The sequence below is a fragment of the Streptomyces lateritius genome (genome assembly GCF_014649715.1).
Taxonomy (GTDB): Bacteria; Actinomycetota; Actinomycetes; order Streptomycetales; family Streptomycetaceae; genus Streptomyces; species Streptomyces lateritius.
On the sequence record NZ_BMTO01000015.1, the window covers coordinates 139006 to 221280 of the forward strand.

Annotated in this window: 87 protein-coding genes and 1 pseudogene (1 of these 88 only partly in view); 48 read left to right on the top strand and 40 right to left on the bottom strand. The window is 71.1% G+C overall.

The genetic code is table 11. The features are described from left to right. Nucleotides 1-138, top strand: partial view of a DUF461 domain-containing protein gene (locus IE136_RS27580; protein WP_158988865.1) — the end only. 486 nt of this gene lie to the left of the window's left edge; only the last 138 of its 624 coding nucleotides appear in the window; its start codon lies beyond the left edge, outside the window; it ends in the stop codon at nucleotides 136-138. A 101-nt stretch (nucleotides 139-239) separates the two neighbouring features. Here IE136_RS27580 and phoP read toward each other — a convergent pair whose 3' ends face one another. Both phoP and phoR read right to left on the bottom strand, forming a co-directional pair. After that, nucleotides 240-911 carry a two-component system response regulator PhoP gene (gene phoP, locus IE136_RS27585; protein ID WP_465270246.1) on the bottom strand — a complete coding sequence of 224 codons (672 nt, stop codon included), beginning with the start codon at nucleotides 909-911 and terminating at the stop codon, nucleotides 240-242. A 5-nt stretch (nucleotides 912-916) separates the two neighbouring features. Beyond that, nucleotides 917-2197: a two-component system sensor histidine kinase PhoR gene (phoR, locus tag IE136_RS27590; RefSeq protein ID WP_158988863.1), complete on the bottom strand. Its 1281-nt coding sequence runs from the start codon at nucleotides 2195-2197 to the stop codon at nucleotides 917-919. A 263-nt stretch (nucleotides 2198-2460) separates the two neighbouring features. Here phoR and phoU point away from each other — a divergent pair, with 263 nt between their 5' ends. Beyond that, nucleotides 2461-3141 (top strand): phosphate signaling complex protein PhoU, encoded by a 681-nt coding sequence (gene phoU / locus IE136_RS27595; RefSeq protein ID WP_158988861.1) that lies wholly within the window; start codon nucleotides 2461-2463, stop codon nucleotides 3139-3141. A gap of 143 nt (nucleotides 3142-3284) precedes the next feature. Continuing rightward, nucleotides 3285-3434, top strand: a complete 150-nt coding sequence (locus IE136_RS27600; RefSeq protein ID WP_189601710.1) for a hypothetical protein — start codon at nucleotides 3285-3287, stop codon at nucleotides 3432-3434. Nucleotides 3435-3495: 61 nt separating this feature from the next. Here the strand turns inward: IE136_RS27600 and IE136_RS27605 are convergent, their stop codons facing one another. Continuing rightward, on the bottom strand, nucleotides 3496-3963 hold the full coding sequence (locus IE136_RS27605) for a GNAT family N-acetyltransferase (protein ID WP_189601711.1): 468 nt from the start codon (nucleotides 3961-3963) through the stop codon (nucleotides 3496-3498). A 170-nt stretch (nucleotides 3964-4133) separates the two neighbouring features. Continuing rightward, on the bottom strand, nucleotides 4134-4892 hold the full coding sequence (locus IE136_RS27610) for a phosphoglyceromutase (RefSeq protein WP_158988857.1): 759 nt from the start codon (nucleotides 4890-4892) through the stop codon (nucleotides 4134-4136). A 126-nt stretch (nucleotides 4893-5018) separates the two neighbouring features. Between IE136_RS27610 and IE136_RS27615 the strand changes: the two genes are divergently transcribed. Then, the gene (locus IE136_RS27615; protein ID WP_158988855.1) at nucleotides 5019-6431 is read left to right on the top strand and encodes an MFS transporter; all 1413 of its coding nucleotides are present in this window, start codon (nucleotides 5019-5021) and stop codon (nucleotides 6429-6431) included. Here IE136_RS27615 and IE136_RS27620 read toward each other — a convergent pair. The 3 genes from IE136_RS27620 to mshA all read right to left on the bottom strand — a co-directional run bounded on the left by IE136_RS27620 (nucleotide 6421) and on the right by mshA (nucleotide 10006). Continuing rightward, entirely contained in the window at nucleotides 6421-8061 is a 1641-nt protein-coding gene (locus tag IE136_RS27620) for a glycosyl hydrolase family 28-related protein (RefSeq protein WP_189601712.1), read from the bottom strand. The genes IE136_RS27615 and IE136_RS27620 overlap by 11 nt on opposite strands. A 108-nt stretch (nucleotides 8062-8169) precedes the next feature. Further along, complete coding sequence (locus IE136_RS27625) at nucleotides 8170-8670, bottom strand: type III secretion system chaperone family protein (RefSeq protein ID WP_158988851.1); 501 nt, start codon at nucleotides 8668-8670, stop codon at nucleotides 8170-8172. Further along, entirely contained in the window at nucleotides 8663-10006 is a 1344-nt protein-coding gene (mshA, locus tag IE136_RS27630; protein ID WP_158988849.1) for a D-inositol-3-phosphate glycosyltransferase, read from the bottom strand. The genes IE136_RS27625 and mshA overlap by 8 nt, the downstream gene beginning before the upstream one ends. A 207-nt stretch (nucleotides 10007-10213) precedes the next feature. On the opposite strand from mshA, the gene IE136_RS27635 reads away from it, so the two are divergent. The 3 genes from IE136_RS27635 to IE136_RS27645 all read left to right on the top strand — a co-directional run bounded on the left by IE136_RS27635 (nucleotide 10214) and on the right by IE136_RS27645 (nucleotide 13846). Next, entirely contained in the window at nucleotides 10214-11020 is an 807-nt protein-coding gene (locus tag IE136_RS27635; protein ID WP_158988847.1) for a class I SAM-dependent methyltransferase, read from the top strand. 269 nt (nucleotides 11021-11289) lie between these two features. Further along, nucleotides 11290-12348 (top strand): C40 family peptidase, encoded by a 1059-nt coding sequence (locus IE136_RS27640; protein WP_158988845.1) that lies wholly within the window; start codon nucleotides 11290-11292, stop codon nucleotides 12346-12348. Nucleotides 12349-12439: 91 nt separating this feature from the next. After that, entirely contained in the window at nucleotides 12440-13846 is a 1407-nt protein-coding gene (locus tag IE136_RS27645) for a PP2C family protein-serine/threonine phosphatase (RefSeq protein ID WP_373309151.1), read from the top strand. A gap of 49 nt (nucleotides 13847-13895) precedes the next feature. On the opposite strand, the gene IE136_RS27650 is transcribed toward IE136_RS27645, so the two are convergent. The 4 genes from IE136_RS27650 to IE136_RS27665 all read right to left on the bottom strand — a co-directional run bounded on the left by IE136_RS27650 (nucleotide 13896) and on the right by IE136_RS27665 (nucleotide 16225). After that, complete coding sequence (locus tag IE136_RS27650) at nucleotides 13896-14240, bottom strand: DUF2516 family protein (protein ID WP_158988841.1); 345 nt, start codon at nucleotides 14238-14240, stop codon at nucleotides 13896-13898. A gap of 86 nt (nucleotides 14241-14326) precedes the next feature. Beyond that, nucleotides 14327-14884 (bottom strand): hypothetical protein, encoded by a 558-nt coding sequence (locus tag IE136_RS27655; protein ID WP_158988839.1) that lies wholly within the window; start codon nucleotides 14882-14884, stop codon nucleotides 14327-14329. Nucleotides 14885-14912: 28 nt separating this feature from the next. Next, the gene (locus IE136_RS27660; RefSeq protein WP_158988837.1) at nucleotides 14913-15377 is read right to left on the bottom strand and encodes a helix-turn-helix domain-containing protein; all 465 of its coding nucleotides are present in this window, start codon (nucleotides 15375-15377) and stop codon (nucleotides 14913-14915) included. A gap of 245 nt (nucleotides 15378-15622) precedes the next feature. Then, on the bottom strand, nucleotides 15623-16225 hold the full coding sequence (locus tag IE136_RS27665) for a TetR/AcrR family transcriptional regulator (protein WP_158988835.1): 603 nt from the start codon (nucleotides 16223-16225) through the stop codon (nucleotides 15623-15625). A 125-nt stretch (nucleotides 16226-16350) separates the two neighbouring features. On the opposite strand from IE136_RS27665, the gene IE136_RS27670 reads away from it, so the two are divergent. The 7 genes from IE136_RS27670 (at nucleotide 16351) to IE136_RS27700 (ending at nucleotide 22390) form a co-directional block, all read left to right on the top strand. Next, nucleotides 16351-17043: an SDR family oxidoreductase gene (locus IE136_RS27670; protein ID WP_189601713.1), complete on the top strand. Its 693-nt coding sequence runs from the start codon at nucleotides 16351-16353 to the stop codon at nucleotides 17041-17043. Between the two features lie 60 nt (nucleotides 17044-17103). After that, a complete protein-coding gene (locus IE136_RS36850) occupies nucleotides 17104-17442 on the top strand; it encodes a hypothetical protein (protein WP_373309152.1) in 339 nt (112 codons plus the stop codon). Between the two features lie 171 nt (nucleotides 17443-17613). After that, nucleotides 17614-18618 (top strand): NADP-dependent oxidoreductase, encoded by a 1005-nt coding sequence (locus tag IE136_RS27680; protein ID WP_158994526.1) that lies wholly within the window; start codon nucleotides 17614-17616, stop codon nucleotides 18616-18618. Nucleotides 18619-19004: 386 nt separating this feature from the next. Beyond that, complete coding sequence (locus tag IE136_RS27685) at nucleotides 19005-19448, top strand: SMI1/KNR4 family protein (protein WP_189601714.1); 444 nt, start codon at nucleotides 19005-19007, stop codon at nucleotides 19446-19448. Between the two features lie 91 nt (nucleotides 19449-19539). Continuing rightward, nucleotides 19540-20136, top strand: coding sequence for a dihydrofolate reductase family protein (locus IE136_RS27690; RefSeq protein ID WP_158988829.1), 597 nt, complete (start codon nucleotides 19540-19542; stop codon nucleotides 20134-20136). A gap of 80 nt (nucleotides 20137-20216) precedes the next feature. After that, on the top strand, nucleotides 20217-20702 hold the full coding sequence (locus IE136_RS27695) for a MarR family winged helix-turn-helix transcriptional regulator (protein WP_189601715.1): 486 nt from the start codon (nucleotides 20217-20219) through the stop codon (nucleotides 20700-20702). Between the two features lie 158 nt (nucleotides 20703-20860). Continuing rightward, nucleotides 20861-22390: an MFS transporter gene (locus tag IE136_RS27700; protein WP_189601716.1), complete on the top strand. Its 1530-nt coding sequence runs from the start codon at nucleotides 20861-20863 to the stop codon at nucleotides 22388-22390. On the opposite strand, the pseudogene IE136_RS27705 reads toward IE136_RS27700, so the two are convergent. After that, nucleotides 22339-23220: pseudogene (locus tag IE136_RS27705) on the bottom strand (DMT family transporter); the annotation flags it as partial. The gene IE136_RS27700 and the pseudogene IE136_RS27705 sit on opposite strands and share 52 nt — an antisense overlap. A 71-nt stretch (nucleotides 23221-23291) precedes the next feature. Here IE136_RS27705 and IE136_RS27710 point away from each other — a divergent pair. Continuing rightward, nucleotides 23292-24155, top strand: a complete 864-nt coding sequence (locus IE136_RS27710) for a LysR family transcriptional regulator (protein ID WP_158988823.1) — start codon at nucleotides 23292-23294, stop codon at nucleotides 24153-24155. Here the strand turns inward: IE136_RS27710 and IE136_RS27715 are convergent. From IE136_RS27715 to IE136_RS27725, 3 genes are read right to left on the bottom strand one after another with little or no spacing between them, the layout of a single operon-like run. After that, complete coding sequence (locus IE136_RS27715; protein ID WP_189601717.1) at nucleotides 24143-26221, bottom strand: HelD family protein; 2079 nt, start codon at nucleotides 26219-26221, stop codon at nucleotides 24143-24145. The two genes, IE136_RS27710 and IE136_RS27715, sit on opposite strands and share 13 nt — an antisense overlap. Before the next feature lie 48 nt (nucleotides 26222-26269). Beyond that, nucleotides 26270-26905, bottom strand: coding sequence for a TetR/AcrR family transcriptional regulator (locus tag IE136_RS27720; RefSeq protein WP_229819211.1), 636 nt, complete (start codon nucleotides 26903-26905; stop codon nucleotides 26270-26272). 32 nt (nucleotides 26906-26937) lie between these two features. Then, nucleotides 26938-27744, bottom strand: a complete 807-nt coding sequence (locus IE136_RS27725; RefSeq protein WP_158988817.1) for a TetR/AcrR family transcriptional regulator — start codon at nucleotides 27742-27744, stop codon at nucleotides 26938-26940. Between the two features lie 116 nt (nucleotides 27745-27860). Here IE136_RS27725 and IE136_RS27730 point away from each other — a divergent pair, with 116 nt between their 5' ends. Together IE136_RS27730 and IE136_RS27735 are read left to right on the top strand one after the other, a co-directional pair. Next, complete coding sequence (locus IE136_RS27730) at nucleotides 27861-28796, top strand: ATP-binding cassette domain-containing protein (RefSeq protein ID WP_189601719.1); 936 nt, start codon at nucleotides 27861-27863, stop codon at nucleotides 28794-28796. Beyond that, nucleotides 28789-29562 carry an ABC transporter permease gene (locus IE136_RS27735; RefSeq protein WP_158988813.1) on the top strand — a complete coding sequence of 258 codons (774 nt, stop codon included), beginning with the start codon at nucleotides 28789-28791 and terminating at the stop codon, nucleotides 29560-29562. The genes IE136_RS27730 and IE136_RS27735 overlap by 8 nt, the downstream gene beginning before the upstream one ends. Before the next feature lie 40 nt (nucleotides 29563-29602). On the opposite strand, the gene IE136_RS27740 is transcribed toward IE136_RS27735, so the two are convergent. Beyond that, entirely contained in the window at nucleotides 29603-30847 is a 1245-nt protein-coding gene (locus IE136_RS27740; RefSeq protein WP_189601720.1) for a GNAT family N-acetyltransferase, read from the bottom strand. Between the two features lie 154 nt (nucleotides 30848-31001). Next, nucleotides 31002-31595, bottom strand: a complete 594-nt coding sequence (locus IE136_RS27745) for an RsiG family protein (protein WP_158988809.1) — start codon at nucleotides 31593-31595, stop codon at nucleotides 31002-31004. Between the two features lie 126 nt (nucleotides 31596-31721). On the opposite strand from IE136_RS27745, the gene dtd reads away from it, so the two are divergent. Further along, nucleotides 31722-32147, top strand: coding sequence for a D-aminoacyl-tRNA deacylase (gene dtd, locus IE136_RS27750; RefSeq protein ID WP_189601721.1), 426 nt, complete (start codon nucleotides 31722-31724; stop codon nucleotides 32145-32147). A 67-nt stretch (nucleotides 32148-32214) separates the two neighbouring features. On the opposite strand, the gene ygfZ is transcribed toward dtd, so the two are convergent. From ygfZ to IE136_RS27780, 6 genes are all read right to left on the bottom strand, one after another. Continuing rightward, nucleotides 32215-33195, bottom strand: a complete 981-nt coding sequence (gene ygfZ, locus IE136_RS27755; protein ID WP_158988805.1) for a CAF17-like 4Fe-4S cluster assembly/insertion protein YgfZ — start codon at nucleotides 33193-33195, stop codon at nucleotides 32215-32217. Nucleotides 33196-33204: 9 nt separating this feature from the next. Continuing rightward, nucleotides 33205-33642 (bottom strand): Fur family transcriptional regulator, encoded by a 438-nt coding sequence (locus tag IE136_RS27760; protein WP_158988803.1) that lies wholly within the window; start codon nucleotides 33640-33642, stop codon nucleotides 33205-33207. Between the two features lie 66 nt (nucleotides 33643-33708). Then, nucleotides 33709-34281, bottom strand: a complete 573-nt coding sequence (locus tag IE136_RS27765; protein WP_158988801.1) for a heme-binding beta-barrel domain-containing protein — start codon at nucleotides 34279-34281, stop codon at nucleotides 33709-33711. Nucleotides 34282-34510: 229 nt separating this feature from the next. Then, complete coding sequence (locus tag IE136_RS27770; protein ID WP_189601722.1) at nucleotides 34511-35383, bottom strand: hypothetical protein; 873 nt, start codon at nucleotides 35381-35383, stop codon at nucleotides 34511-34513. Further along, entirely contained in the window at nucleotides 35380-36219 is an 840-nt protein-coding gene (locus IE136_RS27775; RefSeq protein WP_229819213.1) for a hypothetical protein, read from the bottom strand. The genes IE136_RS27770 and IE136_RS27775 overlap by 4 nt, the downstream gene beginning before the upstream one ends. Before the next feature lie 17 nt (nucleotides 36220-36236). Then, nucleotides 36237-37007, bottom strand: a complete 771-nt coding sequence (locus IE136_RS27780; RefSeq protein ID WP_229819215.1) for a hypothetical protein — start codon at nucleotides 37005-37007, stop codon at nucleotides 36237-36239. A 104-nt stretch (nucleotides 37008-37111) separates the two neighbouring features. Between IE136_RS27780 and IE136_RS27785 the strand changes: the two genes are divergently transcribed. Continuing rightward, nucleotides 37112-37474 carry a DsrE family protein gene (locus tag IE136_RS27785; protein ID WP_158988797.1) on the top strand — a complete coding sequence of 121 codons (363 nt, stop codon included), beginning with the start codon at nucleotides 37112-37114 and terminating at the stop codon, nucleotides 37472-37474. Between the two features lie 19 nt (nucleotides 37475-37493). Here IE136_RS27785 and IE136_RS27790 read toward each other — a convergent pair whose 3' ends face one another. The 8 genes from IE136_RS27790 to IE136_RS27820 all read right to left on the bottom strand — a co-directional run bounded on the left by IE136_RS27790 (nucleotide 37494) and on the right by IE136_RS27820 (nucleotide 42583). Then, nucleotides 37494-37757: a DUF3099 domain-containing protein gene (locus IE136_RS27790; protein WP_162467833.1), complete on the bottom strand. Its 264-nt coding sequence runs from the start codon at nucleotides 37755-37757 to the stop codon at nucleotides 37494-37496. Nucleotides 37758-37888: 131 nt separating this feature from the next. Further along, nucleotides 37889-38176, bottom strand: a complete 288-nt coding sequence (locus IE136_RS27795) for a DUF1416 domain-containing protein (protein WP_030220952.1) — start codon at nucleotides 38174-38176, stop codon at nucleotides 37889-37891. Nucleotides 38177-38232: 56 nt separating this feature from the next. Beyond that, a complete protein-coding gene (locus tag IE136_RS27800; protein ID WP_158988795.1) occupies nucleotides 38233-39078 on the bottom strand; it encodes a sulfurtransferase in 846 nt (281 codons plus the stop codon). A gap of 150 nt (nucleotides 39079-39228) precedes the next feature. Further along, the gene (locus tag IE136_RS36855; protein ID WP_350497993.1) at nucleotides 39229-39309 is read right to left on the bottom strand and encodes a putative leader peptide; all 81 of its coding nucleotides are present in this window, start codon (nucleotides 39307-39309) and stop codon (nucleotides 39229-39231) included. A 196-nt stretch (nucleotides 39310-39505) separates the two neighbouring features. Continuing rightward, nucleotides 39506-40195, bottom strand: coding sequence for an LmeA family phospholipid-binding protein (locus tag IE136_RS27805; protein ID WP_158994522.1), 690 nt, complete (start codon nucleotides 40193-40195; stop codon nucleotides 39506-39508). Between the two features lie 92 nt (nucleotides 40196-40287). Beyond that, complete coding sequence (locus IE136_RS27810; RefSeq protein ID WP_189601724.1) at nucleotides 40288-41421, bottom strand: hypothetical protein; 1134 nt, start codon at nucleotides 41419-41421, stop codon at nucleotides 40288-40290. 10 nt (nucleotides 41422-41431) lie between these two features. Beyond that, nucleotides 41432-41686 (bottom strand): MoaD/ThiS family protein, encoded by a 255-nt coding sequence (locus IE136_RS27815; RefSeq protein WP_158988791.1) that lies wholly within the window; start codon nucleotides 41684-41686, stop codon nucleotides 41432-41434. A gap of 45 nt (nucleotides 41687-41731) precedes the next feature. Further along, a complete protein-coding gene (locus IE136_RS27820; protein ID WP_189601725.1) occupies nucleotides 41732-42583 on the bottom strand; it encodes an alpha/beta hydrolase in 852 nt (283 codons plus the stop codon). A gap of 236 nt (nucleotides 42584-42819) precedes the next feature. Here IE136_RS27820 and IE136_RS27825 point away from each other — a divergent pair, with 236 nt between their 5' ends. The 5 genes from IE136_RS27825 to IE136_RS27845 all read left to right on the top strand — a co-directional run bounded on the left by IE136_RS27825 (nucleotide 42820) and on the right by IE136_RS27845 (nucleotide 47949). Next, nucleotides 42820-43620 carry a response regulator transcription factor gene (locus IE136_RS27825; RefSeq protein ID WP_158988787.1) on the top strand — a complete coding sequence of 267 codons (801 nt, stop codon included), beginning with the start codon at nucleotides 42820-42822 and terminating at the stop codon, nucleotides 43618-43620. A 24-nt stretch (nucleotides 43621-43644) separates the two neighbouring features. After that, nucleotides 43645-44667 carry a LacI family DNA-binding transcriptional regulator gene (locus IE136_RS27830; protein ID WP_158988785.1) on the top strand — a complete coding sequence of 341 codons (1023 nt, stop codon included), beginning with the start codon at nucleotides 43645-43647 and terminating at the stop codon, nucleotides 44665-44667. A 129-nt stretch (nucleotides 44668-44796) separates the two neighbouring features. Further along, complete coding sequence (locus tag IE136_RS27835) at nucleotides 44797-45759, top strand: S1C family serine protease (protein WP_158988783.1); 963 nt, start codon at nucleotides 44797-44799, stop codon at nucleotides 45757-45759. A gap of 34 nt (nucleotides 45760-45793) precedes the next feature. Further along, a complete protein-coding gene (locus IE136_RS27840; protein ID WP_158988781.1) occupies nucleotides 45794-46528 on the top strand; it encodes a response regulator transcription factor in 735 nt (244 codons plus the stop codon). Further along, on the top strand, nucleotides 46525-47949 hold the full coding sequence (locus IE136_RS27845; protein WP_189601726.1) for a sensor histidine kinase: 1425 nt from the start codon (nucleotides 46525-46527) through the stop codon (nucleotides 47947-47949). Before IE136_RS27840 ends, IE136_RS27845 begins: the two co-directional genes overlap by 4 nt. On the opposite strand, the gene IE136_RS27850 is transcribed toward IE136_RS27845, so the two are convergent. Further along, a complete protein-coding gene (locus IE136_RS27850) occupies nucleotides 47914-48783 on the bottom strand; it encodes a phosphatidylinositol-specific phospholipase C (protein ID WP_189601727.1) in 870 nt (289 codons plus the stop codon). The two genes, IE136_RS27845 and IE136_RS27850, sit on opposite strands and share 36 nt — an antisense overlap. A 107-nt stretch (nucleotides 48784-48890) precedes the next feature. Continuing rightward, on the bottom strand, nucleotides 48891-50705 hold the full coding sequence (locus tag IE136_RS27855) for a bifunctional metallophosphatase/5'-nucleotidase (protein WP_158988775.1): 1815 nt from the start codon (nucleotides 50703-50705) through the stop codon (nucleotides 48891-48893). A gap of 150 nt (nucleotides 50706-50855) precedes the next feature. On the opposite strand from IE136_RS27855, the gene mshD reads away from it, so the two are divergent. The 16 genes from mshD (at nucleotide 50856) to pstB (ending at nucleotide 69389) form a co-directional block, all read left to right on the top strand. Next, nucleotides 50856-51782 carry a mycothiol synthase gene (gene mshD / locus IE136_RS27860; protein WP_158988773.1) on the top strand — a complete coding sequence of 309 codons (927 nt, stop codon included), beginning with the start codon at nucleotides 50856-50858 and terminating at the stop codon, nucleotides 51780-51782. Nucleotides 51783-51885: 103 nt separating this feature from the next. Beyond that, entirely contained in the window at nucleotides 51886-52272 is a 387-nt protein-coding gene (locus tag IE136_RS27865) for a GntR family transcriptional regulator (RefSeq protein WP_158988771.1), read from the top strand. Beyond that, nucleotides 52269-53123 carry an ABC transporter ATP-binding protein gene (locus tag IE136_RS27870; protein ID WP_189601728.1) on the top strand — a complete coding sequence of 285 codons (855 nt, stop codon included), beginning with the start codon at nucleotides 52269-52271 and terminating at the stop codon, nucleotides 53121-53123. The genes IE136_RS27865 and IE136_RS27870 overlap by 4 nt, the downstream gene beginning before the upstream one ends. Then, nucleotides 53120-54034: an ABC transporter permease gene (locus IE136_RS27875; RefSeq protein ID WP_158988769.1), complete on the top strand. Its 915-nt coding sequence runs from the start codon at nucleotides 53120-53122 to the stop codon at nucleotides 54032-54034. The genes IE136_RS27870 and IE136_RS27875 overlap by 4 nt, the downstream gene beginning before the upstream one ends. A 533-nt stretch (nucleotides 54035-54567) precedes the next feature. Next, entirely contained in the window at nucleotides 54568-56631 is a 2064-nt protein-coding gene (locus IE136_RS27880) for an AfsR/SARP family transcriptional regulator (RefSeq protein ID WP_189601729.1), read from the top strand. Between the two features lie 179 nt (nucleotides 56632-56810). Beyond that, nucleotides 56811-58163: an iron-containing redox enzyme family protein gene (locus IE136_RS27885; protein ID WP_158988767.1), complete on the top strand. Its 1353-nt coding sequence runs from the start codon at nucleotides 56811-56813 to the stop codon at nucleotides 58161-58163. After that, nucleotides 58160-58522, top strand: a complete 363-nt coding sequence (locus IE136_RS27890) for a Rieske (2Fe-2S) protein (RefSeq protein WP_158988766.1) — start codon at nucleotides 58160-58162, stop codon at nucleotides 58520-58522. The genes IE136_RS27885 and IE136_RS27890 overlap by 4 nt, the downstream gene beginning before the upstream one ends. Further along, nucleotides 58519-59622, top strand: coding sequence for a class I SAM-dependent methyltransferase (locus tag IE136_RS27895; RefSeq protein ID WP_189601730.1), 1104 nt, complete (start codon nucleotides 58519-58521; stop codon nucleotides 59620-59622). The genes IE136_RS27890 and IE136_RS27895 overlap by 4 nt, the downstream gene beginning before the upstream one ends. Next, entirely contained in the window at nucleotides 59622-60935 is a 1314-nt protein-coding gene (locus IE136_RS27900) for an APC family permease (RefSeq protein ID WP_158988764.1), read from the top strand. The genes IE136_RS27895 and IE136_RS27900 overlap by 1 nt, the downstream gene beginning before the upstream one ends. Before the next feature lie 267 nt (nucleotides 60936-61202). After that, a complete protein-coding gene (locus tag IE136_RS27905) occupies nucleotides 61203-63473 on the top strand; it encodes an RNA degradosome polyphosphate kinase (protein ID WP_158988763.1) in 2271 nt (756 codons plus the stop codon). Nucleotides 63474-63486: 13 nt separating this feature from the next. Next, a complete protein-coding gene (locus tag IE136_RS27910; RefSeq protein ID WP_158988762.1) occupies nucleotides 63487-64557 on the top strand; it encodes a CHAD domain-containing protein in 1071 nt (356 codons plus the stop codon). Then, complete coding sequence (locus IE136_RS27915; RefSeq protein WP_158988761.1) at nucleotides 64554-64979, top strand: NUDIX hydrolase; 426 nt, start codon at nucleotides 64554-64556, stop codon at nucleotides 64977-64979. The genes IE136_RS27910 and IE136_RS27915 overlap by 4 nt, the downstream gene beginning before the upstream one ends. A gap of 303 nt (nucleotides 64980-65282) precedes the next feature. Continuing rightward, nucleotides 65283-66416 (top strand): phosphate ABC transporter substrate-binding protein PstS, encoded by a 1134-nt coding sequence (gene pstS / locus IE136_RS27920; protein ID WP_158988760.1) that lies wholly within the window; start codon nucleotides 65283-65285, stop codon nucleotides 66414-66416. 112 nt (nucleotides 66417-66528) lie between these two features. Continuing rightward, complete coding sequence (gene pstC / locus IE136_RS27925) at nucleotides 66529-67503, top strand: phosphate ABC transporter permease subunit PstC (protein WP_158988759.1); 975 nt, start codon at nucleotides 66529-66531, stop codon at nucleotides 67501-67503. Beyond that, nucleotides 67500-68585: a phosphate ABC transporter permease PstA gene (gene pstA / locus IE136_RS27930; protein ID WP_158988758.1), complete on the top strand. Its 1086-nt coding sequence runs from the start codon at nucleotides 67500-67502 to the stop codon at nucleotides 68583-68585. Before pstC ends, pstA begins: the two co-directional genes overlap by 4 nt. A gap of 27 nt (nucleotides 68586-68612) precedes the next feature. Then, nucleotides 68613-69389: a phosphate ABC transporter ATP-binding protein PstB gene (pstB, locus tag IE136_RS27935; RefSeq protein ID WP_158988757.1), complete on the top strand. Its 777-nt coding sequence runs from the start codon at nucleotides 68613-68615 to the stop codon at nucleotides 69387-69389. 108 nt (nucleotides 69390-69497) lie between these two features. Here the strand turns inward: pstB and IE136_RS27940 are convergent, their stop codons facing one another. Both IE136_RS27940 and IE136_RS27945 read right to left on the bottom strand, forming a co-directional pair. After that, nucleotides 69498-70496: an inorganic phosphate transporter gene (locus tag IE136_RS27940; protein WP_158988756.1), complete on the bottom strand. Its 999-nt coding sequence runs from the start codon at nucleotides 70494-70496 to the stop codon at nucleotides 69498-69500. A gap of 5 nt (nucleotides 70497-70501) precedes the next feature. Continuing rightward, nucleotides 70502-71122, bottom strand: coding sequence for a DUF47 domain-containing protein (locus IE136_RS27945; RefSeq protein ID WP_158988755.1), 621 nt, complete (start codon nucleotides 71120-71122; stop codon nucleotides 70502-70504). 195 nt (nucleotides 71123-71317) lie between these two features. Here IE136_RS27945 and IE136_RS27950 point away from each other — a divergent pair, with 195 nt between their 5' ends. Next, entirely contained in the window at nucleotides 71318-71665 is a 348-nt protein-coding gene (locus IE136_RS27950) for a metal-sensitive transcriptional regulator (RefSeq protein ID WP_158988754.1), read from the top strand. A gap of 63 nt (nucleotides 71666-71728) precedes the next feature. Here IE136_RS27950 and IE136_RS27955 read toward each other — a convergent pair whose 3' ends face one another. Then, the gene (locus IE136_RS27955) at nucleotides 71729-71923 is read right to left on the bottom strand and encodes a hypothetical protein (protein ID WP_158988753.1); all 195 of its coding nucleotides are present in this window, start codon (nucleotides 71921-71923) and stop codon (nucleotides 71729-71731) included. Between the two features lie 101 nt (nucleotides 71924-72024). Continuing rightward, a complete protein-coding gene (locus IE136_RS27960) occupies nucleotides 72025-72840 on the bottom strand; it encodes an SCO4651 family lipoprotein (protein ID WP_189601731.1) in 816 nt (271 codons plus the stop codon). A 130-nt stretch (nucleotides 72841-72970) separates the two neighbouring features. Here IE136_RS27960 and IE136_RS27965 point away from each other — a divergent pair, with 130 nt between their 5' ends. Beyond that, nucleotides 72971-73135: a hypothetical protein gene (locus IE136_RS27965; protein WP_189601732.1), complete on the top strand. Its 165-nt coding sequence runs from the start codon at nucleotides 72971-72973 to the stop codon at nucleotides 73133-73135. Between the two features lie 73 nt (nucleotides 73136-73208). Here the strand turns inward: IE136_RS27965 and IE136_RS27970 are convergent, their stop codons facing one another. The 3 genes from IE136_RS27970 to IE136_RS27980 form a co-directional block, all read right to left on the bottom strand. Continuing rightward, nucleotides 73209-73925: a phosphatase PAP2 family protein gene (locus IE136_RS27970; RefSeq protein WP_158988751.1), complete on the bottom strand. Its 717-nt coding sequence runs from the start codon at nucleotides 73923-73925 to the stop codon at nucleotides 73209-73211. A 172-nt stretch (nucleotides 73926-74097) separates the two neighbouring features. Beyond that, entirely contained in the window at nucleotides 74098-75135 is a 1038-nt protein-coding gene (locus tag IE136_RS27975; protein ID WP_189601733.1) for a C40 family peptidase, read from the bottom strand. Between the two features lie 130 nt (nucleotides 75136-75265). Continuing rightward, nucleotides 75266-76129, bottom strand: coding sequence for an NAD(P)-dependent oxidoreductase (locus tag IE136_RS27980; protein WP_268247965.1), 864 nt, complete (start codon nucleotides 76127-76129; stop codon nucleotides 75266-75268). A 105-nt stretch (nucleotides 76130-76234) separates the two neighbouring features. Between IE136_RS27980 and IE136_RS27985 the strand changes: the two genes are divergently transcribed. From IE136_RS27985 to IE136_RS28010, 6 genes are all read left to right on the top strand, one after another. After that, complete coding sequence (locus tag IE136_RS27985) at nucleotides 76235-76816, top strand: TetR/AcrR family transcriptional regulator (protein WP_158988749.1); 582 nt, start codon at nucleotides 76235-76237, stop codon at nucleotides 76814-76816. A gap of 260 nt (nucleotides 76817-77076) precedes the next feature. Continuing rightward, entirely contained in the window at nucleotides 77077-77385 is a 309-nt protein-coding gene (locus IE136_RS27990) for a DUF8827 family protein (protein WP_024757447.1), read from the top strand. A 104-nt stretch (nucleotides 77386-77489) separates the two neighbouring features. Next, on the top strand, nucleotides 77490-78317 hold the full coding sequence (locus tag IE136_RS27995) for a hypothetical protein (RefSeq protein ID WP_189601734.1): 828 nt from the start codon (nucleotides 77490-77492) through the stop codon (nucleotides 78315-78317). Next, nucleotides 78307-79638 (top strand): hypothetical protein, encoded by a 1332-nt coding sequence (locus IE136_RS28000; RefSeq protein WP_158988747.1) that lies wholly within the window; start codon nucleotides 78307-78309, stop codon nucleotides 79636-79638. The genes IE136_RS27995 and IE136_RS28000 overlap by 11 nt, the downstream gene beginning before the upstream one ends. Continuing rightward, entirely contained in the window at nucleotides 79635-81188 is a 1554-nt protein-coding gene (locus tag IE136_RS28005) for an SCO6880 family protein (protein ID WP_158988746.1), read from the top strand. Before IE136_RS28000 ends, IE136_RS28005 begins: the two co-directional genes overlap by 4 nt. 20 nt (nucleotides 81189-81208) lie before the next feature. Next, the coding region (locus tag IE136_RS28010) for an ATP-binding protein (protein ID WP_229819218.1) at nucleotides 81209-82275 on the top strand (1067 nt) is incomplete at its 3' end.

The following is an 82275-nucleotide window of genomic DNA, read 5'->3' on the forward strand; positions in this document are numbered from 1 at the left end:
TACTTCAAGGACTTCGGCCCGACCGAGATCCCCAAGCCCCCGGCCGCGAGCCCGACGGGCTCCCCGGCCACGCCCACGGGTGAGGCCGGCCACGGCTCCACCCCGTCGGGCGAGGCGAGCCACGCGGCCGGCCACTGACGTACGCAGGGGGCGCCCCACCGGATCACTCCGGCGGGGCGCCCCTTTCGTTCCGTACGAACGGCCTGCGCGCCTGTCCGCACGGCTTACGACTCGAAGGCTTACGGCTCGAACTTGTAGCCCAGGCCGCGCACCGTCACCAGGTAGCGCGGCGCGCCCGGGTCCGGCTCGATCTTGGCGCGCAGGCGCTTGACGTGCACGTCGAGGGTCTTGGTGTCACCGACGTAGTCCGCGCCCCAGACCCGGTCGATCAGCTGCATACGGGTCAGCACACGGCCCGCGTTCCTCAGCAGCATCTCCAGGAGGTCGAACTCCTTCAGCGGAAGGTCGACCTTGCCGCCCGAGACCGTGACGACGTGACGGTCCACGTCCATGCGGACCGGGCCGGCCTCCAGGGCAGCGGGGGTGACCTCCTCCGGCTCGCCACGGCGGCGCAGGACCGCCCGGATGCGAGCCACCAGCTCCCGCGAGGAGAAGGGCTTGGTCACATAGTCGTCGGCCCCTATTTCCAGGCCGACGACCTTGTCGATCTCGCTGTCCTTGGCGGTCACCATGATGACCGGGACGTTCGAGCGGCCGCGGAGCTGGCGGCAGACCTCGGTGCCGGGCAGGCCGGGCAGCATCAGGTCGAGGAGGACGAGATCCGCTCCGTTGCGCTCGAACTCGTCGAGACCGTCGGGCCCGGTCGCGGCGACCGCGACCTCGAAGCCTTCCTTGCGGAGCATGTACGACAGGGCGTCGCTGAAGGATTCCTCATCCTCGACGACGAGCACTCGGGTCACGGAAGGACCTCCGGGGCAGGGAGCGGTTCGGTCATGAGATCGGGGGTGGGGGAGGCGGGCCGGCGGCGGTCCCGTACGGCGCCCGCCTCGGGCAGCCGCAGGGTGAAGGTGGAGCCCTGACCCTCGGTGCTCCAGACGGTGACCTCCCCGCCGTGCGAGGCGGCCACGTGCTTGACGATGGCCAGGCCCAGACCCGTACCGCCGGTGGCGCGGGAGCGGGCGGGGTCGACGCGGTAGAAGCGCTCGAAGATGCGCTCCTTGTCCTTGTCGGGGATGCCGATGCCCTGGTCGGTGACGGCTATCTCGATGAGATCGCCGCCGGGCGCGGTGATCTTCCGGGCGGCGATGCCGACGCGGGTGCGGGCCGGTGAGTAGTTGACGGCGTTCTCGACGAGGTTGCCGAGAGCGGCGGCGAGCTGACCGCGGCTGCCCCAGACGAACAGGTCGCCGGTTCCGCCCTCCCGTCGCCCACCACCACTCTGATCGGACCCTTCGGGCGACCATACGTTCGATGCCATGGTGATCTGCTTGGTGGAGGCGGTGTGCCGGGACCGGTCGATGGCCTCGGCGACGAGTTCGTCCACCCGTACGGGCTCGGAGTCCTCCAGCGGGTCGTCGTTCTGGACCCGGGAGAGGTCGATGAGCTCCTGCACGAGGTTGGTGAGCCGGGTCGCCTCGATCTGCATACGGCCGGCGAAGCGGGTGACCGCCTCGGGGTCGTCCGAGGCGTCCATGACAGCTTCGGAGAGCAGGGAGAGCGCCCCCGTAGGAGTCTTGAGCTCGTGACTCACGTTGGCGACGAAGTCGCGCCGTACCGCTTCGATACGGCGGGCCTCGGTCAGGTCCTCGACCAGGAGCAGCACCAGGCGGGAGCCGAGCGGAGCGACCCGGGCGGAGACCGCGAGGGCCTCGCCGCGTCCCGTGCCTCGCCGTGGCAGGTCGAGCTCGACCTGCCGTATCTCTCCGTCGCGGCGGGTGTCGCGGGCCATGTTGAGCATGGGCTCCACGGCCAGTTTCCCGCCGCGGACCAGACCGAGGGCGTACGCCGCCGAGCTGGCCTTGACCACCGAGTCGCTCTCGTCGAGGACGACCGCGGAGGAGCGCAGTACGGAGAGCACGGTGTCGACGCCGGGTGGGAGCACGGGGTCGGTGTGCAGAGAGGTACGGGTGGGTCGCGCCTGGTCGCGTTCGCTCCAGCGGAACGCCAGCATGGCGATCACGCCGGTGCACACCCCGGCGATCGCGGCCAATGCGGCGACCGCCGCGTTCACGTCCATGCCATCCAGGTTATGCGGGGTGATGGACACTCTCCCAGCCGTCCGAGTGGCTGCTCGAACAGTCGTCGCCCAGAGTTCACCGTGGGGACGGTGGTGGTTCATTTGACCCGTCGGGGGGCCCGGGGCGCGTCGCCCAGAGTTCACCAAGGGGAAAGAGCTGATTCATATGGGGTGGAGGCGCCTGACTTCTGAACGGCCGACCGTGGGAGCGTGGGGGTCCGAGCCCCACCCGGACCCCGGACGTTTGTGAGAGAGGGACATCGATGCGGGACGCGTACCACGAGGAACTTGACTCGATCGGCGAGGGCCTGGTCGAGATGGCCCGTCTTGTCGGGTCGGCGATCGGGCGCGCCACGACGGCGATGCTCGACGCGGATCTGAAGCTCGCGGAGAGTGTGATCGCGGCGGACCAGAAGGTCGACGATCTGCAGCACGACCTGGAGGCACGTGCGATAGCCCTGCTCGCGCGGCAGCAGCCGGTGGCGACGGATCTGCGGATCGTCGTGACCTCGCTCCGCATGAGCGCGGACCTGGAGCGCTCGGGCGACCTGGCGCAGCACGTGGCGAAGCTGGCGCGGCTGCGGTTCCCGGACACGGCGGTGCCGCGGGACCTGCACGCGACGATCCTGGAGATGGGTCAGCTGGCGCAGCGCCTGATGGCGAAGGCGGCGGAGGTCATCATCACGAAGGACGTCGACCTGGCGCTCCAGCTGGAGCAGGACGACGACGAGATGGACCTGCTGCACCGGACGCTCTTCCAGCACCTGATGGACGACCGCTGGAAGCACGGCATCGAGACGGCGGTCGACGTGACGCTGCTGGGCCGGTATTACGAGCGGTTCGCGGACCACGCGGTGTCGGTGGCCAAGCGCGTGGTGTACCTGGTGACGGGTGAGCACGCGGACGAGCTGCAGCACTCGGACGCGCCGGTGGAAGGGGCGTAGGTCCGAGCGGTCGGGGGCGGTCGGGGCGGTCAGGGGCGTCATCCGCTGGGGGCGGGGGTCGCACTTCTGTGCGCCGTTGATGCGCCCGGCGGGGTGGGCATGGAATGGGGAAAGGCGACGTACGCCTTCGAGGGAGGGACTCCATGGCCGAATCCGCCACCACCGACCCCCAGCGGGAGGCTCCGCGCGACGCGGTCTTCCTGCCCGTTCTCGGCGCCTGCGGGTGCGGCTCGGGCTGCGGCTGCGGCTGCCAGTCCGGCGGGCCGTGCCAGTGCGGGGGCTGTTCGGGCTAGGCAGGAATGCAGGGCGGGGCCCCCGCTCGGGGCCCCGCCCGTCTTCCTCTGCCTGGCTACGTCATACGTCGAGGACGCCGACGGTCTGGCCGCCGCTGGTCTCGCCGGTCTCGCGGAAGCCGAGCTTGCGGTAGAAATCGCCGGGGCCGTCCTCGCCCGGCTCCCAGCTCACGTACATCCGGCTGCCGCCCCTCCCGCGCACCTCGTCACGAACGGCCTCGACGGCGAAACGCCCGTACCCGCTGCCCTGCTTGTCGGCCACGATGTTGAGGCGCCACAGCCCGCTGCGCCGGTCGTCCGGGTCCTTCTTCGGCGCCCACCGGATGTCGATGAAGGCCATCAGGAACCCGACCAGCTGCTCCCCGTCGAAGATCAGCCGTGGCCAGGCGGTGTCCCCGAACGCGTACGCCTCGGCGAGCGAGGTGGAGACGGGTGCGACGTTCTTCTCCTGACGCGGGTGCACGCGCAGCGCGAGCGCGGCGTCCACGTTGTCGGGGGTGATCTTCTCCAGACGGAGCGCAGAGGTCATGCGGCGGACCCTACCGACGGGTTCCGTACCGGTCACACCGTTATTCGCCGGCGACGGCCCCGTCCCGCCGCACTGCCGTGGCGCCCGGCAGTGCGCGGCCCCGCGTCCGGGGACACGGACGAGGCCCCTGCCGGCGAGTCCGCCGGCAGAGGCCTCGATCACGTGTCGGGCTACTTCTTGCCCTGGTTCTTCACGGCCTCGATCGCCGCCGCCGCCGCTTCCGGGTCCAGGTAGGTGCCGCCCGGGGTGAGGGGCTTGAAGTTCTCGTCGAGCTCGTAGGCGAGGGGGATGCCCGTCGGGATGTTCAGGCCCGCGATGGCCTCGTCCGAGATGCCGTCCAGGTGCTTGACCAGGGCGCGCAGGCTGTTGCCGTGGGCTGCGACCAGGACCGTGCGGCCGGCCAGGAGGTCCGGGACGATGCCGTCGTACCAGTACGGCAGCATCCGCTCGACGACGTCCTTCAGGCACTCCGTCCGCGGGCGCAGCTCCGGCGGGATCGTCGCGTAGCGGGCGTCGTTGGCCTGGGAGAACTCGCTGTCGTCGGCGAGGACCGGCGGCGGGGTGTCGTACGAGCGGCGCCAGAGCATGAACTGCTCCTCGCCGAACTCCGCGAGCGTCTGGGCCTTGTCCTTGCCCTGGAGCGCGCCGTAGTGGCGCTCGTTCAGGCGCCAGGAGCGGTGGACCGGGATCCAGTGGCGCTCGGCGGACTCGAGCGCGAGCTGCGCCGTGCGGATGGCGCGCTTCTGCAACGAGGTGTGCAGTACGTCGGGGAGCAGGCCGGCGTCCTTCAGCAGCTCACCGCCGCGTACCGCCTCCTTCTCGCCCTTCTCGGTGAGGTTGACGTCCACCCAGCCGGTGAACAGATTCTTCGCGTTCCACTCGCTCTCGCCGTGGCGGAGGAGGATCAGCTTGTACGGTGCGTCGGCCATGCGTCCGAGCCTAATCGACGCCCGACGCTTGACGCTCCCCGTCAATTCACTGGCGTCCGGCATAAGAGATGCGTAAGTTACGAGCACCGCCAGAGGGACTTACACACGCCAGGGGGACGGCCACACATGTCCATCGACTCGCTCAGACGATCAGCGCGCGCGACCGTCTCCGGTCTTCCCGGCGGCTTCTGGTGGCTGTGGCTCTCCACCCTCGTGAATCGCACCGGCGCCTTCGTCCTCACCTTCCTCTCCCTCTATCTGACCCAGGAGCTCGGACACTCGGCGTGGTACGCCGGACTCGTCGTCGCCCTCCACGGCCTCGGCGGCGTCGCCGGATCCCCGCTCGGCGGGACGCTCGCCGACAAGTGGGGCCGCCGGCCCACCATGGTCACGACGCACCTGATGACGGCCGCCTGCGCCGCCGCGCTCTCCGTGGTCACCACCGCCTGGGGCATCGCCGCCGTCGTCCTGCTGATGGGCGTCTCCATGCAGGCCGTGCGCCCCTCCATCCAGGCCACCATCGCCGACATGGTCCCCGAGCACGACCGACGCCGGGCCTACGCGCTGAACTACTGGGCCCTCAACCTCGGCTTCGCCGTCGCCGCCTTCGGCGGCGGCGCCGCGATCTTCCTCGGCTACCGCACCCTCTTCCTCATCGAGGCGGTGGCCACCGCCCTCTGTGCCCTGATCGTCTTCCTGCGTCTGCCCGAGACCCGCCCCGAGGCCCGCCGGAACCCGGCCGGAGAGGTCGTCGAGAAGGACCGCGTCAGCATCCTCGACGTCCTGCGCGACGCACCCTTCCGCACCCTCGTCCTCCTCAACCTCCTCGTCTGCCTCGTCTTCACCGCCCCCTGGGTCGGTCTGCCGCTCTCCATGGCGGAGGCGGGCCTCGAACCCGGCGCGTACGGAGCGGTCATCGCCGTCAACGGTGTCGTCATCGTCGGCTTCCAGCTGCTGGTCAACAAGATGACCGACAAGCGCTCGCCGGCCATGCTGCTCACCGTCTCCTCCCTGCTCTTCGCCCTGGGCACCGGCGCCACCGCGCTGGCCGGCACACCGCTGGTGTTCGCCGCCACCGTGGTCGTGTGGACGATCGGCGAGATGATCCACGTCCCCACCAACGCCGCCGCCACCGCCAAGCTCGCCCCCGAGCACGCACGCGGCCGCTACCAGGGCGTGATGGGCATGTCGTGGGCGCTGTCCGGCTTCCTCGCCCCGATCCTCGCGGGCTGGGTCGTCGACGGTCCGGGACCGGACGTGCTGTGGATCTCCTGCGGGGTCATCGGCTGTGTCGCCGCCCTCGGATACACGACGCGGCTGCGCAAGGCCCTCGCCGACGGCGAGCCGGCGGAGAGCAGGACTGTTGCCGGCCGGCCCGACGTCGACAAGCCCGTCGTCGACAAGCCCGTCGTCGACAAGCCCGTCGTCGACAAGCCGGTCAAGGCCGTCGCCATCGAGGCGGTCGCCGTCGAGCCCGTCGCCGTCGAGGCCGTCGAGCCCGCCGAGGACAGGACCGAGCGTGGCTCCGTCAGCGCCTGAGCGTCCGCTGCGCCTCGTACAGGTTCCGGGGGCGCACCGCCCCCGGACTCCCGTACGCCTCCACGCGCGCGTGGAGCTCGCCGGCGAAGTCCGGTACGTCGATCTGGTCGAACTCCCGGACCTCGCTGATGCCGACCGTCGCGCTGTACGGGGCGATCGTGTCGATCCTGACCAGGCCCGCCCGTCCGTTGGTGACCGTCACGTTCCAGTGGGTGAAGCGGGCGCCGTACAGCGGGCCCGCCGAGGCGTCGCCGCCGTGCCGGCCGTTGTTCTCGACCGTGATCTCCGTCCGTACGTTGGCGAACGGCATCCCGCGGTGGGTGTCGAAGGTGCCCATCTCCATCACCCCGCGGCTCCAGACGTTGTGGCTGGACAGGCCCTCCACGTTGATGCCGTGCAGTTGCGTCCCGGCCTGCGCCGGGACCGTGCGGGCCGCGACACGGAAGTCCTCCACGAGGTTGTCGTGCGACCCCTCGCGGCAGAAGTACGGGTGGTGCGCGCCGCGTCCCTCGACCCGGGTGCGGCGCAGGGTGCAGGCGGAGGCGGCGACGAGGCCGAAGCCGTTGTCGACGTGGCGGACGACGACGTCCTCCGCCCAGCAGTCGTAGGCGCACTGGAAGGTGACGCCGTTGTAGCCCTTGTCGAGGAGGTGCGGGGACTGCGGGGTCTCCACCGCTTCGAGCGTGAGGCCGACGACGCCCGAGTCCGTCAGCGGCTCGGCAAGGGTGACGATCCTCGGGTCCCACTCCGGGCGGGTGTCGAGCGGCAGCGGGCGTTCGAACGTGACCCGGCGGCCCCGCACCGAGGCGATACGGACCGGCCATTCGTAGGGGACGTAGCTCGTCAGCTTCGTCTTGTCGTCCCAGACGTACGCCTTCGCGCCCTGGCCGCCGCCCGCCATGCGCTCCAGGAGCGTGTGCCCGGCGTCGTCGGCCAGCCGGAGGAGAACGACGTCTCCGCGCCGCAGGGCTGACGGGTCGTCGACCGTCACCGACCAGTCGCCGCGGCGCGCGGGGCGGACGGTGGTCAGCGTGCGCCACTCGTCACGGCGATTGCCGGTCCAGCCCTCGAAGGGCCACGCGCGGGCGCGGACCGCGGCCACCAGGGAGGCGTGCCGGACGTGCGGAGCCAGCCAGATCAGGCCGCCCGCCCACGACCACGAGGACTTGTCGCCGCCGTAGCGCGAGCCGTACGGGCCGATCAGCTCGGTGAGGTGCCGGGTCGCCACCAGTTTCGTACGTCCCGAGCCCGCGCCGCGCAGGACGACGCCGCTGTGGCCGATGTGGAGGTAGCCGTCGATCCGGTACGTCCCCGGCGGCACGATCACCGTGCCGCCGCCCCGCTCCCCCACCTCCGCCAGCGCCCGGTTGATGGCGGGGGCGGAGTCGGCGGAGCCGTCCGGCACGGCCCCGTACGTGAAGACGCTCGCGACGGCGGGCGGGTGGGGCAGCCGGATCGCGCCGCGGCGGGCGCCGGCGCGGCCGACGTAGGGGATCTGGGGGTGGGTGTACGGGGAGTCGGCGAACTCCTCCCAGAGGCGGGCGGCGGGTGCCGGGGCGAACCCGGATGTCGTGGCGGCCACTCCGACCGCCACCGCGCCGCCCACGAACTGCCTTCTGCTGATCCCCATGAGCCCGCCTTTCATGGATGTGAACACCATTCAGATGCACGACGGCGGCGAGCATGGCACGGCCAGGGCGGGGTACGGAAGAGGTCGTGCGGGCCTACGGAGCGAGGCTCAGCTCGTGGACTTCTGGGTCAGGTGCGTGAACGCGTCGAGATTCCGCGTCGACTCGCCCCGCGAGACCCGCCACTCGTACTCCCGCTTGATGGCGCTCGCGAATCCCAGCTCCAGCAGCGTGTTGAAGGAGCCGTCGGCCGCTTCGAGGACCGAGCCGAGCAGCCGGTCCAGCTCCTCAGGGGTGACGGCCGCCAGCGGCAGTTTGCCGGTCAGATAGATGTCCCCGAGGCCGTCGACCGCGTAACTGACGCCGTACAGCTTGAGGTTGCGCTCCAGGAGCCAGCGGTGGACGCCGGTCTCGTTCTCGTCGGGGTGGCGGATGACGAACGCGTTGAGCGAGAGGGAGTGACGGCCCACCCGGAGCGAGAGCGTCGTGAAGAGCTTGCGCGTACCGGGGAGTTTGACGACGTACGAGCCGGGCTCGGGGGACTCCCACTCCAGTTCGGCGTCCTTGAAGGTGTCCTCGATGACCTGCTGGGCACGGGTGACGTCAGCCATGGTGTGAGCGTACGCGACGGCGGTGATCGTGCATCGCGGCCGTGTACACGTCCGCCGTGCCGGAGGCCGCCGTGTCCCAGCCGAAGGAACCGGCGTGCCGGGCCGCCGCCGCGCCCATCCGGGCGGACAGGGCAGGGTCGTCCACGAAGCGGGCGAGTGCCCGGGCGTAGTCCGCCGGGTCGTGACCCTGGACGAGGAGACCGGTGACGTCGTCCCGTACCGCGACCGGAAGGCCGCCTACCGCCGCCGCGACGACCGGGGTGCCGGCCGCCTGCGCCTCGATGGCGACCAGACCGAAGGACTCGCTGTACGAGGGCATGACCAGCACCGACGCGGCGCGGAACCAGTCCGCGAGCCGTTCCTGGCCGACCGGCGGGTGGAAGCGGACGACATCCGCGATGCCGAGCCGGGCGGCGAGCTTCTGCAGCCCCTCGGGCTTGGCCAGGCCGCTGCCGCTCGGCCCGCCGACGACGGGGACGACCATGCGGGAACGGAGGGAGGGGTCCCGCTCCAGCAGCAGGGCCGCCGCCCGCAGCAGGATGTCGGGTGCCTTCAGCGGCTGGATACGGCCCGCGAAGACCGGGATGAAGGCGTCGGCGGGCAGGCCGAGGCGGGCCCGGGCGGCGGCGCGGCCGTCCGCGGGGCGGAAGTGGTCCAGGTTCACCCCGGGGTGGACGACCGCGACCTTCGACGGCTCGGCCTGGTAGAAGCGGACGAGCTCGTCGGCCTCCTCCGCGGTGTTGGCGATCAGCCGGTCGGCGGCGCGGACGATCTGGGTCTCGCCGATGACCCGGGCCGCGGGCTCGGGGGTGTCGCCGTCGGCGAGGGCGGCGTTCTTGACCTTCGCCATGGTGTGCATGGCGTGCACGAGCGGGACGCCCCAGCGTTCGGCGGCGAGCCAGCCGACGTGGCCGGAGAGCCAGTAGTGCGAGTGGACCAGGTCGTAGTGGCCGGGGCGGTGGCCCGCCCACGCCTGCATCACCCCGTGCGTGAAGGCACACAGCTGGGCCGGCAGCTCCTCCTTGGCCAGGCCCTCGTACGGGCCGGCGTCCACATGCCGTACGAGAACGCCCGGGGCGAGCTCGACGACCGGGGCCAGACCGCCGGTGGTGGCCCGGGTGAAGATCTCGACCTCGATGTTGATGGCGGCGAGCCGCTTGGCCAGCTCCACGATGTAGACGTTCATGCCGCCCGCGTCGCCGGTGCCCGGCTGGTGGAGGGGCGAGGTGTGGACGCTGAGCATGGCCACCCGGCGCGGGGTCCGATGACGTCCGGGGAGCCGGAGCCTGGGCGGCGTCGCCAGGGAGCCGGCGAGCCGGGACACGTACTGGCTCACGTCGACGGTCCTTCCGCTCGGAGCTAGGGCATAGCGGGTTCGGCGGTGGTGCGGGTCGTACGGGTACGGCGGTGGTGCGGGCACGACTCGTAGGACGGCGGGGCCGCCCTTCCACGCGGGACAACACCGGAATGACGGCATCCATTTCCGTTTTGCCAATTCATTGCCCACTACATACGGCGCGCCGCGCCCCCGTACCCTCGTCCCATGGCCCCGCGCACCACCCGCCCCGCCGGGACCCGCCCCGTCGGTACGACGACCCGCGGGACCACCAACCCCAATCGACTGCGCCGCATGGACCGCTGGATCGCCGCCGTCCACGGCGGCGCCCTGCGCCGGTTCGCCGCGCCCCCGCTCGCCGTCGACCTGGGTTACGGTGCCGCCCCCTGGACCGCCGTCGAGCTGCTCACCCGGCTGCGCACAGCCGACCCGCGCGCCGAGGTCGTCGGCATCGAGATCGAGCCGGCCCGGGTCGCCGCCGCCCGCCCGTACGAGCGGGCGGGCCTCACCTTCCTGCACGGCGGCTTCGAGGTTCCGGTGGCGGGCGAGGTAGCGCTGATCCGGGCCGCGAACGTGCTGCGCCAGTACGACGAGGGCGAGGTCGCCGCGGTGTGGACGCGGCTGTGCGCCCGCCTCGCCCCGGGCGGCCTGCTGGTGGAGGGGACGTGTGACGAGATCGGACGTCGGCACGTGTGGGTGGCGCTCGACCGCTCCGGGCCCCGGACGGTGACCTTCGCCACCCGGCTCGGCTCGCTGGAGCGCCCGTCCGACCTCGCCGAGCGGCTGCCGAAGGCGCTGATCCACCGCAATGTGCCGGGCGAGCCGGTGCACGCCTTCCTGCGGGACTTCGACCGGGCGTGGGCGGCGGCGGCTCCGTACGCCTCGCTCGGCGCGCGCCAGCGCTGGATCCGGGCGGTACGCGACCTGGCGACGGACTGGCCACTGACGGACGGGCGTTCGCGGTGGCGGCAGGGCGAGGTGACGGTCCGCTGGGAGGCACTCGCCCCCCGCTGAGGGCCCGGCCACGCCGCGCTCGCCTCCGCCCGACGGCCCCCGCCCCCGCCCTCTCCCCCGGCCTTTCCCCCAACCGCCGGTGAATTCGCGGCGCGTCGGGAACGCACCTCGCGTATCGCTCGTCCCCTGTGAGGGGTACCGGCCCGACAGGCCCCGGTCTCCCCTGTTGCTTTCACGTTTCGCATGGCACTATCGCCAAGGTCACCAGTAAGTTACTGACGGTAAATCAGATCCATGACATGCCGGTGCGGACTGTCCGAGGGGGAGCTTTGAACCGACGCCGCTGTGCCACCGCCGCGATCACCGTGGTCTGCGCCCTGACGGTGCTCGCCGCACCCGTACTCGCCGGGACGGCCACGGCAGCGCCCCTTCCGCCCGCTCCCCCCGCCCTGCCCGAGAAGAGCCTCGAAGAGGTCCGCAGGGAGATAGACGGCCTGTACCGGCAGGCCGCCGTCGCCACCGACGCGTACAACCTGGCCGAGGAGCAGACCAAGGAGCAGTCCGCCGAGATCGTGCAGCTGGCCCGGATGATCGTGGCCGGCCGCGAGAAGATCGACAGGCTCAAGGCGCAGGCGGGTGCGGCGGCCCGTGCCCAGTACCGCAACGGCGGTCTGCCCGACGACGCCCAGTTCGTCCTCACCAACGACCCGCAGCTCTTCCTGGACAACGCCGGACGGCTGCAGCGGGGCCAGAAGGCCACCAAGGACCTCCTCGCCGAGATGACCCGTACGCAGGCGGAGTTGACGGTCTACGCCAAGGACGCGGGCACCAACTGGACCAAGCTGGAGGCCAACCGCGTCAAGCAGGCCAAGGCGAAGAAGGACATCAACGACAAGATCGCCGCGGCCAAGAAGCTCGAGTCCGAGCTGGCGGCCGAGGAGCGCGCGCGGCTGCTGAGGCTGGAGGAGCAGGAGCAGTACAAGGCGCAGACCGCCTGGCTGAGCACCGGCGTCCTCAAGGGCCTCGACGGCACGGCGACCGCGCAGGGCAAGCGCGCGGTGGAGTTCGCCACGGCGCAGATCGGCAAGCCGTACGTCTGGGGCGCGGAGGGACCGGGCTCGTTCGACTGTTCCGGTCTGACGCAGAGCGCCTGGGCCGCGGCGGGCCGCCCCATCCCACGCACTTCGCAGGAGCAGTGGCGCCTGCTGCCGCGCGTGGAGATCAAGGACATGCGGCCGGGCGACCTGATCGTCTACTACAAGGACGCGAGCCACATCGGGATGTACATCGGCAACGGCGCGATGGTGCACGCACCTCGCCCGGGCCGGAACGTGACGATCGCGGGTGCGGGCTCGATGGAGATCCTCGGAGTCGTGCGCCCGGAGTGAGCCCGCGTGACCCCGCTCACGGTCGCGATGAGCCGCGAGGCAGGGCGCCGGGCGTGATGTTCGTCATGGCCCGGCGGGCAACAACCTCCCCATGCGCGGCATATGCCAACGACTCAGTACCGCCTGTGTCGTGATCGCCATTCCGTTGCCCGGCGGGGTGACGCTATGGTCCCCGTCTGGCGGGACGTCGTTCGTCGCCCTGCCGCGCCCTCGGGGGGAGGGAAGGAAACCAGGACCGATGCCCGTACCCGTACCGCGCCAGAGAATCGTCTCTGCGGCGGCGCCCGGCGCTGCCACCGCCGTGAGCGCCGCGACTGCGACTGGCACCGATCTCACCCTGCTCGTCATCGAGGACGACCCGGCGGGGGCCCTCGCCGTACCCGAAATGCTCGACGCCGACGGCACGCGCGTCCGGATCCGTACCGCCCGCAACCTCACCGAGGCGGAGCGGCTGCTCACCGACGACGTGCACTGCGTCCTGGTCGACCTGGCGCTGCCGGGGCCCCGGGCGGCCGGTGACGACCCGCTGGCGCCCCTGCGGCACGTGCTGCGGCTCGCCCCGCACCACGCCGTCCTGGCGCTCGCGGCCTCGGCCGACGCCGAACTGGCGGCGGAGGCGGTACGGGTCGGGGCACAGGACCACCTCTTCCGCGAGGAGCTCGACGGCCGGCTGCTGAGCCGGGCGATCCGGTACGCGGTCGAGCGCAAGCGGGCCGACGCGGTGCAGGTGAAGCTGACCGAGTCACGGCTGCGGGCGCAGGAGAACGCCCGCCTGGAACGCGGACTGCTCCCCACCCCGCTCCTGGAGGGCTCCGACCTGCGGTTCGCGGCGCGCTACCGGCCCGGCCGCTCGCGCGCGCTGCTCGGCGGCGACTTCTACGACACGGTCCGCACCGCCGACGGCACGGTCCACGCGATGATCGGCGACGTCTGCGGCCACGGCCCGGACGAGGCGGCGCTGGGCGTCGAGCTGCGGATCGCGTGGCGGGCGCTGACCTTCGCCGGCCTGTGCGGGGACGAGCTGCTCTCGACGATGCAGCAGGTCCTGGAGCACGAGCGGGAGAGCGAGGAGATCTTCGCGACGCTCTGCACGGTCGACATCGCCCCGGACGGGCGCCGGGCTGGCCTCTGCCTGGCCGGACACCCTTCGCCGCTGATCGCCCGGCACGGCCGGGCGGCGCGGCTGCTGCCGTACGAGGACGGCGGCCCGGCACTCGGCCTGCTGCCGCGCGCCCGCTGGCCGCGGCGCCAGGTGGAGCTCGGCGGCTCGTGGAGCCTGCTGATGTACACGGACGGGCTCATCGAGGGCCGCTCGGCGGGGCCGGGCTCGCCACGCCTCGGTCAGGACGGGATGGTCGAGATGATCAACCGGCAGCTGGCCGAGGGCCTACGGGGCGAGGAACTCCTGGAGGCGGCGGTGACGGAGGTCCGGTCTCTGAACGGCGGGGAGCTGACGGACGACGTGGCGGTCCTGGCACTGGAAAGGGCCCGGGGGTAGCCCCCGGGCCCTCACAGCTCGCTTCTCACTCGCTCCCGTACCGTCCGCCTCACCGGCCGCCGTTGTAGGGACCGTACGGTCCGTCGCTGCTGGAGCCGCCGCCGCGACGGCCGCCGCCCCCGCCGGAGACCTGGCGGATGGCGGGCCGGACGTCGACCATGAAGACGATGGCCGCGATGAGCCCCGCGATCTGCAGGAAGAGCATCGGCAGCAGCAGATTCAGGGCGAGGTTGATGCCCAGCAGGATCAGCCAGAATTTCTTGGTCTGCTTCTCCGCCGCGCGATAGGCGTCCTCGCGCGCCATGGCCGCGAAGACCAGCGCGGTGACGGCGAAGCCGATGAAGACCAGGCCGATGACCAGCCAGATGATGGAGTCGAATCCCGCGCGCAGCATGTCTGAACCGCCTCGTGAGTGGATGGAGCGCCTCGCGGCCAAGGTACCCGGTACAACGCACCGGGCACCCTGATTGGTGCCTCCGGTTACTTCTCGGTGGCGGAGGCGGTCTTCTTGTCGGCGGGCTTGCGGGTCGACGCCTTGCGGGCGGCCGGCGTCTTGTCGTCGCCGGCCTCGGACCTGTTCGCGTCCGCGGCCTTGGGTGCCGGATCGGGCTCGACGGCGACGGCGATCTCGGTGAGCTCCTCGGCGGCCTCACCGCGCCACGCCCTGACGGCCTCCTCGCCGTGCGCGGCGACCTCCTCGTACTTCTCGCGCGCCTTGACCGCGTACTCGGCGGCCACGCCGACGCTCCGCAGGGCCAGGTCCTGGGCGTTCTCGCCGAGCTTCTTCAGGTCCGTGTCGAGGCTGCCGACGACCTCGGCGAGCTTCGACTGCACGGTGGCCTGGGCCACCTTGGCCCGGTCGCTCACCTTCTCCTGCACGACCTTGGGGTCCGTCTTGCGCACGGCGTCGATCCGCGCGGGCGCCTCGGCGGCGATCTGCTCGATCAGGCCGGGGACCTTCTTCGCCTGCTGGACGGCGAGGTCGGCGGTACCGGCGGCGAAGTAGAGGGGGGTACGCAGTTCGTCGATGATGGCCATGGGTGTGGTCCTCCCGGATGTGTACGTACTAGCTCGAGGGTCGTTCGGCATCGGAGGCGTTGTCGTTCGAAGCGTCGCTCGAAGCGTCGCTCGAAGCATTGGCGTCGTCAGCGCCGGCGTCGGCGGCGGCCGCGTCCGGAGCGGACTCGGCGGCGTTCTCCTTGCGGAAGGAGTCGTAGATCTGGAGCAGCACCTGCTTCTGCCGCTCGTTGATCGAGGGATCGGCCAGGATGACGGCTCGCGTCTCCAGCTCCTCCCGCTCCTTCTCGTCGAGAATCCCGGCCCGCACGTACAGCGTCTCGGCGGAGATCCGCAGGGCCTTGGCGACCTGCTGCAGCACCTCCGCGCTGGGCTTGCGCAGACCGCGCTCGATCTGGCTCAGGTACGGGTTGGACACCCCGGCGGCCTCGGCGAGCTGCCGCAGCGACAGCTGCGCGGTGCGCCGCTGGTCGCGGAGGTACTCACCAAGGTTGCCGACGTTGAGCGATGCCATGTCTCGACGATGTCATGGCCTGCTAACTATTGCAAGCACCCGCTTGCAATAGTGTCGCAGCGCGGGAAAGACTGCCGGGTGAGCCTGAGCGCGACAGGTGTTGCATTTGCACGACAACTGCCGTAGGGAGCACGGAACTACGCCAGACCGATCAGGCCGCGAGCACGGAAGCCGCGGACCCCGCGTCACCTCGCGGGTGCGACCGGTGCACACCCGCCGCGCGGCGCCCGATGCCGGGCCCCCGGTCAGCCGGCTTCCGTCAGGGCCGCGTGCGCGGCGGCGAGGATCTCCTCGGAGAGCGGGGAGCCCTGGGTGGCCCGGGACAGGACCAGAGCACCGACCAGGGTGCACAGCCGGGCGAGGCCGCCCTCGCCGCCCTCGCCGCTCCCGACGCTCTCGCCGCCCGCGACGGCCTCGGCGGGGGCGAGGAACGCGGCGAAGTCGGCCACGCCCTCCGCGTAGGTACGGCGCGCCTCGCGGCCTTCGGGTCCGCGCGCGATATCGATGGCGAGAGCCGCGACCGGGCAGCCGTCCGCCGCGTTGTCACGGTGTTCGACGGAGAGGTAGGCGTCGATCAGGGCCCGCTGAGCGGCATCCCGCTGCCCGTCGTGCCGCTCGAGCCCGGCCGCATTGCCTCGTGCGATCTCATCGAAGACGTGGGCGGTGACCTCATCGACGAGCGCTTCCTTGGAGGCGAACTGCTTGTAGAAGGCGCCGTGGGTGAGGCCGGCCGCCTTCATGAGATCGGCGACGCTGACGTGGGTGCCCTGCTCCCGGAACAGCCGCGACGCGGTGTCCACCACCCGCCTGCGATTTTCCTCCGCCTGCGCCTGCGATACGCGGCCCATGGCCACCTCCTGCACGAACCAGTTTGGATGTCGATTGGCATCTATCCTAGTCACGTGTTTAGATTGTGGTTGCAATCTAATTGACGCGGGTGCTCCGACGGCGCCTGCGAAGGACAGGAGCGAGCATGGAACTCAAGAACGCGGTCGCGGTGGTCACCGGCGCCAACCGGGGCCTCGGGCGGCACCTGGCCGCCCAGCTCGTGGAGCATGGCGCCAAGGTCTACGCGGCGGCCCGCCGTCCCGAGACGGTCGACCTGCCGGGCGCCCGCCCACTGCGCCTCGACGTGACGGACCAGGAGTCGATACGGGAGGCCGCCCGCATCGCGTCGGACGCGACGCTTCTGATCAACAACGCGGGCGTCTCCACCGGCGCGACGCTGGTCGGCGGCGACCTGGACGAGGTACGTCGCGAGATGGAGACCAACTTCTTCGGCCCGCTCGTCGCCACACGGGCCTTCGCTCCCGTCATCGAGGCCAACGGCGGCGGCGCCGTACTCAACGTCCTGTCCGCCCTGTCCTGGTTCCACCCGGCAGGCCTCGGCTCCTACGCGGCTTCCAAGGCCGCCGCCTGGGCGCTGAGCGACGCGAGCCGCGAGGAACTGGCGCCCCGCGGGATCACCGTCTCGGCGCTGCACGTCGGCTACATGGACACCGACATGGCCGCCGGCGTGCCCGCCGACCAGAAGGTCGCCGCCGCCGACGTCGCGGCCCAGGCCCTTTACGGCATCGAGACCGGCCTGCCCGAGATCCTCGCCGACGAGACCAGCAGGTACGTCAAGCAGAGCCTGTCCGCGGCGCCCCAGCCGAACGCGGGCTGACGCTCACCCCCTCCACCACGGCACGACGGCCTTCCAGGCCCCCTTACGCAAGGACTTCTCATGCGTTACACGGCCTTCGGCCGCAAGACCGGATTACGCGTCTCCGAGTACGCGCTCGGCACCGCGAACTTCGGCACCGGCTGGGGTGCCGGCGCCGAGCCCGACGTGGCCCGCCGGATCTTCGACCGGTTCGCCGAGGCCAGCGGCACCTTCCTCGACAGCGCCGACAGCTACCTCGCAGCCCTCGACGTCCAGTTCACCGACGAGCAGTACGCGCGCCTCGACAAGGTCAGCGCCATGCCGCTCGGCGTACCGCATGAGGGCGTCGCGGGCTCGCTGGGCCGCCTCCAGGGCGGCGACGCGGGCAGCGTCATCGCCCCGGTCGTGCCGGTGGCCTGAGTCCAAAAACACGGCCGCCGCAGGGCTCTCCGCGCAGGCACTGGCCACTGCCGTGCCGACGCGGAGCGCGCGGACCAGAAGACACCACAAACCGTCTCGTAACGAGACAAACCCCTTACGGACAGAACACCCCTCCTGCTTGGACGGGAGACCACACGAACGGAGATGACGATGAAGGCCTTCATGGTCGAGAAGTACGGTGACGCGTTCAACATGCGTGCTGCCGAGATACTCGCCCCCCAGGTGGGCGCCGACGACGTCCTGGTCAGGATCGACGCGGCGAGTGTCAACCCGCTGGACATGAAGATCCGCGACGGTGACCTCAAGCAGATCCTGCCCTACCGTCTCCCGCTCGTCCTGGGCAACGACCTCGCCGGGACCGTCGTCCGCGTCGGATCGTCCGTCACCCGCTTCGCGGTGGGCGACGAGGTCTGGGCGCGGCCCGACAAGGACCGCATCGGCACCTTCGCCGAACTCCTCGCCGTCCACCAGGACGACCTGGCGGCCAAGCCCGCCACGCTCACCATGACCGAGGCCGCCTCCCTCCCCCTGGTCGCGCTGACCGCCTGGCAGGCCCTGGTCGAGCGGGCGAACGTCCAGCCGGGCCAGAAGGTCCTCATCCACGCGGGCGCCGGCGGCCTGGGATCCATCACCATCCAACTGGCCAAGGCACTGGGCGCGCACGTGGCCGCCACCGCGAGCACCGCCAAGATCGACCTCGTCAAGGACCTCGGCGCGGACGAGGTCATCGACTACCGCACCCAGGACTTCTCAGAACTCCTCACCGGCTACGACCTCGTCCTGGACTCCCTCGGCGGCGAGAACCTCGCCAAGTCCCTGCGCATCCTCAAGCCCGGCGGCCTGGCCATCTCCGTCGCGGGCCCGCCCGACCCGGCCACCGCCCGCGAACTCGGCTCGAACCTGGTGCTCCGCCTGGGCATCGCCGCGCTCAGCGCCAAGATCCGGCGCCAGGCCAAGCGTCTCGGTGTCACGTACTCCTTCCTGTTCATGAAGGCCAGTGGCGACCAGCTGCGCGAACTCACCCCCCTCATCGACGCGGGGAAGATCCGCCCCGTCGTCGACCGGGTCTTCCCCTTCGACGAGACCCCTCAGGCCATGGAGTACGTCGAGAAAGGCCGCGCGAAGGCCGGCAAGGTCGTCGTCTCCATGACGTGAACCCGGGGCAACGGCCCTGCCGGACGCCGAGAACGCCGCCAGCCACAACGAGAAGAACCCGCCCCACGCTCCTTTCTCCCATACCAGGCCCCGATCACGAACGCACCGTCCAGCTCCCCCACGCCCACCCCGTCGTCGTACAAGAACGCGCCGACCCGCGCCGTGTCCGTGCACGGCGTGGGCGTCGCCTACCGGCAGCACGGTCCGGACGACAACTTGCCTGCGAAGAGTGCGGATCACGTCAGGAACGATGCGAATTCGGCGACAGATGTCACGCTCAGAGCTTCACGAAAGTCTCACCGGGCATGACCTCGATCGATCACGGAGTACGAAAGTCGTGGGACCGCGTCGCCGCCCGGCACGGAGATCGCCTCCGAGGGACTCCGGTGAGGGCCGCCGCCGACAAGGACCGGATCCGCGCGGCCGAGGCGGACCTCGGGCTGGCGTTCCCGGCCGAGGTGCGCGACTGGTGGACCCTGGACGGCGTCAGCGCCGACTACTGGATCCCCGGACCGTTCGCCCCGGTGGACCTGGAAGAGGCCCTGGAGACGCGAGAGATCTGGCTGCGGGTGGCGGAAGAGGAAGGGGACGTGTTCGACGCGAACGGCGAACCGGAGTCGCGGTTCCTTCCGTCGTTCCTGCCGATCGCGATGAGCCCCGGCGGCGACGGACTCGTCATCGACCTGCGCCCCGGTGATTTTTACGGGGCGGTCCTCCTGTGGGACCACGAGACGTGGGTGCTCGCCGCTCCGCTGTGGGACTCGGTGGCCGCCATGCTCGGGGACATCGCCATGCTCGGGGACAACGCCTCGGCCCCTTCGGATCGGTGAGGATCCGGGGCGGCGGGAGCGATGAGTTTCGGGCGGGGTGGCGGTCTCAACTACCGTAGCCATCCTGGAGCAAGGAACTGGAGCGGGTCCCATGCGTATCGTCATCAGCGAGTTCATCAGCCTCGACGGCGTCGTACAGGCGCCGGGCGGCGCCGAGGAGGACACCGAGGGCGGCTTCGCCCACGGCGGCTGGACGCACCCCTTCTTCGACCCGGAGGTGGTGGGCGGCGCGTTCGACGAGGCGCTCGCCAAGGCGGACGGGCTGCTGTTCGGGCGCCGCACCTGGCAGGCGATGGCGGGCGCGTGGCCGGAGCGGGCCGGCGACCCGTTCGCCGACCGGATGAACGCCCTCCCGAAGTACGTCGTCTCCCAGACGCTCGGAGACGACGAGCTCACATGGAACAACACCACCCGCATCCCCGGCGAGGAGGCCGTCGCCCGCATCCGGCGGCTGCGCGGGGCCGAGGGTGGCGACCTGGTCGTCATGGGCAGCCCCACGCTGGTCCGCACCCTGCTGGGCGAGGGTCTGGTCGACGAGCTCCGGCTCATGATCATGCCGGTACTCCTCGGAGGCGGTAAGTCGATCTTCCCGACGGACGGCGGGCTCCACGCGCTCGAACTGGTCTCGACGGTGACCAGCGGCGCCGGCGTCCAGGTGTGCACCTACCGGCCGGCCACCGAGGGGTAGTTCACCTCGCCCCGGGAGCGGGGCAGAGTCGTCCACTTCCTGACAGTCCGCGACGGATCTACTTTCGTTACCCTGGCGCCATGACAGCCATGGCGCCCAAGCGGACCGAACCGGACCTGTCCTTCCTCCTGGACCACACCAGTCACGTGTTGCGCACCCGAATGAGTGCGCAGCTCGCGGAGATCGACCTCACCCCGCGCATGCACTGCGTCCTCGTCCACGCCCTGGAGGAGGAGCGGACCCAGGCGCAGCTCGCTGAGATCGGAGACATGGACAAGACGACGATGGTCGTGACGGTCGACGCGCTGGAGAAGGCCGGGCTCGCCGAGCGGCGGCCGTCGAGCACGGACCGGCGGGCCCGGATCATCGCCGTGACGGACGAGGGGGCGAAGGTCGCCGAGGAAAGTCAGAAGATCGTCGACCGCGTCCACGAGAACGCCCTGGCGTCCCTGCCCGACGACGAGCGCGAGGTGCTGCTTCAGGCGCTGAACCGCCTGGTCACGGGTCATCTGGAGACACCGGTGGAGGGTGCGAGGCCGGCCCGGAGGGCGCGCCAGAAGGGGTGACGACCACGCGCGACCGCAAGCCCGAGCGCGAGTCGGTCGCGCGCCCGGCCCCAGACCCCCCGCCCACGACCCTGAACATCAATCCGTAAAAGATAGTCTGCAACAAAACTATCCGCTATGGTCTCTCCTGTTGCCTCCCAACGACAGGAGAGACCGCGATGCCTGCCACCCCCGCTCCCCAAGCCCCCTCCCGTTCCCGTTGGCTCGCCCTCGGCGTCCTGGCCACCGGGATGCTGATGACGATCCTCGACGGCAGCATCGTCACCGTCGCCATGCCGGCCATTCAGAGCGACCTCGGCTTCACCCCGGTCGGACTGAGCTGGGTCGTCAACGCCTACCTCATCGCCTTCGGCTCCCTGCTCCTCCTCGCCGGCCGCCTCGGCGACCTGATCGGCCGCAAACGGATGTTCCTGGCGGGTACGGGAGTGTTCACCGCCGCCTCGCTCCTCGCCGGCGTCGCCACCTCCCCCGCCGTCCTGATCGCCGCCCGCTTCCTCCAGGGTGTCGGCAGCGCGACGGCCTCGGCCGTCAGCCTCGGCATCCTGGTCACTCTCTTCACCGAGCCCCGCGAACGGGCCAAGGCCATCGCCGTGTTCAGCTTCACCGGTGCGGCCGGAGCCTCCATCGGGCAGGTCCTCGGCGGAGTCCTCACCGACGCCCTCACCTGGAACTGGATCTTCTTCATCAACCTGCCGATCGGCGTCGCGACACTGCTCGTCGCACTCTCCGCCCTCCCCGGTGACCGCGGCCTCGGCCTGAAGGCCGGAGCGGACGCCGTCGGCGCGCTGCTCGTCACCTCCGGCCTGATGCTCGGCATCTACGCCGTCGTCAAGATCGAGGAGTACGGCGCCGGTTCGGCCCGCACCCTGGGCCTCGGCGGCCTCGCGCTCGCCCTCCTCGCGGGGTTCGTCGTCCGCCAGGCGACGGCCAGGAACCCGCTCATGCCGCTGCGGATCTTCCGCTCGCGCAGCGTGTCCGGCGCGAACCTGGTCCAGATGCTGATGGTCGCCGCGCTCTTCTCCTTCCAGATCCTCGTCGCTCTCTACCTCCAGAAGGTGCTCGGATACGGCGCCGCCGAGACCGGCCTCGCGATGCTGCCGGCCGCCGCCGTCATCGGAGCCGTCTCCCTGGGCCTCTCGGCCCGGCTCAACGCCCGCTTCGGGGAACGCAACGTCCTCCTGACAGGCCTCGTGCTCCTCGTCGGCGTCCTCGGCCTGCTGACCCGGGTGCCCGTGAACGCCTCGTACGTCACCGACCTGCTGCCCGTCATGCTCCTCGCCGCCGGCTTCGGCCTCGCCCTCCCGGCCCTGACCTCGCTGGGCATGTCCGGCGCGAAGGAGGAGGACGCGGGCCTCGCCTCCGGACTCTTCAACACCACCCAGCAGATCGGCATGGCCCTCGGCATCGCGGTCCTCTCCACGCTGGCCGCCTCCCGCACCGAGTCCCTCACGGCGGCGGGCCGCCCGGCGCCCGAGGCCTTGACCGGCGGTTATCACCTGGCCTTCGCCGTCGGCGCCGGCCTCCTCCTCGCCGCCCTGGCCGTCGCCTTCACGATGCTGCGCCGCCCCGAGCCGCGCGAGAGCCAGACCCCCACGAGTACCACCGCCATCCCCGCCACCACCCGCGCCGTCAGCGGCTCGTCCAGGACCAACGCGCCCAGCGTCACCGAGACCACCGGCAGCAGGTAGCCGACCGTCGCCGCGCTGGTCGGCCCCTCCTCCGCGATCATCCGGTAGTTGAGGTGGAAGGTCAGACCGGTCGCGAAGATCCCGAGGACGACGACAGCGAGCACCCCCGTCCCCGTCCAGGCCGGAAACAGCCGCTCCGACCCGCCGGGGGCGAGGTGGGGGCCGCTCAGGGCGGGCACGGCCAGCGCCGGCACGCTCAGGACCGTCGCCGTCAGCAGCTGCGCGGCGGAAAGGGCGAGCGGCGCGGTGCCGCCCCCGGTGAGGCGGCGGGCCATGTACGCGAAGGCCAGCGCATAGCTCGCGCCCGCCGCGAGCAGGGCGAGGGCGCCCCCGCTCAGCAGGCCGGAGCCATCGCTCCACGGCGCGAAGATCAGCAGGACGCCGGTGAAGCCGAGGAGCAGACCGCCGAGCCGGGCGGCGCCCAGCGGCCGTTCCGCCCCCAGGCCGAGGCCCAGGAGCAGGGACCAGAGCGGCGTGGTGGCGTTCAGGACACCCGCCACCCCGCTGTCCACCGTCCGCTCGCCGACGCCGAACAACAGGAACGGCAGTGCGTTGCAGAAGAAGGCGGCGACGGCCAGCCTCCCCCAGGTGCGCCGGTCACGGAGCCCCGGCAGCCGCTGCCCCGCCCCGTACGCCAGCGCCAGCAGCACCCCCGCCCCCAGCAGGCAGCGCAGGAAGGCGATCCAGCCCGGGGTGAGGCCGTGGTCGAGCGCGATTTTGATCCACAGGAAGCCCGAGCCCCAGAGCAGGGCCAGGACACCCATCCGTGTCGCCGAAGCCGTCGCTGAAGCCGGGGCTGAGGATTTCTTCGAAGCCGTCGCCGATGCCATGCCCTCACCGTCCCCGACGCCACTCGACAGGACAAGCGAAGAATCATGTATCCCTCGTTAAGCTGTGCTACATGCTCGATGTGAGACGCATGCAGGTGCTCCGGGCCGTCGTCACCAGCGGTTCGGTCACCGCGGCCGCCGCGAACCTCGGCTACACCCCCTCCGCGGTGAGCCAGCAGATCGCCGCCCTGGAGAAGGAGGCCGGCATCGAGCTGCTCGAACGCTTCGGCCGGGGCGTGCGGCCGACCGCCGCCGGCCGGCTGCTCACCGAGCACGCCGCCGTGATCGGCCGCCAGGTCGCCGAGGCGGAGACCGCGCTGGCCGATCTGCGGGCGGGCCGCACCGGCCGGGTCGCGATCCGCTACTTCCCCACCGCCGGGGCCGATCTCGTCGCCCCCGCCCTGGCCCGGTTCCGTACCGAACACCCCGGTGTACGGGTCGACCTGAGGATCGCCGACGGCGCCCGGGACGAGGAGGCGGACCTCACGCTCGTGGTCGGCCCGCGGAACGCGCCCGGCGACGGCCTGCGCCTGGTCCACCTCGTCGACGACCCCTACCGCGCCGTCCTCCCCAAGGGCCACCCGCTCGCCGACCGCCGGGTCCTCGACCTGGCCGAGCTCGCCGACGAGCCCTGGGTCGGCAGCGAGCGCCCCGGCCCCTGCCTCGACGCCGTCCTGGAGGCGTGCGCGGCGGCCGGGTTCACGCCGGACATCGCGGTGGAGTGCGAGGAGTACGCCACGGCGCAGGGCTTCGTCGCGGCCGGGCTCGGCATCAGCCTGATCCCGCTCATGGGCCTGGGCAGCCGCCACCCGAACGTGGTCGTCCGCCGGGTGCGCGGCCCGGAGCCGGTCCGGTCGATCCACGCCGCGGTACGGGAATCCTCCCTGGCCCTGCCTGCCGTACGGGCCCTCCTGACCGCTCTTCAGGAGGCGTGAGCGGTCAGGCAGTCGGGCAGCGGCTCGCCGTGGACGACGTCCAGGCGGGAGACGGCCCGGGTGAGCACGACGTAGAGCCGGTGCAGTCCGCGCGGCTCGGCCGCCACGATCGCGGCCGGCTCGGCGACCACGACGTGGTCGTACTCCAGGCCTTTGGCCGCCGTCGCGGCCAGCACGGTCAGCCGCCCCTCGGCGAACACCCGCGGCTCCGAAGCAGCCGAAGCCATCTCCTGCACCGCGCCCACCTGCTGCACCTCTCCCACCTCCTGGCCCACCACCTCCGTCAGCGGGCCGACCAGGCTCTCCGGCGCGATCACCCCCACCGAGCCCTCCCTCCCCAGGGCCGCGCGGACCGCCTCGGCGACTCCCCTGCCCACGTCCGCGACGCGGCGGATGCTCACCTCCCCGTCCGTACGCAGCGACCGTCCCGCCGGCACGTCCGTCCCCAGCTCCGGCAGCAGCCGGTTGGCGAGTTCGACGACGGCAGCGGGCACGCGGTAACCCGTGGTCAGCGGCACGATCTCCGCCCGGGGGCGGCCCAGATGGGTCAGCTGCTCGCGCCAGCCGCGGGCGGCCCAGGGAGTCGTGCCCTGCGCCAGGTCGCCGAGCACGGTGAGTGCACCGAAGCCTGCCCGGCGGGCGATCGCCCGGCACTGCATCGGCGACAGGTCCTGGGCCTCGTCGACGACGACATGGCCGTAACCCTCGGGGCGTTCGATCAGACCGGCCAGCTCGTCGAGCAGCACGAGATCGGCCGCGCTCCACCGCGCCGAGCGCGGGGAACGGGGCGGCTTCGCCCACCGGACGGCCGCCCGCTCCTCCGGGGTGAGCAGCGGGTCGTCCGGGGCCGTCAGCACCTCCGCGAGCACCTCCTCGGGGGTGACCTCGGGCCAGCAGGCGTCCACGAACGCCGAGACCGGCCGGGCCCGTTCGATCCTGCGCACCCAGGCCGTGCCCATGGGGCCGGCGCGGCGCTCCGCCCGGAGCTGGAGCGCCCGGACGACGCGGGCGCGGATCCGGTCGCGGCCGGTGGCGTAGGCCGGCGCCTCCTCCCGTACCGCCGTGACGATCCCGGCGAGCTCCTCGGCCGACAGCCGCCAACGGTACGAGCCGTCGGGTACGGCCAATTCCCCCTCGGGCGTGGCCACGCGCGCGTACAGCGCCCGGCGCAGCACCTCGGCCATCCGTACGTCGTGCTTGACCAGCGCCGCCGCCTCCGCGTCCACGGCCCGCACCTCGTGCCGGGCGATCTCGTCGTCGACGGTGGACTGCCGGATCCCGGTCTCGCCGAGCGCGGGCAGCACCTCGGAGATGTACGAGAGGAAGGTCCGGTTGGGACCGAGGACGAGGAGGCCGGAACGGCGGACGCGCTGGGGGTGGGTGTAGAGGAGGTACGCGGCCCGGTGCAGGCCGACGGCGGTCTTACCGGTGCCGGGGGCGCCCTGCACGCACAGCGAGACGGTCGGTTCGGACCGTACGAGATCGTCCTGCTCGGGCTGGATGGTCGCGGCGATGTCGCGCATCGGGCCGACCCGGGGGCGCTCGATCTCCCCGGCGACGATCGTGCCGGCCACCTCCTCCCCCGCGGCGAGGTGCTCGTCCTCGAGACCGGTCAGATCGGCCGAGTCACCCCTGCTGTCAGCGGCCCAGCCGAACCGGCGCCGGCGCAGGACGCCTTGGGGGTCATGTGCGCCGGCCTGGTAGTAGGCGCGGGAGACGGGGGCCCGCCAGTCGACGGCGAGGGGCGGGGAAGCCGGGTGTTCGGCGATCCGGCGGCGGCCGATGTGGTGGGTCTGGCCGTCCTCGCGGTCGAGCCGGCCGAAGAACAGGGGGCCGGGCGGCTGGGCGCCGAACTCCTTGGCACGGCTGCGCAGGTGGTGACCGAGGGCTTCGGCGTCGGCGCCGGAGGCGGCGACGTCCTCGCCGGTGACGACCTGTTCGGCCACGTCCGCGGCCATCCGGGTCAGGGCGGCGCGGCAGGCGTCGTGGTGGTCGCGTTCGCGGGCGAGTTCACGGTCGAGGTCGCGGGCGAGTTCAAGGTCGAGTTCACGGTTGAGTGACGTCATTCCCCCAAGGATAGAGGAAAGAGTTACTCGGTTACATTTTTTACCGCGTTACGAGATCCTGAGAGCTGGAAGTCCTTCCCGCAGGCCACGGAAGGCGCGCTCGGCCGCCGCGACCGCCTCCCGATGCACGGCGTCGGCACTCTCCCCCGCCGCCATCCGGCGCGCGTTCTCCTCGGCCAGGACGCGCGTGACGGCGACGATCTGACCGGCGGCGAGCCGCGCCGCCAGCGGGTCGCCGCCGAGTTCGCCGGCCAGCGCCTCCTCCGACCTGCGCTGGTACCCGTACAGCCGGGCGACGAGGGCGGGCGTGCCGTAGAGCAGCCGCTGGAAGGCGAGGACGGCTGGGTGGTCGCACAGGCCGGTCACCGGGTCGCGCCGCGTCAGGCCTTCCAGGAAGTGGGCCCGGAGGGCGTCGAGGGGGGCGACGCCGCCGCGGCGGGCGGCGGCGACGGTCCGGGCCGCCTCGTCCTCGTGATCGCTGAACCGGTGGAGTGCGAGGTCCTCCTTGGCGGGGAAGTAGCGGAAGAGGGTGGGCTTGGAGACGTCGGCGGCGGCGGCGATCTCGGCGACGGAGACGGCGTCGAAGCCCTTCTCCAGGAAGAGGGCGATGGCGGTCTCGGAGATCAGCGCGCGGGTCTGTCGCTTCTTGCGCTCCCGCAGACCGCCCGCTTCACCTCCGGCCACTTCGCCACCGCCGCCCCCCTCACGACCCGCGCTCACTTCGCGGCCTCCACCAGGGGTGCGATCCCGTCCAGGATCCGTTCCAGGCCGAAGCGGAACTCGTGGTCCGGCTCGTCCTGCTCGTCCATCACGCCCGAGTCCAGCATCCGCGCCACCGCCGGGAAGCGTTCCGGGTCGGCCAGGCGCCGCAGAGTCTGGCCGTAGCGGGAGAGGACCTCCTCGGGAGCGTCGCCGCTCGCGGCGATCACGGCGGCGAGATCGGCCATCATCAGGGCCTCGTTGCGGACGAACCCGCCGAGCAGCATGACCACCGACACCTTCGTGCCCTCGTCGAGCCCGCTGTCCGCGAGGGCGACCATGGCCCACTCCCACCAGGCGACCGTGTTCGGAGTCGCGGGCGGGCCGGAGAGCGGGATGCGGAGCATCCAGAGGTTGCGGTGATAGACCTCGCGCATCGCCCCGGCCCACTGCTCCAGGGCCTCGCGCCAGTCGGCGCCGGGCGCGGGCAGCGGCGGCGGGGCACCCGTGGCCACGTCCTGCATCAGGATGTACAGCTCGCGCTTCGCGCCCACGTAGCGGTAGAGGGACATGGTCGAGACGCCGAGCTCCTTGGCGATCCGCCCCATGGAGACGGCGTCCAGCCCTTCCGCCGCGGCGACGCGCACGGCCGTGTCGACGATGCGGTCGAGGGTGAGGCCGGGCTTGGGCCCCTTGGAGGGGCGCTCCCGCAGCCCCCAGGCGGCCTCGACGCTCGGTGGCAGGAAGCCCCCGGCGCCCCGCCCCTCGCCGCCACCCTTGTCGCCCTCGCCCGCGTTGCCGGGCCCGCCCCTGCCGTCCGCCATGAGTCTCCGCCTCCACACCTCGCCCTTGACGCCCATCCTAGTAATGCGTAACCCTTACACAGTAACGCGTATGTCATACGCAGTAAGAGTCAGGTCCAAGCCCGAGGAGCGCACCCATGCCACCCGCCGTCGAAACCACCGGCCTGCGCAAGGCCTACGGGGACCTCCCCGTCCTCGAATCCCTCGATCTCCGCGTCGAGGAGGGCACCGTCTTCGCCCTGCTCGGCCCCAACGGCGCCGGTAAGACCACCACCGTCCGCATCCTCGCCACCCTCACCCGCCCGGACGCCGGGCACGCGCGCGTGGCGGGGTACGACGTCGTCGCCGAGCGGTCCCGGGTCCGCCGCGCCATCAGCCTCACCGGACAGTTCGCCGCCGTCGACGAGATGCAGACCGGCGCCGAGAACCTGCGCATGACGGCCCGGCTCTCCGGCCTCTCCCGCCCGGCCGCCGGCCGGCGCGCCGCCGAACTCCTGGAGCGCTTCGGCCTCGCCGACGCCGGCGGGCGCCGGGTCAAGACGTACTCGGGAGGCATGCGCCGCCGTCTCGACCTCGCGGCCGGCCTCGTCCGCGATCCCGGCGAGACGGCCGTGGTCTTCCTCGACGAACCGACCACCGGACTCGACCCGCGCAGCCGCCAGGAGCTCTGGGAGATCGTCCGCGATCTCTCCGAGGGCGGTACGACCGTCTTCCTCACCACCCAGTACCTGGAGGAGGCCGACCGGCTCGCCGACCGCGTCGCCGTCATGGACGCCGGCCGGATCCTCGCCGAGGGCACGGCCCAGGATCTCAAGTCCCGCGTCGCCGGCCACCGTCTCGACCTCGTCCTGCGTGACCGCGAGAGCTATCTGCGGCTGACCGGCCGGGCCGTCCACCACTCCCCCGAGTCACTCACCCTCGGCATCCCGACCGACGGCAGCGCCCGCGAGGTCCGCGCCCTGCTCGACGCGCTCGACCCCGACCGCACCGACGTCGTCCGCTTCGCCCTCCACACGGCGACGCTCGACGACGTCTTCCTCACGCTCACCGCGAAGGAGCCCACCCATGTCTGAGACGCTCGCCGTGCCCGGTGCCCTCACCGTGACGGGCACGATGGCCGGCCGGGCCATTCGCCTCAGCCGCCGCAACATCGACGCCGTCATCACCTCGATGATGCTGCCGGTCATGCTGATGCTGATCTTCGTCTACTTCTTCGGCGGCGCAATCGACACCGGCACGCGGTACGTGACGTACGTCGTCCCCGGCGTCCTCCTCCTCTGCGCCGGCTTCGGCTCGGCGAGCACCGCCGTCTCCGTCAGCGAGGACATGAAGGGCGGGATCATCGACCGGTTCCGCACGCTCGACGTCGGCGGGACACCGATCCTCGCCGGTCACGTCGGCGCCAGCGTGGCCCGCAACCTCCTCGCCACCGCGCTCGTGTTCGGCGTCGCCTTCCTCATCGGCTTCCGCCCCTCGGCCACGGTCTCGGGCTGGCTCGCAGCCATCGGGCTGCTCCTCGCCTTCATCACGGCGATCTCATGGCTCTCGGCGGCGGTCGGGCTGCTCGCCCGCAGTCCCGAGGCGGCGGGCGGGGCCACGTTCTTCATGATGTTCCTGCCCTACCCGAGCAGCGCGTTCGTACCGATCGACACCATGCCCGGCTGGCTGCACGGCTTCGCCCGGCACCAGCCGGTGACGCCGGTGATCGAGTCGCTGCGCGGTCTGCTCCTCGACCAGCCCGTCGGCGCCACTCCATGGATCGCCCTGGCGTGGTGCGCGGGCATCCTCGCGGTGGCGGTGGCCGCCTCGGGCGGCCTCTTCCGCCTCCGTACGCGGTAGACGCGACGGGACGCGGTGGGACGTGACGGCGATGCGGGCCTCAGAAGATGTCGGGGCACCAGGGCCGGCGGGAGGTCCGCAGCAGGGCGTCCGCGCGGGCCGCGGCCCCCGGGGCGATCTCCTCGACCCGGCCGAGTGCGGCCAGCCGCACCGCCGACTCGTCACCGAGCGACAGCGTGCCCAACTCGCCGATGTCGAAGGCGAGCTCGGGGGATTCGGTGGTACGGGAACAGGTAGCGCCCTCCGGGGAGGCGTCGAGCCGGTAGCGGCCGCCGGCCAGACCGGTGGCGTCCCGCAGATCCAGGACGAGCGTGCCGGAGCCGGCGTACGTACGCCCCTCCAGCACCTTGGCCACGTCCAGGACCCGCACCCAGAGCATGTCCGCCTGCGTGGTGACACGGGCGGCGCGCGGGTCGGGGAGCAGCAGCGGCAGCAGGTCGTCGGGGGCGCGCATGCCGGACTTGACCGCGGTGACCCAGTCGACGGAGCAGAGGAAGAGCCACAGCGCCCGCTCGGCGGCGGGGGTGACCGCGATCAGGTCCTTGACCGTGGCCGTGTTCAGCGGCTGCTTGCCGTCCTCCCACTTGTCGTCGCAGGTGTAGGAGACGTACCCCTGGGGCTGGTCGGCCTCGTCGCGGTAGACGGCGTAGAAGGGCTCGGTCCAGGGGCTGCTGTGGTGGACGCGTCCGGTGAGGACGTCCCAGCTGCGGGCGTCCCGGCCGACGATCCCGGCCCGGACCCCGCCGAGCCGGCGGTGCAGCTCGGGGGCGACCTTGCGGATCTCCTCGGCGTCGGTGAAGTCGATCCGGCCGCCGTCCTCGGGACGACCGGAACGACGCGGGTCCAGACCGGCGCGGCGGACGTCGACGGTCCACTCCGTGGTCCAGGTCGCGGGGCCGAAGCCGAAACGGCCGTAGATCGGATACTCGGCGGCGATGAGGGTGGCGACGGCGTCGCCCCGCTCCTTCGCGGCGGCGAGGTCCCGGGCCATCATCCGGCTGAGCAGACCGCGGCGGCGGTGGGTCGCGGAGACGGTGACACCGGTGACGGCGTCGGCGACGAGCGTGCCGCCGCCGACCGCGCTCAACTCCTGGGTGAAGGAACGGAAGGTGGCGACGATCCGGCCCTGTTCGAACACGCCGAGCAGCCGGGAGAGGTCGGTGTGCGGCAGCCGGTCCGCGACCTCCTCGTCCGTCACGACGGGCGGCCGGAGGAACCCGGTGCTGACGGCCCGCAGCCAGTCGGGGTACTCGGACTCGACGACGGCACGCACCTCAAGGCTCATCCTGCGAGGCTATGCCGGGCCCCGGGCCCCGCGCACCCGACTTTTCCCGCCCCGCCCTCACCCAGCCGGGCCCCTCACCCTGCCCGTCGGATCACCCTGCCCCTCGGATCAGCCTGTCCTGCGGATCAGCCTGTCTTCAGATCAGCCCAGTCCTTCAGATCAGCAGGTCGTCCACCTGCGCCTCGCCCTCGCGGTAGCGGCGGGCGATCTCCGCGCTGCAGTCGTCGGCCGTCCGCTGCAGCTGCTGCCGACGGCGCGAGACCTGCTGTTCGTACCCCGCGAGGCGTCCCATCGCCGTGTGGAGCTCGTCGTCCGTCCGCGCGCCGAGGTCCGACAGCTCGACCTCCGACAGCATCTCCGTCGCGAGCCGCCGGTACTCCTCGCTGCGCGGCGTCGACAGCGTCACGTGCCGCGCCGAGGTCCGCAGCCGCGAGGGCGCGTCCGCGAGGATCTCCGAGAGCCGGTCGAGAACCGGCGCCTCCGGATCCGTCCGCCGTGCCAGTTCGGCCCGCAGGATGTCGATCCGGCCCTGCAGCATCCGCCGTACGTAGCTGAGGTCCGCCTCGTCGCCCTGCGCGTCACGGCGCAGCGCCCGCAACTCCGGGAGCCGCAGTGCCGCGATCTCCGGCTGTGGTCGCTCCTGCAGCGCCGCCTCGCCCGACCGCTGCAGGGGTGGACGTACCGCCGCGCCGACACTGCTCAGCGGAACGGGACCGGATGGCGTCTGCCCGGCGCCAGGTGCACTCATGTGAATCGTCCCCTCGACCGGTGCGGAACCGCACCGCCTCCAGGCATGGTGCCACTCCCGCACGTGCGCGTGCAGGTGCTCTGCACCCGTTCGGCCCCAGTTGAGTCGGTCTGTAGGTTGGTCCGTATGCGAGCAGTGGTACAGCGGGTGGACGGCGCGAGCGTCGTCGTCGCGGGAGAGACCGTCGGCGAGATCGTCGGCGAAGGACTGTGTGTGCTGGTGGGAGTCACCCACGAGGACACCCCGGAGAAGGCGGCCCAACTGGCCAGAAAGCTCTGGTCCGTCCGCATTCTCCAGGGAGAGAAATCCTGTTCGGACGTTAATGCGCCCTTGTTGGTGATTTCTCAGTTCACCCTCTACGGGGACGCCCGCAAGGGCCGCAGGCCCACCTGGAACGCCGCCGCGCCCGGCCCGGTCGCCGAACCGCTCGTCGACGAGGTCGTGGCCCAGCTGCGGGCCCTGGGGGCGCGCGTGGAAACGGGCCGGTTCGGAGCGGACATGCGCGTCTCGCTCACGAATCACGGCCCGTTCACGGTCCTCGTGGAGGTCTAGGAGACCCAGGAGGTCCAGGCGACCTAGGAGGTCCAGGAGATCCTGGGGGTCCGGAGGTCACTCGTCCTCACGGCTCGACGATCGTCTCCTGCGCCGCCGCCGTGTCCCCGGCGAGCAGCTCGGCGTCCACCGGCAGGTTCCGCTTCACCATCGCCAGCGCGATCGGCCCCAGCTCGTGGTGGCGGGCGGAGGTCGTGATGAAGCCCAGCTGGCGGCCCTCGGCGCCGTCCGCCGCGAGCCGGATCGGGGTGCCGTGCCCCGGCAGATGGACCTCGCTGCCGTCCAGGTGCAGGAAGACGAGCCGCCGCGGCGGCTTCCCCAGGTTCTGGACCCGGGCGACGGTCTCCTGCCCGCGGTAGCAGCCCTTCTGCAGGTGCACCGCGCTGCCGATCCACCCCAGCTCGTGCGGGATGGTCCGGTGGTCGGTCTCGAAACCGACCCGCGGCCGGTGCGCCTCGATCCGCAGCGCCTCGTACGCGAGGACACCCGCGGCGGGGCCGTGGGAGGCCGCGAAGGACTCCAGGTCGGCGCGGGGCAGGAACAGGTCGCGGCCGTGCGGGGTCTCCCGTACCACCACGCCCTTGGGCACCTCGGCGATGGAGCCGGCCGGCAGGTGGACGAGAGCGACGTCGTCCGTACGGTCGGCGACCTCGACCCGGTAGAAGAACTTCATCGACTCCAGGTACGCGATCAGCTCGCCCCGCGTACCGGGCTCGACGTGCGCCCAGACCGTCTCGCCGTCGTCGACGAGGTACAGGGCGTGCTCGATGTGCCCGTTGGCGGAGAGGATCAGCGCCTCGGTCGCCTGGCCGGCCGGGAGCTCGCTCATGTGCTGGGTGAGCAGCAGGTGCAGCCAGCTCAGCCGGTCGTCGCCGGAGACGGTCACGACTCCGCGGTGCGAGAGGTCGACGAAGCCGTTGCCCGCGGCGAGGGAGCGCTGCTCACGGAAGAGGTCGCCGTAGTGCGCGGCGACGCCTTCGTCACGGCCCTCGGCGGGGACGGCGCCGGGCAGGGACAGCAAGGGGCTGTGCGGTGATGGTCGCTGCATGCCGTAAGCCTACGACTCGGCGGCGGCCGCCTTGCGGGAGCAGTCCTCGCACCGGCCGAAGATCGCGAAATGCTTCATGTCCGTCTCGAAACCGAAGGTCTCGCGGAGCTTCCCGGTGAACTCGGCGGCGATGTCGACGTCCGCCTCGATGACGTTCGTGCAGTCCCGGCAGACCAGATGCAGATGGTGGTGCCGGTCGGCGAGGTGGTACGTCGGGGCTCCGTGGCCCAGATGGGCGTGGCTGACCAGGCCGAGCTCCTCCAGGAGCTCCAGCGTCCGGTAGACCGTCGAGATGTTCACGCCTGAGGCGGTCTTGCGGACCTCGCCGAGAATGTCGTCGGGGGTCGCGTGCTCGAGCGTGTCCACCGCCTCGAGGACGAGCTGACGCTGGGGCGTCAGCCGGTAGCCGCGCTGCCGCAGGTCGCTTTTCCAGTCGGTGCTCACCACGCCCCCCAGTGTAGGAGGGCGTGGCGGAAAACCGAGGGTCCCATGGGGCCCGACGGACCTGCGGGCCTACTTGAAGAACGCGATGCCGTCGTCGGGCAGGTCACCGAGGCCGCGCGCCATCTCCGCGACCTCCTCCGGCGTCACGACCTTCTTCAGGTGCGCCGACATGTAGGGCCGCAGCGGGACCTCGGGGGTGGCCTTCTCGCCCACCCACATCAGGTCACCCTTGACGTAGCCGTACAGCCGCTTGCCGCCGCTGTACGGACCCGAGGCGGCGGTGCGCGCGACGGCGTCGGTCACGAGGTCGATCTGCGGCTTCTTGTCGGCGAGCTCGCCGTACCAGATCTCGACGATGCCCTGGTCCCGGACCATGACGATCTCGACCTTGCGGTCCTTGTCGATCCGCCAGTAGCCGCTCTCGCTCTCCAGCGGGCGGATCTGGTTGCCCTCGTTGTCCAGGACCCAGGAGCGCGAGACGTACTCGATGAAGTCACGGCCGTCGTGGCTGAACGTCACGGACTGGCCGAAGTTGCACTTCTCGGCACCGGGGAAGTCGGAGACGCCCGCGCCTTCCCACGTGCCGAGGAGGAACGCGAGGGGGACGAGGTCCGGGTTGAGGTCGGACGGGATCTCGATCATGGCAGCTCTTGGCGATCTGTAGAGGGGGGTGGTTAACGCTGGCCCTGGTACAGCTTCTTCACGGTCAGACCGGCGAAGGCGAGCACGCCGACGCAGACCAGAATCAGCAGAGCTTCGAAGAAAACGATCACTGGGTGCTCCTCGAATGAGCGTGAAGGCAGAACGGGCCGGACCCCAGCTTAGTCGGCGAGGGGCCCGGCCCTCTCTGTGAGGTGGGTCAACCCGTCGGCTAGCCCAGGAGCTGGTTCTGGAGGGTGACCGTCTGCTGGAACGGGACCAGGAGGGCGCCCCCCTTGCGGGACTGGGCGACCAGCGCGATCGTGTCACCGGCCTGGACGTACGCCCAGCGACTCTGCTCGGCCCCCGCGGGCTCCTCCACGAAGGAGTACAGGGCGGTGTACGGCACCTCGACCCGGGTCGCCAGGCTGCTCTCCATGTCGATGCCCTCGACCCCGTCCAGGAGCGCGCCGTCGACCGACCCGGCCTTCAGGCCGTCGTCCTTGAAGGCCTCGGCGAAGGCCACCGAGTTGAACCGGAGCAGATGGATACGGGTCGTCGTGCCGTCCGGTGTTGTCCAGCCGCGGGCGGCGACGTGGCGCAGCGCGGAGTCGGCCAGGGCCTCCTTCAGCGCCGGCCGGTCGTCCTGCCGGTACAGCGAGAGGAACCGGTCCAGAGAAACCCATCCGCCGTTCAGCTTCGGATCCACCGTGGCGCCGACCGGGGCGGGCAGGAGCAGCGCGCGCAGGTCGGCGTGGTGGATCTCCCCCTCGTTGCCCGGCGAGAAGGGGCGCTGGGAGCTGTGCGGCAGGGGAGGGAGGCTGAGCTTCGGATACTCCCAGCGGCCGTCGTGCTCGGTCGCGAGACCGGGCACGTCGGTGCGCTCCATGGAGGTGATCCCGGCCGCGGTCCCGACCCCGAGTCCCCCGCACACGACCACGGCGGCGGTCCACCGGGCGGCGGCCCACAGGACACGACGGGAGCGCTTGGGCCCGGGGGCGGGGGGCTCTGGGACCTCCATGGCCTCCGGTGCGGGCTCCGGTACGGGCTCCGGTACGGGCTCCGGTGTCGGCGGGAGCGTCGTCGTGTCCGTCTGCTCGCTCATACGTACTCCCCCGGGGACGTGATGTGGTCCAGCTGCTGCTTCACGATCTCGGCCACGGCGGACGTGTCGAACTGCTTCGAGCCCGACGCGGTGACCGTGACGGAGACGTCGGCCTCGTACGCCGAGCAGACCATCCCGTCCAGCTGGTCCGCCTGCTTCTCCTTGTCGAGGTCCGGGTCCTTCGGAACCATGAAGCAGGCGGAGGTCTTGTGTCCGCCGATCTTCGGCCCCTTCGGGAAGCCGAGAAGGCGGGACAGCTCCTTGCGGAGCTCGAACACATCGCCGATCCGCTTCTTGTCCTTCATCTGCGTGAGGTGCACCGTCACCACGACATCCGCGTCGGTCGACTGGAAGGAGCGGACGGCGACGCCCTGGACGCCGAGGCGGTCGACCCGCTTCTCGAAGTCGCGGCGCTTCTTGCCGGACAGCCCCTTGCCCTCCTCCTTGAGGAGAGCGGCGGCCTCCTTCGCGCCGAGCTCCCCGTCGTTCCCGTACATCTCGATGTCGGGGCCGAGTTCGTAGCCGGCCGGAACGGGCAGCAGCAGCTTGCTGAGCGGTGTCGACGCCTTGCCGCGGGTGGCGCCGAGCGTCGCGGGATCCTCGCCGCCCCGCTGCGGGGCGGGGGACTCCCAGACGGCCGTGGGTGCCGAACGGTCCGCGGCGTTGACGGTGACCGCGGTGTACGTCAGGCCACCGCCGACCGCGCCGAGGACGAGCACAGCGGGCAGGACCGCGGTCAGCAGGGTGCGTCCCCGCCGCGGCTTCGCCGGCTCGTCCGCCGGGACGGTCGCGGCGAACACGTCGGTCACATCGGCTTCGTCGGTCTCGTCGGTCATGTTGTTCCGGTCCTCACTCACAGGCGCCCCAGCTGTCGCTCGGCGACCGAAGAGATGTCCTTCGCGGAGATCTTCTTCGTGTCGTGCATGAAGATCTCCACGGCGATGTCGCCCCGATAGAGGTAGGCCCGCGCCTGGTAGTGGTCGAGATAGCCCGGCTTCTGCCGCACGGGGAAGACGTAATAACGGCCGTTGGTGGAACCCTTGAGAGGCTCGCCCTCGCTACGGGCATAGTCCTCCTCGGGCATGTACGCCGTCTGGTCCTCGATGTGGTCCTGCGCGCCGAGCAGATCGCTGGAGCGGTACTGGACGAGCCGGATCTGTGTCGTCCGGTACGCGCCGGTCTGCCACGAAGTGGTCGCCACGCGCCGGAACCCATTGCCCAGCTGATACCTCAATGCCCTGTTGGGGTGATCGAAGTTGCCTGCGTACGTGGCGAGCGACATCCAGCCGTCGGCGTCCGCGAACTCCGTCTTCTTCGCCCCGGCCGGCTTGGGGAGCAGCAGCTTGCGCAGGTCCCCGTCCGTCTTGACCTTGCGGTCCTCGGCGGCCGTGAGCGCCACCGGCTTCTGCCCCTCGGGCAGCGGGCTCGGGTACGCGAGGGCGGACTGGTTCAGGGCCGGCAGCGGCGTCGGCGGGCGTTCGGCCTGGATGCCGTAACCCACCGCTGTCCCGCCCACGACGCCGAGCACCGCGGCGACGGCGATCAGCGCGACCGTACGACCGGCTTGCCGTCGCGGCTTCGTCGCCCGGGATATCGGATATTGGATACTTTCTTCACTGCTCAAAAGTCCCCCCACGAGACCTGGAAGCGCGGATTCCGTCATCCGCGCACCCAACTGACCCATGAGGGATGCATGAGGTTGCGGAACTCCGCATTACAGTTCGGTATATGGCGAAGAAGCTCGTGATCAAGGTGACCGCCGGGGCCGACGCCCCCGAACGCTGCTCCCAGGCCTTCACCGTGGCCGCCGTCGCCGTGGCCAGCGGGGTCGAGGTCTCGCTCTGGCTGACCGGCGAGTCCTCCTGGTTCGCGCTCCCGGGGCGCGCCGCCGAGTTCGAACTGCCGCACGCGGCACCGCTGCCGGACCTGATCGACTCGATCCTGACGGCCGGCCGCATCACGCTCTGCACGCAGTGCGCGGCGCGCCGCGAGATCACGGAGCAGGACGTCCTGAAGGGCGTACGGATCGCGGGCGCCCAGGTATTCGTCCAGGAGGCCATGTCGGACGGCACCCAGGCCCTGGTCTACTGACCCGACCGCTCCGACCGGCTCAACGCTCCGGGCGCTTCTTGCCGTCGAGCTCGTCCCACCACTCGTCGGACGTCGGATCGCCCGAGGGATCGTCCCACCACCGGTCGTCGGGCCCCCGCCGGTTCGCGATCATCGCGGCGACCGGCGGGATGAGCATGGCGACGACACACATCCCGATCGCCACCGGCATCGAGAACAACCGCACGACGGCCCAGGCGCCCACGAAGAGAACCAGGCAGACGCCCATCATCCAGAAATAGACATGCCGCCGCCGCGCGTACATACCCCCAGCGTATGCCCGCACCCCTCCCCCGGACAGACCGAAGGGCCGTGCCTCAAGTCCTGGAATAGGCGTCCAACCCCCCAGGAGGCACGGCCCTTCGGCCGTTCAGTGGCGCGGTGCCGGCACCGGTGTCACACCGCGATGGCGACCTCCGCCAGGCCGCCCTTCTGGGCGACGACCTTGCGGTCGGCGGTGCCGCCGGGGACCAGGGCGCGGACGGTCCACGTGCCCTCGGCCGCGTAGAACCGGAACTGGCCGGTGGCGGAGGTGGGGACCTCCGCGGTGAACTCGCCGGTCGAGTCCAGGAGGCGGACGTAACCGGTGACGGGCTCGCCGTCCTTGGTCACGAAGCCCTGGATGGTGGTCTCACCGGGCTTGATCGTCGAGGCGTCGGGGCCGCCGGGCTGCGCTCCACACATGATGTTCTGTCCTTACGGTCGAGGGGTCCGGAGGAGGGGGAGGTCCGGGGCCGGTCTTACTTGTTGGCGCCGAGCTCGATCGGCACGCCGACGAGGGAGCCGTACTCGGTCCACGAGCCGTCGTAGTTCTTGACGTTCTCGACACCGAGCAGCTCGTGCAGCACGAACCAGGTCAGCGCGGAGCGCTCACCGATGCGGCAGTAGGCGATGGTGTCCTTCGCCAGGTCCACCTGCTCGTCCTCGTAGAGGGCCTTGAGCTCGTCGTCCGACTTGAAGGTGCCGTCGTCGTTGGCGTTCTTCGACCACGGGATGTTGCGGGCGCTCGGCACGTGGCCGGGGCGCTGCGACTGCTCCTGCGGGAGGTGGGCCGGGGCGAGCAGCTTGCCGGAGAACTCGTCGGGCGAGCGGACGTCGACCAGGTTCTCGGTGTTGATCGCCTTCACCACGTCGTCGCGGAACGCGCGGATCGCGGTGTTCTGCGGCTGCGCCTTGTAGGACGTCGCCGGGCGGTTCGGGACCTCGGAGCCGTCGACCAGGTCGCGGGAGTCGAGCTCCCACTTCTTGCGGCCGCCGTCGAGCAGCTTCACGTCCTGGTGGCCGTAGAGCTTGAAGTACCAGTAGGCGTAGGAGGCGAACCAGTTGTTGTTGCCGCCGTAGAGGACCACGGTGGTGTCGTTCGCGATGCCCTTGGCCGAGAGGAGCTTCTCGAAGCCCTCCTGGTCGATGAAGTCGCGGCGGACCGGGTCCTGCAGGTCCTGGGTCCAGTCGATCCGGATCGCGTTGCGGATGTGGTTCTTCTCGTAGGCCGAGGTGTCCTCGTCGACCTCGACGATGGCGACCTTCGGGTCGTCGATGTGGGCCTCGACCCAGTCGGCGTCTACCAGGACGTCGCTGCGGCTCATGCTGTTCTCCTCCGGGGCAGTGTTCGGCGGTGTGGCGCAAGGTGGTGCGGGAAGTGCGGGTACGCGTCATCGCGATGCGTACGGCTGCACGGGGCGGCCCCGACCGCGTCGGTCGGAGGGCCTGGGGAATGCGGGCCTCGAGGGTTCCGCTCAGACGGAGCGACAGAGCATGGCGGCGACGCGGCACAGGTCTACTGCCCGCCGCTTCGTGAGATCCGCCTGTCGCTTCATGCCCACGATCGTAGGGACGGACAGGCGGCCGTGTCACCGCTGTGTCGTATTTTGAGACGCGATCGTCCGAGATGTGGGACGCGATCACCCGACAGGGCGGCCCCCGCCGCCTCGGAACCGGACCGTCCCGGTTCCGTTTCTACGGAGCGGACGGCAGCGTCTCACCATGTGGCCGAGGCGTTCGCCGAGGGGTTTCTCAGCCGGCCAGAACGACGTCCTTGCCGGTCACCGTGATGGCGACGCCGTCCTCGCGGGCCTCGACCTTCTCCAGCTTCATGCCCGTCGGCAGGCCGCCGATCCGCCGGTCGAAGTCGGTGCGCTGCCGCACCAGCTGCTCCACGCCGGGGATGCCCTCGCCGGGCACCTCGTCGGCCCGCACCCGGATCGTGTGCCCGTCCACCAGGGTCACCGTCGACAGGACGCTCCGGGTGACCGTGCGGCCCAGGATCTGGATGCCGCCGGTGACCTTCACCTTGCCGTTCCCGCCGTAGGCGATCCGCACGTCACGCTCGGCGGCAGCCGTGAGGTCCGCGTAGGAGATGAGCGCGGTGCCGTCGGCCGTGGCCGCACGGGCGCCGGTGCTGTCGCCGTTCAGGGTCACGTCGTGAAGCGTGGCGGACATCTCGCTGATCCGGATCTTCCGCTTGCCGGCGGTGGCCTCGACGCCGGTCAGCACCACGTCGACCTCGTCGAACCGCTTGTCCATGAGCTGCGTCAGGAAGGGGAAGCCCTTGATGTCGACGTCCGTCGAGCCGGCCCGGGCGGGGCCGAGCCGGACGCGGTCGGCGGCCTCCGACTCCGCGTAACCGACCGCGAGTCGGTCGACCCCCACGAAGATCCCGCCGAGCACGACCGCCACGATCAGCAATATCCGCAGTGCCCGCATGGCCCGCACGCCCCCCAAAAGTCTCCGGCCCCCCGACACCAAGATCGACGTGTCGGAGGGCCGGTTGGTTCCCGTCGGGTCCCGTGACACGGTCAGCCGAGCGCGCGGCCCAGGAGGTAGACGGCGGGCGCGGCGGCGGTCAGCGGCAGCGCGACACCGGCCGTCATGTGCACGAAGGTCGACGGGTAGTCGTAGCTCGCGGCCCGCAGTCCGACCAGCGCGCAGACTCCGGCCGCGAGGCCGAGCAGCGCTCCGGGGGAGCCCAGGCCGGTGACTCCTCCGGCGGCGATCCCGGCGCCCGCGGCGGCGAGCAGCGCGACCACGAGGGAGGCCGGGCCGGGCAGCGGAAGCGTTCGGGCCACGGCGGTGGCGGCGACCGCGAGCCCGCCGACCACCACGGCGTCCGGGTCGGCGCCGAGGTGCCCGGCGGCCACGATCGTCAGGGCCGCGGAGGCGACGGTGGCCATCAGCCCGTACATGCGCTCGTCGGGATCGGCGTGGCTGCGGAGCTGGAGGACGAGGGTGAGCAGCACCCAGACGCCGAGGGTGCCGATGATCGCGGCGGGCGCGTTCTCGCGGCCGGCGACGAGCAGGGCGATGTCGGCGGTGACGCCCCCGGCGAAGGCGAGGGCGATGCCCTGACGGGCGGGCCACATGCCGTTGAGCCGGAACCAGCCGGCCGCGGTGACGGCCTGGAGCAGGACGAGCGGCACGACCAGCGCGTACGAGCCGAGGGCGGCGCCGCCGGCGAGCAGGACGCCGAGGACCGCGGTGAGCGCGGCCGGCCGCAGCCCGGGTTCGATCACCGGCGAGCGGCCCTCGGCGCGGGCGCGCTGCGCGGCGGTCAGCGCGGTGCCGCGTCCGCCGGAGGTGGTGGGGGCGGAGTACGGGGGGACGGAGTACGCGGGCGCGGGGTCCGCCGTCGGCGCGGGCTGGTACGTCACGTGATCCGGGGCCGGGACCGGGGCCTCCGGCGGGAGCGCGTGGGCGTCCTGCGGCGGGTGGTAGGCGGTGTCGGCCCCGTACGCGACGGGCGGGGCGGGCGGGGCCGCCTGCTGCCGTACCACCGGCTGGTACTGGGTGTCCCAGGTCTGGCCCTCCCACGTCTGCGTGACGTGGGGGTCCTCCTGCTCCTGGTACCCGTACGGCTGATGCCGCTGCCCGGCGTACGGGTCGTACGGGTCGTACGGCTGCTCACCGTACGGGTGCTGCTGATCGCTGCTCATGCTGTGCGGTTCACCCTCCTGCGAACGGCGGGAGCACCTCGACCGTGCCGCCCTCGGCAAGCCGTACGGTCTCATGCGCGCGGGTCCCGACGGGGTCACCGTCGACGAGGAACGAACACCGCTGGAGTACTCGGACGAGCTCGCCCGGGTGGCTCTCGCGGGCCGCCTCCAGCGCCTCCGCCAGATTCTCCGCGCTGTACGGCTCCTCGGCGACTCCGGCGGCGGCTTTGGCCGCGGCCCAGTAGCGGATGGTTCCCGCTGCCATAGCGGCGCTCCCTTCGTTCGTGTGCGCGCCGCTCCCCATGATGGGCTATCGGCGCGTGAGCCAGTCCCCCAGACGGCGCAGCAGGGCGTCGTCGGCCGCGTTCTCGGCGTGGCCCATGCCGCGCTCCAGCCAGAGTTCGGCCTGCGGGGCCGCGGCCGCCAGCGTGCGCGGGTGGTCGACCGGGAAGTACGGGTCACGGTCGCCGTGCACGATCAGCAGCGGGGTCGGGGCGATCAGCGGGGCGGCCTCGACGGGCGAGAGGGGTACGGGGTCCCAGCCGCGGTGGTCGATCCGGGTGCGCAGGCCGTAGCGGCCGACGAGGCGGCCCACGGGACGGGTGATCACCCAGTGGACCCGTCGCATCGAGGGCGTACCCCGGTAGTACCAGCGCGCGGGGGCGCTCACCGCAGCCACGGCGTCGGAGTGCGCTCCCGTGCGCCCCTCGGCCTCCGTGCTCCCGCCTCCCCCGCCCCCGCTTCCCTTCGGGCAGAGGGCTGCGTGGCGCAGGACCACCGAGCCGCCCATGGAGAAGCCGACCGTCACCACGCGCGCGTGGCCGAGCTCGCGGGCCCAGCGCACGGCGGCCGCGAGGTCGAGGACCTCCCGGTCCCCCACGGTGGAGCGGCCCTCGGACCTGCCGTGGCCCCGGAAGGAGAAGGTGACGACGGCGGCGTGCCCGGCGAGGACGCCGGCCGCTCGCCGTACGGAGGGCCGGTCGGCCGAGCCGGTGAAGCCGTGCGCGACGACGATGGCGGTATCGGTGACACTTGCCGTACACGGCTCGTAAACCGCCTCGATACGGACATCGTCATCAGTGAGCAAAGTGGCGCGCCGGAGGCCGGACGTGATCGGGGAAACATCCACCATGTGAAATCGCCCCTCTGCCTCGGAACTCATGTGGGCTATTCTGCTTGCCAGAGGATCCGGGCAACGCAGCCCCCGGGTCCTTTTGTGTTTTCCGACCGTTGTTACGGCCGGATGAACAGAAGCTCTCAGGGCGCGAGAGCCGAGCGTGATGCGTGACCAGCAGTGAGTAAGTGCCGCAGACGTCCTCGCAGGGACCGAGGAGGAACCGACGTCATGGACGAGCGAACGAAGCACCACCGACAGACGACCCAGGCAGGTGGGGCGCGATGAGCTCACTGCTGCTCCTGACCAACGCCCTCCAGCCGTCGACCGAGGTGCTTCCCGCACTCGGCCTGCTGCTGCACAACGTGCGGGTGGCCCCCGCGGAGGGCCCGGCCCTCGTCGACACCCCGGGCGCCGACGTCATCCTGATCGACGGCCGCCGTGACCTGCCGCAGGTACGCAGCCTGTGTCAGCTGCTCCGCTCCACCGGCCCGGGCTGCCCGCTGATCCTCGTGGTCACGGAGGGCGGCCTCGCGGCCGTCACCGCCGACTGGGGCATCGACGACGTGCTGCTCGACACGGCGGGTCCGGCGGAGGTCGAGGCCCGGCTGCGTCTCGCGATGGGCAGGCAGCAGATCGTCTCCGACGACTCCCCGATGGAGATCCGCAACGGTGACCTGTCGGTGGACGAGGCGACGTACAGCGCCAAGCTCAAGGGCCGGGTCCTGGATCTGACCTTCAAGGAGTTCGAGCTCCTGAAGTACCTCGCGCAGCACCCGGGCCGGGTCTTCACCCGCGCCCAGCTCCTCCAGGAGGTCTGGGGGTACGACTACTTCGGTGGCACCCGTACGGTCGACGTCCACGTACGGCGGCTGCGGGCGAAGCTCGGCCCGGAGCACGAGTCGCTGATCGGCACGGTCCGTAACGTCGGCTACCGCTTCGTCACCCCGGAGAAGGTGGAGCGGGCGGCCGAGGAGGCGCGGGCCAAGGAAGAGGCGCGCGTCAAGGACGGCGCGCGAGGTGTCACTCCGACGGATGACAGGTCCGACGTGGTGGACGCCACAGTGCGACCTGCCGGTAGGTAGGTCACCCCGCGTAGACTGCCGCGCGTGGCCAAGGTGACGCGGGATGACGTAGCGCGACTGGCGGGTACTTCGACCGCGGTCGTGAGTTACGTCATCAACAACGGACCCCGGCCGGTCGCCCCGGCCACGCGCGAGCGTGTCCTCGCCGCCATCAAGGAGCTGGGCTACCGGCCCGACCGGGTGGCACAGGCGATGGCGTCCCGCCGCACGGACCTCATAGGCATGATCGTCCCGGACGCGCGCCAGCCGTTCTTCGCGGAGATGGCGCACGCCGTCGAACAGGCCGCGGCCGAGCGCGGGAAGATGGTCCTCGTCGGCAATTCGGACTACCGCGACGAGCGGGAGGTCCACTACCTCCGCGCCTTCCTCGGCATGCGGGTCTCCGGTCTGATCCTGGTCAGCCAGGGCATGAGCGAGCGGGCCGCGAGCGAGATCGAGGCCTGGGACGCGCGGGTGGTGCTGCTGCACGAGCGGCCCGAGGCGCTCGACGACGTCGCCGTCGTCACGGACGACATCGGCGGCGCCCAGCTCGCCACCCGGCACCTCCTGGAGCACGGCCACCCCTACGTGGCCTGTCTCGGCGGCGTCCCGAACACCCCGGCGGTCGGCGACCCGGTCGCTGACCACGAGGAGGGCTGGCGGCGCGCGATGCTGGAGGCCGGCCTCTCGATCGAGGGCCGGCTGTTCCAGGCCCCCTACAACCGCTACGACGCCTACCAGATCGCCCTGAAGATCCTCTCGGGCCCGGACCGGCCGCCGGCCATCTTCTGCTCCACCGACGACCAGGCCTTCGGCGTGCTGCGCGCGGCGCGCGAGCTGCGGATCGACGTGCCGGGCGAGCTGGCGGTGGCGGGCTTCGACGACGTGAAGGAGGCGGCCCTCACGGACCCGCCGCTCACGACGATCTCCTCGGACCGCCCGGCGATGGCCCGGGCGGCGGTGGATCTGGTCCTCGACGACTCGCTGCGGGTGGCGGGGTCGAAGCGCGAGCGGGTGAAGCAGTTCCCCTCGGCGCTGATCGTCCGCCGCTCCTGCGGCTGCGCGTAGGCGCCGGCCCTCACCCGGGCGGACGCCGTCCCCCTTCAGGCGTCCCCTTATATAGGGCATACAGGGTTCTGTCGGGCTTCTCAGGCGTTCTTCAGAGACCTCTCATGTACGGCTTCGAGAGTCGTACCCATGACGGACCACCAGCAGCAGCCGCAGCAGCCGTACTACCCGCCGCAGCCCCCGCAGCCGCCGTACACGCCGGCTCCGCAGCCGCACCGCCGGGCCCGGCGCGGAGTCGGGCTCCTCGCGGCCGTGGCGATCGCCGCGGCGGCGGTCGGCGGCGGCACGGCGACGCTCGTCCAGCAGCTCACCGCGGACGGCGCCCCCACGGCGACCGGCGTGAACGGCACGACCGTCTCGGCGAGCAGCAAGGGCACCGTCGCCGGGGTCGCCGAGGCCGTCTCCCCCTCCATCGTGGAGATCTCCGCGACCTCGACCTCCGGGAAGTCCACCGGCTCGGGCGTGATCATCACCGGTGACGGCGAGATCGTCACCAACAACCACGTCATCTCCGGCGCCTCCTCGATCACGGTGCGGCTCTCGAACGGCAAGACGTACGAGGCCGAGGCCGTCGGCACGGCCCCCGACAAGGACCTGGCGCTGATCAGGCTCAGCGGGGCCTCCGGCCTCAAGGCGGCCACGCTCGGCGACTCCGGCCGGGTCAAGGTCGGCGACGAGGTCGTCGCCATCGGCTCCCCCGAGGGGCTGACCGGCACGGTCACCAGCGGCATCGTCTCCGCTCTCGACCGCGATGTGACCGTGGCCAAGGACGAGGGCCAGGACCAGCGCCGGCAGCAGTACGATCCGCGGCAGGGCTGGCCCTTCGAGTTCGGCGGGCAGCAGTTCAACGGGGACACGGGCTCGTCCAGGACGACGTACAAGGCGATCCAGACCGACGCCTCGCTCAATCCCGGGAATTCCGGCGGCGCGCTGATCAATATGAACGGCGAGATCATCGGGATCAATTCGGCCATGTATTCGCCGAGCGCGTCGAGCGGTTCCGCGGCCGGCAGCGTCGGTCTCGGATTCGCCATCCCGGTCGACACCCTCAAGGCCGACCTGGACAACCTCCGGTCCGGCGACTCCGACTGAACGCGTGCCGCCGAACGCGTGCGAGGCTGACCCCATGACTGGTTCGACCGGCCCGGTGAACGAAGGCGACCGCATCCTCATCGTCGACGACGAGCCCGCCGTACGGGAGGCGCTGCGGCGCAGTCTCGCCTTCGAGGGGTACGGGACCGAGGAGGCCGTCGACGGCGCCGACGCCCTCGCTCGGATGGAGTCGTACGCCCCCGACCTCGTCGTCCTCGACATCCAGATGCCCCGCATGGACGGTCTCACGGCCGCCCGCCGCATCCGGGCGTCCGGCTCGACCGTGCCGATCCTCATGCTGACCGCGCGGGACACCGTCGGCGACCGGGTGACCGGGCTCGACGCGGGCGCCGACGACTACCTGGTGAAGCCCTTCGAGCTGGACGAACTCTTCGCCCGCATCCGCGCCCTGCTGCGCCGCAGCTCGTACGCGGCCACGGTCGAGGCGCGGCCCGAGGGGGACGTTCTCTCCTTCGCCGACCTGCGGATGGACCTGGCGACCCGCGAGGTCACGCGCGCCGGCCGGCCGGTGGAGCTGACCCGGACGGAGTTCACGCTCCTGGAGATGTTCCTGGCGCACCCGCGCCAGGTGCTGACGCGCGAGCAGATCCTGAAGGCGGTGTGGGGCTTCGACTTCGAGCCGAGCTCGAACTCGCTGGACGTGTACGTGATGTATCTGCGGCGCAAGACGGAGGCCGGTGGCGAGCCGCGCCTGGTGCACACGGTGCGGGGCGTGGGATACGTCCTGCGCGGCGGGGGTACGGAGTGAGCGGTCCGGTGACGTGGTTCCGCTCTCGCCCGCTGCGGTCGCGGCTGGCGCTGCTCACGGCGGTCGCGGTGGCGCTCGCGGTGGCGGCGGTGTCGGCGGCCTGCTGGTTCGTGACGCGGGCGCAGCTGGAGGCGGAGCTGGACTCGTCGCTGCGCAGCAGCAGGCTGGACGCCGGCGCGGTCGGGAACCTGGCCCTCACCTGCGCGCGGAGCGGCGAGTCGACGGTGCCGTCGGCGGGTTCGTACACCGTGCAGATCGTGCTGAGCAACGGCAAGGTCTGTACGTACGGCTCCTCGCCGATCCCCGTCGAGGCGGGCGATCTGGCCGTGGCGCGCGGTCAGCTGCCGTACACCCTGCACACGACGAAGGCCGGGAACGGCACCGAGATGCGGGTCTACACCTATCCGCAGCCGGCCTTCCAGGAGGTGGTCGGCGTCTCCGTCGCCCGCCCGCTGTCCGAGATCGACAATTCGATGTCCACGCTCGGCTGGGTCCTGCTACTGGTCTCCGGGATCGGTGTGGTCGGGGCCGGCGCGGCCGGCCTGTGGGTGGCGCGGGCGGGTCTGAAGCCGGTGGACCGGCTCACCGGGGCGGTGGAGCACGTGGCGCGGACCGAGGACCTGACGGTCCGCATCCCGGTCGAGGGCGAGGACGAGGTCGCCCGGCTCTCCCGCTCGTTCAACGCGATGACGGCCGCCCTCGCCACTTCCCGGGACCTGCAGGCGCAGCTGATCGCGGACGCCGGGCACGAACTGCGGACGCCGCTGACCTCGCTGCGTACGAACGTCGAACTGCTCGTACGCAGCGAGGAGACGGGCCGGGCGCTGCCGCCCGAGGACCGGCGGGCGCTGCTGTCCTCGGTGAAGGCGCAGATGACGGAGCTGGCCGCGCTCATCGGCGACCTTCAGGAACTGGCCCGCCCGGACGCGGCGCAGCCGGGGCCGCTGGAGGTGGTCCCGCTCCACGGCATCCTGCGTTCGGCGCTGGAACGGGCGCGGCTGCGCGGACCCGAGCTGGCCTTCCGTACCGACCTGGCCCCCTGGTACGTACGGGCGGAGCCGGCCGGTCTGGAGCGCGCGCTGGTGAACGTCCTGGACAACGCGGTGAAGTTCTCGCCGCCGCGCGGCACGGTCGAGGTGACCCTGATGCGGGGCGAGCTGACGGTCCGCGACCACGGCCCCGGCATCGCGCCGGAGGAGCTGCCTCACGTCTTCGACCGCTTCTGGCGCTCGCCGTCGGCGCGCAGCCTGCCCGGCTCGGGCCTCGGTCTGTCGATCGTGGCGCGCACGGTCCAGCAGGCGGGCGGCACGGTGGCCCTGACGGCGGCGGAGGGTGGCGGCACGGCGGCGGTGATCCGCCTGCCGGGCGCGCCGACGCCGCCGCCGTCAGTTGTGGCGGATGAGGGACTCGACCAGGCCTGATCGGGTGTTCGGGAAGTCCAGGGGGACGATGCCGAGGCCCTTCCAGCCGGTGGCCTCCGAGCTGTCGAGGAAGGTGTGGACTTTCGGGTTCAGGCGGTCGGAGTTCCAGCGGGGCGGGAGGTAGGCCGAGGTGGAGACGTAGTTGACGTACAGCTTCCCGGGCTGCTGGGCGGCCTTCCTGAAGTGGGATTCGATCTTCGGGTACTTGGCTCCCGGCTCGGCCATGTAATCGTCCTGGATGTCGAAATGGGCGCCGTCGCCGTAGCGGACGCCGGGCAGGCCGGCGTTGTCGGCGAGGAGGACGACCCGGCCGCGCGCCTGGCCGAGGGTGGGCAGGCCGTCGCCGATGCGGAAGAGGGAGCGCCAGCCGCGTACGTCGAGGTAGTCGTCGAAGATCCGGCGGAAGGTGGCGTCGGAGTCCTCGGAGTACTCCTGTTTGACCCGCATGAGGACGGTCTCGGAGGGGTGGGCGGCGAGGAAGGCGCGGCAGGCGACGAGGATGTCGCCGAACATCATGTTCTGGTAGTACGCGCCGTGGTGGATGGCGAAGGAGTCGCCGGTGACCCGGCAGCGGATGTCCAGGAAGCGGATGCCGCTCTCCAACTGCTGGGCGATGGTGGTGTTCTGGCAGGCGGCCCAGAGGCCGCCGAAGCGGGCGCCGGAGTCGTGGGTGCCGGGGATGGTGAGCTTCTGGAGCGGGGTGGGGTCGCCGTGGCCGGCCATCCAGTCCTGGAGCCCGAGGGCGGCCCGGGTGCGCGCCCGGGCGGGCGGGGCTCCGATGAGGACGGTGGCGGTGGTCGCCGCGGCTCCCGCGAGAAAGCTTCGTCGGTCCATGGCAGCGGATTATGACGGGTACGCGTCAAGAAGCACCAGAGAGACGTCAGCGAGAAGGGGCACCGGACCGTGGTCCGGCACCCCTTCCGCCACTGGCGACGTACGACTTACCTGACGACCGTGATCCGGTCCGCCGCCGGCGGGGCCAGCGGGGCCGCGGCCGAGGAGTGGGCCCCCAGGTACGCGTTGAACAGGTCCAGGTCCGAGGCGCCGACCAGCTTGTTCGTGCCCTTGGCGAGCGCCGGGAAGCCGTCGCCGCCGCCCGCGAGGAACTCGTTCATCGCGACCCGGTAGGTCTTCGCCGGGTCGATCGGCTCACCGTTCAGCTTGACCGTGCCGTCCACGACCCGGTCGGCACCCGTCTTGGTCATGTCGAGGGTGTAGGTGAGGCCCTTCGAGACCTGAAGGATCTTCACCGAGGCCGCGTTCGAGCCGCTGACCTGCTGCTTCAGCGCGGCCAGCAGGTTCTCGCCGGAGAGGTCGACGACGTGCATCATGTTCGTGAACGGCTGGACGGTGAACGCCTCGCCGTACGTCACGACGCCGTTGCCCTCCTTGGCGGCGGACTCCGCCCACACCAGGTCCGAGCGGATACCGCCCGGGTTCATCAGGGCCAGCTGCGCGCCGCCCTTGTCCGCCGGGGCCAGGCCCTCCAGCTGCGCGTCCGCGATCAGGTCGCCGAGCGGCTTCTCGTACGCCGTCGAGCCGCGGCCGTTGATGTCGGCGGAGATGAAGCCCTGCGGGCGGTTGGCGATCGGGGCGGCCAGGGCGTTCCAGTCGCGGATCAGGTCCGTCATGTCCTGGGCCTTGGGCACGTCACGCGTGACGACGCGGTTGGCCGAGTCGACCGAGGCGCGCACGATGTCCTTGGTGCGGCGGTCGTACGTCAGCGTCGTGTCGGTGTAGAGCTTGCCGAACGAGGCCGCCGAGGTGACCAGGCGCGGCTTGCCGGCCGGGTCGGGCACGGTGCACACGTACGCCTGGTGGGTGTGGCCGGTGACCAGCGCGTCGACCTGCGGGCTCACGTTCTTGGCGATCTCCGTGATGGGGCCGGAGATGCCGTCGCCCGGGCCGGGGCTGTCGCAGTCGTAGTTGTAGGAGGAGGAGGCCGGGGCGCCGCCCTCGTGGACCAGAGCGACGATGGACTTGACGCCCTTGCGCTCCAGGATCTTCGCGTACTTGTTGATCGTCTCGACCTCGTCACCGAACTTCAGGCCCTTGACGCCCTCGGCGGTCACGATGTTCGGGGTGCCCTCCAGGGTCACGCCGATGAAGCCGATCTTGACGCCGTCCTTCTCCCAGACGAAGTACGGGTCGAGCAGCGGCCTGCCGGTCTTCTCGTCCGTCACGTTGGCGGCGAGGTACGGGAACGCGGCGCCCTCGAAGGTCTTGCCCTCGACGGAACAGCCGGCGGTCGGGTGGCAGCCGCCGTTCTGCATGCGGGCCAGCTCCTTGGCCCCCTCGTCGAACTCGTGGTTGCCGACCGAGCTGACGTCGAGCTTCAGCTTGTTCAGCGCGTCGATGGTCGGCTCGTCGTGGAACAGACCGGAGAGGAGGGGCGAGCCGCCGATCATGTCGCCGGCGGCGGCCGTGACGGAGTAACGGTTCCCCTGGCGCGCCTGGCGCAGATGGGTGGCCAGGTACTCGACGCCGCCCGCGTCGATCTTCTCGACGGTGCCGTCCTCGTGCGTGTGGCTGACCTGGCCCGACGAGCCGGCCGGCGGCTCCAGGTTGCCGTGCAGGTCGTTGAAGGAGAGCAGCTGGACGTCGACGGTCCGGCCCCAGCCGTGACCGCGCCCCTGGCTCTGGTCCTGGGCCGCCCCGGCCGGCAGGGCCGCGACGAGCGCGCCGACGGTCGCAAGTCCCGCGCCGACGGCGAGAATCCGCCGCCCCGCCCTGTTCTTCTTCGGTGTCGCTGACATCGCTCCCCTTGTCCCCTTGCCCCTTTTGTGGCGGTGATCGGCTCGTGGTCTGCGAGCGCAGCCTAGAGTCAACGCGCGTAGCGCAACAGGGGGTAGCCGGTTACGAGCTGGTTGCCTTTGCCCGTCCTCTTCCGCCGTAGGCTCGGAGGCATGACTTCTGACGCGGCACCGGCCCTCGAACCCGGCCGGCAGATCCACACCCTCGACGAGCTCTCCCCCGGCCAGGTCCAGGACGTACTGGACCTGCTGGAGGCGGCCGACCGCGCCGACGGCATGCACGCCGTGTCCGAGCAGGGCCGGCTGTATCTGCGTCACGGCAGGCGCGAGGGCGTGCGGCACTTCCTGCTCACCGTCGGCCCGCACCTCTACGGGTACGCCCAGCTGGAGGACACCGACCCGGTGGAGGCCCCGGCGGCCGAGCTGGTCGTCCACCCCTCGCACCGCGGTCGCGGGCACGGGCGGGCGCTCGGTACCGCGCTGCTCACGGCCTCCGGCAAGCGGCTGCGGGTGTGGGCGCACGGCGGCAAGTCGGCGGCGCGGCACCTGGCCCAGGTGCTCGGTCTGACGCTCTTCCGGGAACTGCGCCAGATGCGCCGCCCGTTGGTGCCGCTCGACATCCCCGAGCCGGTCCTGCCGGAAGGCGTCACCGTCCGCACCTTCGTGCCGGGGCAGGACGACACGGCCTGGCTGGCCGTCAACGCGGCAGCCTTCGCGCACCACCCCGAGCAGGGGTCGCTCACTCAGCGCGACCTCGACGACCGCATGGAAGAGCCGTGGTTCGACCCGAAGGGCTTCTTCCTCGCGGAGAAGGAGGGGCGGCTGGTCGGTTTCCACTGGACCAAGACGCACGCGGAGGAGCAGCTCGGCGAGGTCTACGTGGTCGGCATCCTGCCCGAGGCGCAGGGCGGTGGCCTGGGCAAGGCGCTCACGGCGATCGGGCTGCGGCACTTGGCGGGACAGGGGCTGCCGACCGCGATGCTGTACGTGGACGCGGACAACACGGCGGCGGTGACGGTGTACGAGCGGATCGGATTCGTCACCCACGAGGTGGACCTGATGTACCGCACGGAGTCCTGACACCGGCGGTCCGAACACACCTGGGGAAGGGGGCGGTTGACACCGCCCCCTCTCTTGCACCACCCTTTCACTACTTGATTAGTGAAAGGGTGGTGGAACGAACGTGCTCGAGTACCGGATCGACCGGCGCAGCGGCGTCGCCACCTACCTCCAGATCGTCCAGCAGACCAAACAGGCTCTGCGTATGGGCGTACTGGAACCCGGCGACAGGCTGCCCACCGCACGCGAGGTCGTCGAGGCCACGGCCATCAACCCGAACACGGTCCTCAAGGCCTACCGAGAGCTCGAACGCGAAGGACTCGTCGAGGCCCGTCGCGGCCTCGGGACCTTCGTCCGCGCGACGCTCGGGGCCGCCCCGGCCACCTCGCCCCTTCGGGGCGAACTCGCCGACTGGGCCCGGCGGGCCCGGGAGACCGGCCTGACGCGGGACGACGTGGCGGCACTCTTCACTTCCGTACTGGACGAACACTTCGAGGGGGACGACACGTGAGCGAGACGGCCATCGAGGCACTGGGCCTCGCCAAGCGGTACGGAAGGGGCCGCGGCTGGGCGCTGAGGGACTGCTCCTTCGCGCTTCCCGCCGGCCGGGTCTGCGCGCTCGTCGGCCCCAACGGCGCAGGCAAGTCCACCCTTCTCGCCCTCGCCGCCGGGCTGCTCAGGCCCACCCAGGGCGTGGTCCGCGGCCCCGCCCGCACCGACCTCGCCTACGTGGCCCAGGACAAGCCCCTCCACCCGCAGCTCACCGTCGCCGACACCCTCACGATGGGCCGGGAGCTCAACCCCGGGCGCTGGGACGGCGAGATCGCCGCCCGGATCGTGGAGACCCTGGACCCCGGCGCCCGCGTCCGCCGGCTCTCCGGCGGCCAGCGCACGCGCGTCGCCCTCGCCCTCGCGCTGGGCAAGCGGCCGGAGCTGCTCCTCCTCGACGAGCCGATGGCCGATCTCGACCCGCTCGCCCGCCACGAGCTGATGGGGGCCCTGATGGCCGACACCGCCGAGCGCGGCACCACGGTCGTCGTGTCCTCGCACATCCTCACCGAGCTGGAGGGAGCCTGCGACCACCTGCTCCTCCTCGACGGCGGCCGGATCCGCCTCGACGGCGCCATCGACGACCTCCTCGCCGCGCACACCCTGGTCACCGGCCCCGTCGAAGACCTCGCCCCGCACACGGTCGTCGAGTCCCGTACGACGGGCCGACAGCTCACGGCGCTCGTACGGAACGAGGGCGGCCCGGTCGAGGGCCCCTGGCAGACCACGTCCCCGTCCCTGGAGGAACTTCTCCTCGCCCACCTCCGCGCCTCGAAGACCGCGGACAGGACCCCCGAAGGAGCCTCGGCATGAGCGGCCTCGCGTTGAAGGGCCCGTACTGGGTGACGGTCCGCCAGCACCGGCGGGCGCTGTGGACGGCGGGGGCGGTCGTGCTCCTGAGCCTGGTCTGCGTGGGAGGCCTAAGCCTCTGGGACTCCCGTGTCGTGGGCACCGACCAGGACGACGGTCACATGCTCCTGAGGTGGGGCATGGATCTCTTCTCCCTGGGCGTGATCTACCTCCCGCTCCTCGTCGGCGCGTTCGTCGCGGGCCCGATGGTCGCCCGCGAGCTGGAATCGGGCACGTACAAGCTGGCCCTGACCCAGTCCGTCACGCCGGGCCGCTGGCTCGCCTCGAAGCTGGTGACGGCGGGTGCGGTCACGGTCGCCACCACGCTCGCGCTGATGGCGGTCTACGCACTGGGCCTGACCCGCGTCGCGGGCGACTACCAGTTCACCTGGGACGAGCGGGGCACGTACGAGGCGACCGGCACCGTCCTCGTCGCGTACGGTCTGCTCGCCGTCGCCGTCGGCGCACTCGTCGGCCAGCTCGTCCGGCGCACGGTGGTGGCCATGGCGGCGACCGGGGTGGTCATCGGCGTCGTACTGCTGGTGCTCAGCGTGCTCCGCTGGGACTTCCTCGCGGTACGGACGATCACCGGCCCGGTCGGCCCGAGCCTCCTCGTGCCCGACGCGGGCATGTACGTGGACTCCGGGCTCATCAGGACCACCGGGCAGCGGCTGCCCGGCTGGTACTGCCCCGAGCCGCTCGACGAGAACGGGGTGTGCCGGCCCGACGTGGACATCGCCGCCCAGTACGTCGACTACCACCCCGCCTCCCACTTCTGGCCCACCCAGTTCATCGAGACGGGCATCGTCCTCGCCCTCGCCGCCCTCGCCCTTCTCGCCGCCTTCCGCGTGCTGAGCCGCCGCCACCCCTCCTGAGCGGACCGAAAATCCGCAGGGGCCGCGCACAGGAGCGAATTCTTCGGGCCAAGGGACGGCTTTGAGCCACCCGTCGGGCCCTCTGGAGGGGCCGGGTCCCGTCCGCCCCGTCCGAAAACCGACGGGGCGGGGTGACGCCCCGTGTCCGGTCACCCGGCCAGGATTCCCCAATGTCTTGTTTGATGGCGAGATGCCATAAAGAACGCGCCATCTCTCGTGGGGGCGCGTTCGCCATTCCGCCGCCCATTGACGGGATATCCGGCGGCATAACACCACGGCCGAGTGTGAACTTTCGGCCGGTGCTCGTGCCCGCCTAGCCTGAATGTGCGTCCGGCGCATGCGCCTTCTGGCATATGCGCCGATCGCGGCACGGGGGAGGGTCTGCGTCATGCGGTCGTGCGGTTCCTGTCGTATGCGAGGTCATCGGCCGTCCTGGGGCATCCCCACGGGGCATCCGGACACCGCACACACCACCTCCTGAACCACCGGTCAACGTTCCTCTTCGTCGACGCCCGGTCCTGGAGTGATGGCCCATGTCCGACCCGCAGCACCGCCTCGCCCTGTATCTGCTCGGACCACTCCGCATCTGGCACGAGGGCCGGGAGCTCGCCGTGGGCCCGCCCAAACAGCGCGCCGTCCTCGCGCTCCTCGCCGGCCATCGGGGCACCGTCGTCAGCCGCGAGCAGATCGTGGACGCGCTCTGGGGCGCAGACGCCCCGGCCTCGGCCGCCAACGCCGTGCACACGTACGTCGCCGGACTGCGCCGGATCCTCGAACCGGAGCGCGGCAGCCGGGAGTCCGGCGCCTTCATCGTCTCCCGCGCAGGCGGGTACGAACTGCGCCTGCCCGCCGAGGCGGTGGACTCCCTGACCTTCGTCCGCCGCTACGAGGAGGCCCGGGCCCTGGCCTCGGCGGGCCGGGCCACGGCCGCCTTCGAGCGCTTCGCGTCGGCGCTCGGGCTGTGGCGCGGCGAGGCGCTCAGCGGCATTCCCGGACCGTACGCGGCCCTGGAGCGCGCCCGGCTGCGCGAGATGCGCTTCTCCGCGACCGAGGGATGGATCGCCGGTCTGATCGCCGCCGGTCGCCACGAGGCCGCCGTCGTCGCCTGCTCCGAGGCCATCGCCCAGGAGCCGCTGCACGAACGGCTACGCCATCTGCACATGCTGGCGCTCGCCCGCAGCGGCCGGCAGGCCCACGCGATCCAGGCGTACGACGACGCCAGGAGGCACCTGCGCGAGGAGCTGGGCATCGACCCCGGCCCCGAATTACGCGATCTGCACGAGCGGATCCTCGCGGGCGACATCGCCATCGACACCCCGCCACCGGTCGCGTGTCCACCGGGGAAGACGCCCGCCACCACCGGGAAACGGAATCCCTTTCCCGGGGCTCCGGAATCGTCGCTCAATCAGCTGCCGGCGACGGCCCGGGTTTTCATCGGCCGGGAATCGGAACTCCAGCTCGGTCGGCAGGGACTCGCCCGGGAGAATTCCCCGCGCGACAGCACGGCCGCAATCCTCACCGTCGACGGACCGGCCGGAGTCGGCAAGACCGCATTCGCCCTCGAACTCGCGCATGAGTGCGCGCGGGAGTTCCCCGACGGTCAGCTGTACGTCGATCTGCGCACCACCGACGACGACGGACCCCGCTCCCCCTGCGACGCGCTCGGCCGGCTCCTCCAGGGGCTCGGCGTCGAGCGCGACCGGCTCCCGCACGACCTCGAAGGACGCATCGCCCTCTACCGCGGCCTGATGCACGGCCGGCGGATGCTGCTCCTCCTCGACGACGCGGACCACGCGGGCCAGCTGCGGCCCCTCGTGCCCTCCGGCCCGTCGGCCGTGATCGTCACCAGCCGCCGGCTCCAGCGCGGACTCCTCACCCGCGAGGGCGCACGGCGGATCGGTCTGCGTCCCTTGGACCCGCGGGCCGCCGCCGACCTCTTCGTCGCCCTGGTCGGCCCCGAGCGCTGCGCCGGACAGCGCGAGGCGGTGGAGCTGCTGGCCGAGTACTGCGGACGGCTCCCGCTGGGGATCCGGATCGCCGTCGGGACCATGGCCGCCAACCCGTATCTGTCCCCGGGGGAGCTGGCCGAGCGGTACGCGGACCCGCGGACCCGGCTCGACCAGCTGAGCGTCGAGGACGACGGCGCCTCCAGCGTGCGCCGCGCCCTGGCGGCGAGCTACCTCGCCCTCGGGGAGGAGGAGGCGCGGTTCTTCCGCGCACTGGGCGCAGCCGGGGGGGGAGCCGGGTCAGGGACCGGGGCGATCGGCACCGGGGCGATCGGGGCCGGGGCGATCGGGGCCGCGGCCGCCTCCGCCCTCACGGGCGGCGACCCGGCGGCGGCCTGCCGTCGGCTCGAGGCCCTGGCCGACGTCGGTCTGCTGGAGCGCAGCGGCTCCGACGCCTACCGCTTCAACGAACTCGTCGCGATCTACGCGGCGGAGCGGGCGGCGGCGGAGCGCGTGACCGCCGACCGCGTACCGGCGGAGTGCGTGACAGCGGCCGATCAGACCGGCGCCCGTCCGACGCAGCTGCTCACGCCGATCCGGAGCGATGGCTTCCAGGGCCTCTGCCGACCGGAGGCGCTCGCCCGGCGCTGACGGCCGCCGACCGCTCGGCGAAGGCGCGGGTCCGCTCCAAGAACATGGACCGGACACTCTTCAGACCTTCTTCAGACACCCCTGCGCACAATCGCGTGCGTCACCACGACCGTCACTGTGCGAGAGCCGCCCACGAGCACCCACTCGGAGCGGTGAAGTAACGGAGGGGCACGATCACGATGACCACGAGCACCAGCCCGGACAGCGCCTTCGGCAACCTGACCGAGGAGAGCGTCCGGTACAGCCGCTTGTCACAGTTCCGCTCGACCAGCGAACCGTTCATCCCGAACAACCCGTACCACCGCCCCTTGAACCCCGAGCGCGTCGCCGAGCTCGACTGGAGCCGTCCCCTCGACGAGGAGACCTTCGCCTCCGACCGGAGCCTGCTGGCGAACCGTCTCCTCATGAACGTGTACGAGAGCGACGCGCTGTTCCTGCCCGCCGCCGGACTGCGCACGTTCGAGGACGACTTCAGCGCCTTCTACCACTCCGACAGCCGGTTGGCTGGCGAACGCATCCGCCCCCAGATGGAACGATTCGCCTTCGGTTTCCTCGACGACTCCGTCGGCGTCTCCGGTCAGTGGGACGAGGACACCCTCCGCGCCCACCTGCGGCACTCCGTCGACCAGGCCAACAGCCCGGGCTCGCGCCCGGTCTTCGACGCCATCCGCGCCGCGAAGTCGCCCCGGATCGCGGCCGGCACCCAGATCGTCCAGATGGCGCTCGACGGCCTGACCGAGGCCACCGCGATGTCCCAGAACCTCGGCGGTGCCTTCGGCCCGGAGCAGAGCGAACTCTTCAAGATCTTCGTCGACGAGTTCGGCTACGGCGTCTTCCCGGCCAAGCACAGCACCCTCTTCATGGAGCTGTGCTCGAGCGTCGGCATGGCCACGACCTCGCACCACTACTGGTTCTTCTACCTGCCCAGCTCGATCGCGATCAACAACTACTTCTACTGGGCGACCCGCAACCGCACCGGCTTCTTCCGCTACATCGGCGCGATGGCCTTCCTGGAGGCCACCTTCGCCTCCTGGTTCGGCGACCTCACCAAGGTCTTCCGCGACGTGTACGGCGACGCCGTCGACACCCGCTACTGCGACGAGCACGCCCACATCGACCAGCACCACGGCCGGATGGCCATCGACGACCTGCTCATCCCGCTCGCCCGCAAGCACGGCCCCGTCGCCGTCAAGGGCCTGTTGCAGGGCGTCGAGGAGATCCAGCTGCTGGACCGGCTGGCCGGCGCCGACCTGCTCGCCCAGCTCACCTGGGACCCGGCGCTCTCCGACGCCCCCGCCGACGGCCCGGCCGGCGTCGTCGTGGAGCTCGACAGCGACAGCGCGTTCGACACCCAGGTAGCCCCGGCCGCCACCCGCCTCCACGTCCTGGGCGGCGAGGCGCTGCTGTACACCTCCGCGACCGGCGACCCCCTGCGCGTGCCGCAGGGCAGGTCCGTCGTCGTACCCGCCGGCCGGCTCTACGGCGTACGGGCCGAGGGCCGCACGCAGCTCGCGACCGGACCGGCCGCGTGAAGGGCCGCAAGGGAGCCAAGGCGCCCGCCCAGCCCCGCGTCCGGGCGGAGTTCAGCCGCTCCGCCCACAACGCGCTCGTCGCCGGCGACGACCTGTACTTCGTGATGGAACGCGACAAGGCCGTGCACGTCATCAGCAGCAGCTGCCCCCACCGGGGCGGCCCGCTGCACCTCGGGGACGTCGACGGGGACAGGCTGCGCTGCCCCTGGCACGGCGGCCTGTTCCCGGTCGGCCGCCTCTGCGACCGCTCACACCCCTCCGTACGGGTCGGGGACACCGTCACCGTGTACCTGCCCGCCGGAGAGCACGACCCCGTCCCCGTCCACACCATGGTCCGAGCAGGAGTCGACGCGGCATGAACCTGACTGCCACGGAAAGCACCCACCTGGACCTCCTCACCCCCCGGGGCCCGGCGGACTCGGCCGACCCCTGCCAGACCCTGCTGGCACTCGGCGAGGAGGCGATGGCCCAGCGCCAGTACGAACGCGCCTACGACCTGTTCAGCTCGGCGGCCCGGTTCGACGCAGGCGCCCACCGCTTCCGCCGCGAGATCAACCGCGCCGTACGCGCCCTCGTACCGCGCTGGCACTTCGGCATGATGAACGACGCCGAACGCAACCAGGCCTACGCCAAGGCGATCCAACAGGTCGTCGGCGAAGACCAGTTGGTGCTCGACATCGGCACCGGCGCCGGACTCCTCTCGCTGCTCGCCGCCCGCTCGGGCGCGAGCCGGGTCGTCACCTGCGAAGCGGTCGACGTCGTCGCCTCCACGGCCCGCGAGATCGTCAAGCAGAACGGGTACGCCGACGTCGTCACCGTCGTCTCCAGCCTCTCCACCGACCTGCGCGTCGGGGTCGACCTGCCACGCCGGGCCGACGTCCTGGTCACCGAGATCTTCGACTGCGCGCTCCTCGGCGAGTTCGTCGTGCCCGCGCTCGCGCACGCCCGCCGGGAACTGCTCACCCCCGACGCCGTCATCCTGCCCCGCTCGGGCCGGCTGTTCGCCCAGTTCGTGGAGAGCCCCGAGCTCCACTCGCTCAACCACGTCGGGGAGGTCGACGGCTTCGACTTCAGGCCGTTCGCCTCACTGACCTCCCTGGAGTACTTCTCCACCACGCTCAGCAACTACCGGCACCGCCCGCTCACCGAACCGGTGGAGATCTTCCGCTTCGACTTCGCCCAGGACATAGAACCGACCACGCACCACGTGGACATCACCCCCCGGGAGAGCGGCAGCGCCCACGCGGTGGTGATGTGGTTCGAGCTCGACCTCGCCGAGGGCGTGACCCTCTCCAACAGCCCTTCGGACACCGGCTCCCACTGGAAACAAGCCATTCAAACCCTTCCCGAGCCCTGGAGGCTGGAGAAGGACTCCCCCCTCGGGTTCCGCGCCGCGCATGATGGGCAGCGCGTTCTGGTCGGTCCCGCGCACGCGGTCCCACACACCCGGGTGAGGTAATGGCAGTCACGAATGAGGGCCCCAAGTCCGAGGAGCGGCAGGAGAGTTCGGAGCTCCACAAGACACTGACCGTCCCCAGGGGTGTCGGCGTCGCCACCGGAATGATCATCGGCAGCGGTCTGCTCGTGCTGCCCGGTCTCGCCTACGCCCAGGTCGGCTCCAGCGCCGTCTACGCCTGGCTGGCGGCCGCCGTCGTGGTCCTTCCGCTCCTGATCGTCTTCGCCCGGCTCGGCGCCCGCTACCCGACAGCCGGCGGCGTCCAGGGCTTCGCCCAGGCGGCGTTCGGAGCACCGGGCTCCACCGCCGCGGCGGTGATCCTCATCGGTGCCTGCGCGTTCGGCGGCGCGGTCATGGCGATCAGCGGCGGCAACTACGTCGCCGCGCTCCTCGGCAACAGCGGCGCGGGCGGCTGGGTGGCCCTCGGCTACCTCGTCGTGATCGGCCTGCTCCAGGCCGCGGGCTCCCGGCTGGCCGGCGGCATCCAGTCGGCGGTCACCATCGGCCTGCTGCTGCTCCTCGCCCTCGTCGCCTTCGCCCCGGCGATGGTCGACTCCGGCGCCCTCCACGGGGAGCTGGCGCCGCCCACGCAGTGGATGGCCTCGCTGCCGGCCGTGGGCCTGGTGTTCTTCGCGTACACCGGCTGGGAGCTGGTCTCCTCCACCGCGGAGGAGTACCGCAACCCGCGGCGCGACTTCCCGCTCGTCATCGGCATCACGTTCGTCATCGTCGTCGCGCTCTACCTGGGCATCTCCCTGGCGGTGCAGCTCGTCGTCGCCCCGGACGACCCGCTGCTCTCCGAGGCGCCGGTGGTCGCCGTCCTGCAGCAGGTGCTCGGTGACGCGAGCGGCCGGGTCGCGGCGGCCCTGGGCGCCGCGATCATCTTCGCGACGCTCATGGGCGGCACCTGGGCGACCTCCCGGATCGTCTTCGCGACCGCCCGGGACGGCCTGCTGCCGGCGACCCTGGCCAAGGTCGACGCCCGCTCGGGCGCGCCCCGGCCGGCTGTGCTGCTCTCGGTGCTCATGTTCGGCGGTGTCGTTCTCGTCCACGCGCTGGGCCTGATCAGCCTGACGCGGGTGGTCGAGCTGTCGACGGTGAACTTCGTGATGGGGTACGCGATCTCGGTGCTCAGCTACGCCAAGCTGTACACGCGCCCCGGGCAGCGGCTGCTCGCGCTGGTGGCCGGTCTTCCCGTCCTCGCCATGCTCGTCGGCTTCGGCTGGGTCCTGCTCTACCCCGCGGGCCTGCTCGTCTTCGCGTTCGTGGTGCACCGGACGAAGCGGCGATCGGCGGCGCGGGAGCCGGCCGTCTGACGAAACCGCGCAACGGGAAGGGCCGGGCGGACTCCGCCCGGCCCTTCCGCTGTCTCGCGGTGCCCGCCCCGGTTTCACCGCACAACATCGCCCACGGTCGCCCGTACGACACGTCACCGTTACCGGCCATTCAGACACGCTTGCGACGCTCACGCAATGAAGCCCGCCGTGCACGCGCCCCACAAGGCGCTCCCCAAAGGGAGACTTCCCTCCACCACGGCCCGCTCCGACGCGCCCGACCACCCCTTCGCGCGGAAGAATGGGGCCATGAGCCAGCAGCCCGCCGAGGTCCCGGTCCAGTCCTCCGCCACGCCGTCCGCCCCCGAGTCCGCGCCGAACGGTGCGAACGGTCAGCCCACCGTCGGCTCCATAGCCGCACACCGCTCCCACACGGTCGCCTCCGGCCCGGTCTCGGACCTGGAGCCCGACCTCGACGCCGATCTGGACGCGTACGAGGACGACGGCGCCGAGGGCGAGCTTCCCCAAGGCCGCTTCCTCGACCGGGAGCGCAGCTGGCTCGCCTTCAACGAGCGGGTGCTCGAACTGGCCGAGGACCCGACGACGCCCCTGCTGGAGCGAGCGAACTTCCTCGCCATCTTCGCGTCGAACCTCGACGAGTTCTTCATGGTCCGCGTCGCCGGCCTCAAGCGCCGCATCGCCACCGGCGTCGCCACCCGCTCCGCCTCCGGTCTGCAGCCCCGCGAGGTGCTCGACCTCATCTGGACCCGCTCGCGCGAGCTCATGGCCCGGCACGCCGCCTGCTACCAGCAGGACGTGGCCCCGGCCCTCGCCGACGAGGGCATCCACCTCATCCGCTGGCCCGAGCTCACGGAGAAGGAGCAGGCACGGCTCTTCACCCTGTTCCGGCAGCAGATCTTCCCGGTCCTCACCCCGCTCGCCGTCGACCCCGCGCACCCCTTCCCGTACATCTCGGGACTCTCGCTCAACCTCGCCGTGGTCGTCCGCAACCCGGTCAGCGGCCACCGGCACTTCGCCCGCGTCAAGGTGCCGCCGCTCCTCTCCCGCTTCCTGGAAGCCTCCCCGCAGCGTTACGTCCCCTTGGAGGACGTCATCGCCGCGCACCTCGAGGAGCTCTTCCCCGGCATGGAGGTGCTGGCCCACCACATGTTCCGGGTGACCCGGAACGAGGACCTGGAGGTGGAGGAGGACGACACCGAGAACCTGCTCCAGGCGCTGGAGAAGGAGCTGCTCCGTCGCCGCTTCGGACCGCCGGTCCGCCTGGAGGTCGAGGAGTCCATCGACCCGTACGTCCTCGATCTGCTCGTCCGTGAGCTGAAGGTCTCCGACGCCGAGGTCTACCCGCTGCCCGGCCCGCTCGACCTGACCGGCCTCTTCGGCATCGCGTCCCTCGACCGGCCGGAGCTGAAGTACCCCAAGTTCGTCGCCGGCACCCACCGCGACCTGGCCGAGGTCGAGTCGGCCTCCGCGCCCGACATCTTCATGGCGCTGCGCGAGCGGGACGTGCTGCTTCACCACCCGTACGACTCCTTCTCGACCTCCGTCCAGGCCTTCCTGGAGCAGGCGGCGGCCGACCCGGACGTCCTCGCCATCAAGCAGACGCTGTACCGCACCTCCGGCAAGTCCCCCATAGTCGACGCCCTCATCGACGCCGCCGAGAGCGGCAAGCAGGTCCTCGTCCTCGTCGAGATCAAGGCCCGCTTCGACGAGCAGGCCAACATCAAGTGGGCGCGCAAGCTGGAGGAGGCCGGCTGCCACGTCGTCTACGGCCTCGTCGGCCTCAAGACGCACTGCAAGCTGTCGCTCGTGGTCCGGCAGGAGGGCGAGCTGCTGCGCCGCTACTCGCACGTCGGCACCGGCAACTACCACCCGAAGACCGCCCGGCTCTACGAGGACCTCGGCCTGCTCACCGCCGACCCGCAGGTCGGCGCCGACCTGTCCGACCTGTTCAACCGGCTCTCCGGCTACTCCCGCCGCGAGACCTACCGACGGCTGCTGACCGCCCCGAAGTCCCTGCGGGACGGCCTGGTCTCCCGGATCCACAAGGAGATCGCCCACCACCGGGCCGGCCGGCCCGCCTATGTCCGGATCAAGGTCAACTCGCTGGTCGACGAGGCCATCATCGACGCCTGCTACCGGGCCGCACAGGCGGGCGTCCCGGTCGACATCTGGGTCCGCGGCATCTGCGCCGTCCGGCCCGGCGTCGCCGGCCTGTCCGAGAACATCCGGGTCCGCTCGATCCTCGGCCGCTTCCTGGAGCACTCCCGGGTCTTCACCTTCGGCAACGGCGGCGAGCCCGAGGTCTGGCTGGGCAGCGCCGACATGATGCACCGGAACCTGGACCGGCGCATAGAGGCGCTGGTGCGGGTCTCCGACCCGGCCCACCGGGCGGCCCTGACCCGGCTCCTGGAGACCGGAATGTCCGACACCACCTCCTCCTGGCACCTCGGCCCGGACGGGAACTGGACGCGCCACGCGACCGATCCCGAAGGCCAGCCGCTGCGGCACGTCCAGGAGATGCTCATCGACGCGCGGAGGCGCCGACGTGCACAGCCCTGACCACGACGTCCCCATGAAAACCTCCGCGGACCTCACGGCGAGAGTCCCGGCCGGGTCCGCCGGTGGACCCCGTGGACCCGCCGGCAGACCCGCCGGAGTCACCGGAGTCACCGGAGCCGCCGGAGGAGTCACCGCGGGCGAGGTCCTCACGCCCTACCTGCAGGCACGCGCCGGCGACTTCCTGCGGGGCCTGCGCCTGCACGCCGAGAGCGGGGCGGACACCACCGGCGCGGAGGAGGCGGCCCGATCCCTGCGCGCGGCCGCCCGCCGCATCGGCGGCACCCTGCACACCTTCCGGCCGCTCCTGGACGCCGCCTGGGCCGACCAGCTGCGCGCGGAGCTGTCCTGGCTGTCCGGAACCCTGGCCCTGGAGCACGCCTGCACCTCGCGACTCGTCCGCCTGGTGGACGCGCTGTCCCGCCTGTCGAGCGGCAGCGGGCCGGTGCCGACTGCCCGGGGCGCGGGCGGAGCCGGGCTCACCGTCGGCGCCGCCCGCGCCGGCGCCCTCCTCGAACGCCAGCTCACCCTGGCCCGTACCCGAGCCCACTCGGCGGCGCTCCAGGCGCTCGGCTCCTCCCGCTTCCACGCGGTCGCCGACGCCGTCGCCCTTCTCGCCTCCGAGGTCCCGCTCGGCCCGGCCGGCACCGCCCCGGCCGTCGAGGTCCTCGACGCGCCCGCCGAGGCCGTCGAGCGCCGCCTCCTGGACGCGGTGGCCGGCCTGCCCCTGGCCCGCGCGGCCCACCCGTACAACGCCGAGGCCCTCGGCCTCGCGGCCGGCGAGGCCCAGGACGCGCCCTGGCACCAGACCCGGCTCCTGCTGCGCCTCCACCGGTACGCCTCCGAGGTCCTGCACACCCGTACCTCCCCGGACCCCGTCCTCTACGAAGCGGGACGCGCCCTGGACCGCCACCGCGACGCCGCCGAGGCGGCCACCGCCGCGGCCACGGCGGCCCGCACCCCCCGCATCGCCCCGGCCACCGCGTACGCCCTCGGCGTCCTCCACGCGGACCAGCGCCACGAGGTCGAGGCGGCCCGCTTCGCCTTCCAGAACGCCTGGCGCAGAGCGACGGCGGCCGTCCCATGACACCCCAGGAGCCGGTACGGGCGGCCGGCTGTGTCCTGTGGCGCCGGGCGCCCGGCGGCGGCGAGGGCGGCGCGGCCATCGAGATCGCGCTGGTGCACCGGCCGAAGTACGACGACTGGTCCCTGCCGAAGGGCAAGCTGAAGCGGAACGAGACGCCGCGGGAGTGCGCCGTGCGCGAGGTGAGGGAGGAAACCGGCCAGAACTGCGTCCTGGGACCCCGCCTGCCGACGGCCCGCTACCTGGCGAACGGCCGGCCGAAGGAGGTCACGTACTGGTCGGCCGAGGCCCTGGGCGGCACGTTCACCCCGACGACCGAGGTCGACCGCCTCCTCTGGCTGCCGCCCCCGGCGGCCCGTACCCGCCTCACCCAGCCGAGGGACCGTGAACTCCTCGACGCCCTCATGTCGACGACCCGGCACTGAATGCCTCCACCGCGGCACGACGCCCGCACCCACCGCGGCCCGAGCGCCCGCGGCCCCCAGCGACCGCGTCTCCGGGACCTCGCGCCCCGCCCCGCCGACCGCCCGGGGCTCCCACACCCGGGCTTCCGGCACGGTTCACTTGCCGTTCACCCTCTCCCGCAGACCGCTTCACCTGATCTGCCTAATTTCGGCCGTACAAGGTGCACGAGCACAGCGACGCACCCGCAACCCGACACACGCCGCCGTAGAACGTTCAGGACACCAAGGTCCGCGGCAGGCGGCTTCTGGAAGGAACACCCGAAAGTGAAGCTTTCGCGCAACAACGGGCTTCGCGCCTCTGCGATCGGTGCCCTCGTCGTCTCCGGCGCCCTCGTCCTCTCGGCGTGTGGTTCGGACAACAACACCTCCGCGCCGAACGGCGACAAGACGTCCGCCGCCGCGTCGAACATCAAGTGCGACGGTGCCAAGGGTCAGCTTCTCGCCGCCGGGTCCAGCGCGCAGAAGAACGCCATGGACCTGTGGGTCAAGAACTTCCAGGCCGCCTGTGAGGGTGTCGAGGTCAACTACCAGGCCATCGGCTCCGGCGGCGGCATCACCAAGTTCAACCAGGGCCAGGTCGCCTTCGCCGGCTCCGACTCCGCCCTGAAGGAAGAAGAGGTCGCCGAGTCGCAGAAGATCTGCAAGGGCGGCAAGGGCATCAACCTGCCGATGGTCGGTGGTCCCATCGCCATCGGCTACAAGCTGGACGGCGTGGACAACCTGGTCCTGGACGCCTCCACCATCGCCAAGATCTTCGACACGAAGATCACCAAGTGGAACGACCCGGCGATCGCCAAGCTCAACCCGGGCGCCAAGCTGCCGGACTCCACGATCCAGGCCTTCCACCGCTCCGACGAGTCGGGCACCACCCAGAACCTGGGCAAGTACCTCTCCACCGCCGCCCCGGCCGACTGGAAGCACGACCCGAAGGCGAAGTCGTGGCCCGCCCCCGGCGGCCAGGCCGCCAACGGCTCCTCCGGTGTCGCCACCGCGGTGAAGGACGCCGAGGGCTCCATCGGCTACTTCGAGCTCTCCTACGCGAGCGCCAACAAGATCTCCACGGTCAAGGTGAACACCGGTGCCGCCGCCCCGGTCGAGGCCACCACGGAGAACGCCTCCAAGGCCATCGCCGCCGCCAAGGTCAAGGGCACCGGCAGCGACCTGGCCCTCTCCCTGGACTACGCCACCAAGGCCGAGGGCGCCTACCCGCTCATCCTCGTCACGTACGAGATCGCCTGCGACAAGGGCAACAAGGCGGAGACCCTGCCGACCCTGAAGGCCTTCCTGAACTACGCCGCCGGCGAGGAGGGCCAGAAGGTCCTCTCCGACGCCGGTTACGCCCCGCTCCCGGCCGAGATCGCGGCCAAGGTCCGCGAGATCGTCCCCACCCTGTCCTGATCCCCGGCCGGTGCCGGTCCGTCACCCGAACCCGACGGACCGGCACCGGCATCCGGTGCACCGCCGCCAGGGGCCCGTACCTCCGTACCCGCCCCGCAGACCGGAGAGACCGATGGTGACAACGACACCACCCATACGCAACAGCCGGCGCGCCGAGGGCGCGTCCCGCCCCGGAGACAAGGTCTTCCTCGGCCTGTCCCGCGGCTCCGGCATCACCCTGCTGGTGATCATGGCCGCGATCGCGGTCTTCCTCACCTACCGCGCCGTCCTCGCGATCTCCCAGGACTCCACGAACTTCCTCACCACCTCCGAGTGGAACCCGGCCGGCCAGCCACCGGTCTTCGGCATCGCGGTCCTCGCCTTCGGCACCGTCGTCTCGTCGATCATCGCCATGGTCATCGCCGTGCCGGTGGCGATCGGCATCGCGCTGTTCATCTCGCACTACGCCCCGCGCAAGCTGGCCAAGCCGCTCGCGTACGTGGTCGACCTGCTCGCCGCCGTCCCCAGCATCATCTACGGCCTCTGGGGCGCGATCTTCCTCGTCCCGTACCTCGGCGGCCTGAACAAGTGGCTCGACGACTACATGGGCTGGACGTACATCTTCGACAAGTCCAGCGACGGTGTCGCCCGGTCCCTGTTCACCGTGGGCATCCTGCTGGCGATCATGATCCTGCCGATCATCACCAACGTGACCCGCGAGGTCTTCCTCCAGGTCCCGAAGATGCACGAAGAGGCCGCGCTCGCCCTCGGCGCCACGCGCTGGGAGGTCATCCGGATGTCGGTCCTCCCCTTCGGCCGCTCGGGCATCATCTCCGCCTCGATGCTGGGCCTCGGCCGAGCGCTCGGCGAGACCATGGCCGTGGCCGTCGTCCTCTCCCCCAGCTTCGTCATCTCGGGCCACCTCCTCGACCCGGGTGGCGGCACCTTCGCCCAGAACATCGCGGCGAAGTTCAACGAGGCCAACGAGTTCGGCCGTGACGCGCTGATCGCCTCCGGTCTCGTCCTCTTCGTCATCACCCTGCTGGTCAACGGCGCGGCCCGCTGGATCATCGGCCGCCGCAAGGAGTACTCGGGGGCCGCAGCATGAGCCACAACGCCATCCAGGACCGTCCGCCGGTGACCACCACCACCGCCGTGAAGCACGACCCGCTGCGTCACGCCCGGCTGCCGCGCTGGACCCCCTTCGCCGTCGCCGTCGGCTCGATCACCGCGGCCGTCGGCCTCGGGCTCGCCGCCGGCTGGCACAGCCGCATCCAGTGGGGCCTCGTCGCCGCGACGTTCTTCGTCCTCGCCACCTACGTGATCACCACCAAGGTGGAGGGCTCCCGGCAGGCCAAGGACCGGGTCGCGACCAGCCTCGTCTGGGTCTGCTTCATCCTGGCCGTCGTCCCGCTGCTCTCCCTCGCCTGGGTCACGATCAGCAAGGGCCTCGAAGTACTCGACCCGTACTTCCTCACCCACTCGATGAACGGCGTCCTCGACGCCGAGGCCGGCGGCGGCGTCTACCACGCTCTGCTCGGCACCATCGAACAGGTCGGCATCGCCACCCTGATCGCCGCGCCGATCGGCCTGCTGACCGCGGTCTACCTCGTCGAGTACGGCGGCGGGAAGCTCTCCCAGGCCGTCACCTTCTTCGTCGACGTCATGACGGGCATCCCCTCGATCGTCGCGGGCCTGTTCATCCTCGCCACCTGGAACCTGATGCTGGGCTTCGGGCCCTCCGGATTCGCCGGCGCGATGGCGCTCGCCATCCTGATGATGCCGGTCGTGGTCCGCTCCACCGAGGAGATGCTCAAGCTCGTCCCCAACGAGCTGCGCGAGGCCTCCCTGGCCCTCGGCATCCCGAAGTGGCGCACGATCCTGAAGGTGGTCCTGCCCACCGCGATCGGCGGCATCACCACGGGCGTCATGCTCGCGGTCGCCCGCATCACCGGTGAGACGGCCCCCGTGCTGCTCCTCGTGTTCGGTACGAAGCTCATCAACCCGAACCCCTTCGAAGGCGCCCAGTCCTCGCTGCCGCTCTACGTGTACGAGCAGTACGCGGTCGGCACCGACGCCGCCGTGGCCCGCGCCTGGGCCGCCGCGCTCGTCCTGATCGCCTTCGTCATGATCCTCAACCTGGTGGCCCGCGGCATCGCCCGCTGGAAGGCCCCGAAGACCGGCCGCTGACCGCGGCCACCTTGGAAGTGAATTGATATGGCCAAGCGAATCGACGTCAGCGGCCTCTCCGCCTACTACGGCGCCCACAAGGCGATCGACGACATCTCCATGACCGTCGAGCCCCGCTCGGTGACGGCCTTCATCGGCCCCTCCGGCTGTGGCAAGTCCACCTTCCTGCGCACCTTGAACCGGATGCACGAGGTCACCCCCGGTGGCCGCGTCGAGGGCAAGGTGATGCTGGACGACGAGAACCTGTACGGCTCCCACGTCGACCCGGTCGCCGTGCGCCGTACGGTCGGCATGGTCTTCCAGCGCCCGAACCCCTTCCCGACCATGTCGATCTTCGACAACGTCGCGGCGGGCCTCCGGCTGAACGGCAAGTACAAGAAGTCACAGCTCAGCGAGATCGTCGAGCGCTCTCTCAAGGGCGCGAACCTCTGGAACGAGGTCAAGGACCGCCTGAACAAGCCGGGCTCCGGCCTCTCCGGCGGTCAGCAGCAGCGTCTGTGCATCGCCCGCGCGATCGCGGTCGAGCCGGACGTCCTGCTCATGGACGAGCCCTGCTCGGCCCTTGACCCGATCTCGACGCTGGCGATCGAGGACCTGATCGGCGAGCTGAAGGAGCGCTTCACGATCGTCATCGTGACGCACAACATGCAGCAGGCCGCCCGCGTCTCGGACCGTACGGCCTTCTTCAACCTGGCGGCCGTGGGCCAGCCGGGCAAGCTGATCGAGCTGGACGACACCGAGCGCATCTTCTCCAACCCGAGCGTCCAGGCGACCGAGGACTACATCTCCGGCCGCTTCGGATAAGCCGACACACCCCCAGGACCGTTGTGCGGTGCTGCATGGCGGTGCCACCGCATGACGAAGGGCCCGGCCCCCCACAGGGGAGCCGGGCCCGTATGCGTTCCGAGGCGGTCAGCCGAAGATGAGCTTCACCACGAAGTAGCTGGTCGCCGCGACCAGCGCCGCCGCCGGCATCGTGATGAACCACCCCAGGATGATGTTCTTCGCGACCCCCCACCGCACCGCGTTCACCCGCTTCGTCGCGCCCACGCCCATGATCGCCGAGGTGATCACATGCGTCGTCGAGATCGGGGCGTGGAACAGGAACGCCGAGCCGAACATGATCGACGCACCGGTCGTCTCGGCCGCGAACCCCTGCGGCGGGTCCAGCTCGATGATCTTCCGGCCGAGCGTCCGCATGATCCGCCAGCCACCCGCGTACGTACCGAGCGAGAGCATCACGGCACAGGCGACCTTCACCCACACCGGGATGTCGTCGCCCGCCTGCTGCACATCGGCGATGACCAGGGCCATCACCACGATGCCCATCGTCTTCTGGGCGTCCTGCAGACCGTGGCCGAGCGCCATGCCCGCCGCCGACACCGTCTGCGCGATACGGAAGCCGCGCTTGGCCTTGTGCGGGTTGGCCCTGCGGAAGATCCACATGATCAGGCACATGACCAGGTAACCGGCCACCAGACCGACGACCGGCGAGATGAACATCGGGATGACGACCTTGTCGAGCACGCCCGACCAGATCACCTCGGTCCCACCGGCCAGCGCCGCGCCCACCATGCCGCCGAACAGCGCGTGGGAGGAGGAGGACGGAAGACCGAAGTACCAGGTCACCAGGTTCCAGATGATCGCGCCGACGAGCGCGGCGAAGAGGATGCCCATCCCCTTGTCGCCCTCGGGCGTCTCGATCAGGCCCTTGCTGACCGTCTTGGCGACCCCGCTGCCGAGGAACGCACCGGCGAGGTTCATCACCGCGGCCATCGCCAGCGCCGCCCGCGGGGTCAGCGCCCTGGTCGACACGGAGGTGGCGATGGCGTTGGCCGAGTCGTGGAAGCCGTTCGTATACGTGAAGCCGAGCGCGACACCGATGGTCACGATCAGGGCGAAGGTGTCCACGAAGCTCAGGACTCCTTGACCGCGATGGTCTCCACCGTGTTCGCCACGTGCTCGAAGGCGTCGGCCGCCTCTTCCAGCACGTCGACGATCTGCTTGAGCTTGAGCACCTCGATGGCGTCGTACTTGCCGTTGAAGAGGTGGGCGAGCAGCTTGCGGTGGATCTGGTCGGCCTGGTTCTCGAGCCGGTTGACCTCGATCCAGTACTCGGTGAGGTTGTCCATCGTCCGCAGGTGCGGCATCGCCTCGGCGGTCAGCTCCGCGGCGCGGGCCAGCACCTCGATCTGCTGCTCGACACCCTTCGGGAGCTCTTCGACGTTGTAGAGGACGACCAGGTCGACGGCCTCCTCCATGAAGTCCATGATGTCGTCGAGGGAGGAGGCGAGGTTGTAGATGTCCTCGCGGTCGAAGGGCGTGATGAAAGAGGAGTTCAGCTGGTGGAAGATCGCGTGGGTGGCGTCGTCACCGGCGTGTTCCGCTGCCCGCATCCGCTCCGCGATCTCGGCCCGGGCGGACATGTCCGCTCCGAGCAGTTCCATGAGGAGCTTCGAGCCCGTGACGATGTTGTCCGCGGACGCGGCGAACATGTCGTAGAAGCTCGTCTCCCTGGGGGTCAGACGAAATCGCACGTGGGGTCCTCGGGGTGCTGGGTTTCGGTCAGGCTGATGCTAGGCGCATCATCCGGCCACGGCTAACCGGCGTCCCCTCAGTGTCGCCCATCAGGCACAGTGGCATGCACGGGCCCCCGCCGCGACCTGGCGGGGATCGGTACCATATACCCACGAGGGGTATACAGACCCTTTTCTGGACAGCGGGAGGACGCGATGACGACCACCGAGGCGGCCGAGGTCACCCCCGACACCGTCGAGCCGGCCGGCCACGATCACGGCGTGCACGGCTACCACAAGCAGAAGGACGAGCACCTCAAGCGGCTCCGGCGCATCGAGGGCCAGATCCGCGGGCTGCAGCGGATGGTCGACGAGGACACGTACTGCATCGACATACTCACCCAGGTCTCCGCGTCCACGAAGGCCCTGCAGTCCTTCGCGCTCCAGCTCCTGGAGGAGCACCTGCGGCACTGTGTCGCCGACGCGGCGACGAAGGGCGGCGACGAGATCGACGCGAAGGTCGAGGAGGCCACCAAGGCCATCGCACGGATGATGCGCACCTGAGCGACGTGAGGCGCACGAGCGTGACGCGTACCTGAGCGCCCCCGCCCCGGCCCGGCCGCCCGATCAGCGGCCGCGGCCGTCGTGGGCCTCGCGCTCGGCGGCCACTCTCAGCACCTCGTCGATCCGGTCCGCGCTGAGGCGCTCCCCGTCGGCCGCCGACGCCGCGATGATCAGCTCCCCGCACAGCTCGATCTCGGCGAGAGCGACGCGGTCCTGTTCGGTGGGCACTGTCGCGGTACTGGACGGAGCCACGCGCATTCACCTCTTCCTGCCGGCGTCGGTCTCCCAGCGTAGGGAGCGGGCCACGCACCACGCATGACACGTCCGGACCATTTGGGTCTGGTCGGAGGTGGCGGGTCCTACGCCTTGATCTTCCCGGCGTAGATGTCCTCACGGCTCGGCAGCCGTACGTCGACGGGGGTGCCGAAGCCGTAGAGCAGCGTCGTCGACGCGACCGCGACCGTACGGCCCTGGTTGGCGAAGCTGAACTGGTGCCGCACCTTGCGCAGCCGCCCCTCGGCGTCGAGATACGCGTCGAACGGGACGGCGTCCTTGGCGAACCCTTTCGCCGCGGCGGCCAGCGCCCCGCGCACCTGCGGGGACGCGGTCCGGGCGGCCACCGCGAGGTCCGCCACCCCGCGGTAGTGGTGGACCCGCACCCCGGCGAGCTCGACCTCACCGACGTAGGTCACCTGCTGAGCGCCGCGCAGCAGTTCGGCGGCGACGGCCGGGTCGGTGGCCCCGTTGGTGACGAGATTGCCGTCGTGAAGGGCGGCGGTGTCCACCCGGACCCACTTGTCGGCGGGGACTCCGGCGCCGCGGTTCTTCATGTACAGCGCGCCCGGGGTGAGGAGCTCGGTGATGGGCCGGTGCTCACTGGCCCCGGCGGCGTCCTTGGGCAGCACGACCTCCAGGTGCCCGGTACACCGGCGGAAGTCGTAGCCGCCCTCGCCGCGGATCGTCACCCGGGTCCCGCCGGACGCCATCTCCATGCTCGTACTCGCCTTGGAGGTGCCCGCCCGGCTCAGCACCTCGGCCGCCTGCCGCACGCTCGTCGCCGGATCACCACCCGGCTCGGCGCCCGGTTCGGCGGCCTGGGGGGCCGCGCACGCGCCGACCATCAGAGCCGCGGCGACGGCCCACGCCCCGCCCGTGCGTCCGCTCCGCTCCACCATCGCCTGCCAACCCCCAACGCCGTACCGCCGCTTGCCCGGGATCCGCCCTGCCCTGGTTCCGGCGGGCGTGGGGAGACCCCCACGGATAACGACGGCGTCGGCGGCCCGTCACGCGCAGTACCGTGGTTGCGTGCACGAGCAGTCCCCACATCACACGACGACCATGGAACGCGGCTCGTTCGCGATGGCCCGGTGCAGCTGCGGCTGGACGGGCCCGGCGCGCAGATCGCGCGAGCGGGCCCGTACGGACGCGGCGGCGCACGAGGCCACTGCCCAGCAGGCCCCCGCGCACTAGCGGGCGGCCCGGCCGGCAGGTCTTCGCCATGAGGAAGACCCGCGACTGTCGGCAACGCTCGTGATCAATACACCTAGGCCGCGAGGCCGTTCTCGCCGTTGCCGGAGCCGAGCCGGGGCTCGGGGATGCCGAGCGTCTCGGGCAGTGGGCAGCGCTCGACGGCGTGCCTGGAGCGGACGAGCCGGGCACCGTGCTTCGAGCGGGCGATCGCGGAGACCAGCGGGGTCAGCAGGGCGTGGGCGAGCGGGGCGAGCAGCAGCGCCACCGCCGTACCGAGCGCGAAGCCGCCGATGACGTCGGTGGGGTAGTGCACACCCATGTAGACCCGGCAGAAGCCCTCGGCGAAGGCGAGCGCGATGGCGGCGAGGCCGAACTTGCGGTGGGCGACGAAGAGTCCGACGCCGATGGCCATGGCCATGGTGGCGTGGTCGCTGACGAAGGAGTAGTCGGTCTTGCCGTCGACGAGGACCTCGAGCCCCCGATGGTCCTTGAACGGCCGTGGCCGCTCGACGAACCCGCGGATGGGGATGTTGACGAGCAGTGCCACACCGGCGGCGAGCGGCGCCCAGACGAGGCCCGCGAGCGCGGAGACGGAGTCACCGAGGGTGCCGCGCCGGCGGACGCTCCACCAGCACCAGAGCGCGACGAGCACGAGCCCGAGCATGATCCCGTATTCGCCTACGAACTCCATGACGCGGTCGAACCACGGCGGGGCGTCCTTCGCCAGGCCGTTGATGTCGTAGAGCACGCTGACATCGGGGTTCGAACCGTCCGATGCGAGTCCAGACATCTGCTGCGGCCCCTTGCCTTGTCACATGAGTCGACCGTGGGCGGTCGGATCAGGGAACGAACCGCCTGAGGCGTGCGTTCCGCTCTTCCCTGAAGATCACCCTGACGTTACCCAAGAGTGACACGTCGTCGCAGCTCAGGGCCTGCGGTTTAGGGAGAGTTCCGGCCAATGGTCAGGTTCGCGCCGGGTCGGTCGGCAGCGCCGCCGCGCCTTCCTGAGTGACCCGCGTCGCTCCGAAGTAGTCCGGTGTGTCGATCTTGGTGAAGCGGATCACGGCTCCGGTGCGCGGGGCGTCGATCATGTATCCGCCGCCGACGTAGATGCCGACGTGCCTGATGGCACGGGAGTTCGTCAGATCGTCGGAGAAGAACACGAGGTCCCCGGGCAGCAGTTCGCCGCGGGAGGGGTGAGGGCCCGCGTTGTACTGGTCGTTGGCCACGCGCGGCAGCTTGATCCCGACGGTCCGGTACGCGGCCTGGGTCAGCCCGGAGCAATCGAATCGGCCATTCTGCGCGGCTGTTCCCGTGCCGCCCCAGAGGTACGGCGTGCCGAGCTTCTGCTGGGCGAAGTAGATCGCCCCCGCGGCCTGCTTGGAGGGCTCGACCCGGCCGAGGGGGCGGGCGAAGCTCTTCTCCAGGGAGCGGATGATCCGCACGTAGTTCTGCGTCTCGCTGATCCGCGGCACCCCACCGGACTTGATGACCCGGTACGCCCCGGCGTTGTACGCGGCGAGCATGTTGTTCGTCGGATCGCCGGGCACGTCCTTCACGTAGCCGGCCAGTTCGCAGTCGTACGAGGCGGCCGACGGGATCGCGTCCGCCGGGTCCCAGACGTCCCGGTCCCCGTCCTTGTCCCCGTCGATGCCGTGACCGGCCCAGGTGCCGGGGATGAACTGGGCGATGCCCATGGCGTTGGCCGGCGAGACGATCCTCGGGTTCCAGCCGCTCTCCTGGTAGAGCTGCGCGGCCAGCAGGGCGGGGTTGATGGCGGGGCAGAGGTTCCCCCACCGCTGCACCAGCCCCTGGTACGCGGCCGGCACGGCCCCCTTGGCCAGCCCCACCGTGCCGTTCTTGGCGTCACCCGCGCCCCCGAGGAGCCCGGCGGCGGCGGAGTACGTCCCGACGACGAGCAGCGCGACGAAGCTCAGGCACACGCCGAAGACCCCACCGGCCACCAGCCACGCCTTGCCCCCAGCGCCCGCCTTACGCACCGTCAACCACCCCTCGGCTCTTGGCAGTCCCGCCGCCAGTCTAAGCGGCGAGCCCGGGATCGCGTGGGTGGACGAAGGGGGCGCATCGGGGGTGTCCGCCTCGCGCCTCACCGAGCCGGCCGGGCACGGCTCACTTCCGCTTCAGCACCTCCACCAGGCTGGAGGAGCTGTCCTGCCCGTGCCCGGCCTCGACCCCACGGCGGAAGAGGTCGACGACGGCGGCGGGAAGGGCTCCGTCGACGCCCGCGTCCGTGACGGTGTGCAGGACGTGTTCGGCGCTGGCCAGGCCCATCGCGAGACGGTCGACGTCGCCGGAGTGGTCACCCGCGTCGACGCGCGGTGCGTAGAACTCCAGGAACCGCTTCATGTCCAGGGCGCCGACGGAGTACGGAAGGAGGTCGGCCGCCTTGATCCCGTACGCGTCGGCGAGGGCGAGGGCCTGCCAGTGGCCGCTGAGGGCCGTCCAGAACATGACCATGTTGAGCTGGTAGAAGAGCGCGGCGAGACCGGGATCCTCGCCGCGGTAGTCCGTGCCGGTGAGGACTTCGAGGGTGGGCCGGTGGGCCTCGAAGACCTCACGCGGACCGCTGTAGAAGGCGGAGGAGCCGGCGGCTCCGATGCCGGAGGGCGGCACGAGCACCCCGCCGGTGAGCTGGACCGCTCCGCGCTCCCGCGCCCAGTCCGCCGTTTCCCGCGCCCGTCCCGGGGTGTCGGAGCTGAGGTTGACGAGGACCCTGCCGGCCAGCGCGGCGGGGGCGACCTCGTCCAGGACGGCGTACAGGGCCGCGTGATCGGTGAGGCTGACGACCACGACCTCGTTGGCGGCGACCGCCTCGGCGGGGGACGGGGCGAGGACCGCGCCCCGCCGCACGAGGTCCTCGGCGCGGGCTGCGGTGCGGTTCCACAGGGTGACGCGGTACCCCTGGTCGAGGTAGGCGCCGGCCATGGCACGGCCCATGGGACCGAGCCCGATGACGGTGACGGAGTTGCCCACGGCAATCCCCTCTCTCTAAAACGAACGCTCTATTTAGCGTGGAGCCAAGAACGTAGCACAGCTCTAAAACGAACGCTCTACTCAGCGGCTCGCTACACTCACCCCATGCAGACCAGCACCACCGGCTCCACGCGGGACCGGATCGTCGTCGCCGCCTCCCGCCTCATCCAGCGCCAGGGCTACGTCGGCACGGGCATCAAGCAGATCGCCACCGAGGCGGAGGCCACCCTCGGCTCCGTCTACCACTTCTTCCCCGGCGGGAAGGAAGCCGTGGCGGTCGCGGCGATGGAGCACGGCCGCGAGGAGTTCGCCGCGGTCCTGCGCACCGCCCTGGACGGCGAGGACGACCCCGCCGAGGCCGTCGACGCCTGCGCCCGCATCCTGGCGAAGGAACTCCGCACCTCCGGCTGGACCGACGGCTGCCCGGTCACCGCGGCCGCCCTGGAGACGCTCGGCACGGACAACCCCATCCAACGCGCCTGCGCCGAAGCCCTGCTGGCCTGGCAGAACCTGGTCGCCGACAAGCTCCTCGGCTGCGGCTTCCCGGACCCCGAGGCCCGCGACCTCGCGGCGACGGTCATCAACACCCTGGAAGGCGCCGAAGTCACCGCCCAGGTCACCCGCTCGGAGACCCCGCTGCTCCTGGCCGGCCGCCACCTCTCGCGCCTGGTCGCCTCCTACGCCTGACGACCACCCCCAAGAGTGCAACAACGACAGTCATTGCCCGGAGTCACCCTCCGTGATACACAGAGTGACCATACGCTTCTTCGCATGGAAACCGGCCACACCGCCGCAGGTCAAGACGGTCGGATCGGCCACGTGTGCGGGAATCGGGTAAAGAGAGCCGTCAAGCCGTCACACGCGAGCGGTTTCATCAGCGAAGATAGGGCGATGACCCATGCCATGAGGCAAGGGCGACGAACTACCCAACAGGGGCGGTGAGTTACATGTACCTGGCGGCCGAGAAGGGCGACATCACCACCATCATCGGTGGAATCGCCCCGAACTGGGGGCCTTTTGGGAGCCTGGGCAATGAGGCCAAGGTGATGATCGAGGTAGTGATGGCCGTGGCCATCCTGCTCTGCCTCGGCATCGCCATCTGGGGCGCGGCCAAGCAGCGCATCGGCGCGACCGCCCTCCGGGACACGTTCAGCGCCGAGCAGGGCAAGGGCCTGATCGTCGCCGGTCTGACCGGGGTCTTCATCATCGGATCACTGGGGACGCTGTTCACGATCGTGTACGGGATGGCTGTCTAACCACCGAGGTCACGTTCCCTGATGTCCAGTCACCACACCGCGCCCGCGCGGAAACCAGCACGGCTTCTGTCGTACCCGCGAACGGTTGAGGGGGCGTACCCGTCATGAGCCTCGGCGACGACAACGACGACGACGGCTTCGGCGGCTCCGGCCAGACCCGCACCCGCCTCCCCGAGGGCGACGCCCCCCGCCGCGCCCCGGCCCGCAGCTCGCGCTCGCTCATCACGGTGGTCGGCGTCGTGGTCCTCCTCCTCGCCGCCATCGCCTTCGCCAACACAGGCGGCGGCAACGGCGACGCCCCCACCAGGGACCAGGCCAAGCCCCCGGGCACCGCCTCGGAAGCCCCAACGGCAGCGACAGGCGTCCCCCCGGTGACAGGCAGAACGGCCAACATCCCCTCAGGCTTCGCCCACGACCAACAGGGCGCCCAGAGCGCGGCGGTGAACTACGCGGTACCTCTCGGTTCCGCCGAGATGTTCACGGCCTCCCGCCGTCACGAGATCGTCGACGCGGTCTATGCCCCCACAGTTGCGGCCGCGCGCCGGGGCGACCTCGACAGGGTCTACTCGGACAAGGGCTTCCTCACACGCATTGGTCTGAAGGAGGACGGCACAGCCCCCACCGGGCTGACGTTCATCTCACGGGTCATCCCCGTGGGATCGAAGATCGAGAGCTACAGCAGCGACCGAGCCACCGTCGCCGTCTGGTATTCGTCACTGTTCGGCCTTGCGGGTGAAGGGTCCCAGAACCCTGTGTCCGAGAGCTGGTACACCACCATCTACCAGCTGGAGTGGGTCAGCGGTGACTGGAAGGTGACCGACTTCGACCAGAAGGATGGTCCGGTGCCAGTCGGTCGTGACCAGGCTGCCTCAGGCGCGGAGGAAATGGCAGACGCTGTGCACCAGTTCGGGGGGTTCACGTATGCCCGGTAAGCGCCCTCTTCGGGTCCTGGCGATGGCAGCCGCCGCCACAGCCGTTCAAACGTCAGTCGTGCTGCAGGCCGACCGCGCCGTCGCGGCGCCGACGCCCACACCCAGCCCGAGCAACAACCCGTGTGACCTCATTCGCGGTCCCGCACGCGACTACTGCGAGAACGGCGAACCCGGCAGCTCCCGTACCAACGTCGACGACCCCACCGCCGCCCTCGACCCCCTCTCCTCCCTCGCCCGTGGCTGCGCCGACGCCGCCATCTCCATCGTCGACAAGCTCTCCCAGGCCGTGAAGGAGACCGCCGACGTCGACTTCACCAACCTCGAGTTCCTCAGCCGCTACGCCATCGTCTTCGCCGCCGCCACCGTCCTCACCCTCCTCCTCTGGCTGCTCGCCGTAGCGAAGCGCGCCATCCGCGGCGTCCCCCTCACCACCGCCATCTCCGAGGCCATCGGCTTCCTCTGGCTCACCGTCCTCGCCTCCGCGTTCACGCCCCTCATCCTCTACACCGTCGTGAACGCCACGGACGCCGTCACCGAAGTCATCGCCTCCGGTACCGGCCAGCAGACCGACGTCTTCTTCGGCAGCTTCAAGCAAGCCCTGCAGAAGGGCGACGACATCGGCGGCGGGCCGATCATGCTGATCATCGTGTCCCTGGTGACCGTCCTCGCCGCCGGTGTGCTCTACCTCGAACTGTTCCTCCGCGCCGTCCTGCTCTACGTCGGCGCCCTGCTCGGCGTCGTCGTCTACTCCGGGCTCGTCGACAAGAACATGTGGGGCCACGTCCGCCGCTGGGCCGGGATCATGATCGCGGTCATCCTCGTCAAGCCCGTCATCGTCATCGTCCTCGGACTCGCCGGCGCGCTCTCCTCCGGTACCGGGCCCGACTCGTTCTCCGCCGTCGTCTCCGGCCTCGCCATCATCCTGCTGGCCATCTTCGCCTCCGCGATGATCTACCGCTTCGTGCCCGGCTTCGGCGACGAGATAGTCGCCTCCCGCAACAACCGGCTCCACCGCGCCGGTGAGAACGCCGCCGCCGCCGTCATCTCCTCCCCCGCCTCCCTCGTCTCGCAGGGCATCAAGACCCACAGCACACGCAGCGACGGCGGCCAGGGCGGCGGAGGCGGCAACGGGCCCGCCCGGCCCGCGAACCCCCTGGCCGGCGGTGTCGCCGCCCACAGCAGCCGCGGCGGCTCGGGCGGGGGCGCGGGTGGGGGAGGCGGCGGAACTGTCCCCTCCGCCGCACCCCCGCCGCGTAGCAGCAGCCCCACATCAGGCACCCCGCACAGCAACCGAAAGAACTCTGGAGGTGGAGGGCGTTGACGACCCAGTCCCAGCCGGTCACGCCCCGCCGTACGTATCTGATCGGCCGCGCCCGGCCGAACGCGATCGTCGGCAAGAACCGCGAGACCGGCGAGATCGCGCTGATCATCGCCGGAGCGTTCCTCGGCATGATGAGCGGACTGATCGTCCCCGTCCTGTCCCTGCGGATCGTCCTGCTGATGGGCTTCCCGCTGCTCGCGCTCGCCGCCGTCTACGTCCCGTACAAGCACCGCACCTTCTACAAGTGGTTCGAGATCAACCGCAGCTACAAGCGGAGCCTGAAGCGCGGTACCGCCTACCGCTCCACCGCCGTCGAGGCCGGCACCCGGCTCGACGGACGTGAGGTCGAGGTCGGCCCGCCCCCCGGCATCGGCCGGATCAGCTGGATGGCCGCCCCCTTCGGGCCCGACGAGATCGCCGTCCTCCTCCACGCCGACCGCCGCACCGTCACCGCCGCCATCGAGATCGAGGGCCCCGGCGTCGGACTGCGGGACAGCGAGGACCAGGAAGCGCTGGTGGACCGTTTCGGCACGCTGCTCAAGCACGTCGCCAACGGGGACGGCTTCGTCACCCGCCTCCAGATGCTCGCCCGCACCCTGCCCGCCGACCCCGACGCGCACGCCAAGGACGTCGGCCAGCGCGGCGACCCGAACGCCCCGGCCTGGCTCCAGGAGTCGTACGACCAGCTCCAGTCGATGGTCTCCACCTCCAGCGAGCAGCACCGCGCCTACCTCGTGGCCTGCATGCACTACACCCGCGAACTGGCCGCCGAGGCCAACGCGATGGCCCGCGCCGCCCGTCACACCTCCGGCGCCCGCAAGCTCGACCGCGACGCCGGACTCGCCGTCGTCATGGCCCGCGAACTCACTGACATCTGCGCCCGCCTGGCCGAGGCCGACATCAGGGTCCGCCAGCCGCTCGGCCAGTCCCGGCTCGCCTCCCTCGTGCACTCCATGTACGACCCGGACCACCCGATCGACCACATCCAGGCCATGACGAAACGCAACGCCTGGCCGGCCGAGCTCGACGCCATGGAGCCCACCTACCTCCAGGCCAAGACCCGCGAGTCCTCCACCCGCGCCCCCTGGTGCCACGCCACCGCCTGGGTGAAGGAGTGGCCGATGACCCCCGTCGGCGTCAACTTCCTCGCCCCGCTCCTCGTCCACACCCCGGACGTCATCCGCACGGTCGCCGTGACCATGGATCTGGAGCCCACCGAGGTCGCCATCGAGCGCATGCTCACCGAAAAGACCAACGACGAGGCCGAGGCGTCCCGCCAGGCCAAGATGAACCGCACCGTCGACCCGCGCGACATCGCCGCGCACGGCCGGCTCGACCAGCGGGGTGAAGATCTCGCCAGTGGCGCGGCGGGGGTCAACCTCGTCGGGTACATCACTGTGTCGTCGCGCTCGCCCGAGGCCCTGGCCAGGGACAAGCGCACGATCAGGGCCTCCGCCGGCAAGTCGTATCTGAAGCTGGAGTGGTGCGACCGCGAGCACCACCGGGCCTTTGTGAACACGTTGCCGTTCGCGACCGGCATCCGCCGCTAGCCGCTAAGGGGCCCGTGCACATGCGAGATCCACTCTCCGCCCTCACCGAAGCCTTCACCTCCTTCCTCTTCGGGAAGGTGGAGACCACGCGGCTGCCCGTACGCACCTCGACCGGACAGGCCCAGGCCGTCTACCTCCCGACCGCCGCCCCCGGTCTCGGCGACTCCGGCGTGATCATCGGCCGCGAGGTGTACAGCGGCAAGGGCTACATCTACGACCCCTTCCAGCTGTACGGACAGCAGCTCCCGGCCCCCCACTGGCTCGTCCTCGGCGAGTCCGGAAACGGCAAGTCCGCGCTGGAGAAGACGTATGTCCTGAGGCAGTTGCGCTTCCGCGACCGGCAGGTCGTCGTGCTCGACGCGCAGGGCGAGGACGGCGTCGGCGAATGGAACCTGATCGCGCAGGAGCTGGGGATAACCCCCATCCGCCTCGACCCGATGGTCGCCGTCGACGCCGGCATCCGGCTCAACCCGCTCGACCCCTCGATCACCACGACGGGGCAGCTGGCGCTGCTCCGCACGATCATCGAGGTCGCGATGGGGCACGGCCTCGACGAGCGCGCGGGCTTCGCGCTCAAGGTCGCCCACGCCTACGTCAACGAACAGATCACCGACCGCCAGCCGATCCTCACCGACATCGTGGAGCAGCTCCGCCACCCCAAGGCGGAGTCCGCGGAGGCGATGAACGTCGACATAGACGATGTACGCGCCTGGGGCCTGGACGTCGCCCTCGTCCTTGACCGGCTGGTCGACGGCGACCTGCGCGGCATGTTCGACGGCCCGACGACCGTCGGCATCGACCTCGACGCGCCGCTCATCGTCTTCGACCTGTCCCACATCGACCGGAACTCGATCGCCATGCCCATCCTGATGGCGATCGTCGGCGTGTGGCTGGAGCACACCTGGATCCGCCCCGACCGGAAGAAGCGCATCTTCCTGGTCGAGGAGGCCTGGCACATCATCAACAGCCCCTTCGTGGCCCAGCTGTTCCAGCGGCTGCTGAAGTTCGGCCGCCGGCTCGGCCTGTCGTTCGTCGCCGTGGTGCACCACCTCTCGGACGTCGTCGACGGCGCCGCGGCCCGGGAGGC

Excerpts from the sequence above, each read along its gene's own strand:
- IE136_RS27695 (WP_189601715.1), top strand. The coding sequence starts at position 20,217 with ATGACAGCCATGGCGCCCAAGCGGACCGAACCGGACCTGTCCTTCCTC.
- IE136_RS27665 (WP_158988835.1), bottom strand. The coding sequence starts at position 16,225 with ATGGGCCGCGTATCGCAGGCGCAGGCGGAGGAAAATCGCAGGCGGGTG.
- mshD (WP_158988773.1), top strand. The coding sequence starts at position 50,856 with ATGACTTCTGACGCGGCACCGGCCCTCGAACCCGGCCGGCAGATCCAC.
- pstB (WP_158988757.1), top strand. The coding sequence starts at position 68,613 with ATGGCCAAGCGAATCGACGTCAGCGGCCTCTCCGCCTACTACGGCGCC.
- IE136_RS27735 (WP_158988813.1), top strand. The coding sequence starts at position 28,789 with ATGTCTGAGACGCTCGCCGTGCCCGGTGCCCTCACCGTGACGGGCACG.
- IE136_RS27825 (WP_158988787.1), top strand. The coding sequence starts at position 42,820 with ATGAGCTCACTGCTGCTCCTGACCAACGCCCTCCAGCCGTCGACCGAG.
- pstA (WP_158988758.1), top strand. The coding sequence starts at position 67,500 with ATGAGCCACAACGCCATCCAGGACCGTCCGCCGGTGACCACCACCACC.
- ygfZ (WP_158988805.1), bottom strand. The coding sequence starts at position 33,195 with ATGCAGCGACCATCACCGCACAGCCCCTTGCTGTCCCTGCCCGGCGCC.
- IE136_RS27810 (WP_189601724.1), bottom strand. The coding sequence starts at position 41,421 with ATGAGCAGCGATCAGCAGCACCCGTACGGTGAGCAGCCGTACGACCCG.
- IE136_RS27765 (WP_158988801.1), bottom strand. The coding sequence starts at position 34,281 with ATGATCGAGATCCCGTCCGACCTCAACCCGGACCTCGTCCCCCTCGCG.
- IE136_RS27885 (WP_158988767.1), top strand. The coding sequence starts at position 56,811 with ATGACCACGAGCACCAGCCCGGACAGCGCCTTCGGCAACCTGACCGAG.
- IE136_RS27745 (WP_158988809.1), bottom strand. The coding sequence starts at position 31,595 with ATGAGTGCACCTGGCGCCGGGCAGACGCCATCCGGTCCCGTTCCGCTG.
- IE136_RS27715 (WP_189601717.1), bottom strand. The coding sequence starts at position 26,221 with ATGACGTCACTCAACCGTGAACTCGACCTTGAACTCGCCCGCGACCTC.
- IE136_RS27880 (WP_189601729.1), top strand. The coding sequence starts at position 54,568 with ATGTCCGACCCGCAGCACCGCCTCGCCCTGTATCTGCTCGGACCACTC.
- IE136_RS27680 (WP_158994526.1), top strand. The coding sequence starts at position 17,614 with ATGAAGGCCTTCATGGTCGAGAAGTACGGTGACGCGTTCAACATGCGT.
- IE136_RS27985 (WP_158988749.1), top strand. The coding sequence starts at position 76,235 with ATGCAGACCAGCACCACCGGCTCCACGCGGGACCGGATCGTCGTCGCC.
- IE136_RS27605 (WP_189601711.1), bottom strand. The coding sequence starts at position 3,963 with ATGACCTCTGCGCTCCGTCTGGAGAAGATCACCCCCGACAACGTGGAC.
- IE136_RS27840 (WP_158988781.1), top strand. The coding sequence starts at position 45,794 with ATGACTGGTTCGACCGGCCCGGTGAACGAAGGCGACCGCATCCTCATC.
- IE136_RS27955 (WP_158988753.1), bottom strand. The coding sequence starts at position 71,923 with ATGCGCGTGGCTCCGTCCAGTACCGCGACAGTGCCCACCGAACAGGAC.
- IE136_RS27725 (WP_158988817.1), bottom strand. The coding sequence starts at position 27,744 with ATGGCGGACGGCAGGGGCGGGCCCGGCAACGCGGGCGAGGGCGACAAG.
- IE136_RS27660 (WP_158988837.1), bottom strand. The coding sequence starts at position 15,377 with ATGGCATCGCTCAACGTCGGCAACCTTGGTGAGTACCTCCGCGACCAG.
- IE136_RS27895 (WP_189601730.1), top strand. The coding sequence starts at position 58,519 with ATGAACCTGACTGCCACGGAAAGCACCCACCTGGACCTCCTCACCCCC.
- IE136_RS27915 (WP_158988761.1), top strand. The coding sequence starts at position 64,554 with ATGACACCCCAGGAGCCGGTACGGGCGGCCGGCTGTGTCCTGTGGCGC.
- IE136_RS27875 (WP_158988769.1), top strand. The coding sequence starts at position 53,120 with ATGAGCGGCCTCGCGTTGAAGGGCCCGTACTGGGTGACGGTCCGCCAG.
- IE136_RS27805 (WP_158994522.1), bottom strand. The coding sequence starts at position 40,195 with ATGCGGGCACTGCGGATATTGCTGATCGTGGCGGTCGTGCTCGGCGGG.
- IE136_RS27990 (WP_024757447.1), top strand. The coding sequence starts at position 77,077 with ATGTACCTGGCGGCCGAGAAGGGCGACATCACCACCATCATCGGTGGA.
- dtd (WP_189601721.1), top strand. The coding sequence starts at position 31,722 with ATGCGAGCAGTGGTACAGCGGGTGGACGGCGCGAGCGTCGTCGTCGCG.
- IE136_RS27905 (WP_158988763.1), top strand. The coding sequence starts at position 61,203 with ATGAGCCAGCAGCCCGCCGAGGTCCCGGTCCAGTCCTCCGCCACGCCG.
- IE136_RS27855 (WP_158988775.1), bottom strand. The coding sequence starts at position 50,705 with ATGTCAGCGACACCGAAGAAGAACAGGGCGGGGCGGCGGATTCTCGCC.
- IE136_RS27645 (WP_373309151.1), top strand. The coding sequence starts at position 12,440 with ATGCGCGGCATATGCCAACGACTCAGTACCGCCTGTGTCGTGATCGCC.
- IE136_RS27670 (WP_189601713.1), top strand. The coding sequence starts at position 16,351 with ATGGAACTCAAGAACGCGGTCGCGGTGGTCACCGGCGCCAACCGGGGC.
- IE136_RS36855 (WP_350497993.1), bottom strand. The coding sequence starts at position 39,309 with ATGAAGCGACAGGCGGATCTCACGAAGCGGCGGGCAGTAGACCTGTGC.
- IE136_RS27970 (WP_158988751.1), bottom strand. The coding sequence starts at position 73,925 with ATGTCTGGACTCGCATCGGACGGTTCGAACCCCGATGTCAGCGTGCTC.
- IE136_RS27960 (WP_189601731.1), bottom strand. The coding sequence starts at position 72,840 with ATGGTGGAGCGGAGCGGACGCACGGGCGGGGCGTGGGCCGTCGCCGCG.
- IE136_RS27800 (WP_158988795.1), bottom strand. The coding sequence starts at position 39,078 with ATGAGCCGCAGCGACGTCCTGGTAGACGCCGACTGGGTCGAGGCCCAC.
- IE136_RS27790 (WP_162467833.1), bottom strand. The coding sequence starts at position 37,757 with ATGTACGCGCGGCGGCGGCATGTCTATTTCTGGATGATGGGCGTCTGC.
- IE136_RS27910 (WP_158988762.1), top strand. The coding sequence starts at position 63,487 with ATGAAAACCTCCGCGGACCTCACGGCGAGAGTCCCGGCCGGGTCCGCC.
- IE136_RS36850 (WP_373309152.1), top strand. The coding sequence starts at position 17,104 with ATGCGTTACACGGCCTTCGGCCGCAAGACCGGATTACGCGTCTCCGAG.
- IE136_RS27625 (WP_158988851.1), bottom strand. The coding sequence starts at position 8,670 with ATGGCTGACGTCACCCGTGCCCAGCAGGTCATCGAGGACACCTTCAAG.
- IE136_RS27655 (WP_158988839.1), bottom strand. The coding sequence starts at position 14,884 with ATGGCCATCATCGACGAACTGCGTACCCCCCTCTACTTCGCCGCCGGT.
- IE136_RS27815 (WP_158988791.1), bottom strand. The coding sequence starts at position 41,686 with ATGGCAGCGGGAACCATCCGCTACTGGGCCGCGGCCAAAGCCGCCGCC.
- IE136_RS27850 (WP_189601727.1), bottom strand. The coding sequence starts at position 48,783 with ATGGACCGACGAAGCTTTCTCGCGGGAGCCGCGGCGACCACCGCCACC.
- IE136_RS27795 (WP_030220952.1), bottom strand. The coding sequence starts at position 38,176 with ATGTGTGGAGCGCAGCCCGGCGGCCCCGACGCCTCGACGATCAAGCCC.
- IE136_RS27600 (WP_189601710.1), top strand. The coding sequence starts at position 3,285 with ATGGCCGAATCCGCCACCACCGACCCCCAGCGGGAGGCTCCGCGCGAC.
- IE136_RS27700 (WP_189601716.1), top strand. The coding sequence starts at position 20,861 with ATGCCTGCCACCCCCGCTCCCCAAGCCCCCTCCCGTTCCCGTTGGCTC.
- IE136_RS27775 (WP_229819213.1), bottom strand. The coding sequence starts at position 36,219 with ATGACCGACGAGACCGACGAAGCCGATGTGACCGACGTGTTCGCCGCG.
- IE136_RS27690 (WP_158988829.1), top strand. The coding sequence starts at position 19,540 with ATGCGTATCGTCATCAGCGAGTTCATCAGCCTCGACGGCGTCGTACAG.
- IE136_RS27620 (WP_189601712.1), bottom strand. The coding sequence starts at position 8,061 with ATGGGGATCAGCAGAAGGCAGTTCGTGGGCGGCGCGGTGGCGGTCGGA.
- IE136_RS27785 (WP_158988797.1), top strand. The coding sequence starts at position 37,112 with ATGGCGAAGAAGCTCGTGATCAAGGTGACCGCCGGGGCCGACGCCCCC.
- IE136_RS27650 (WP_158988841.1), bottom strand. The coding sequence starts at position 14,240 with ATGCTGCGCGCGGGATTCGACTCCATCATCTGGCTGGTCATCGGCCTG.
- IE136_RS27820 (WP_189601725.1), bottom strand. The coding sequence starts at position 42,583 with ATGAGTTCCGAGGCAGAGGGGCGATTTCACATGGTGGATGTTTCCCCG.
- IE136_RS28000 (WP_158988747.1), top strand. The coding sequence starts at position 78,307 with ATGCCCGGTAAGCGCCCTCTTCGGGTCCTGGCGATGGCAGCCGCCGCC.
- IE136_RS27610 (WP_158988857.1), bottom strand. The coding sequence starts at position 4,892 with ATGGCCGACGCACCGTACAAGCTGATCCTCCTCCGCCACGGCGAGAGC.
- IE136_RS27950 (WP_158988754.1), top strand. The coding sequence starts at position 71,318 with ATGACGACCACCGAGGCGGCCGAGGTCACCCCCGACACCGTCGAGCCG.
- phoR (WP_158988863.1), bottom strand. The coding sequence starts at position 2,197 with ATGGACGTGAACGCGGCGGTCGCCGCATTGGCCGCGATCGCCGGGGTG.
- pstC (WP_158988759.1), top strand. The coding sequence starts at position 66,529 with ATGGTGACAACGACACCACCCATACGCAACAGCCGGCGCGCCGAGGGC.
- IE136_RS27740 (WP_189601720.1), bottom strand. The coding sequence starts at position 30,847 with ATGAGCCTTGAGGTGCGTGCCGTCGTCGAGTCCGAGTACCCCGACTGG.
- IE136_RS27710 (WP_158988823.1), top strand. The coding sequence starts at position 23,292 with ATGCTCGATGTGAGACGCATGCAGGTGCTCCGGGCCGTCGTCACCAGC.
- phoU (WP_158988861.1), top strand. The coding sequence starts at position 2,461 with ATGCGGGACGCGTACCACGAGGAACTTGACTCGATCGGCGAGGGCCTG.
- IE136_RS27835 (WP_158988783.1), top strand. The coding sequence starts at position 44,797 with ATGACGGACCACCAGCAGCAGCCGCAGCAGCCGTACTACCCGCCGCAG.
- IE136_RS27730 (WP_189601719.1), top strand. The coding sequence starts at position 27,861 with ATGCCACCCGCCGTCGAAACCACCGGCCTGCGCAAGGCCTACGGGGAC.
- IE136_RS27900 (WP_158988764.1), top strand. The coding sequence starts at position 59,622 with ATGGCAGTCACGAATGAGGGCCCCAAGTCCGAGGAGCGGCAGGAGAGT.
- IE136_RS27615 (WP_158988855.1), top strand. The coding sequence starts at position 5,019 with ATGTCCATCGACTCGCTCAGACGATCAGCGCGCGCGACCGTCTCCGGT.
- IE136_RS27635 (WP_158988847.1), top strand. The coding sequence starts at position 10,214 with ATGGCCCCGCGCACCACCCGCCCCGCCGGGACCCGCCCCGTCGGTACG.
- IE136_RS27995 (WP_189601734.1), top strand. The coding sequence starts at position 77,490 with ATGAGCCTCGGCGACGACAACGACGACGACGGCTTCGGCGGCTCCGGC.
- IE136_RS27770 (WP_189601722.1), bottom strand. The coding sequence starts at position 35,383 with ATGAGCGAGCAGACGGACACGACGACGCTCCCGCCGACACCGGAGCCC.